94 protein-coding genes, 1 tRNA gene, 4 pseudogenes and 1 riboswitch (1 of these 100 cut by a window edge) are annotated in these 113,320 nt (G+C 71.7%); of the genes and pseudogenes, 49 read left to right on the top strand and 50 right to left on the bottom strand.

Translation table 11 applies throughout. The annotated features are described in order from the left end of the window. On the bottom strand, positions 1 to 148 hold the beginning of the coding sequence (locus tag ACWGKJ_RS20130) for an MlaE family ABC transporter permease (protein ID WP_385020771.1). 710 nt of this gene lie to the left of the window's left edge; 148 of the gene's 858 nt are visible here — the first part of the coding sequence; it begins with the start codon at positions 146 to 148; its stop codon lies off the left edge, out of view. Then, positions 145 to 1,224, bottom strand: a complete 1,080-nt coding sequence (locus tag ACWGKJ_RS20125) for an ABC transporter ATP-binding protein (protein WP_385020774.1) — start codon at positions 1,222 to 1,224, stop codon at positions 145 to 147. The genes ACWGKJ_RS20130 and ACWGKJ_RS20125 overlap by 4 nt, the downstream gene beginning before the upstream one ends. A 690-nt stretch (positions 1,225 to 1,914) precedes the next feature. On the opposite strand from ACWGKJ_RS20125, the gene ACWGKJ_RS20120 reads away from it, so the two are divergent. Next, positions 1,915 to 2,859, top strand: coding sequence for a hypothetical protein (locus tag ACWGKJ_RS20120; protein ID WP_385020777.1), 945 nt, complete (start codon positions 1,915 to 1,917; stop codon positions 2,857 to 2,859). Between the two features lie 260 nt (positions 2,860 to 3,119). Here ACWGKJ_RS20120 and ACWGKJ_RS20115 read toward each other — a convergent pair whose 3' ends face one another. Further along, the gene (locus tag ACWGKJ_RS20115; protein ID WP_385020780.1) at positions 3,120 to 4,607 is read right to left on the bottom strand and encodes a DUF6801 domain-containing protein; all 1,488 of its coding nucleotides are present in this window, start codon (positions 4,605 to 4,607) and stop codon (positions 3,120 to 3,122) included. Positions 4,608 to 4,802: 195 nt separating this feature from the next. Further along, entirely contained in the window at positions 4,803 to 5,405 is a 603-nt protein-coding gene (locus tag ACWGKJ_RS20110; RefSeq protein WP_385020782.1) for a hypothetical protein, read from the bottom strand. 622 nt (positions 5,406 to 6,027) lie between these two features. Between ACWGKJ_RS20110 and ACWGKJ_RS20105 the strand changes: the two genes are divergently transcribed. The 7 genes from ACWGKJ_RS20105 (at position 6,028) to ACWGKJ_RS20075 (ending at position 15,927) form a co-directional block, all read left to right on the top strand. Next, complete coding sequence (locus tag ACWGKJ_RS20105) at positions 6,028 to 7,230, top strand: PucR family transcriptional regulator (protein WP_385020785.1); 1,203 nt, start codon at positions 6,028 to 6,030, stop codon at positions 7,228 to 7,230. A gap of 101 nt (positions 7,231 to 7,331) precedes the next feature. After that, positions 7,332 to 7,793: an SCP2 sterol-binding domain-containing protein gene (locus tag ACWGKJ_RS20100; RefSeq protein WP_385020788.1), complete on the top strand. Its 462-nt coding sequence runs from the start codon at positions 7,332 to 7,334 to the stop codon at positions 7,791 to 7,793. Positions 7,794 to 7,965: 172 nt separating this feature from the next. Next, positions 7,966 to 10,029, top strand: a complete 2,064-nt coding sequence (locus tag ACWGKJ_RS20095) for an MDR family MFS transporter (protein ID WP_453315777.1) — start codon at positions 7,966 to 7,968, stop codon at positions 10,027 to 10,029. A 204-nt stretch (positions 10,030 to 10,233) separates the two neighbouring features. Then, positions 10,234 to 10,605: a BlaI/MecI/CopY family transcriptional regulator gene (locus ACWGKJ_RS20090; RefSeq protein ID WP_385019082.1), complete on the top strand. Its 372-nt coding sequence runs from the start codon at positions 10,234 to 10,236 to the stop codon at positions 10,603 to 10,605. Beyond that, positions 10,602 to 11,543 (top strand): M56 family metallopeptidase, encoded by a 942-nt coding sequence (locus ACWGKJ_RS20085; protein ID WP_385019080.1) that lies wholly within the window; start codon positions 10,602 to 10,604, stop codon positions 11,541 to 11,543. Before ACWGKJ_RS20090 ends, ACWGKJ_RS20085 begins: the two co-directional genes overlap by 4 nt. A 102-nt stretch (positions 11,544 to 11,645) precedes the next feature. Continuing rightward, a complete protein-coding gene (locus ACWGKJ_RS20080; RefSeq protein WP_385019078.1) occupies positions 11,646 to 12,887 on the top strand; it encodes an FAD-binding protein in 1,242 nt (413 codons plus the stop codon). A gap of 79 nt (positions 12,888 to 12,966) precedes the next feature. Further along, positions 12,967 to 15,927: a glycoside hydrolase family 2 TIM barrel-domain containing protein gene (locus ACWGKJ_RS20075; RefSeq protein WP_385019076.1), complete on the top strand. Its 2,961-nt coding sequence runs from the start codon at positions 12,967 to 12,969 to the stop codon at positions 15,925 to 15,927. A 54-nt stretch (positions 15,928 to 15,981) separates the two neighbouring features. On the opposite strand, the gene ACWGKJ_RS20070 is transcribed toward ACWGKJ_RS20075, so the two are convergent. The 3 genes from ACWGKJ_RS20070 to tdh are packed head-to-tail and all read right to left on the bottom strand — an operon-like array spanning position 15,982 to position 19,148. Further along, positions 15,982 to 16,896, bottom strand: coding sequence for a LysR family transcriptional regulator (locus tag ACWGKJ_RS20070; protein ID WP_385019074.1), 915 nt, complete (start codon positions 16,894 to 16,896; stop codon positions 15,982 to 15,984). Further along, on the bottom strand, positions 16,893 to 18,080 hold the full coding sequence (locus tag ACWGKJ_RS20065) for a glycine C-acetyltransferase (RefSeq protein WP_385019072.1): 1,188 nt from the start codon (positions 18,078 to 18,080) through the stop codon (positions 16,893 to 16,895). The genes ACWGKJ_RS20070 and ACWGKJ_RS20065 overlap by 4 nt, the downstream gene beginning before the upstream one ends. A 39-nt stretch (positions 18,081 to 18,119) precedes the next feature. Continuing rightward, positions 18,120 to 19,148 (bottom strand): L-threonine 3-dehydrogenase, encoded by a 1,029-nt coding sequence (gene tdh, locus ACWGKJ_RS20060; protein WP_385019070.1) that lies wholly within the window; start codon positions 19,146 to 19,148, stop codon positions 18,120 to 18,122. Between the two features lie 337 nt (positions 19,149 to 19,485). Here tdh and ACWGKJ_RS20055 point away from each other — a divergent pair, with 337 nt between their 5' ends. Then, the gene (locus ACWGKJ_RS20055; RefSeq protein ID WP_385019068.1) at positions 19,486 to 19,881 is read left to right on the top strand and encodes a ribonuclease domain-containing protein; all 396 of its coding nucleotides are present in this window, start codon (positions 19,486 to 19,488) and stop codon (positions 19,879 to 19,881) included. A gap of 42 nt (positions 19,882 to 19,923) precedes the next feature. On the opposite strand, the gene ACWGKJ_RS20050 is transcribed toward ACWGKJ_RS20055, so the two are convergent. Beyond that, a complete protein-coding gene (locus ACWGKJ_RS20050) occupies positions 19,924 to 20,385 on the bottom strand; it encodes a YchJ family protein (RefSeq protein WP_385019066.1) in 462 nt (153 codons plus the stop codon). A gap of 279 nt (positions 20,386 to 20,664) precedes the next feature. On the opposite strand from ACWGKJ_RS20050, the pseudogene ACWGKJ_RS20045 reads away from it, so the two are divergent. Together ACWGKJ_RS20045 and ACWGKJ_RS20040 are read left to right on the top strand one after the other, a co-directional pair. After that, a pseudogene (locus ACWGKJ_RS20045) lies at positions 20,665 to 21,489 on the top strand (N-acetyltransferase family protein); the annotation flags it as partial. Positions 21,490 to 21,606: 117 nt separating this feature from the next. After that, positions 21,607 to 21,900: a YciI family protein gene (locus ACWGKJ_RS20040; protein WP_385019100.1), complete on the top strand. Its 294-nt coding sequence runs from the start codon at positions 21,607 to 21,609 to the stop codon at positions 21,898 to 21,900. Positions 21,901 to 22,096: 196 nt separating this feature from the next. Here the strand turns inward: ACWGKJ_RS20040 and ACWGKJ_RS20035 are convergent, their stop codons facing one another. Continuing rightward, positions 22,097 to 22,747, bottom strand: a complete 651-nt coding sequence (locus ACWGKJ_RS20035; protein ID WP_385019064.1) for a TetR/AcrR family transcriptional regulator — start codon at positions 22,745 to 22,747, stop codon at positions 22,097 to 22,099. 367 nt (positions 22,748 to 23,114) lie between these two features. Between ACWGKJ_RS20035 and ACWGKJ_RS20030 the strand changes: the two genes are divergently transcribed. Next, positions 23,115 to 24,299, top strand: a complete 1,185-nt coding sequence (locus tag ACWGKJ_RS20030; protein ID WP_385019062.1) for a DMT family transporter — start codon at positions 23,115 to 23,117, stop codon at positions 24,297 to 24,299. Here ACWGKJ_RS20030 and ACWGKJ_RS20025 read toward each other — a convergent pair. Further along, on the bottom strand, positions 24,220 to 26,400 hold the full coding sequence (locus ACWGKJ_RS20025) for an alpha-galactosidase (RefSeq protein ID WP_385019060.1): 2,181 nt from the start codon (positions 26,398 to 26,400) through the stop codon (positions 24,220 to 24,222). The genes ACWGKJ_RS20030 and ACWGKJ_RS20025 overlap by 80 nt on opposite strands. A gap of 163 nt (positions 26,401 to 26,563) precedes the next feature. Between ACWGKJ_RS20025 and ACWGKJ_RS20020 the strand changes: the two genes are divergently transcribed. After that, a complete protein-coding gene (locus tag ACWGKJ_RS20020) occupies positions 26,564 to 27,541 on the top strand; it encodes a fibronectin type III domain-containing protein (protein WP_385019058.1) in 978 nt (325 codons plus the stop codon). A gap of 184 nt (positions 27,542 to 27,725) precedes the next feature. Then, on the top strand, positions 27,726 to 28,811 hold the full coding sequence (locus ACWGKJ_RS20015; RefSeq protein ID WP_385019056.1) for a terpene synthase family protein: 1,086 nt from the start codon (positions 27,726 to 27,728) through the stop codon (positions 28,809 to 28,811). Here the strand turns inward: ACWGKJ_RS20015 and ACWGKJ_RS20010 are convergent. The 6 genes from ACWGKJ_RS20010 to ACWGKJ_RS19985 form a co-directional block, all read right to left on the bottom strand. Next, positions 28,805 to 30,340 (bottom strand): cytochrome P450, encoded by a 1,536-nt coding sequence (locus ACWGKJ_RS20010; RefSeq protein WP_385019054.1) that lies wholly within the window; start codon positions 30,338 to 30,340, stop codon positions 28,805 to 28,807. The two genes, ACWGKJ_RS20015 and ACWGKJ_RS20010, sit on opposite strands and share 7 nt — an antisense overlap. 46 nt (positions 30,341 to 30,386) lie before the next feature. Then, positions 30,387 to 31,019, bottom strand: coding sequence for a GTP-binding protein (locus tag ACWGKJ_RS20005; RefSeq protein WP_385019052.1), 633 nt, complete (start codon positions 31,017 to 31,019; stop codon positions 30,387 to 30,389). Next, complete coding sequence (locus tag ACWGKJ_RS20000) at positions 31,000 to 31,374, bottom strand: DUF742 domain-containing protein (RefSeq protein WP_385019050.1); 375 nt, start codon at positions 31,372 to 31,374, stop codon at positions 31,000 to 31,002. The genes ACWGKJ_RS20005 and ACWGKJ_RS20000 overlap by 20 nt, the downstream gene beginning before the upstream one ends. Beyond that, on the bottom strand, positions 31,371 to 31,778 hold the full coding sequence (locus tag ACWGKJ_RS19995; RefSeq protein ID WP_266851262.1) for a roadblock/LC7 domain-containing protein: 408 nt from the start codon (positions 31,776 to 31,778) through the stop codon (positions 31,371 to 31,373). The genes ACWGKJ_RS20000 and ACWGKJ_RS19995 overlap by 4 nt, the downstream gene beginning before the upstream one ends. Next, complete coding sequence (locus tag ACWGKJ_RS19990) at positions 31,775 to 33,355, bottom strand: ATP-binding protein (RefSeq protein WP_385019047.1); 1,581 nt, start codon at positions 33,353 to 33,355, stop codon at positions 31,775 to 31,777. Before ACWGKJ_RS19990 ends, ACWGKJ_RS19995 begins: the two co-directional genes overlap by 4 nt. 259 nt (positions 33,356 to 33,614) lie before the next feature. Then, a complete protein-coding gene (locus ACWGKJ_RS19985) occupies positions 33,615 to 36,248 on the bottom strand; it encodes an ATP-binding protein (protein ID WP_385019045.1) in 2,634 nt (877 codons plus the stop codon). A gap of 379 nt (positions 36,249 to 36,627) precedes the next feature. On the opposite strand from ACWGKJ_RS19985, the gene ACWGKJ_RS19980 reads away from it, so the two are divergent. Continuing rightward, entirely contained in the window at positions 36,628 to 37,401 is a 774-nt protein-coding gene (locus ACWGKJ_RS19980; RefSeq protein ID WP_385019043.1) for a DUF2127 domain-containing protein, read from the top strand. A 75-nt stretch (positions 37,402 to 37,476) separates the two neighbouring features. Here ACWGKJ_RS19980 and ACWGKJ_RS19975 read toward each other — a convergent pair whose 3' ends face one another. Further along, the gene (locus ACWGKJ_RS19975; protein ID WP_385019041.1) at positions 37,477 to 38,094 is read right to left on the bottom strand and encodes a histidine phosphatase family protein; all 618 of its coding nucleotides are present in this window, start codon (positions 38,092 to 38,094) and stop codon (positions 37,477 to 37,479) included. 578 nt (positions 38,095 to 38,672) lie between these two features. Beyond that, a riboswitch (adenosylcobalamin (AdoCbl) riboswitch) is annotated at positions 38,673 to 38,763 on the top strand. A 44-nt stretch (positions 38,764 to 38,807) separates the two neighbouring features. Here ACWGKJ_RS19975 and ACWGKJ_RS19970 point away from each other — a divergent pair. From ACWGKJ_RS19970 to ACWGKJ_RS19960, 3 genes are all read left to right on the top strand, one after another. After that, complete coding sequence (locus ACWGKJ_RS19970; RefSeq protein ID WP_385019039.1) at positions 38,808 to 39,032, top strand: CbtB domain-containing protein; 225 nt, start codon at positions 38,808 to 38,810, stop codon at positions 39,030 to 39,032. A 46-nt stretch (positions 39,033 to 39,078) separates the two neighbouring features. Then, a complete protein-coding gene (locus ACWGKJ_RS19965; RefSeq protein WP_385019037.1) occupies positions 39,079 to 39,846 on the top strand; it encodes a CbtA family protein in 768 nt (255 codons plus the stop codon). 220 nt (positions 39,847 to 40,066) lie between these two features. Continuing rightward, positions 40,067 to 41,494: an alkaline phosphatase family protein gene (locus ACWGKJ_RS19960; RefSeq protein ID WP_385019035.1), complete on the top strand. Its 1,428-nt coding sequence runs from the start codon at positions 40,067 to 40,069 to the stop codon at positions 41,492 to 41,494. A gap of 182 nt (positions 41,495 to 41,676) precedes the next feature. On the opposite strand, the gene ACWGKJ_RS19955 is transcribed toward ACWGKJ_RS19960, so the two are convergent. From ACWGKJ_RS19955 to ACWGKJ_RS19930, 6 genes and pseudogenes are all read right to left on the bottom strand, one after another. After that, positions 41,677 to 42,513, bottom strand: a complete 837-nt coding sequence (locus ACWGKJ_RS19955; protein WP_385019033.1) for an SDR family NAD(P)-dependent oxidoreductase — start codon at positions 42,511 to 42,513, stop codon at positions 41,677 to 41,679. Between the two features lie 35 nt (positions 42,514 to 42,548). Next, positions 42,549 to 43,976, bottom strand: coding sequence for a hypothetical protein (locus tag ACWGKJ_RS19950; protein WP_385019031.1), 1,428 nt, complete (start codon positions 43,974 to 43,976; stop codon positions 42,549 to 42,551). Between the two features lie 157 nt (positions 43,977 to 44,133). Beyond that, positions 44,134 to 44,703: a nucleoside/nucleotide kinase family protein gene (locus ACWGKJ_RS19945; protein ID WP_385019029.1), complete on the bottom strand. Its 570-nt coding sequence runs from the start codon at positions 44,701 to 44,703 to the stop codon at positions 44,134 to 44,136. Next, complete coding sequence (locus tag ACWGKJ_RS19940; protein ID WP_385019027.1) at positions 44,700 to 45,302, bottom strand: AAA family ATPase; 603 nt, start codon at positions 45,300 to 45,302, stop codon at positions 44,700 to 44,702. The genes ACWGKJ_RS19945 and ACWGKJ_RS19940 overlap by 4 nt, the downstream gene beginning before the upstream one ends. A gap of 161 nt (positions 45,303 to 45,463) precedes the next feature. Further along, the gene (locus tag ACWGKJ_RS19935; RefSeq protein WP_385019098.1) at positions 45,464 to 45,922 is read right to left on the bottom strand and encodes an HD domain-containing protein; all 459 of its coding nucleotides are present in this window, start codon (positions 45,920 to 45,922) and stop codon (positions 45,464 to 45,466) included. 120 nt (positions 45,923 to 46,042) lie between these two features. Further along, positions 46,043 to 46,789 (bottom strand): annotated as a pseudogene (locus ACWGKJ_RS19930) (TetR/AcrR family transcriptional regulator); the annotation flags it as partial. A 94-nt stretch (positions 46,790 to 46,883) separates the two neighbouring features. Here ACWGKJ_RS19930 and ACWGKJ_RS19925 point away from each other — a divergent pair. From ACWGKJ_RS19925 to ACWGKJ_RS19915, 3 genes and pseudogenes are all read left to right on the top strand, one after another. Next, a pseudogene (locus ACWGKJ_RS19925) lies at positions 46,884 to 47,786 on the top strand (FAD-dependent oxidoreductase); the annotation flags it as partial. Positions 47,787 to 47,946: 160 nt separating this feature from the next. After that, a complete protein-coding gene (locus ACWGKJ_RS19920) occupies positions 47,947 to 48,405 on the top strand; it encodes an aromatic-ring hydroxylase C-terminal domain-containing protein (protein ID WP_385019096.1) in 459 nt (152 codons plus the stop codon). Between the two features lie 92 nt (positions 48,406 to 48,497). Further along, positions 48,498 to 49,877, top strand: a complete 1,380-nt coding sequence (locus ACWGKJ_RS19915) for a Fic family protein (protein ID WP_385019094.1) — start codon at positions 48,498 to 48,500, stop codon at positions 49,875 to 49,877. 36 nt (positions 49,878 to 49,913) lie between these two features. On the opposite strand, the gene ACWGKJ_RS19910 is transcribed toward ACWGKJ_RS19915, so the two are convergent. Continuing rightward, positions 49,914 to 50,747 carry a PIG-L family deacetylase gene (locus tag ACWGKJ_RS19910; RefSeq protein ID WP_385019025.1) on the bottom strand — a complete coding sequence of 278 codons (834 nt, stop codon included), beginning with the start codon at positions 50,745 to 50,747 and terminating at the stop codon, positions 49,914 to 49,916. Between the two features lie 233 nt (positions 50,748 to 50,980). Here ACWGKJ_RS19910 and ACWGKJ_RS19905 point away from each other — a divergent pair, with 233 nt between their 5' ends. From ACWGKJ_RS19905 to ACWGKJ_RS19885, 5 genes and pseudogenes are all read left to right on the top strand, one after another. Then, the gene (locus ACWGKJ_RS19905) at positions 50,981 to 51,706 is read left to right on the top strand and encodes a response regulator transcription factor (protein WP_385019023.1); all 726 of its coding nucleotides are present in this window, start codon (positions 50,981 to 50,983) and stop codon (positions 51,704 to 51,706) included. Positions 51,707 to 51,818: 112 nt separating this feature from the next. After that, the gene (locus ACWGKJ_RS19900) at positions 51,819 to 53,852 is read left to right on the top strand and encodes a sensor histidine kinase (protein ID WP_385019092.1); all 2,034 of its coding nucleotides are present in this window, start codon (positions 51,819 to 51,821) and stop codon (positions 53,850 to 53,852) included. Positions 53,853 to 53,974: 122 nt separating this feature from the next. After that, positions 53,975 to 54,460 carry a hypothetical protein gene (locus ACWGKJ_RS19895; protein ID WP_385019020.1) on the top strand — a complete coding sequence of 162 codons (486 nt, stop codon included), beginning with the start codon at positions 53,975 to 53,977 and terminating at the stop codon, positions 54,458 to 54,460. Positions 54,461 to 54,650: 190 nt separating this feature from the next. Then, complete coding sequence (locus ACWGKJ_RS19890) at positions 54,651 to 55,325, top strand: class F sortase (RefSeq protein WP_385019018.1); 675 nt, start codon at positions 54,651 to 54,653, stop codon at positions 55,323 to 55,325. Positions 55,326 to 55,509: 184 nt separating this feature from the next. Next, positions 55,510 to 55,947: pseudogene (locus ACWGKJ_RS19885) on the top strand (SPW repeat protein); the annotation flags it as partial. A gap of 225 nt (positions 55,948 to 56,172) precedes the next feature. Here the strand turns inward: ACWGKJ_RS19885 and ACWGKJ_RS19880 are convergent. From ACWGKJ_RS19880 to ACWGKJ_RS19870, 3 genes are all read right to left on the bottom strand, one after another. Beyond that, positions 56,173 to 56,260, bottom strand: a tRNA-Leu gene (locus ACWGKJ_RS19880). A gap of 247 nt (positions 56,261 to 56,507) precedes the next feature. Then, complete coding sequence (locus tag ACWGKJ_RS19875; RefSeq protein ID WP_385019016.1) at positions 56,508 to 58,049, bottom strand: aldehyde dehydrogenase family protein; 1,542 nt, start codon at positions 58,047 to 58,049, stop codon at positions 56,508 to 56,510. A gap of 260 nt (positions 58,050 to 58,309) precedes the next feature. Further along, positions 58,310 to 59,248 (bottom strand): beta-ketoacyl-ACP synthase III, encoded by a 939-nt coding sequence (locus ACWGKJ_RS19870; protein ID WP_385019014.1) that lies wholly within the window; start codon positions 59,246 to 59,248, stop codon positions 58,310 to 58,312. A 301-nt stretch (positions 59,249 to 59,549) separates the two neighbouring features. Here ACWGKJ_RS19870 and fdhD point away from each other — a divergent pair, with 301 nt between their 5' ends. Beyond that, a complete protein-coding gene (fdhD, locus tag ACWGKJ_RS19865) occupies positions 59,550 to 60,389 on the top strand; it encodes a formate dehydrogenase accessory sulfurtransferase FdhD (RefSeq protein WP_385019011.1) in 840 nt (279 codons plus the stop codon). 119 nt (positions 60,390 to 60,508) lie between these two features. Continuing rightward, positions 60,509 to 61,171 carry a hypothetical protein gene (locus ACWGKJ_RS19860; protein ID WP_385019009.1) on the top strand — a complete coding sequence of 221 codons (663 nt, stop codon included), beginning with the start codon at positions 60,509 to 60,511 and terminating at the stop codon, positions 61,169 to 61,171. A 12-nt stretch (positions 61,172 to 61,183) separates the two neighbouring features. On the opposite strand, the gene ACWGKJ_RS19855 is transcribed toward ACWGKJ_RS19860, so the two are convergent. Next, positions 61,184 to 61,651, bottom strand: coding sequence for a MarR family winged helix-turn-helix transcriptional regulator (locus tag ACWGKJ_RS19855; RefSeq protein WP_385019007.1), 468 nt, complete (start codon positions 61,649 to 61,651; stop codon positions 61,184 to 61,186). A gap of 83 nt (positions 61,652 to 61,734) precedes the next feature. On the opposite strand from ACWGKJ_RS19855, the gene ACWGKJ_RS19850 reads away from it, so the two are divergent. Next, positions 61,735 to 62,661, top strand: coding sequence for a quinone oxidoreductase family protein (locus tag ACWGKJ_RS19850; protein WP_385019005.1), 927 nt, complete (start codon positions 61,735 to 61,737; stop codon positions 62,659 to 62,661). Here ACWGKJ_RS19850 and ACWGKJ_RS19845 read toward each other — a convergent pair. Beyond that, positions 62,651 to 63,673: a bile acid:sodium symporter family protein gene (locus tag ACWGKJ_RS19845; protein ID WP_385019003.1), complete on the bottom strand. Its 1,023-nt coding sequence runs from the start codon at positions 63,671 to 63,673 to the stop codon at positions 62,651 to 62,653. The genes ACWGKJ_RS19850 and ACWGKJ_RS19845 overlap by 11 nt on opposite strands. Before the next feature lie 146 nt (positions 63,674 to 63,819). On the opposite strand from ACWGKJ_RS19845, the gene ACWGKJ_RS19840 reads away from it, so the two are divergent. Further along, on the top strand, positions 63,820 to 64,686 hold the full coding sequence (locus ACWGKJ_RS19840) for a LysR family transcriptional regulator (RefSeq protein WP_385019001.1): 867 nt from the start codon (positions 63,820 to 63,822) through the stop codon (positions 64,684 to 64,686). A 102-nt stretch (positions 64,687 to 64,788) separates the two neighbouring features. On the opposite strand, the gene ACWGKJ_RS19835 is transcribed toward ACWGKJ_RS19840, so the two are convergent. Together ACWGKJ_RS19835 and ACWGKJ_RS19830 are read right to left on the bottom strand one after the other, a co-directional pair. Continuing rightward, positions 64,789 to 65,529, bottom strand: coding sequence for a class I SAM-dependent methyltransferase (locus ACWGKJ_RS19835; protein WP_385018999.1), 741 nt, complete (start codon positions 65,527 to 65,529; stop codon positions 64,789 to 64,791). A 126-nt stretch (positions 65,530 to 65,655) separates the two neighbouring features. After that, entirely contained in the window at positions 65,656 to 66,645 is a 990-nt protein-coding gene (locus ACWGKJ_RS19830; RefSeq protein ID WP_385018997.1) for an Lrp/AsnC family transcriptional regulator, read from the bottom strand. 137 nt (positions 66,646 to 66,782) lie between these two features. Between ACWGKJ_RS19830 and ACWGKJ_RS19825 the strand changes: the two genes are divergently transcribed. The 3 genes from ACWGKJ_RS19825 to ACWGKJ_RS19815 all read left to right on the top strand — a co-directional run bounded on the left by ACWGKJ_RS19825 (position 66,783) and on the right by ACWGKJ_RS19815 (position 71,765). Continuing rightward, complete coding sequence (locus tag ACWGKJ_RS19825) at positions 66,783 to 68,312, top strand: MFS transporter (RefSeq protein ID WP_385018994.1); 1,530 nt, start codon at positions 66,783 to 66,785, stop codon at positions 68,310 to 68,312. A 585-nt stretch (positions 68,313 to 68,897) separates the two neighbouring features. Continuing rightward, a complete protein-coding gene (locus tag ACWGKJ_RS19820) occupies positions 68,898 to 70,694 on the top strand; it encodes an AMP-dependent synthetase/ligase (RefSeq protein ID WP_385019090.1) in 1,797 nt (598 codons plus the stop codon). Positions 70,695 to 70,928: 234 nt separating this feature from the next. Next, positions 70,929 to 71,765 (top strand): aldo/keto reductase, encoded by an 837-nt coding sequence (locus tag ACWGKJ_RS19815; RefSeq protein WP_385018992.1) that lies wholly within the window; start codon positions 70,929 to 70,931, stop codon positions 71,763 to 71,765. A gap of 79 nt (positions 71,766 to 71,844) precedes the next feature. On the opposite strand, the gene ACWGKJ_RS19810 is transcribed toward ACWGKJ_RS19815, so the two are convergent. Both ACWGKJ_RS19810 and ACWGKJ_RS19805 read right to left on the bottom strand, forming a co-directional pair. Continuing rightward, on the bottom strand, positions 71,845 to 72,708 hold the full coding sequence (locus ACWGKJ_RS19810; RefSeq protein WP_385018990.1) for a class I SAM-dependent methyltransferase: 864 nt from the start codon (positions 72,706 to 72,708) through the stop codon (positions 71,845 to 71,847). Between the two features lie 69 nt (positions 72,709 to 72,777). Then, positions 72,778 to 73,083 (bottom strand): 4a-hydroxytetrahydrobiopterin dehydratase, encoded by a 306-nt coding sequence (locus ACWGKJ_RS19805; protein WP_385018988.1) that lies wholly within the window; start codon positions 73,081 to 73,083, stop codon positions 72,778 to 72,780. Positions 73,084 to 73,132: 49 nt separating this feature from the next. On the opposite strand from ACWGKJ_RS19805, the gene ACWGKJ_RS19800 reads away from it, so the two are divergent. After that, positions 73,133 to 73,945 (top strand): helix-turn-helix domain-containing protein, encoded by an 813-nt coding sequence (locus ACWGKJ_RS19800; RefSeq protein ID WP_385018986.1) that lies wholly within the window; start codon positions 73,133 to 73,135, stop codon positions 73,943 to 73,945. 128 nt (positions 73,946 to 74,073) lie between these two features. Here the strand turns inward: ACWGKJ_RS19800 and ACWGKJ_RS19795 are convergent, their stop codons facing one another. Continuing rightward, on the bottom strand, positions 74,074 to 74,298 hold the full coding sequence (locus ACWGKJ_RS19795) for a hypothetical protein (RefSeq protein ID WP_385018984.1): 225 nt from the start codon (positions 74,296 to 74,298) through the stop codon (positions 74,074 to 74,076). 262 nt (positions 74,299 to 74,560) lie between these two features. On the opposite strand from ACWGKJ_RS19795, the gene ACWGKJ_RS19790 reads away from it, so the two are divergent. Genes ACWGKJ_RS19790 through ACWGKJ_RS19780 form a run of 3 tightly spaced genes read left to right on the top strand, consistent with a single transcriptional unit; the run spans position 74,561 to position 77,998 of the window. Continuing rightward, positions 74,561 to 75,814 (top strand): PP2C family protein-serine/threonine phosphatase, encoded by a 1,254-nt coding sequence (locus ACWGKJ_RS19790; protein WP_385019088.1) that lies wholly within the window; start codon positions 74,561 to 74,563, stop codon positions 75,812 to 75,814. Further along, positions 75,807 to 77,555, top strand: coding sequence for a sensor histidine kinase (locus ACWGKJ_RS19785; protein WP_385018982.1), 1,749 nt, complete (start codon positions 75,807 to 75,809; stop codon positions 77,553 to 77,555). Before ACWGKJ_RS19790 ends, ACWGKJ_RS19785 begins: the two co-directional genes overlap by 8 nt. After that, complete coding sequence (locus ACWGKJ_RS19780) at positions 77,552 to 77,998, top strand: response regulator (RefSeq protein ID WP_385018980.1); 447 nt, start codon at positions 77,552 to 77,554, stop codon at positions 77,996 to 77,998. Before ACWGKJ_RS19785 ends, ACWGKJ_RS19780 begins: the two co-directional genes overlap by 4 nt. Positions 77,999 to 78,038: 40 nt before the next feature. On the opposite strand, the gene ACWGKJ_RS19775 is transcribed toward ACWGKJ_RS19780, so the two are convergent. Together ACWGKJ_RS19775 and ACWGKJ_RS19770 are read right to left on the bottom strand one after the other, a co-directional pair. Beyond that, positions 78,039 to 78,410: a hypothetical protein gene (locus ACWGKJ_RS19775; RefSeq protein WP_385018978.1), complete on the bottom strand. Its 372-nt coding sequence runs from the start codon at positions 78,408 to 78,410 to the stop codon at positions 78,039 to 78,041. Positions 78,411 to 78,475: 65 nt separating this feature from the next. After that, the gene (locus tag ACWGKJ_RS19770; RefSeq protein ID WP_385018976.1) at positions 78,476 to 79,879 is read right to left on the bottom strand and encodes an NADP-dependent succinic semialdehyde dehydrogenase; all 1,404 of its coding nucleotides are present in this window, start codon (positions 79,877 to 79,879) and stop codon (positions 78,476 to 78,478) included. A gap of 250 nt (positions 79,880 to 80,129) precedes the next feature. Here ACWGKJ_RS19770 and ACWGKJ_RS19765 point away from each other — a divergent pair, with 250 nt between their 5' ends. Beyond that, positions 80,130 to 82,187, top strand: coding sequence for a phosphocholine-specific phospholipase C (locus ACWGKJ_RS19765; protein WP_385018974.1), 2,058 nt, complete (start codon positions 80,130 to 80,132; stop codon positions 82,185 to 82,187). Between the two features lie 138 nt (positions 82,188 to 82,325). Here the strand turns inward: ACWGKJ_RS19765 and ACWGKJ_RS19760 are convergent, their stop codons facing one another. After that, entirely contained in the window at positions 82,326 to 84,422 is a 2,097-nt protein-coding gene (locus ACWGKJ_RS19760; RefSeq protein WP_385018972.1) for a phage holin family protein, read from the bottom strand. Positions 84,423 to 84,780: 358 nt separating this feature from the next. Here ACWGKJ_RS19760 and ACWGKJ_RS19755 point away from each other — a divergent pair, with 358 nt between their 5' ends. From ACWGKJ_RS19755 to ACWGKJ_RS19730, 6 genes are all read left to right on the top strand, one after another. Next, positions 84,781 to 85,551 carry an MBL fold metallo-hydrolase gene (locus ACWGKJ_RS19755; RefSeq protein WP_385018970.1) on the top strand — a complete coding sequence of 257 codons (771 nt, stop codon included), beginning with the start codon at positions 84,781 to 84,783 and terminating at the stop codon, positions 85,549 to 85,551. Then, complete coding sequence (locus ACWGKJ_RS19750; protein WP_385018968.1) at positions 85,548 to 86,183, top strand: DedA family protein; 636 nt, start codon at positions 85,548 to 85,550, stop codon at positions 86,181 to 86,183. Before ACWGKJ_RS19755 ends, ACWGKJ_RS19750 begins: the two co-directional genes overlap by 4 nt. A gap of 181 nt (positions 86,184 to 86,364) precedes the next feature. Then, positions 86,365 to 87,330, top strand: a complete 966-nt coding sequence (locus ACWGKJ_RS19745; RefSeq protein ID WP_385018966.1) for an alpha/beta hydrolase — start codon at positions 86,365 to 86,367, stop codon at positions 87,328 to 87,330. Further along, positions 87,323 to 88,495, top strand: coding sequence for an acyltransferase family protein (locus tag ACWGKJ_RS19740; RefSeq protein ID WP_385018964.1), 1,173 nt, complete (start codon positions 87,323 to 87,325; stop codon positions 88,493 to 88,495). Before ACWGKJ_RS19745 ends, ACWGKJ_RS19740 begins: the two co-directional genes overlap by 8 nt. After that, positions 88,482 to 89,813 carry a sensor histidine kinase gene (locus ACWGKJ_RS19735; RefSeq protein WP_385018962.1) on the top strand — a complete coding sequence of 444 codons (1,332 nt, stop codon included), beginning with the start codon at positions 88,482 to 88,484 and terminating at the stop codon, positions 89,811 to 89,813. The genes ACWGKJ_RS19740 and ACWGKJ_RS19735 overlap by 14 nt, the downstream gene beginning before the upstream one ends. Beyond that, on the top strand, positions 89,810 to 90,478 hold the full coding sequence (locus ACWGKJ_RS19730; protein WP_385018960.1) for a response regulator: 669 nt from the start codon (positions 89,810 to 89,812) through the stop codon (positions 90,476 to 90,478). The genes ACWGKJ_RS19735 and ACWGKJ_RS19730 overlap by 4 nt, the downstream gene beginning before the upstream one ends. A gap of 165 nt (positions 90,479 to 90,643) precedes the next feature. Here ACWGKJ_RS19730 and ACWGKJ_RS19725 read toward each other — a convergent pair whose 3' ends face one another. Both ACWGKJ_RS19725 and ACWGKJ_RS19720 read right to left on the bottom strand, forming a co-directional pair. After that, positions 90,644 to 91,714, bottom strand: coding sequence for an MBL fold metallo-hydrolase (locus ACWGKJ_RS19725; RefSeq protein WP_385019086.1), 1,071 nt, complete (start codon positions 91,712 to 91,714; stop codon positions 90,644 to 90,646). Positions 91,715 to 91,907: 193 nt separating this feature from the next. Continuing rightward, positions 91,908 to 93,125, bottom strand: a complete 1,218-nt coding sequence (locus tag ACWGKJ_RS19720; protein ID WP_385018958.1) for an aminotransferase class I/II-fold pyridoxal phosphate-dependent enzyme — start codon at positions 93,123 to 93,125, stop codon at positions 91,908 to 91,910. Between the two features lie 308 nt (positions 93,126 to 93,433). Between ACWGKJ_RS19720 and ACWGKJ_RS19715 the strand changes: the two genes are divergently transcribed. Next, positions 93,434 to 94,939 carry a bifunctional phosphatase PAP2/diacylglycerol kinase family protein gene (locus ACWGKJ_RS19715; RefSeq protein WP_385018956.1) on the top strand — a complete coding sequence of 502 codons (1,506 nt, stop codon included), beginning with the start codon at positions 93,434 to 93,436 and terminating at the stop codon, positions 94,937 to 94,939. On the opposite strand, the gene ACWGKJ_RS19710 is transcribed toward ACWGKJ_RS19715, so the two are convergent. After that, entirely contained in the window at positions 94,911 to 95,864 is a 954-nt protein-coding gene (locus tag ACWGKJ_RS19710; protein WP_385018954.1) for a cation diffusion facilitator family transporter, read from the bottom strand. The two genes, ACWGKJ_RS19715 and ACWGKJ_RS19710, sit on opposite strands and share 29 nt — an antisense overlap. 179 nt (positions 95,865 to 96,043) lie before the next feature. After that, positions 96,044 to 97,912 carry a transketolase gene (locus ACWGKJ_RS19705; RefSeq protein WP_385018952.1) on the bottom strand — a complete coding sequence of 623 codons (1,869 nt, stop codon included), beginning with the start codon at positions 97,910 to 97,912 and terminating at the stop codon, positions 96,044 to 96,046. A 265-nt stretch (positions 97,913 to 98,177) separates the two neighbouring features. Here ACWGKJ_RS19705 and ACWGKJ_RS19700 point away from each other — a divergent pair, with 265 nt between their 5' ends. Beyond that, complete coding sequence (locus ACWGKJ_RS19700; RefSeq protein WP_385018950.1) at positions 98,178 to 98,987, top strand: methyltransferase domain-containing protein; 810 nt, start codon at positions 98,178 to 98,180, stop codon at positions 98,985 to 98,987. Positions 98,988 to 99,059: 72 nt separating this feature from the next. Further along, on the top strand, positions 99,060 to 99,440 hold the full coding sequence (locus ACWGKJ_RS19695; RefSeq protein WP_385018948.1) for a VOC family protein: 381 nt from the start codon (positions 99,060 to 99,062) through the stop codon (positions 99,438 to 99,440). Positions 99,441 to 99,477: 37 nt separating this feature from the next. Here the strand turns inward: ACWGKJ_RS19695 and ACWGKJ_RS19690 are convergent, their stop codons facing one another. Next, positions 99,478 to 101,418 (bottom strand): DUF5107 domain-containing protein, encoded by a 1,941-nt coding sequence (locus ACWGKJ_RS19690; protein WP_385018946.1) that lies wholly within the window; start codon positions 101,416 to 101,418, stop codon positions 99,478 to 99,480. Between the two features lie 235 nt (positions 101,419 to 101,653). Between ACWGKJ_RS19690 and ACWGKJ_RS19685 the strand changes: the two genes are divergently transcribed. Continuing rightward, positions 101,654 to 101,989 (top strand): DUF6204 family protein, encoded by a 336-nt coding sequence (locus tag ACWGKJ_RS19685; protein ID WP_385019084.1) that lies wholly within the window; start codon positions 101,654 to 101,656, stop codon positions 101,987 to 101,989. Positions 101,990 to 102,007: 18 nt separating this feature from the next. Here the strand turns inward: ACWGKJ_RS19685 and ACWGKJ_RS19680 are convergent, their stop codons facing one another. The 6 genes from ACWGKJ_RS19680 to ACWGKJ_RS19655 form a co-directional block, all read right to left on the bottom strand. Then, positions 102,008 to 102,562: a GNAT family N-acetyltransferase gene (locus tag ACWGKJ_RS19680; RefSeq protein WP_385018944.1), complete on the bottom strand. Its 555-nt coding sequence runs from the start codon at positions 102,560 to 102,562 to the stop codon at positions 102,008 to 102,010. Between the two features lie 9 nt (positions 102,563 to 102,571). After that, positions 102,572 to 103,579, bottom strand: coding sequence for a S66 peptidase family protein (locus ACWGKJ_RS19675; RefSeq protein ID WP_385018942.1), 1,008 nt, complete (start codon positions 103,577 to 103,579; stop codon positions 102,572 to 102,574). Next, positions 103,576 to 105,576 (bottom strand): S9 family peptidase, encoded by a 2,001-nt coding sequence (locus ACWGKJ_RS19670; RefSeq protein WP_385018940.1) that lies wholly within the window; start codon positions 105,574 to 105,576, stop codon positions 103,576 to 103,578. The genes ACWGKJ_RS19675 and ACWGKJ_RS19670 overlap by 4 nt, the downstream gene beginning before the upstream one ends. 13 nt (positions 105,577 to 105,589) lie before the next feature. Further along, positions 105,590 to 106,936: a M20/M25/M40 family metallo-hydrolase gene (locus ACWGKJ_RS19665; protein WP_385018938.1), complete on the bottom strand. Its 1,347-nt coding sequence runs from the start codon at positions 106,934 to 106,936 to the stop codon at positions 105,590 to 105,592. Continuing rightward, the gene (locus ACWGKJ_RS19660; RefSeq protein ID WP_385018936.1) at positions 106,929 to 107,762 is read right to left on the bottom strand and encodes a M55 family metallopeptidase; all 834 of its coding nucleotides are present in this window, start codon (positions 107,760 to 107,762) and stop codon (positions 106,929 to 106,931) included. Before ACWGKJ_RS19660 ends, ACWGKJ_RS19665 begins: the two co-directional genes overlap by 8 nt. A gap of 187 nt (positions 107,763 to 107,949) precedes the next feature. Next, positions 107,950 to 108,321 carry an SH3 domain-containing protein gene (locus ACWGKJ_RS19655; protein ID WP_385018934.1) on the bottom strand — a complete coding sequence of 124 codons (372 nt, stop codon included), beginning with the start codon at positions 108,319 to 108,321 and terminating at the stop codon, positions 107,950 to 107,952. Positions 108,322 to 108,705: 384 nt separating this feature from the next. Between ACWGKJ_RS19655 and ACWGKJ_RS19650 the strand changes: the two genes are divergently transcribed. Beyond that, on the top strand, positions 108,706 to 109,737 hold the full coding sequence (locus ACWGKJ_RS19650; RefSeq protein WP_385018932.1) for an MASE1 domain-containing protein: 1,032 nt from the start codon (positions 108,706 to 108,708) through the stop codon (positions 109,735 to 109,737). A 33-nt stretch (positions 109,738 to 109,770) separates the two neighbouring features. Here the strand turns inward: ACWGKJ_RS19650 and ACWGKJ_RS19645 are convergent, their stop codons facing one another. Both ACWGKJ_RS19645 and ACWGKJ_RS19640 read right to left on the bottom strand, forming a co-directional pair. Further along, positions 109,771 to 110,493, bottom strand: a complete 723-nt coding sequence (locus ACWGKJ_RS19645) for a class I SAM-dependent methyltransferase (protein ID WP_385018930.1) — start codon at positions 110,491 to 110,493, stop codon at positions 109,771 to 109,773. Positions 110,494 to 110,581: 88 nt separating this feature from the next. Beyond that, positions 110,582 to 113,056, bottom strand: a complete 2,475-nt coding sequence (locus ACWGKJ_RS19640; RefSeq protein ID WP_385018929.1) for an ATP-binding SpoIIE family protein phosphatase — start codon at positions 113,054 to 113,056, stop codon at positions 110,582 to 110,584. Between the last annotated feature and the right edge of the window lie 264 nt (positions 113,057 to 113,320).

The following is a 113,320-nucleotide window of genomic DNA, read 5'->3' as shown; positions in this document are numbered from 1 at the left end:
CGGTGGCGCCGAGGGCGAAGAGCTTCCCGGTCTCGCGCAGCGGTGCGAGCACCCGCAGCGGCGGGCGGGGCTGCCGGTAGTCGGCGGGTCTGCCCGTGGCGCCGTCGGCCGACGGCTCGGAGGGGCGGACCGGAGGGGGTACGGTCATGGCCGGCCACCGCCGGATGCCGGGGCCGTGCCGGATGCGGGGGTCCCGCCGGGTGCCGTGGCCGTGCCGGATGCCTGAGTCGCCCCTGATACCGGAGTCGCGCCGGATGCCGGGCCCTCGTAACTCCTGAGGATGGCGGTGCGCGCCGCATCGGGCAGCTCCGCCAGCATGCCCAGCACCCGTTCCCTGCGCCGCAGGACCGCCTGGCGCTCGGGCAGCCCGTCGGAGGGTTCGAGCTGCGGGACGAGGGGGCGCGGCGTGTGCGGGCGGGTGCCTGCCGCGCTGCGCTGCTCGGCCGCGAGGGTCGCCGCGTCCTTCTCCTCGGACATCCCGATCGGCCCCTCGCGCCGGCCGCTCAGGAACTGCGCGACCACCGGCTCCTCGCTGGTGAGCAGCAGTTCGCGGGGCCCGAACGTGACCAGGTTGCGCAGGAAGAGCATCCCCATGTTGTCGGGGACGGTGGCCGCGATGTCGAGATTGTGGGTGACGATCAGCATCGTCGCGTCGAACTGCGCGTTCAGGTCGATGAGCAGCTGCGAGATGTACGAGGTGCGCACCGGGTCGAGCCCCGAGTCCGGCTCGTCGATGAGGATGATCTGGGGGTCGAGCACCAGGGCGCGGGCCAGTCCGGCCCGCTTCCGCATTCCCCCGGATATCTCCCCGGGAAGCTTCTCCTCGGCGCCCAGGAGCCCCACCATGTCCATCCGCTCCATGACGATACGGCGGATCTCCGACTCCTTCTTCCTGGTGTGCTCACGGAGCGGAAAGGCCACATTGTCGAAGAGCGTCATCGAACCGAAGAGTGCACCGTCCTGGAACATCAGGCCGAAGAGCTTACGGGTCTCGTAGATGTCGCGTTCGGGACTGTTCACCATGTCGACGCCGTTGATGAGCACACTGCCCCGCTCGGGTTTCAGCAGCCCGATCAGAGACTTGAGGAACACGGTCTTTCCGGTGCCGGAAGGGCCGAGCATCACACTGACTTCACCGGCAGGGAGCGTGAGTGTCACGTCCTGCCAGATTCTCTGTTTGCCGAAAGACTTCGTGAGCCCTTCAACAACTACTTCGATTCCCATCTCACCTCCTGCATGCACTCACGAAGTGACAGAAGTGCGCCGAGAGGCGCACGTTAAGTTCACCGGCACCACCGGGACAAGCCCTTGAACAGGTAACTCTCCAAGAAATTGAGCCACTTGTCAGGGGGTGACAAGCCCGTGCGGAAACCTTGTTGAAAAGTGCTCACTCGGAGCAGGGACGCAGGTGAGGGACTTACGCCCCGGCCTCAACCGGCCGAGCTGCTTGCGGAGAGCGACGTTACGGCCGGGTAACCTGGGGCCGCAATACCAGTTCCGCAAGTTTTGTCAGGAGGGTGCGCGTCCGCTCTCTTCTTTGCGGTGAGTGAGCAGCGCAGGACGGAAACTCATCCGGAAGTGATAAATTCCGGCGGCCGGGGGGCCGGGGGCGCGCGGACGCCCGGCGTAGCGGAACACCGTAATCCGCCGCGTACGGCCTCCGGCGGATGCGCACCGCGCCCGGACACGCACCAACTGACAAGGCGCTCAATGCCCTTGCTCATCACCGCACAAGAAGACCAGGACACCCGAAGTTCATCACACCACAGCATTGTGCGGTGGTGTTTCCCGCCAGTAACCTCACGGCTCGGTGAATTCGGAGGCGAAACCGGACCACGGGAGAGCCCTTGTACACCTCGACCCGCCTTTCGCTCATCACCGCCTTCTGGACGGCTGCCGAAAAAAGGGGAAGACATGAGATCCGTTTCCACCCGACTGCGTCTGGGGCTGCTCGCCGGCTCCACCGCCCTCACCGCTTTCGTGTCCGTGGGTACGGCTACCGCGGCCAGTGGGCCCGTCAGCCTGAACGGCAGCTGGGCGCCGTTCTCCCGGTGTCCTGTGGACGCTCCCGCGATGCTGGCCGCCGACGGGCAGAACGACACCGCGCTCTGCGTCTCCTCGCACTCGGCGAACGGCTCCATCAAGCTCGGCAGCTCCGTCGTGCCCACCGGGGCCAGCGACCTGCAGCTCGGCGTGATCACCCACCCCAACGGCTCATCGACCCTGGTCTCCCCCGCGGGCGGCGCGCTGGTGGCCGACTCCGCACAGCTCCCCGGCGGCCTGCTGGGACTGATGTGCCCCAGCAACGTCCCGGTGGTCAGCGGCATCTGCAGGCAGATCACCGACAACAGCCTCAACCGGGTCACCGCCACCATCGAGTCGGTGAACAACCCGAGCGACTTCACGCTGCTGGCCGGGGCCACCACGGGCAAGCCGATCGTGACCCTGCCGGTCCGTATCCATCTGCAGAATCCGTTCCTCGGCGACAAGTGCTACATCGGCTCGGCGGCGGACCCCATCCTGCTGCGCCCGCAGAACCTCACCGCGCCCACCCCGGGGACCGAGTCGTTCGACGCCGACGGCACCGCCGACCCGGACGGTGCGCTGGGCCGGATCAACCTCGTCGGCGCCAACCAGGGCGACACCACCTACGCGGTCCCCGGCGCCAGCGGCTGCGGACTCGACCTGCTGAACTGGGCGGTGAACCTCAAGACGGCGCTGCCCTCCGCATCCGGCAAGAACAGCGTGACCCTGAACAGCGCGTCGACCTATGTCGCCACGCTCAACGACCCGGCCGGCGCCGCCCCCGGTGAGGGCAAGGCCCTCTCGGACGCCTGGCACTCCGCCGTACGCCACTGACGGCAGCCGCACACCAGGCTCCCCCGCACCTCGCCCCGATGGGGCCGCTCCCCGCCACTGCGGGAGGCGGCCCCATCGGCCTGCCGGACCGCCGCCGCGACCCGGCACCGGGGGGCAGGCACGGCCCGGTACCTGGGACCCGACAAGGCCCGGCACCGGGGCCAGGCACGGTCCGGTCCGCCTCCCGGTGCCGACAACCCGCCTCCCGGTGCCGACAACAAGCCATTCATGGCCGGCAGATGGCGCGGCGGCGCGTGCGGTTACGGCTTGACGGCCTTGGTACCCGGAAGCTCGGGGATATTCGGCGGGCACAGGTTGTCGGGTGAGTCGGGAATACAGGTCGTCCCCTGGTTCATCTCGATACTGTTCCCCGGGCCGGAGAGCGCGGCGGTGAAAAGCGGGTCCAGGTCCTCGCCGTTCGTACCGCATCCGGAGAATCGGGGAATGTCTATCGTGCCGTCGAGTGTGCCGCCGTAGAAGACATTCGTGTATTTGGCACCGCCGTTGAGAACCACCTTGTAAGGGGTAGCCGTCCGGCACGAGCCGCCGACATCGAGCGGGGTTCCGTTCACCTTCACGTCGTACAGCCGCAGCGACTGTCTGAACGAGATCACGGAGAACACACTGGTGCCGACGTTCCCGGTCGATATGGTGACCGGCCCGGTCTCGAACCGCACCTTCGCGGTGACCGGCTGGAATCCGAAGGTCAGAAAGGTCGATTCGGCGTCGGGGAGGCGCAGGTCGGCCAGTGAGTCCAGCCGCAGATAGAGGCCGCCCGGCTGGACACTGGACCTGACCGACGAGTGGGTGACCGCCAGCACGCTGATCGTCACGGGCTTGCGCTTCGGATCGTTGATGATCATCGCGCCGTTGAGCTTGCTGACATTGGCCACACCCAGGGCGTAGGCGCAGCCGGGGCTGCCCGGCAGGTCGTACTCGCCGGGGGTGGCCCCCGGCGGTGCCTTGGGCGCGTCGCCCGGGTCGGCCTTGCCCTTCGGTATCACGGTCGGGCACTTGCCGACCGGTGCGGGGTCGGACCGGGGCTGCACCGTGACGCCGCCGTCCGCTTGCTCGCGCCCCTTCCCCCCGTCCGTGGTGGTGGGCGTCGGGCTACCCGGCGTCGTGGTGGGACCGGCGCTGCCCGTCGGCGGCACCGGAACGGTCCCCAGCGCCACATCCTGGCCCGCGGCCGGCTCACAGACCAGCGGCACGGGCTCCGGGGCGCCCTCCTTGCCGGTGCCGGGCGTCGCGGTCAGCAGCCCGAGCCTCAACTCGCCCGCCGCCAGGGTGATGTCGCCCGTACCGCCCGCCGTGACGGTGGGCACCGGCCCCGCGTGGACGAGCCGTACATCGCCCTCCGCCGGAACCGGGGTACTGGGCGCGGCGAGATCCGACCACATCGCCGTGGCCGACCGGTCGTTCTGGCTCACCTTGACGGCGAGGGACGCGGTGCTCAGGACCGCCTCCGTGTCCTTGGGCAGCAGCGCCGCGAGATCCGTGCCCGCCAGCCCCACGGTGACCTTCACCGGACCGGGCTGCACCGGCTTGCCGGGCTCGGCGGACGCGGGGAGGTTCATCGCGACCCCGACCGTGGCACGGGCGGAGCCGGACGGGAGCCCGCAGTCGTACGAGAGGGTGGCCGGGGCGCCGCCCTCGCCGGCCGCCGATCCGTTGCCTGCCAGCAGCCCGGCGACGAGTGCGGCCGCCGCGGCGGATGCCAGCCGTACCGGCCGCCCACCGCCCCTCACACCGCCGCCCCTCACAGGTGTCCTGGGATTCATTCCGGCCCTGCCCTCCGCCTCATACGGTCTGGTTCCTGTTCTTCCGCTGCCACGGGGTCCCGTCGGGCCGCCGCGCCTGCTGACCGCCGGGCCGCAAACGTGAAATCCGGGCCGGAGGCAGCAGACGCTGCCTCCGGCCCGTGCCGCCCCGCCCCGATGGGGTTACGGAGTGCTGATCACCGGTGCGGTGCTCACCGCGTACGAGGCATTGAAGGACGCCACGTCACCGTTGTTGATGAGGCCGAGGCAGCTGGCGCCGGACGCCACCAGGCCGTTGCCCGTGCCGTCGATCACCAGGGCGTGTGCGGTGTTGTCGTAGTGGCCGTTGACGGTGCCGGTGAAGTCGGCGGCGCAGCCGACACCCGCGATGTGCGCCGAGATCGCGCTGACCGTGCCGTTGACCCAGGTCGGGTGGGAGGAGTTCACACTGACCGCGTTGATCTTCCACGGGGTGGCCTTCATCGTGACCTTGAATGTGATGCCGGCCACGCTGCAGTTGGTGAACGTGATGGTGTTGATGGAGCCGATCCCGACGCCGTTGGTGCTCGTCGCCTGGAGGGAGCCCGCGGTCACGTCGGACGACGCACAGTTCAGCGTCGCGGCCGGCACCGCGAGTGACGGGTTGGCGGCGTGCGCCGTGTAGGCACCGGAGTGGGTGACCGTCCAGGAGGACGTGGCGGTGGCCGATGCCGATGTCGCGGCCAGCCCGACGGCCGCACCGATGGCGGCGGTCACGACTGCGGCTCTTGCGGCAAACTTGTGCATGGTGTGATTTCCCTTCGTGGCGTCTTGATCAGATTCCCGGAGTTCCGTCCCGGGCGGAACGGAGCCCCCACGAGGTTCACTTGGCCGGTTGGCGGTTTCGTCCCGGGCGACCGCTCGTTCCGACCGTGCGGCGATGACGCTACGAGTGAGTAACCTGAGTTCGCAATGGCCTGTACGAAGGAATTTGGGCGCGGGTTCTCCGGCGTCGATTTCCTGTTGCCGGGCGAGTACGGACCAGCCCCTCATTAGCCGGAAGTGAGTAATTCCGTACGGTCCGCCGTGTCTCCCGGTGACAGTTGTCCGCTCCGCCTCCCGGCCGGATCGTCCGGCCCGGCATCCGCCCCGTACGGCGGGGCCCGCTCCTTTCTTGTCACCGAATGACAAAGGAGGCTGCCGAAACCGAAGCGGAATTGCCCGAGCGTGCCATCCGGCGAACGGAGTTGACGGCGCGCGATGGCTGGATACGCTCCCCCGCTCACCCCCCGCGCTGTCGTGGATGTGTCCACCGGACCCCGGCTTCGACTATGTTCGGCAACCCAAATCGGTACGCACCTGACGGTCTCCGGGAGCGCTCTCCCGTCGGCCACCCCCCACCGGGCGCCGGAGAGCAAGGGGTCGAGGAATGCCGGGAGTTGCACAGCCCTCGGACATCGGAGAACCGCTGGGGCCGCTTCCCCAGGAGTTCGCGGCCGTCATGCGGCCCGAACTCCCCAGCCTGATCAAGGAAATCGGCCTGGAGGTCACCCGTGCCTACCCCGAGTACGCACGGCTGCTCGAAGGCCCCTACGCCCAGGGCATCCGGATCGGCGTGGAGCAGAACATCTCCGTCTTCGTCGACCAGGTCGCCGAACCCACCGCGTCGTCGGCGCTGCGCGACGAGATGTGCCGGCGGTTCGGCCGGTTCGAGGCGTACGAGGGCAGAAGCCTGGACAAACTCCAGGGCGCCTACCGGCTCGGCGCCCGGATCGCGCTGCGGCGGGCGAAACGGGTGGGGCGGCGCTACAACCTCTCCCCCACCCTGATGCTCACCTTCGCCGACGCGCTGTTCACCTATGTCGACGAGCTGGAGGCGCTGTCGCGCGAGGGCTATCTGGAGGTGCGGACGGCCGGCGGGGACCAGCAGGACACCCAGCGGCGGCGACTGGTGCATCTGATCCTCGCCGGTTCACCGGTGCCCCGCTCCGCCATCGCCGAACTCGCGGAGCAGACCGGCTGGACCCTGCCCGACCAGGTCACGCTCGTCGCCCTGCGGCCGCCCGCCGGAGTTCCGTCCGCCCTGCTGGACAACGATGTCCTCGCCGACCTGGCGGAGCCGCAGCCCCATCTGCTGGTTCCCGGCCCCTTCGACGAGCGAAGACAGCACATGCTCGACGTCGCACTCCCCGGAGCGCGCCGCGCCGTCGGACTCACCGTCCCGCTCGCGAACGCCGCCGACTCGCTCCGCTGGGCCCGCCGGGTACTCGACCTCGTCGACACCGGAACCATCGGCGACGCGCCGACGATCCACTGCGAGGACCATATGGTGACGCTCTGGCTGCTCTCCGACCGGGCATTGCTCGAACAGCTCGCCGGACGCGAACTGGCCCCCGTCGCCCACCTCACGGCGAACCGCAGGGACCGCCTCCTGGAGACGCTGCACGCATGGCTCGCGACCCGGGGCACCGCGGCCCAGCTGGGCGAGGTCCTGGATGTGCACGCACAGACCGTGCGCTACCGCATGCGCACCCTGGAGAGCATCTTCGGCCGCCAACTCTCCGATCCTGAGCGGCGGTTCGCCATCGAGATCGTCCTGCGCGCGATGCGGCTGGAGCCGAGCAGCGGCTGACACCTCCCGTGGCACCCTCCTTCCCTTCCCCGCCTTGCCCGTGCGCCCTCGGCGCCATAACCTGACTCCCCAGTAAGTTGACTCAGCAGTAAGGAAGCTTCGTGGCGGACAACATCAGCGAAAAGCTCGCGGAGCTGGACTTCGCGTCCGTCTCCCCACAGGAATTCGCGACGATCATCAAGGGGCTCACCACGAAGGAACTCGGCGAGATCGCCCACGGTGATCTGCGCCGCCGGGTGCTCGCGGAGGTATTCGGGCGCATGGAACGGCAGTTCCGCCCGGAGAGTGCCGGTTCGCTCGCCGCCGTGATCCGCTGGAAGATCACGGGCGAGAGCGACGTGGTGTACGAGACCACCATCGGCGACGGGATCTGCACCGTCACCGAGGGCCGCTCGGAGGCCGATCCGCGCCTCACGCTGGCCCTGGGCGACGCCGACTTCCTCAGACTGGTCTCCGGAAACGCGAGCCCGGTATCCCTCTTCCTCCTCCGCAAGGTCGGCGTCACTGGGGATATGGCCCTCGCCGCGGGGCTCACCCGGTACTTCGACATTCCCAAGGCGTGAGCGGGAGAAGAGGGGACACGGTCAGCGGCACCGGCAGACCTGTGACCACTGACCCGTACGCCACATCCACCGGGACGCCGCTACCGCCGCGAGGCTGAACCTCGCCGTCCGGCGATCACTGGACCGGCCTACAGCGTGTGCGCCGTTCGCGCGGCGGTGTGAGGGTGCCCCTGTGACCACTGCCAGCAGTCCAGCCCCAGCCGCACCACCTGTGCTCGACACCCGGCAGCGGAACATCGTGTTCGGCACGATCATGCTCGGTGTGCTGCTGGCCGCACTCGACCAGACGATCGTCGGCACCGCGCTGCCGACGATCGTCTCGGACCTGGGCGGAGCGTCACACATGTCCTGGGTGGTCACCGCGTATCTGCTCGCCGAGACGGTCTCGACGGTCCTGGTCGGCAAGTTCGGTGACCTCTTCGGGCGGAAGCGGGTCTTCCAGATTTCGGCGATCGTCTTCATCACCGGCTCGTTCCTCTGCGGCCTGGCGACGGACATGCTGCTGCTGATCGCCTGGCGCGCGGTCCAGGGCATCGGCGCGGGCGGGCTGATGGTCACCTCGATGGCGCTGATCGCGGACGTCATCCCTCTGCGCGACCGGGGCAAGTACCAGGGCGCGATCGGGGCGGTCTTCGGGGTCTCCACCGTGATCGGCCCGCTGCTCGGCGGGGTGTTCACGGATCATCTGACCTGGCGCTGGGCGTTCTACGTCAATGTCCCGATCGCCGTCCTTGTGGTGATCGCGGCCGCCCGCAACATCCCCTCCGTCAGATCCGCCGGCCGGCCGGTCATCGACTATCCGGGCATCACCCTCGTCACGGTCGGGGCGAGCGCGCTGATCCTGGCCACCAGCTGGGGCGGCAACCAGTACGCCTGGGGCTCCGGCACCATCATCGGCCTGTTCGCGCTGGGGCTCGTCGCCCTCGCGCTGTTCTGCGCGGCCGAGACCCGCGCGGCCGAACCGATGCTGCCCATGCGGCTGTTCTCCAACCCGGTGTTCGCGGTCTGCTCCATTCTCAGCTTCATCGTGGGCTTCGCGATGCTCGGCGCGATGACCTTCCTGCCGACCTATCTGCAGTACGTCGACGGGGACTCGGCCACGATCTCCGGTGTACGGACGCTGCCGATGGTCATCGGGCTGCTCATCGCCTCCGTGTTCAGCGGGAACGTCGTCAGCAAGACGGGCAACTACCGGATCTTCCCCATCGCGGGAGCGCTGGTGATGGCGGCGGGGCTGTTCCTGATGTCGCGGATGGGTCCGCACTCGGGCGTGTGGCGCGAGTCGCTGTACATGTTCGTGCTCGGCCTCGGTATCGGTCTCTGCATGCAGGTGCTGACCATCGCGGTGCAGAACACCGTCGACTACTCCGACCTGGGCACCGCGACCTCCGGTGTGACGTTCTTCCGTACGCTCGGCAGCGCCTTCGGCACCGCGGTGTTCGGCACCATCTACGCCAACACCCTGAAGCCCAGGCTCGGTTCGGCCATCGGGCAGGCCGCGGCGGTCTCCGGCACCGCCCCGGCGAAGGTCGCACGGGCGGCCCAGGACCCGAAGTCGCTGCACCGGCTCCCCGGCGCCACGGCGGAGCCGGTCATCCAGGCGTACGCGCACACCATCCACACCGTCTTCCTGTGGACCGTGCCGGTCGCGCTCATCGGGTTCGTCGTGGCGCTCTTCCTGAAGCAGGTGCGGCTCCGCGACTCGGCCCGTGCCGGTTCGACCGACATGGGTGAGGGCTTCGCCGCTCCCGCGTCCGGGGACCCGGCGAAGATGCTGGAGTTCTCCGTCGCGAAGATCCTGCACAGCCAGACCCAGGATGCCGCCCGCCGGATCGTCGCGGAGTCCGACACCCGGCTCGATGTGGCGGGCGCCTGGGCCGTGATGCAGGTCGAGCTGCTCACCCGGCTGGTCGGGCACGCCGGTATCGGTCTGACCGCCGCCCGGTACCGGATCCCGCCCGAGGTGCTGGTGCCGGTCTTCGACCGGATGGTCGACGAGGGCTATCTGACCCGGGACGGCAGCCTCTTCTCACACACCGATGCGGGCTTCCGGGAGGCGCAGATCATCACGGCGGCGTGGGCGCAGTGGCTGAACAGCCGGCTGGAGGCGGACACCGGCAGACGGAGCAGCGCCGAGCTGCGGGCGGCGGCGGACGCCATCGCCAAGCGGCTGCTCGCCGAGGACCTGGCCACCGGCCTGCCACCGGCCCGCGGGACAGCCACCGCCACGCACTGACCCGGCCCCCGGGCGCCGGGCCCCCGGATACCGGCCCCCGCAGGGGATCCGCCCGGTGAAAGGCGGCGGTGCCGGGGGCTCGGGATCCGGATGCCGGGCGTTCTTTCATAATGGTGTGCGGAGCCCGCACACCAGCGGCCCCGGAGAACCACGGCGCCCCGGCCCGCCCGCCGGATCAGCGGTGCCCACCCTGGAGGAAGGCCCATGAGCGAGGAGCGCCCGGAACGGCGCCCGGCCGGCGAGCTGGAAGCGAGTGTGCTCGCCGTGCTGTGGGCGGCCGGGACGCCGCTGACCCCCGCCGATGTGCAGCGCGCCCTGGGCGACGGGCTCGCCAGGACCACCGTGACGACGATCCTGAGCCGGCTGCACGACAAGGAGTGGGTCACCAGGACCCGCGAGGGCCGCGGCTTCGCCTACACCCCGACCGAGGACTCGCCCGGTCTGACCGCCCGCCGGATGCACTCCGAACTGGAGAAGGAGCAGGACCGCTCCACGGTGCTCGCCCGGTTCGTCTCGCGGCTGAGCTCCGATGACGAGCGTCTGCTGCGCGAACTGCTGGAGAGCGAGGGCAAGTGATCTACGCGGTGTGGGTGCCCCTCCTCGTGCCCCTGGCCGTGGCGCCCGCCGCCCGGTGGCTCGCCGAGCTGCTGGCGCCCCGGCAGGCCGTCCGGCTGCTGACGGCGGCGGCGCTCGCGCTCGGCGGCTGCTCGGCCGCGGCCCTGGGGCTGCTCGTCCTGGCGGGTCTGCTGCGGCTGCCGCCGGTCGCCGCACTCGGCCGGCTGATCCGCCCGGTGAGCGGCGACGGGCCGCTCACCGCCGTCGCGGCCGTGGCAGCAGCCGTCGCGCTCGCCGTCTGCGCCACCGCCCTCGTACGGACCGTGCTGCGGCAGCGCGCCGAGCTGCACGAGGCCCGGCGGGCGGTCGGGCCCGGCGCCGGACTGGCCGTGGTGCGCGACACCGCCCCTGACGCGTACGCGCTGCCCGGCCGACCCGGCCGGATCGTCGTCACCACCGGCATGCTGCGGGCCCTGACACCGGCCGAGCGCGAGGCGCTGTTCGCGCACGAGCGCGCCCACCTCGCGGGCCGCCACCACCTCTTCGTCGCGGCAGCCGAGCTGGCCGCGCTCTGCCACCCGGCGCTGCGCGGGCTGCGGGCGCCCCTCGGTTACGCCCTGGAGCGCTGCGCCGACGAGTCGGCCGCCCGCGCCGTCGGCGACCGCTCTCTCGCGGCCCGCGCCATCGGCCGCGCGGCGCTGGCCGCCCACCGGACTCCCGTGGCGCGCCCCCGCTCCGTACTCGCCGCCACGGCCGGGCCTGTCCCGCGCCGGGTCGCCGCGCTGCTGGGCCACCGTCCGGCCGGAGCGCGGCACCACAGGTGGCAGGGGCGGGCCGCCCGGGTGGTCGCCGGAGGGCTGCTGGTGTGTCTCTCGCTGTCGGCGGCCGGTGCGCTCGACGCCGCGACAGATCTGCACGGCGGCATCGAGGCGGCCCAGGCCGGGGCCGGACACCGCTGACCCGTGGGGGCGGCGCACCGGGCTCCCCGAGGCCGGTGCGTTGCTGAAAGACCTGCTCAACACCCCTGTCTGTGCGGGCCGACCGACGATTACCATCCGCACATGTTGACGAACTGGGCGGGGAACATCGCCTTCACGGCACAGCACATCGACCGGCCCGCCACCCTGGACGAGCTCCGCACGCTCGTCGCCTCCTCCGCCCGGGTGCGCGTCCTGGGCAGCGGTCACTCGTTCAACACCCTCGCGGACACCGACGGCACCCTGGTCTCGGTGGCCGGGCTGCCCCCGGAGATCGAGGTGGACCGGGCCGCCTCGACCGTCCGGGTCGCGGCGGGCGTACGGTACGCCGAGCTGGCCCGCGCCGTACACGCACACGGACTCGCCCTGCCCAACATGGCGTCCCTGCCGCACATCTCCGTCGCCGGCTCGGTGGCCACCGGCACCCATGGGTCCGGGGTCGCCATCGGCGGGCTGGCGTGCGCGGTCAGGGAGCTGGAGCTGGTCACCGCCGACGGTGAGCTGCTGACGATCGGCCGCGACCGGGACGGTGAGCGCTTCGCGGGTTCCGTGGTCTCGCTGGGCGCGCTCGGCGCCGTCACCTCGCTCACGCTGGACCTGGTACCGGGTTTCGAGCTGGCCCAGCAGGTCCGCACCGGGCTGCCGCTCCCGGTCCTCGACGAGCACTTCGACGCGGTGATGTCGGCGGCGTACAGCGTCAGTCTCTTCACCGACTGGCGCGGCCCGCGCTTCGGCCAGGTGTGGCTCAAGTACGCCCCGGACCGTGCGCCCGCGTTCCCTTGGGCACCCGAGGCACCGGGCCCGCTGCATCCCGTTGCGGGTATGCCGCCCGTCCACTGCACCCGGCAGCAGGGGGTGCCCGGGCCGTGGCACGAGCGGCTGCCGCACTTCCGGGCGGAGTTCACCCCGAGTTCGGGCGAGGAGATCCAGTCGGAGTATCTGGTGGACCGGCGTCACGGGCTCGCCGCGCTGCACGCCGTCGCCGCGGTGCGCGACACGATCGCCCCGCTGCTGCAGGTCTGCGAGGTGCGGACGGTGGCCGCCGACGACCTGTGGCTGAGTCCGGCCCACGGCCGCGACACGGTCGGGCTGCACTTCACCTGGGTCAGGGACACCGCGGCCGTACTGCCGGTGCTCGGGCTGCTCGAAGAGCGTCTTGAGCCGTTCGCCGCGCGTCCGCACTGGGGGAAGCTGTCCACCGTGCCGGCCGGGCGGCTGCCCGCGCTGTACCCGAGACTGGCGGACTTCCGCGCCCTGGTGCGGGAGACCGATCCGCGGGGCAAGTTCACCAATGCCTTCCTCGAACCGGTACTCGAAGCCGTATGAGGGGCGAACGCACGCCGGGAGCGGGGGCGTTGGCCCCCGCCCCGTCCGGGAAGCCCAAGAGCGAGGAGATCCCGCACCGATGAGCACCCCGCACGTGAACACCCCCTACGTGAAGACCCCGCACGCGAACACCCCGTACTACGAAGACGTGTCCCCCGGCAGCGGCGCCCTCCCGGCGCGCGCCAGGTACGCGGAGTCCGACGCCATGACCCTTTCGCTGAACGGAAGGTGGCGCTTCCGGCTCTCCCCGACCGCCGACGCCGCCGACGCCTCCTTCGCCTCGCCGGAGTACGACGCGAGCGGCTGGGACGAGGTGGCGGTCCCCGGCCACTGGGTCCTCCAGGGGCACGGCGCACCGGTCTACACCAACCACCTGTACCCCTTCCCGGTCGACCCGCCCCGGGTGCCGACCGGCAATCCGACCGGTGACCATCTGTACACCTTCGGCCTGCCCGCACGGTGGCCGTCGTCCGGTGACGCCGTGCTGCGGTTCGACGGGGTCGAGTCGTGCGCCCGGGTCTGGCTGAACGGCGAGGAGCTGGGCGAGTTCAAGGGCAGCAGGCTGCCCCACGAGTTCGCCGTCGGCGCGCTGCTGCGGCCCGGGGGCAATGTCCTCGCGGTCCGCGTCCACCAGTGGTCGTCCGGGTCGTATCTGGAGGACCAGGACCAGTGGTGGCTGCCGGGCATCTTCCGCGACGTCACCCTGCTGCACCGTCCGGAGGGCGCCGCCGGTGACTTCTTCGTGCACGCCGGTTACGACCATCTCACCGGCCGGGGCACCCTGCGGGTGGACAGCGCGGTGCCGGGCCGGGTGACCGTACCGGAGCTGGGGGTCGGCCTCGCGGCGGGTGACGAGGTGTCGGTACCGGTCGAGCCGTGGACCGCCGAAACCCCGAGGCTGTACGAAGGTGAACTGGCCACGGCGGGTGAGCGGGTGGCGCTGCGGATCGGCTTCCGTACGGTCCGGGTCCAGGACGGCGTCATCGAGGTCAACGGGCGGCGGATCCTCTTCCGCGGGGTGAACCGCCACGAGTTCCACCCGGACACCGGCCGGACCCTGGACCTGGAGACCATGCGGGCCGATGTGACGCTGATGAAACAGCACAACATCAACGCCGTACGCACCAGCCACTACCCGCCCCACCCGGACTTCCTCGGCCTCTGCGACGAGCTGGGCCTCTGGGTCGTCGACGAGTGCGATCTGGAGACCCATGGCTTCACCGAGCAGGAGTGGCGGGACAATCCGGTCGACGACGAGCGCTGGACCCCTGCGCTGCTCGACCGGGCGGCCCGCATGGTGGAGCGCGACAAGAACCACCCCTCGGTCGTCGTCTGGTCGCTCGGCAACGAGTGCGGGACCGGACGCGGTCTCACCGCCATGGCCCGCTGGATCCGGGACCGCGACCCGGACCGGCTCATCCACTACGAGGGCGATCCGTCGTGCGCGGACACCGACATGTACTCGCGGATGTACGCCTCGCACGCCGAGGTGGCGGCCATCGGCCGCGGCGAGGACGGCGGGCCGCAGGAGCGGCGCCAACTCCCCTTCGTTCTCTGCGAGTACGGGCATGCCATGGGCAACGGTCCCGGCGGCCTCACCGAGTACCAGCAGCTCTTCGACGCGTACGGCCGCAACCAGGGCGGTTTCGTCTGGGAGTGGATCGACCACGGTCTGACCCACCCGGTGCTCGGCTACGCCTACGGCGGTGACTACGGCGAGGAGCTGCACGATGCCAACTTCGTCTGCGACGGGCTGCTCTTCCCGGACCGCACCCCCTCCCCCGGCCTCATCGAGTACAAGAAGGTCATCGAGCCGGTGACCATCGACGGGGGCGGAGCCGCCGGGACGGTACGGATCGCCAACCGCTACGACTTCACCGATCTGTCGCATCTCGTCTTCGCCTGGTCGTACGAGGCGGCGGGCGAGGCCCTGAGCGGGGGCGTGCTCGACGTACCGCCGCTGGCGCCCGGGGAGCGGGCCGATGTGCCGCTCCCGGCCCCGCCGGACTCCGGGCGGGACGCCGAGAGCCACTGGACGGTGCGGGCCCTGCTCGCCGACGGCACCGGCCACGAGGTGGCCTGGGCGCAGCTGCCCGCCGCACCTGGCCGGCCGGCTCCGGCCGTACCGGAGACCAGCGCTCCGCGCCGCGCCGGGGAACTGGTCACCCTCGGCCCCGCCTCCTTCGACGCCCGCACCGGGGAGCTGCGGCGGATCGGGCACACCGCTCTGCGGGACCTGCGGCTGGACGTCTGGCGTGCCCCGACGGACAACGACAACGGCACCGACCCGGTGACCGGCGCCCGCTACGGGCAGCTCTGGCGCGAGCTGGGGCTGCACCGGATGCAGCACCGGCTGGACGCCGTGGAGCTGTCCGGCGCCGCGCTGACGGTACGGACCAGGGTGGCGCCCGCGGCGCGGGGCACCGGCCTGGTGACCGTGTACCGCTGGACCAGTGACGGGACCCGGCTGCGGCTCACGGTGTCCGTCACGCCCGAGGGCGAGTGGACGGTGCCGCTCCCCCGGCTCGGCCTCCGCTTCGCGCTCCCGGACGGGGCCGGACCGGTCACCTGGTTCGGCGGCGGTCCCGGCGAGGCGTATCCCGACACCCGCGCGGCCTCGCGGCTCGGCCGCTGGGAGTCCTCGGTGGACGACCTGTGGACGCCGTACGTCCGCCCGCAGGAGAACGGCGCCAGGCCCGGCGTCCGGTGGGCGGCGCTCGGCGGTCTGCGGGTGGCGGGCGACCCGGAGTTCTGGTTCACGGCGCGCCGCTGGACCAGCGAGCAGCTGGACGCGGCGGAACACCGCACGGAGCTGCCCCCGCCCGGCCGGGAGGTCTGGGTGAACCTCGACCACGCCCAGCACGGCATCGGTTCGCAGTCCTGCGGGCCGGGGGTGCTGCCGGAGCACCAGCTCCGCGCGCGGCCCGCTACGTTCGGGTTCGTCTTCACCACGGAGCCGACGGACCCGGCGGACTCGACGGACCCGGCTGGCCCGGCGGACCCGACTGGCCCGGCTGGAACCACTGATTCGGCGGACTGAGCGCGTGGCTGAGCCCGCGGCCGGTTGCGACGGCCGCGGTCAGCCCGTGCGCGGTCAGCCCGTGGTCAGCCCGGCCGCAGCGGCGACGAGCGCGTCGAGCAGCGGCCGGAACAGCGGGTGGTGCTCGGCGCCGCTGCGTACGGCGGCGAACACCCGGCGGGTCGCGGCGGGGCCCTCCACGGGGCGGACCACGGTGTCCTTCAGCTCCATCCCGCGCAGCGCGGAGCGGGGCACCAGGGCCACTCCGGCGCCCGCACCGGCCAGCGCGACTACGGCTCTGAAGTCGTCCGACGAGTGCATGAGGCGGGGCTGGAACCCGGCGCGTTCGCAGGCCAGAAGCACCACGTCATGGCAGGGGTTGCCCGGATAGGGGCCGATCCACTCGCTGTCGGCCAGCTCGGCCAGGGTCACATGGGGCCCCTGGCCGAGCGGGTCGCCCGCGGGCAGTACGGCGTCGAACGGCTCGGCGTACAGGGGAACCCTGGCCAGCCTGCGGTCGTCCTCGCGGGGCGCACCGCGGTACTCGACGGCCAGTGCGAGATCGGCCTCCCCGTCCAGGACCAGGGTGAGGCTCTCGTCGCCCTCGGAGTCGCGGACCCGGACCCGGATGCCGGGGCTGTGCCCGGCCAGGTCCCGGACGGCCGGGGCGAGCACTTCGGCGATCCCGGTCGCGAAGGCGGCGACCGTGACCTCGCCGGACGCGCCGCCCGCGTAGGCCGCCAGTTCGGCCTCGGCGCGTTCCAGCTGGGCGAGGACCGCGTGGGCGTGGGTGAGCAGGATCTCACCGGCGGCGGTCAGACGTACCCCGCGGCCGCTGCGGGTGAGCAGCGCGTGCCCGGTCTCCTGCTCCAGCGCGGCGAGCTGCTGGGAGACGGCGGACGGGGTCAGATAGAGCGCTGCGGCCGCGGCGGTCACCGTACGGTGGTCCGCCACGGCCCGCAGAATGCGCAGGCGGCGGGGGTCGATCACCCTGCCATTGTCGCCCGTGCGTCGATGAACGCCGCCACGGCCCGCTCGACGTCGGCGGTGGAGTGCGCGGCCGAGAGCTGCACCCGGATGCGGGCCTTGCCCATCGGGACCACCGGGTAGGAGAAGCCGATCACATAGACGCCGCGCTCCAGGAGCAGCTCGGCCATCCGGCCAGCCTCCGCCGCGTCACCGATCATCACGGGGGCGATGGCGTGGTCGCCGGGCAGGATCTCGAAGCCCGCCTCGGTCATCCTCGTACGGAACAGCCGGGTGTTGGCGTCCAGGCGCTCCCGCAGCTCACCGGCGGACTCGATCAGGTCGAGGACCTTCAGCGAGGCGGCGGCGATCACCGGGGCCAGCGAGTTCGAGAAGAGGTACGGGCGGGAGCGCTGGCGCAGCAGGGCGACGATCTCGGCGCGGGCGGCGACATAACCGCCGGAGGCCCCGCCGAGCGCCTTGCCGAGGGTGCCGGTGATGATGTCGATCCGGTCCATCACCCCGTGCAGCTCGGGGGTGCCGCGGCCGCCCGCGCCGACGAAGCCGACGGCGTGCGAGTCGTCGACCATGACCATCGCCTCGTAGCGGTCGGCCAGATCGCAGATCTCGGCGAGCGGGGCGACGTACCCGTCCATCGAGAACACGCCGTCGGTCACGATGAGCCGGCGGCGTGCCCCGGCATCGGCCGCCGCCTTGAGCTGCTGCTCCAGGTCGGCGAGGTCGCGGTTGGCGTAGCGGAAGCGGCGGGCCTTGGAGAGGCGGATGCCGTCGATGATGGAAGCGTGGTTGAGGGCGTCGGAGATCACCGCGTCCTCGGGACCGAGCAGCGTCTCGAAGACTCCGCCGTTGGCGTCGAAGCAGGACGAGTAGAGGATCGTGTCCTCCTGGCCGAGGAAGGCCGAGAGGCGCTGTTCCAGCTGCTTGTGAACGTCCTGGGTGCCGCAGATGAAGCGTACGGACGCCATGCCGTAACCCCAGCGGTCCAGTGCGTCCTTGGCGGCGGCGACCACATCGGGGTGGTCGGCGAGGCCCAGGTAGTTGTTGGCGCAGAAGTTCAGCACCTCGCCGGACGCGACGCCGACGGCCGCGCTCTGCGGGGTGGTGATGACGCGCTCGGGCTTGAAGAGACCGGCTTCGGTGATCTCGTCGAGGGTGGCGCGCAGACCGTCGCGGACGGACTCGTACATCAGGGTGCTCCTCGTGGTGTTCGGGTCAGGAGGTTCTGGTCAGGCCGTCCAGTCGAGAATGATCTTGCCGCAGTTGCCGCCGGCCGCTTCGTCGAATGCCGCGTCGAAGTCCTGGTAGGCGTACTTGCCGGTGATCACCGGGGAGAGGTCGAGCCCGCCTTCGAGCAGCACCGTCATGGCGTACCAGGTCTCGAACATCTCCCGGCCGTAGATGCCCTTGACCGTGATCATCGAGGTGACGATCTTCGCCCAGTCGACCGCGAACTCCTCGGCGGGCAGCCCCAGCATCGCGATACGGCCGCCGTGCGTCATGTTGTCCACCATGTCGCGCATGGCCTCGGGCCGCCCGGACATCTCCAGGCCGATGTCGAAGCCCTCCCGCAGGCCCAGGCTGTGCTGCGCGTCGGCGATGCCGCTCTCGGCGACATTGAGCGCGAGGGTCGCCCCGGCCTTGCGGGCCAGGTCCAGGCGGTAGGGGCTGACATCGGTGATCACGACGTTGCGCGCACCGGCGTGCTTCGCCACGGCCGCCGCCATGATGCCGATCGGGCCCGCGCCGGTGATCAGCACGTCCTCACCCACCAGCGGGAAGGAGAGCGCGGTGTGGACCGCGTTGCCGAACGGGTCGAAGATCGCGGCGACATCGAGGTCGACCTTGGTGCGGTGCACCCAGACGTTGGACGCGGGGAGCACCACGTACTCGGCGAACGCGCCGTCGCGCCCCACGCCGAGGCCCACCGTGGAGCGGCACAGGTGCCGGCGGCCCGCGAGACAGTTGCGGCACTTGCCGCAGACGAGGTGGCCCTCGCCACTGACCAGGTCGCCGACGGCGATGTCGGAGACATCGGCGCCGACTTCGGCGACCTCACCGACGAACTCGTGGCCCAGGACCAGCGGTGTCGTGACGGCCTGCTGCGCCCAGCCGTCCCAGGAGCGGATGTGGAGGTCCGTACCGCAGATACCGGTACGCGCCACCTTGATCAGCACATCGCCGGGGCCGGGCTCGGGCTCGGGTACGTCCAGGAGCCAGAGGCCGGGCTCGGCATGCTGCTTGACAAGGGCCTTCATCGCGGCGGCTCCAGGCGTGACGGTGATGTGCGGTGGTCTGGGCACCAATCTGCCGAGCCGCGGCCTGCCAAGTCCATCGAGGATTTCTTAAGCGGGCCCACAGCGGAGCTTCACACGGCGCCCGGCGGTTCGCGGCCCGTCCGCTCGCCGCTGCCCCTGTCCCACCCTCCGCGCCGCTTCGCAGGACACACGGACTGCGCCGGGAATCACACGGCGCCCGGCCGGTGCGCGCGTATCGGGTGAAAGTTCAGTGGAGGTCAATTGCCTCCGGGTAAAGCGGAAGTGACGGTTCATCATGCCTCTTCCGCTGAGCTCAAGGCGCCCTCATCCTGGACCCATGCGAATCACTCTACGCGCGTTGCGCACTCGTGCTGCTGCCGTCGGCGTCGCCACCGCGATCGTCGTCACGCCTACCGTGTTCCTCGCGACCGAAGCCCACGCGTCCGTGAGCGGAACCATCTGTTACGGCGCCCTCCCCTCCCAGGCGCACGACACACTGGACCTCATCAAGACCAACGGCCCGTTCCCGTACTCCCAGGACGGGGTCGTCTTCCAGAACCGGGAAGGCGTCCTGCCGTCGCAGTCCACCGGCTACTACCACGAGTACACGGTGAAGACACCGGGCAGCTCGACCCGTGGGGCCCGCCGCATCATCACCGGCGAGAAGAGCGCCGAGGACTACTACACGGCCGACCACTACGTCACGTTCAAGCAGGTCGACTTCGGCTGCTGACCCCCGCGGCGGACGTCCCGCGCACCCCGCCGGACCGCCGGATCACTCCTCCGTGTCCCCGTCCACGTACACCCAGGCACCCTCGTACCGCTCGAACCTGCTGTGCTCGCGCAGTTCGCCGGGCTCTCCCCGGACGGTGCAGTGGGCGCGGAAGGTGACCGTGCCGGTGGTGTGGAAGGCGGTGCCCCCGGTGGCCGCCAGGATCTCCAGGCGCTGCCACCGCTGCCCCGCGTCGAAGTCGACGCGGGGCGGCCTCGTCCCCGGGTGCCAGCTGCGCAGCAGATACGCGGCGTCCTCGACGGCGAACGCGCTGAACCGGGACCGCATCAGCGCCTCGGCCGTGGGGGCGGCGGACTGCCCGCTGTGGAAGCGGCCGCAGCACTCGCCGTACGGGGCGGGCAGACCGCAGGGGCAGGGTGCATCCGCGGCCGGCCGGCTCCGCGGCGACCGCTGGATGCGCTGGGGCGGCTGCGGCCTCTGCGAGCGGGGGGTACGTCGGGACATACCCTGCATTCTGCCCGCAGCCGGCACCCGGCGGCGCCGGGGCTCCGTGTACCCGGCTCGTCGGCGACTCCTCCGTGAGTCCCCTGGGCGCGGCGAGTCCCCGGGGCCTTCGACACGGCGCCCTGTTCACGCATCCCCCCCGGGGAGTCGTACCGCGGCCGTCCCCACATCCCCGTACCGGCACGCTCCCGTACCGGGTGGATAACCGCTTGCCGAGGAGCAGGGCGGTGACTAGGTTCACCGGGCCCGTCGAACCGCCCGCCCCGCCCTGGAGTTGCCGTGTCCGTCCGTATCACTCCGCTGTCCGATCCGGCGAGTGGCCCGTCGAACCGCCGCCTGGTCTGGCTGGCGTCCGACGCGGACGGCAACCCCGTCGGCTCGTTGTTCCTGCGGCTGTTCACCAGGCCCGGCCAGGACCATCTCGCCGAGCTGGAACTCCAGGTGCACCCGGCCGAGCGGCGCAGGGGCACCGGGTCGCGGCTGCTCGAAACGGCGGTGGACGCCGTACGCGATGACGGCCGCAGCACCGTCATCGCCCAGGCGGCAGCCGGTTCCGACGGCGCGGTCTTCCTCGCGGGCCGGGGCTTCCGCCGGGTCCTTGGCCTCACCTACGCACGGCTCCCGCTCGCCGGCGCGAACCTCCCCGCCCTGGCGGGCATCGTGGCGCAGGACCGGCCCGGCTACCATTTGCTGTCCTGGGCCGGGACGGTCCCGGGCGAGCTGGCCGACACGTTCGCGGCGGCGCACCGCGCGATGGACGACATGCCGATGGGCGAGACGGACTACGGCACCGTGGTCTGGGACGCGGACCGCGTCCGGGAGGCCGCCGCTGTCGTACGCGAGCGGGGCGATCTGCTGTACACGGTGGCGGTGCTGGACGAGTCGGACGGCACGATCGCCGGATTCAGCGAACTGGTCGTCCCGGGCAGCGGGACGGGCGACGCCCAGCACTACGGCACCGGCGTCCTGCCCGAGCACCGGGGGCGCGGACTGGCGTACTGGATGAAGGCCGAGGCGATCCGCCGCACCCGCGAACGCCACCCGGGGCTCGGCGCGCTGCTCACCGACACCGCCGACGACAATCCGGCCATGCGGGCCGTCAACGACGCCCTGGGCTATCTGCCGACGCACCGGACGGCCGAGTACCAGCTCGACCTGGGCCGGAGCGGGGGCGGCGACCGTACCGCCGACCCTTCGGGGGAGCGGCGTAGCCTGCTGATCATGTTCGTACTGGAATTGACCTACACCGGCCCCATCGAGCGCGTGGACGCACTCCTCGACCAGCATGTCGCCTGGCTGGACGCCGCGTACGCCTCGGGCGTCTTCATCGCGTCGGGGCGGAAGAACCCGCGGGACGGCGGGATCATCCTCGCCGTGGGAGCGGACCGTGCGTCGGTGGAGAAGCTCACCGCGGAGGACCCGTTCGTGACCGGGGGTGTCTGCACCTACCGGATCACCGAGTTCATCGCGACGAAGACCGCACCGGAACTCGCCGCTTTCCGGCAGCAGTTGTAGAGCCCGGACCGGTCAGGCGGGAGGGCGGCCTCCCTCGCCGCCCGGAGCCGGCCGCTGTGCGGTCCTGGCTCCGGGCGGAGGAGCGCGCCGCCCCCGTCCCCACGGTGCGGCGCAGGCGGTCCGCCGTCATCCGCTCGGCGACGGCCGCCAGTCTTCGGGACCCGGAGTCCTCAGCCCCCGGGCCTCCTTGTGTGCATCAGACCGGGCTCGCGGGGTCGGGCACCTTCGGGATCTCCCGGTCCGCGGAGCCCGCCGGCCCCAGCGCCGGGAGCACCGCACCCTCGATGAAGCGGACGAGGTACTCGGCATCACCGTAGTGGCCCGTCAGCATCGGCCGGATCCGCATCGCCCCCATGAGCTGGGGTGCGACGAACTCAAGGGCGGGGTTGTCCGCCGCGACCTCGCCCCTGGTCACCGCGCGGGCGACCATCGCGTCGATCGCCGCAGCGGCCGGCTCGACGAGCCCTTCGCGCAGCGCCTCCAGGAGCTCCGGGTTCTGCAGGGCCGCGTGGCTGAGCGCGTGCATCAGCGGGGTGTCACGACCCGAATGCGCCCCCAGCAACCGCGCGGCCTCCCGCAGGTCCCCGGCGAGCGTGCCGGTGTCGATGCTGGTGAGGTTTCCGCCACGGGTGCCGCGGAGCGCGCAGGCCACCAGCTGCGGCTTGCTCCCCCACTGCCGGTAGAGCGTGGACTTCCCGCAGCGCGACCGGGATGCGACGCCCTCCATCGTCAGCGCGTCGTAGCCACCCTCGCGGAGCAGTTCCAGCACCGCCTCGAAGAACTCCTGCTCACGCTCCGGTGTGATCTTGGAGCGCGAGGACGGTGTCGCGGAGTCCTGGGGCGGCATGAGCTCTCCCTCTCGGTGTGACGAGCAGCATCGGTCCTTCAGCGTACCGATACGCCAGTGTACCGATACGCTGGTGTACCGATACGTCTCCGTATCGGTACACTGTCGTTTCGGTACACTGTCGTTTCGATGAGTGTGATCCGGGTCCACCGGATCCCGCATCGGTTGCCGCTACGCGGTTCCGGTACGCGGTCCGGTGACGCAGTCCAGTTACGCAGTCCTGCTGCACAGTTCCGTTGCACAGTTCCGTTGCCCACTGGGAAGGGGTCGGGGTGATGAGTGCCCTCACGGCGTTCCACGACGTGGACCGCGTCCGCAGCTCCTCCTCAGGGCCCGCCCGTGCGCTCGCCACCCCTGGAGCGTGCCCGTGAACGCCACCCTGGCCGCTGTCGCCCTCTCCCTGCTGTCCGCCGTCGGCTATGCCACGGCGGCGGTCGCGCAGGAACGCCTCGCGTCCCGCACCCGGCCGGGCTCCGGTCTGCTGCGGCTGCTCGGCCACGGTGCCTGGTGGTGGGCGGTCGGCCTCAACGCGGCGGGGGCCTTGCTGCATGTGGCGGCGCTGAAGTACGGGTCGCTCACCCTCGTACAGCCGCTCGGCGCGCTGACCCTCGTCGCGGCCGTTCCGCTGGGCGCCCACCTCGCCGGGCGCCGGGTCGCCAGGACCGAGTGGCGTGGCACCGTACTCACCCTGCTCGGTCTGGCCGCACTGCTCCTTGCTGCCGGGGGCACACCTCCGCACGAGACGCTCTCGCTCCCCGAGGTGCTGGGGATCGCGGCAGTGGCGCTCGTCCTGGTCGCAGCTCTCGTGCGGCGCGCCGGCAGGCCCGGGGCCCGCTCCGGCCTGCGGTTCGCCACCGCGTCCGGGATCGTATCGGGCGTCGCCTCGGCGCTCACCCAGACCGTGACGGTCTCGGTCACCGAGCACGCGCACGGTCCGGCGGTCGGCTGGCGTACGGCCGTCGTGGCGCTGCTCGTCGCGGCCTTCGCCGTGGGCGGGCTGCTGCTCTCGCAGACCGCGTACCGGGGCGGACTCGGTGCCCCGCTCGCCATGGTCACGCTCGCCAACCCGGTCGCCGCATCGGTGATCGGCCTGGCCCTGCTGGGTGAGCGCCTCCAGGGCGGCGCGGTCGGGATCCTGCTGGCCGCGGTGGGGGCGGCGGCCGCCGCCCGGGGCGTGGTCCTCCTGACCCGGGAGGCCGCGGCGGTGCAGTCCGCGGACCGCCCACCGGCCGCACCGCCGTCACCGGAACCGGCCGCACTCGCGCCGGCCGCTCCGTCCGAGCCGTCCTCCACGCCGGGCGCATCCCGGTCGGCCGCATCCTCGTCGGCGCCGTCCCGGTCAGCCGCATCCCCGTCGGCCGTACCCCCTTCGGCTGCACCCCCGTCAGCCGCTCCGGCCGAGCCGCTGCGCCTGCTGCCGTCGCCCGCCCTGCCCGAACTGCCGATCACCGTCACCCGCCTGCCGCAGACCGCTACGGCGCCGTCCGCCGTACCTCGATCAGCAGCGCCTGCCCCGGATCGAGCACCGGCATCGGCACCCCTGCCGCACTGAGTACCGGGCCCGGCAGCGTCACCCAGCCGTCCAGGGCCGCCGCGACCCACGCGGGCGCCGCCACCTCACGGAACGAGGGCAGCCCGGCCTCCTTCCTGACGCGGACCCGATAGCTGCCCGTACGGTCCAGGCCGGGCAGCGCGACCCGGCCCGGCTGAGCCTCAGGCGATGTGGCCGACTGCGCCCAGCAGTAGACGGCCGCGTTTCCGTCCGGGGCCACCACCCCGTGCAGCAGCGCGGCGCCGCCGCCGAGATCGGCGCGGACCACCCGCCCGCCGTGCAGCAGCGGCCGCAGCTCCTTGTAGAGAGCGCCCCAGGCCCTCAGCTCCGCCAGCTCATCCGGTGAGCAGGCGCCGAGGTCGCGCTCGATCCCGGCGTGTGCGAACAGCGCGGTGAGCAGCCGGAAGGAGGAGTCCGTGAGGCGCCCGGTGGTGTGGCTGCGGGCCTCGCCCACATGGGAGCCGATCAGCTCGGGCGGCAGCAGCTGGCCGGTCCAGCGCTGGATGGCCTGGCGCTCGACGGGGTCGTTGCAGTCCGACGCCCACACCCGGTCCGTATGAGCCAGGACCCCCAGGTCGGCACGGGCCCCGCCGCTGGAGCAGCTCTCGATCTCCAGGCCGGGGTGGCGTTCCCTGAGCGCGTCGAGCAGCCGGTACAGCGCCTCGGTCTGGGCATGCACACCCGGCCGGTCGCGGCCGTCCGCCGCCCGGTGGACCGCCTCGTGCAGATCGCGGTTGTGGTCCCACTTCAGGTAGTCGACGCGGTAGCGCGTGATGAGGGTGTCGAGCGACTCCAGCAGATAGGCCCAGGCCCCGGGGTGCCCGACATTGAGCGCGTACTGGTGGCGGGAGGACGGGCCGAGTCCGGCGCCCGGCCCGAGGATCCAGCCGGGGTGGGCGCGGGCCAGCTCCGAGTCCAGGCTGACCATCTCGGGCTCCACCCAGAGGCCGAACTGCATACCGCGCGCATGCACCCGGTCGGCCAGCGGAGTCAGCCCGTCGGGCCACACCGAAGGGTCGACGGTCCAGTCCCCGAGCCCCGCGGTGTCGTCCCGCCGGCCGAGGAACCAGCCGTCGTCCAGCACGAACCGCTCCACTCCGATGTCGGCCGCCGTGTCGGCCAGGGCGATGAGGCGCTCGGGCCGGTGGTCGAAGTACACCGCCTCCCAGCTGTTCAGGGTCAGCGGCCGCGGAGTCCCCGGATGCGAGGGCCGGGCCCTGAGCAGCGTATGGAAGCGGTCGGCGAGCCCGTCGAGCCCGGACCCGGACCAGCCGAACCAGCAGACCGGCGAGGTGTACGTCTCCCCCGGCGCCAGCCGTATCTCACCGGGCGCGAGCAGTTCGCCGCCGCCGAGCACGGAGGCGTGGGCCCCGGCGCCCTCGGGCAGCCGCTCGGCCAGCCAGCGCTGGTTCCCGCTCCAGCCGATGTGGACGCCCCATACCTCGCCGGTGCGGAACCCGAAGCCGGGCACCCCGACCGTCAGGAGATGCGGGGCGTCGTGGCCGGTCCTTCCCCGGCGCTGTTCCCTGACATGGCTGCCGTGCCCGAGCGGCCTGCGCTGCGGGGACCTCTCGCGGCACCACCGGCCGGTGAAGTCGAGGATCTCGGCGGCCCTGCGCGGCAGCGGCAGCAGCGTGGTGACGGCACCGAGGTCGTACGGCGCGGGGTCCGTGTCCGGGCGCCGGGCGACCGTGGTCCGTACCGCCAGGACCCCGGAGGGATCGAGCCGGTAGACCAGGGTGAGATCGAGGCCGGCGCCGTCGTCGGCGAGCCGGACGACCAGTTCGCCGTCGCTCTCGTCGGCGGCGACGAGGCGGGGCTTGGGTGTGGTGGCGGTCCCGGCCAGATGGCCCTGGTGGGCGGGGGTGCCGGACCAGCCGTCGGCCTCGGTGGGCCAGACGGTGAACTGCCTTGGTCCGTCGAGCGAGTTGTGGAGTACCGCGCCGTCGGCGGTGAGCGCGAGGGCGGCACACTCCTCGTCGGTGAGCCCGCCCAGATCCTCACCCCAGTGCAGGATGCGGGGCAGCGGAGCGGACAGCTCGACAACGAGTCCGACGCCGGCTGCGCGCAGTTGGACGGTCCTGGGTGCGGTACGGGTCATACGGGAGCATCCTCTCCGCTCTTCCCGGGCCCGTCCCGGGAAGGTCATCGGTGCCCCGGACCCGGTCCCCGTACGCGTCCCCCGCCCCACCGACCCCTTGTCGCGCGTCGCGCGGTGTGCCATATATGTCTAGACCATTCCCGTCGGACGGAGACCGGACACCGTGCACCGTCACTCAGGCCCCGCCCCGTTCGCCGCCGCCGTCATCACCGGCTGCCTCCTGCTCGGCGGGTGCGGCGGGAGCGGTGGCACGGCGGCGCACACCCCAAGTCCGTCAGCGCCGGGCGGTGTGTCGGTGCAGGCGAGCAGTGCCGATTCCGCCCATGTGATGTGGCAGCCGGACCCGGCCGCCGAGAAGATCACGGCCTATGAGATCTTCAGCGCCGACAGCATGGCCAAGAGCGTCCCGGCCACCACGACCATGGTGGACATCAGCGGCCTGAAGCCCTCCACCGCCTATGAGTTCAGGGTCCGGGCCAGGAACTCGGCGGGCCGCCTCTCGCCCCTCAGCCGGGCGGTCCGCGTGACGCTTCCCGCCCGGGTCCCCGACGACCACCGCGCGCCGTCCCGGCCGGGACATCTGCGGGCCGTCGCGGAAGGCGCCCATGCCGCCACGCTCTCCTGGTCCCGCTCCCGCGACAACGTCCGTGTGACGTCGTACGACATCTACCAGGGCCAGTCGAAGATCCACACCGTGTCCGGCGGCCTCACCACGGCACGGATCACCGGACTACGGCCGGCCACGGTCTACACCTTCACCGTGCGAGCACGGGACGGCGCCGACAACTCGTCCGCGCCCAGCGGCGGCGCCGATCTGACGACGGCTTCGGCACCCGGCCGGCCCCCCGCCACCGCACCGACCGGCTTCCACGCAACACCCCGGGTACGGAAAGGCGTTCGCAGCGTCCGGCTCTCCTGGACCGTGCCGGACACGGGCGGCGAGGTCACGGAGTACCAGATGTATCTCGGATCCCGGCTCACCACCACGATCGCCTGGGGCGCGGACGCGCCGCGGCACACGGCCACGTACACCTTCGCGGCACCCGAGAAGCCGGGCACGGTCTACCGGGTGCGGATCCGTGCCAAGCTCCCCGACGGCGACTGGGGCACGTTCTCGGCCGAGCGAGTGGTCACTTTCTGACCGGGCCCGCACACACAGCGGGCCGCGGAGTGTCGACCGCGGAACACACCTGCGCTAGATTCGAATCAAGACAATTATTGATCAATTGAGGTCACTGGCCTGCTAGTTGTATGGTAAACAACGATCGGGCGTGGGCGCTTACGCTCCAGCGCACAGTCAGGCATTCCGCACTTGGAGGCTGATCATGACCATCGCCCCGCACCAACGGCTGGTTCAACAGCTCCCAGCAGCGCCTTTCTACTGCCCGGTGCCGCCCGACACCCACCCCGCGAAGGCGTCGCTCAATGAGGCGACCGTACGGTGGATGCTGCAGCAGAACCTGGACACCGACGAGCAGCAGCGCCGCCGGCTGACCCTCTGCGACTTCGGCGGTCTCACCGCGTCGACCATGCCGTACGGACGGATCGAGCCACTCACCCTGATGGCCCGGCTGCACGCCGTGCTGTTCTCGCTCGACGACGGACTGTGCGACGAGTCCTACGCCACCGCCGGCCTGCTCGCCCAGGAGACCGGCCGCATCATGCGCGCCGTCGAGGCCCCGTACGCGACGCCGTCACCCGGCGAGTCGGCGCGCACGGCCGCACTGCGGTCCATCAGGCTCGACCTCGCCCGGCACGCGACCCCCGTCCAGCTGCGCCGCTGGACCGACGCCATGCGCGTCTACACCTCCGGGCTCGTCTGGGAGGCGTCCTGGCGCAGCAGCCCCGGCCTGCCGCCCCTGGACGACTACGTCACCCTCTGGATGCGGGCCATAGGGATGGCACCCTCCACCGCGATGATCGAGATCGCCGGAGGGCTGACCCTCACCGACGAGGAGCTGGAGGACCCCCGGATACGTGCGCTGACCGAGATCACCTGGACCCTGGTCAGCTGGGACAACGACCTCTACTCCCGTAACAAGGAACTCCTGCGGGCCGACGACGATCTGAACCTGATCGACGTACTGGCCCAGGAGTACGGCATCGATGCCCTGCGCGCCCAGCAGGAGGCCGTGGTGATGCGCGACCGGGTGATGGTGCTCTTCATGCGGCTGCGGGAGCGGGCACTGCGGGACGCCGGTCCCCAACTGAGCCGCTATGTCGACGGGTTGGGCCAGTTCGTGCGCGGCCATCTGGACTGGGCCTCGGTCTGCCCCCGGTACACCGTGCCGGGCGCCCCCGCCACCGGGCCGGACTCCTGGTGGAAGCGGCTCCCGGCCGTGGTGGACCAGGACCCGCTTCCGCTGGCGTCCGTCTCCTGGTGGTGGGACCAGCTCGACGACGGTCAGTAGCCGCGCCACCAGCTCGTCAGCGCGCGCCAGAGCCGCTGTGGTGCCGGTCCGCGCTGGGCCGGTACCGCCGCACCGGGCGGCGGCTCCTGAACCGGCGTCGTACCAGCCGGATTTGCCCCGGCCGGCGTCGCCTGGACCGGCGGCGGCGCCTGCTGCGGCACGACCGGCGGTGTGGTCGGCGGCTGTGAGGTGACCTCCCAGTCGGTACGGGGCGGCGGCATCGCCGCTGGCGACGGCGCCACCATGATGTCCTGGGGCGGGCGCGGCGCGAACGTCACGGGCAGCTGGTCCAGGTGACGGGACATCAGCGAGCCGGTCCAGCTCAGCTCGTGCTCGTCCAGGGCCAGTTCCACATCGGGGAGCCGCATCAGCAGCGCGTCGACCCCGACATCCGCGATGGCCCGCCCGATGTCCTGCCCGGGGCACTCGTGCGCACCGCCGCTGAAGGCGAGATGGGCCCGGTTGCCCTGCATGGAGGCGGCCGGGTCGGGGCGTACGACCGGATCGATGTTGGCGGCGGCGATCCCCACGACCAGGGCGTCCCCCGCCCTGATCCGCTGGCCGCCCAGCTCCGTGTCACCGACCGCCCAGCGGCCGAAGATCGTGGTGAAGGGCGGCTCGTCCCAGAGCGTCTGCTCGACCGCCTCGGGCACCGTCATATGGCCGCCGCTCAACTGGGCCCTGAACCGGGGGTCGGTGAGGACCATGCGCAGCACATTGGCGATCAGGTTCGCGGTGGTCTCGTAGGCGGCGATGAGCACCAGCCGCATGTGCTGGCTCACCTCGTCGTCGGTGAGCCCCGCCGGGTGGGCGATGAGCCGGCTGGCGAAGTCCTCCTGCGGGGCGGAACGGCGTTGGGCCACCAGCCGGTTGAGCGCCGCCATCACATAGGCGTTGCTCACGATGGCGGTCTCGGTGCCCTTGATCATGTCGCGGGCGGCCTCCACCAGCCGTTCGCTGTACTCCTCGGGCATACCGAGGATCTGACACATCACCATCATCGGCAGGTGTTCGGCGAACCGGCTGACGAGATCGGCCTTGCCGTCCTGGCAGAAGTCGTTCACCAGCCGGTTGCTGTAGCGGTTGATGAAGCGGCGGGTGCTGCGGGTGTCGATGTGCGCCATCGCGTCGGTGACCGCGCCGCGCAGCCGCTCGTGTTCGGCGCCGTCCGCGAAGACACAGATCGGCTGCCAGGTGAAGATCGGCGCGAGCGGGTGGTCGGGGGCCGCCGTGCCGTCCTGGATGGCGCGCCAGCGGCGTGAGTCACGGGAGAAGAGCGAGGGCGTACGGGTCATGTACAGGTTCTCGCTGTGGCCGAGCACCAGCCAGGCGGGGACGTCGCCGTGCAGGAGTACGGGCGCCACCGGGCCGTGCTCGGCACGCAGCTTCTCGTACAGGCCCATCGGGTCCTGCTCTGCCTCGGTCCCGTACAGCCGGCGCAGCCCGCCGGGCCCGAGCCCGTGGGCCGGACACTGCGGCGGCGGGACTGCCGCGCCGGTGCCGGGCTGTTGGTCGAAGGGGGTTGTCACGGTCACTCCAATACGTACGGACGGGGGACGGTGGGGGCGTCCGGGGTCATCGGCCGGACGGCTGCTGGGCGCGTCGCATGGCGAGGGAGTGCAGATAGCGCATGAGGGCCATCAGGGTGTCGCGGCTGGATCCGCGCTGACGTGCGTCGCAGTCCACGATGGGGATCTCGTCGGGCAGGTCGAGTGCGGCCCGCAGCGCCTCCAGTCGGTGGCGCGGGGCGTCCGGGAAGGTGTTGATGGCGACGATGAACGGCACACCGCGCTCCTCAAGCCTGCCGATCACGTCGAAGCTGACCTCCAGCCTGCGGGTGTCGACCAGGACGACGGCGCCGAGCGCGCCCTCGAAGAGGCCGTTCCACAGGAACCAGAAGCGTTCCTGGCCGGGTGTGCCGAAGAGGTAGAGCACGAGTTGTTCGCTGATGCTGATCCGGCCGAAGTCCATCGCTACGGTGGTGGCGGTCTTGCTCTCCACACCGGAGTTGTCGTCGACGCCGACCCCGGCCTGGGTCATCGTCTCCTCGGTGGTCAGCGGGCGGATCTCGCTCACCGATCGCACCATCGTCGTCTTGCCGACCCCGAACCCGCCGACGATCACGATCTTGACCGCGGCCGTCGCCGTGTCGGGCAGTACGTCTTCCCTCCTGGGGCCTGCGATCGTGTCAGAGCTTCTGGAGTCCATGCATCACCGCTTCGAGAAGGGCCCGGTCCGGCAGCGCGGCCCGGACGATGGGCGCGCGCGACTCGACCAGTTCGGCCGCGAGGAGATCGGTCAGCAGCGCGGTCACCACGCTGAACGGCAGGCGCAGATAGGCGGAGATCTCGGCCACGGACAACGGCGACGTGCACAGCCGTACGATCGCGGCCTGTTCCGGCTGGACGGTCGGGGACGGCTCGGCACGGGACACCACGATGGTGACCAGGTCGAGCGCGGCCCGTTCGCCGCCGTCCGGCCCGCCGGTGATGACGTAGAGCCGTTCCGGGTCCCCCGTGTCCGGTTCTGCCTTCCGGCGTTCTCTGCGGGGCGGCGAATTCATCCGGCCTTCCCGTCGTGGCGCGGCGGGCTGGCCAGATGGGCGCCGATCCGTACCACCATGTCGCGCATCTGCGCGCCGACCAGGCCGGCCTCGACCCGTTCATCGGTGAGGACGGCGAGATAGGAGCCGGTGCCCGCGGCCATCAGATAGAAGAACCCGCCGGTGATCTCGATGACGACGAGCCGCATTCTGCCGTCGCTGTCCGGGATCTCGGTGGCGACAGCGGCGGCCAGGCTCTGCAATCCGGCGCAGGCCGCGGCGAGCCGGTCGGCGCCGTCCGGGTCACCGCCGTGGCGGGCGATCCGCAGGCCGTCCGCCGAGAGCACCACGATCTGCTGAATCCCGGGGACCCCGTCGGCCAGCTCCTTGAGCATCCAGTCCATGCTGCCCAGTTGCTGAATCACGCCAGGTCCCCCTTGTCCCACTGATCGCCGGTCTCTCCGACAGGCGACGGTTCCTGCGGCACTCCGTTGGCCGCCTTGGTGAAGGCCTCCAGCCAGATTCCCGGCTGGGGCTCCTCCTTCTCCGCTTGCTGCTCCTGCTCGGGCGCCCGGGGCGTGTACGGGTCGGGCTCGGGCGCCGGGGCGGGCACCGGCGCCTGCTCGGAGCCGAAGGACGTACGCAGCCGGCTACGGCGCTGCGGCAGCCCGTTCGGGGTCCACTCGGTCACCACCGGTACGTCGTCCTCCATCGACAGCGCCGCCGGGGCGGGGCGCTTCGGCGCGGTGGCCTTGCGCGGCGCCCTGGAGGGGACCCGGTCGGCGAACGCGCCGATGTCCGTGTCCGCTCCGGTGCGGGGCTGTCCGGCCGCACCGATTCCGTGTGCGATCCCGGGTGCCGGGCCTGTGGTGATCATCTCGCGGGGCACGATCAGTACCGCACGGACGCCGCCGTAGGCCGACTGCCGCAGTGCGACCTTGAGGTTGTACATCTGGCTGAGCCGGCCGACGACGGCCATGCCGAGCCGGGGCGACTCGCCCAGGTTGTTCAGGTCGGCTCCGGCCTGCGCCTTGATCAGCATGCCCTCGGCACGCTTGCGGGCCTCCTCGCTGAGGCTGACCCCGCCGTCCTCGATCTCGACGGCGATCCCGGTCTGCACCTCGACCGCGGTGACATGGACGCGGGTCTGCGGGGGCGAGTAGCGGGTCGCGTTGTCGAGGAGTTCGGCGACCGCGTGGATCAGCGGCTCGACGGCCGGGCCGACGATGGCGACCTTGGCGATGGAGTGCAGATCGACCCGCGGGTACTCCAGGATGCGGGACATCGCCCCGCGCAACACGCTGAACAGCGGTACGGGCTTGGGCCACTGGCGCCCCGGCCGGGCGCCGCCCAGTACCGAGATGCTGTCGGCGAGACGCCCGATGAGCGCGTTGCCGTGGTCGAGCCTGAGCAGGTCGTCGAAGACCTCGGGCTGGCGGCCGTGGTCCTCCTCCATCTCCCGCAGCTCGGCGGCCTGCTGGTGGACGATGGCCTGGACGCGGCGGGCGATGCCGACGAACGCGAACTGCGCACCCTCACGCTGCGACTCCTCGTCGTCGACGATCTTCAGCAGGGAGGCGAGGATCTCGCGCTGCGCGGCGGGGAGGTCGCGGTACATCTCGCTGTTGTCGACGAGGATGCGCATGACCTCCTGGGGCGACTCACCGTGCTTGAGCCGGTGGATCGCGGCGGGCATCAGCTCCTTGGCGAGCCGTACGGTCTCCGCGTCGTGCGCGGCGAGCCGCTGCTCCAGGAACGCCAGCCGTTCGCCGTAGGCCCGGTGGAGCGCGCGGGTCGCCGATGCGCGGCGGACGAGTGCGGTGACGAGTACGGCGATGACGACGGTGGCCAGTACGCCGGCCCAGACAAGGGGTATCCGGGCGGCCCGGTCGGCCGCGAGCGCGCCGACGGCCGTGGCTGCCGACGTCGTGACGACGGAGAGCAGCAGCGCACGGACCAGTGGCGCTGTCCGATCGGTTGGAGGCGCCTCAACGCGAACCATGTGATCCCTCTGGCAGTTGACGGTGGGGAGAATCGAACTATCAAGACATGTGGGAACAAGTGCATGAATACATGTCATCTCAACTCACAATGAGCGAGCGTAGCCCGATCAGAACACCGCGGCGGCATATTCTTCCAACCTTGTGCGGTGACGGTTCCAGAGGAATAGACTCGCCGGTTTTACACGGTCAGCTTCCGTTCACACACGCGGAGTGACCGAACATGCGTCCCAACTGCCCCCGAAAGAGGGCAGCTTGGTATCAGCGCAGGTGCAGGGCGGCCCTGGCCCGGTCGGCCAGACCGTCGGCGCCGCAGGACTCGGCGAGGGCGAGCCCGCGCACGAGGTCGGTCTCCGAGCGGGCCGCGATGCCGAACTCCACCCGCGCCTGGGCGTGTTCATACGCGCAGGGTGACGCTTCGAGATAGGCGACCGCGCCGCCGAGCAGCTCCACGGCGCGTCCGCCGCTCTCCAGGACGGCAGCGATCCGCAGCGACTCACCGATGGCGGTGTCCGTACCGAACCGCTCCGCCCGGTGGCGGACATACGTCACCAGCTCAGCCGCGCGGGCCGGATCCTCGGTGGCGAGCGCCCGCACCAGATCGCCCGCCCAGGGCGCCATGACACTGTTGTGCCTTCCGCGCCCACGCAACGCCTCGCCGGCGGCCTCCAGTTCGGCGACGGCCTCCTTGGTGCGGCCGCACGCGAGCAGCAGCCTGCCGCGCACCGAAGGCGCGTCGGGGATGACGACCGATGAGGGGTAAGGGGGCGCGAAGCCGTACCGTTCCGCGGCCTCGCGGGCGGCCGCGACATGGCCGCGGGCCAGCAGGGTGTCGATCAGCATGCAGGCGGCGTCCCAGTTCATCGGGAGGCCGTTGCCGACCCGCTCCGCCAGGCGCAGGCTCTCGCGCAGATAGGTCTCGGCCTCGGCCAGCCGGCCGCGCCTGCGCTGGAGATAGCCGACGAGCGCGTTGGCGAAGGAGAGATGCCCGCCGCTCCAGCCGGACACCTCGAACGAGCGGAGCGCCTCCGAGAAGAGACTCTCGGCCCGGTCGAGCCGGTCGGCGTAGGCGTACGAGAGGCCGAGCAGCGCGGCGGGCTCGAACCCCCAGGAGGTGCCGGTCCAGCCGATGCCCGGTGGCAGCCGTCCGTTGACCAGGGCCCGGTCGCAGATCTCGACGATCTCCTCGGCGCTCTCGCCGCGGGCGGTGCCGTCGAACGCGCGCAGTATGAGCAGGATCCGTTCGGAGTTGTCCTGGCCGCCCAGGCCGTCGGTCATCGCGGCGAGGCGGCGGGAGCGCGCGGGACCGTCGTCCTCGACCGCCTGGACGCCCTCCCAGAGGAAGTGCGCGGTCTGCAGCCGCCGCCTGGCGGGGCCCGGCTCGGTCACCTCCGCCTCGGCCGCCACCACTTCGGCGGCCTCACGGGTCTGGTTGTTGTGCGTCAGTGCCTGGGCCAGCCGGAAGACCGCGTCCACCCGCAGCTCGTCGTCGAGCCCGGGCTGGGCGAGCGCGGCCCGCAGATGACCGACCGTGGTGGCCGGTGAGGTCAGCAGCGTGGCGCAGCCCAGCTCGTACAGGACGCTGGCCCGCACCGCGGGCAGCGGTGGCTCCTCAAGCGCCCGCTCAAGACAGCGCCTGGCCGCGTCCGGAGCACCCACCGCGAGGTGTTCGGCGGCGGCCTCCCTGAGCTGTGCGACCAGCTCGGGGTCGTCGTCCGGGTGGACCTGGAGCAGATGCGGCGCGGCGGCTGCCGCGCCCCGGCCCGCCCTGGTCACGGCCCAGGCGGCCTGGCCGTGCATCGCGGTACGGGTGGCGGGCGGTACGGCGCGGTAGACGGCGCCCGCGATCAGCGGATGGACGAACTCCATCGGGTCGCCGCCGGTGAGGATGCGGGCGGCCCGCAGCCGCTCGGCGCACTCGGCCGCCTCGCTCTCGCTCATGCCCGCGAGCCGCCCGGCCAGGCCCAGCGAGATGCCGGTGCCGAGGATCCCGGCGGCCCAGGCGAACCGGGTGGCCCCGGTGCCCAGTTCCTCCAGGCGGGCGATCAGCCCCGAGCCGCGGGCCGACGCACCCATCGCGCGCAGGGCTCCCGCCGAGTCCTCCACCGGGTCGATGGCGTCGTCCCGCACCCGGGCGAGGAGTTCGACGGTCTCGTACGCGTTCCCACCGGTCACCGCCCAGACCTCGCGGCAGAACGGGTCGTCGGCATGCTCCCCGAGCGCGCTGCGGGAGAGCTGGGCGATGGCATCGGGGGTGAGCGCGCGCAGTTGGACGGACTTCTCGGCCGCCGCCTCCAGCACGCGCAGATACTCCGCGGCGTCGCCGTCCGCCTCGCCCGTGCGGTACGCGAGGACCACCAGCATCGGCGGTCCGCCCTCGCGCCCGGTGAAGGAGGCCAGCCACGCGAGCGTCTCCAGATCGCACCACTGGGCGTCGTCCACGATGAACACCAGCGGGCGGAACAGCCCGGCGAGCCGCACCGCCACGGCCTCCAGACCGTCACGGACACCCTGCGGGTCGGCCTGCTGCGCGCCGGGCGGCGCGACACCGAGTGCGGGCCCGACGATCTCGTACCGGTCACCGAGCAGATCGCGGGCGTCCCGGATCCCGGGCATCGTCAGTGCAGGCTGCAGGAGTTGGCGTACGACGTGGAAGGGTACGGAGGTGAGCGTCTCGCCGCCGCGGGCCGACCACACCGTGCAGCGTCCGGCCGCCTGGGCACTGACCGCCTTGAGCAGCGCGGTCTTCCCGAGGCCGGCCTCGCCGCTGTAGATGAGGAGGCCCCCGGCGGACTCCCCCGCGCACAGCGCCTCGACGGCGTGCGTCCCCGCGGCGATCTCGTTCTCCCGCTCCAGCAGCGGTACGGCGGCCGGGCGTTCCTTCCGGGACCCCATCGTTCCTCCCCTGCCTGCAAACGGATCTCGAGAGTATCCCGGCAGGCCGGGGCCGCGGGCCGGTCCGGATGGACCTCTTCACGAGTGGGCAGAAGTTCCCATGCCCTGCGGGCGTGGGCAGTAATCTTGGGAACCGCCCCTGCCCCGACCCCGGCGGCCGGTGCCCACGGCGGTGCCTCTCATCCGCACCGGTACCCCTCATCCCATCCGCATCCGCGGTCCTCGTCCGCGATGACCGCCGCCCTGTCTGTCGGGGCCCTGTCATCCGGCGCCCGCCGGCGTCCTGCTACGGTCCGCGCTGGGCCGGTCCGGCCGCCACGCGGCCGCCGCCGGCAACATCAGAAGCCGACCATCGGCCGACCGTCACGGGGAAGACAGCATGAAGATCGACTGGAACCGGCGCACCTGCGCACGGCGCGGACATGTGACGTACGCCCCGCGGGAACCGGAACTCGCGGCGCGGCTGCGCGCCGACACCGGATTCGGCGAGGCATGGCGCTGTCTGCGCTGCGGGGACTTCGCCCTGGGGGATCCGCACGGATCGGGCCCCGCGCGGGACGCCCCGCTGGTGCCGCGCGGCAAGGTACTGCGCGATCTGTTCATCCTGCGCTTCCTCGCCGTGGAGCGGGCGGTGCGCGGGGTGTTCATCGTGCTGGTGGCCGTGGCCGTGTGGAAGTTCAGCAACAGCAAGGACGCAGTGCGGCGGCTCTTCGACGAGAACCTGGACGTGCTGCGCCCGGTGTTCCGTCACTTCCACTACGACCTGGACCACTCGCCGGTGGTCGGCACCATCCAGAAGACCTTCGGTTACAAGCACTCCACACTGGTGCTGGTCGCCGCGCTGCTGGTCGTCTACGCGCTGATCGAGATCGTCGAGGGCGTCGGACTGTGGCGCGCCAAGCGCTGGGCCGAGTATCTGACGGTCGTCGCCACGGCGGTGTTCCTGCCGCTGGAGGTCTACGAGCTCACCGAGAAGGTCAGCTGGCTGAAGATCGCCACCCTGACGGTCAACATCCTGGCGGTGCTCTACATCCTGCTCGGCAAGCGCCTGTTCGGCCTGCGGGGCGGGCACACGGCCTTCGAAGCGGAGCGCCAGAGCGCCTCACTGCTGGAAGTCGAGACGACCGCGGGGGCGGCGCACGTCAACGGCTGAGGCCCGTCACCGCTGCGGCACCGGCCGGCCCCACCCCCAGCCACCCGTCACCCGTCACCCGTCACCCGTCACCCGTCACCCGCTGAGCGGCACCTGATTCCACACGGCGAGGGCGGGTCGGCCGTGTTCGGTGCCGATCCGGCTCACGGACGCGGTGTCCAGCCGGAACAGCGCCCCGGCCGACGCGGGCAGTCCGAGCCGGCGCGCGGTCAGCACCCGCAGGAAGTGGGCGTGCCCGACGAGGACGACGTCTCCGCCCTCGCCGTCCAGATCGGCGTCGCGCAGCGCCACGTCGACCCGCCGCAGGACGCGGTCGGCGCGCTCGCCAACCTGCTGCGGGGACTCGCCGGGGTGCTCGGGCGGGCCCTCGGCCACCCCGTCGGTCCACAGGTCCCAGTCGGGCCGGTCCTGGTGGATCTCCGCGCTGGTGATGCCCTCGTACGCCCCGTAGTCCCACTCGTGCAGGTCGGCGTCGGCGCGTGCGGGTTCGAGGCCCGCCAGCTCGGCCGTCCGCCTGGCCCTGGTCAGCGTGCTGGTGAGGGTCAGTGCGATGCGCCGCTGGGCCAGCAGCGGTGCGACCTTGCGGGCCTGCTCCTCGCCGGCCGCCGTCAGCGGCAGATCCGTCCAGCTGGTGTGTTTCCCGGTGCGGCTCCAGCTGGTCTCACCGTGCCGTACGAGAATCAGCTCTCCCATGACCGCCCTGCCTTTTCGCGTCTGTCACCGGGCCGCCGATGTGCTGTCGGAGCCACCCGTGACGTCTGTGTTGATGTTGTACAAGGGCTTCAGCCTGTCACGACCAGCGAAGATTCCCGCAGAGGCGGCTCACGGGGTGTGATTCCGGGCGCACTGCCACGCCCTCTCCAGCGGAGCGCACCCGCCGCCGGGGCGCACCCCTGGTCACGGCTCCGGCGACCGTCCGGTGCGCGGGTTCCACCGTCCGGCCCTGCCGCCCAGCCCGGTCGGCGTCAGCGGCGCGACGTCCAGCCGCCGGAACGCCTCGTCCGGCGGCCCCGCGTCGTCGATACGGACCTCGCACAGAGCCGGACCCCGCTCCGCGAGGTGAGACCGACATCATCCGTACTGCATCATCCGTACTGCATCACCCGTACCGTCATCGCCCTCACCGTCCCGCCGTCCACCCGTCCACCCGTCCGGCCGGGCAAGCAGAACACGTGCGTCCGGGGTACCGGGCGCGGGGTGTGACGGGCCGTTCTGCCGGACCGGCACCGTAGCGAAGCCGGTCGGGCAGACGGTACGGTCCACGTGAACATGACGAAGGCGTAATGGAAGTCCGGTGAGAATCCGGCACGGTCGCGCCACTGTGAACCCGTCCTACGGGAAGTCAGACCCAGCACCTTCGTCTCAGGCACCACGACCGGGACGCGTGTTCCCCAGGAGGTTCTGCCATGGCAAACTCCCTTGCCCCCACTCCGAGCGCCCCCGCCACTCCGGCGATCGCTCCGCTCTCGGCCAAGGCCATCGCCCCCTGGGCGGTCTTCTTCGGGATCCTCATGCTCGTCCTGCTGTACTTCGTCGGCGCCGAGCAGGGCGCCACCTCGGTCGTCTCGGGGACCGACGTGCACGAGTGGGTCCACGACGGACGTCATCTCCTCGGCTTCCCCTGCCACTGACCTACTGACGTCCAACTGACCTACTGACGTCCAGGGGACCTCTCTCATGAACTCCATATCGATACGCGTCCTGCTCGTCCGCGGCATGCTGGCCGGCCTCGCCGCCGGTGTACTGGCCCTGGTGGTCGCCTATCTGCTCGGTGAGCCGCGGGTCGACTCGGCCATCGCCTTCGAGGACGCGCACAGCCATGAGCACGAGATGGAGGTGGTCAGCCGCTCCCTCCAGTCGACGGCGGGACTCGCCACCGGTGTGCTCGTCTTCGGCGTCGCGGTCGGCGGTATCGCCGCTCTCGCGTTCTGCTTCGCACTCGGCCGTACCGGCGGCTTCGGCCCGCGGGCGACAGCCATGCTGGTCTCGGCCGGCGCCCTGATCACCGTGTACGTCGTGCCGTTCCTCAAGTACCCGGCCAACCCGCCGTCCGTCGGCGACCCCGGCACCATCGGCAAACGCACCGCCCTGTACTTCCTGATGATGGTCCTCAGCGTGCTGCTCTCGGTGGCCGCCGTGCTCCTCGGCAAACGGCTCGCGCCACGGCTGGGCAACTGGAACGCGACCGTAGCGGCCGGGGCCGCCTTCCTCGTACTGGTCGGACTCGCCTATGCGCTCCTGCCCGCCGTCAACGAGGTGCCCAAGGACTTCCCGGCCACCCTGCTCTGGCAGTTCCGGCTCTCGGCGCTCGCCATCCAGCTCACGCTGTGGACCGCGTTCGGCCTGCTCTTCGGCCACCTCGCCGAGCGTCATCTCCTCCCACGGACGGCTGCGTCACACCACACGGACGGCACCGTGGCGCCAACGGCCGCCCCCACCAACTGAGCTCTCCCACAAGGGGCTTCACGGCTACTCACGGATCCCGTCCGGACCTTTGTCCGGGCGGGATCCCGGCTGTGCGAACACCAGGTTCTGGCTTGGCCAAGCCCTTGCCGCTCATTGGCCACCTGTTCATCGTCCGACTCCTCCCCTCTTCACCGGGCTCCCGAGAGAGTTCCGGAGGGGCCTCAGAACGGGCCCGTCCGAGCGTGAGAAGGGGATGTTCATGGCCGAGTTGACGCGACGCAGACTCCTTGGCTCAGCGGCAGGCGCCGTGGGCGGCGCTGCGGCGCTCTCGCTGCTGCCGCCCAGCGTGCAGAAGGCGGTCGCGGCCGGGCCGCCGCGCCACGGTTCCCTGCGCGACATCGAACACGTCGTCATGCTGATGCAGGAGAACCGCTCGTTCGACCACTACTTCGGCACGCTGTCCGGCGTACGCGGCTTCAGCGACCCGCACGCGCAGAAGCTGCCGAACGGCAAGCCGGTCTTCTACCAGCCCGACACAGTGAACCCGAAGGGCTATCTGCTCCCGTTCCATCTGGACACCCACACATCGAGCGCCCAGGCCATCCCGTCCACCAGCCACGCCTGGTCCGTACAGCACGAGGCGTGGAACGGCGGCCGGATGGACCAGTGGCTGCCCGCGCACCGCAAGGCCGACGGGGTCAACGGCCCTTATGTCATGGGCTATTACACCCGGGAGGACATCCCGTTCCAGTTCGCGCTGGCGGAGACCTTCACCATCTGCGACAACTACTTCTGCTCGGTGTTCGGTCCCACCTGGCCGAACCGGCTGTACTGGATGACGGGCACCCTCGACCCGAACGGCACCCAGGGCGGGCCGATCCTGAGCAACACCGCCGCCACGCCGTACCGCTGGACGACCTACGCCGAACGGCTCCAAGCGGCGGGCGTCAGCTGGAAGGTCTATCAGCAGGACGACGACTACGGCTGCAACATGCTGAAGAACTTCCGGACGTTCAAGGACGCCAAGCCCGGTGACGAGCTGTACGAGCGCGGTGTACGCCCCCAGCCGGAGGGCACGTTCGAGGACGACGCACGCAACGACCGGTTGCCCGCCGTCTCCTGGATCATGCCGACCAGCTACCAGTCCGAGCACCCGGACTACCTTCCGGCGGCAGGCGCGGACTTCGTGGCCCAGAAGATCGAGGCCATCGCCTCCAACCCGAAGGTGTGGGCGAAGACCGCCTTCATCCTCAACTACGACGAGAACGACGGCCTGTTCGACCATGTGGCACCCCCCACCCCGAAGCCCGGCACGACGGACGAGTTCGTCGACGGCCTACCGATCGGCGGCGGCTTCCGGGTCCCCGCGATCATCGTGTCACCGTGGACCGTGGGCGGCTGGGTCGCGGGCGAGCGGTTCGACCACACCTCGGCGCTCCAGTTCCTGGAGCGGTTCACGGGCGTACGGGAGCCCAACATCACCCAGTGGCGCCGCCGCACCTTCGGCGACCTGACCTCGGCCTTCCGCTTCTCCGACACCCACCGCCGGCCGCCGCACCTGCCGGAGGACACGGCCGAGCAGCTGGAACAGGCGAAGAAGGAGGTCGCCACCCTCCCGAAGCCGCACCTGCCGGGGGCCGACCAGAGCTTCCCACGGCAGGAACGGGGGCGCCGGCCGCGCACCTAGGATCCTGCCCACGCGACTATGTTTTCGGCTGGACGGCGAGAAGAGAGCCATACGCCGGTGGGGTGAAGCCGGCGTCCGAGAGAGCCTTCCTTCCCTTGCGGAGCCGACCGGCAAGGGATAGGGAGGCTGTTTCCTGCTCCGGGTGGGCAGGACACCTCCACGGCGGAGCGGGACTCGCCTGGTCAGGTCTGTCGGCCCGGAACGATTCCCAGCCCTGCCTGCGGCTGACCGCCGTCGACAGGGATATGCGCGCCGTTAACAGCGCCGGCCGCAGGCGAGAGAAGGAAGCCGATGACCCTGGCCACTTCGTCGGCCTCCAACAGGCGGCCACTGGGGTTGCGTTCCGCATATGCCGCGTAGGTTTCCGGGTCACGTCGGCTCAGGCGGTCCCAGCTCTTTCCCGGCAGGAGAATGGAGCCCGGGCTGACGGTGTTGACGCGCACACCGTACGGGGCCAGCTCTTGGCACAGGGCGCCCGCCAGGTAGATCTCCGATGCCTTGGCGGCCCCGTACTGGGCGGGAAAGCGAGGCTTCCAGCCGGAGATGGAGGCAACCATCACCACGGAGCTGCCGGGCCGCAGGCAGCCCAGTGCTGCCCGGACAGTACGCACCGCATGCCCCCCGTTCAGTTCCCAGGTGTCCTGCCAGTCCTCCCGGGTCGAGTCGAGGACGCCGCCGCCGCGTTTGCCTCCGATGTTGGCGACCAGGCCGTCGAGTCCGCCGAGTTCGCTGCCGGCCCGCCGGGTGAAGTCCTCCAGTTCACCGTGTGCCAGGACATCCACGCATCCCGTCACCACCGGGGCCCCGAAATCCCGGTCCAGCTCGGATGACACCTGGTCCAAGGTGCCGGGGTCCCGGCCGCAGATCGCGAGGGAAGCCCCTTCTGCCGCAAGGAGGCGCGCGATCGCATATCCCAGTCCTCTGCTGCCACCGGTCACCAGAATCGACCTACCACTCAGTCCGTACGTGACAGCGGGCACAGCTGCCGCGTTCCCTGCCGGCTCTTCTCGCTCTTCCATGGACGGCACTCTGCCACCCGTCCATCCAGGGGCGGTCAACGCACCAGTTTGCGGATGACTATGCCCACAATGAGGGTGGTGAACAGCATGCCCGCAACGGTGAACGCGACGGCGAGCGCTGTCCATCCGGCAGTATTCAGCCCCGACGGCGTGCCGGTGCCGACGTTCAGCCAGAGAGCGAGAGCGAGTACGAAGCTCCTGCCCGCGGCTGCCGTGTCTGTCAGGCCGCGGCCGGATTCGCGGACAGCGCCCGCCAGATGAAGCACCGCACCTGTCAGCAGGACGCCGGCCATCAGCACACGGGCCGGGTTGCGTGCCCGGACTCCCCAGCCGAGGATGCCACCGAGGAAGCCCTGCGCGATGGCGCGCCGCAGCGGCGGGAGGGCTGTCGCCTCGCGCTGACGCGCGAGGTAGTAAAGCTCGTCGACCTCACGGTTCCGGTTCCTCTTGGCCAGCGCCGAGCGTACGGATTCCAGGGCCACGGCCGTCACCTCGGTGAAGGACCGGTCCAGAAAAGAGAGCACCTGTGCGCCGTTGCGGAAGACCTGCCCGGCCAGCTCCATGTCGCCGACGCTGGAGGAGTTGTCGAGGCTGTAGCGGGAGCTGCCGGAGGGGAGCCCCAGGGTGCCTGTGACGGAGGAGCCGTGCAGGCTGATCACCGAGGACACCACAGAGGCCGAGGTGAGCGACACGACCGTCGTGTTGTGAAGAGCCAGCCGGGCGGTCGCACCCTCCCTGCTGCCGCCCGGGTTGTCGCAGAGCCCGAGGTTGCGAACTTCCACAGAGCCTCTGACCGTGCTGTTCGTGATCGTACTGATCTCGGCGGGAACGACCAGCCCGTTCACGCGTATGGTCTCACTGCAACGAAGTTCGCTCGCCCGCAGCGGCTCGTCCAACCGCACCCGCCTCAGCGTAAGTTCACACGTCTCGACGTCGGCGAGTTCCATGGTGGAGAGCCAGAGGTCGTCGAACGTGACGTCCTCCCGGGTTTTGAGTCCTCTCACGATCACACTCGGCCGGCCGAGACGGCCGCCCGCGGCCTGGCTGCGGACCGTCAGCGAGGACACCCGCGTGTCTCTGATGTGGAGCGTCCCGCGCAGAGCGTTGACCTGGACGAGCTCCTCGACCCGGAGGCGCTCCAGCCGGACGGTCCCGCACGAGTGCAGAGCGAGGAAGTCCAGGGCTGAGTCGATGACCGTGACCTCGCATCCGATCGACGCATTGCGGACCGTCAGGCGGCCGATGCGGGAGTTCACGACCATCAGTGCGTCCATCTCCACATGGTCGATGACCAGTTCATCGATACGGCAGGACCGTACGGTCAGCGCGCCGTCGATACTCATATGGTCGAGAGAGACCCGGTCGGCCGACACCGTGTCCAGCAGAAGGTCCGCCGTGACCTCGTCCTGGTGCAGATGCACGCTCCGGTCCTGCACGGTGCGCTGCCGACCGATTCGTGCCAAGTCCTCTAACGTCCGGACGACTCCCATCGGCGCTCCCCCGTTGTGTGTGACCGTAGATGTCGTGACGGGCCCGCCCCGACGTACTCATGTATGGCGCGGTGTCGTGCCCCGTGGAGCCGGTTCCGTGTCCGGGCTGAGCCTGAGCGTGGTGAACAGTTCATCCGTGCACACGGTGTCCGGCGCCGTCGAGCGCGTAGGTGATCTGCTTGGCAGCGACCGTCGGCTCGATCCGGTCCGTACGGATCACGAGGTCGAACAGGTCTCGCACATCGGATGTGCCCACATCCCGAGCCGTCTCGTCCCAGGCGGTGAGCCGCTTCGCGGTGTCAGTGTCTCCGCGCGCGCGGGACCGCCGCTCGCACTCGCTCCTCGGCACCCACAGAAGGACCCGTAACCAGGAGACCGACGCGGTCCGGTCCAACAACGTGCGGAGGTCCGCGACGTTGCCGATGTGGGTGACCGGGACCCGGCCGCGCCGCTGGGGTTCCATGAGGGAGAGCTCGTCGACCGCGTACACGTTGCCGTAACGCCGGGTCTCCACGACGATCCTGCCCTGATCGCGCAAGTCCCCGAGCTCCGCGGCGGTGACGAACCGGTAGCCGGCCGACCGGCCCGTCCCCTGCTTGAGCTTGGCGACCAGTTCGAAGCGCTGGTCCGCCGAGCGCAGGGCTGCCGTCACGGTGTCCTTGCCCGCAGCCGGAGGTCCGTACAGGACGACGGCACTCATGCTCCCTCCAGCAGCCGCTGAGCGATCGACTCGACCTGCTCGGCCAGGGGGCGTGACCCGCTGATGCGGTTGTCAATGACGTGGTGAGGCGCCACCGGCCGGAGGCCGACGTCGAGACCGTTGGTGTATGAGGGCCAGTGCGTCAGCTTCCAGGTGTCCCGTGAGGCGTTGCGCGAGATCAGCCGGTCCCGCATCGACTCAAGGTCGCTGTCCACCCAGAGTGTCTCGAAGCGGGCTCCGGTCCTACGGCACCGCCGGGTCACCCGGGATGTCCACTGCGCATCGGCGCTCTCGGCGAGAAACGGTGCCACCGCTACTACCGAAGTGCCGCACTCCAGGTTTTCCCAGACGGCCTTCATCAGGCACTCGTACTCCAGGGGCCTGGCCTGCTCCAGATACGTGGCACTGTGGCGATCGTCCGGATCGCCGCCCAGGGCAGCCAGCAGTCGCTCGGTCATCGGACGACTGAGAGTGTCCTTGTCGAGCATGGCCCAACCCGTTGCCGCTGCCAGGAGCTTGCCGGCCTCGGACTTGCCCGAACCGGCGTACCCGGCAACAAGCGCGAGTGTGATGGTGCTGGTGCCTGACGCAGTGGTCACACTGTCCGCCCCCCGAGACGTCTCGATACAACTCGGCCCAGTTTAGGGGCGGATGGGAGCAAAGGCCGTCACACTTCGGGGATGGCCTGGATCTTTCCGAGGAGGCCCTCCAGCTTCGGTACGGCACCCGGACCGACGCCAGGCCGTCCCTTTCGGAGCCCCTACGTATATGTGGGGTCTCCGCCCCCCGGAAGCCCCAACAGCTGCCGCATCCGCGCGTACTTGGCCGTGAGCCGGTCCCTGGTCGGCCTGTCCAGGACGGCCAGCCGCCGTGGGTCGGCGTTGTGGGCGATATCGGATTCCTTGATCAGCAGCGCGCCCGGAACCGCGAGGATCCGGGCCGCGTACTTTTCCGGGCTCTCCCCCGTACGTCTGGTCATGGCGAGCACCATGTCCTTGACCCCGCGCGAAAGCGGCGCCCCCTCCAGCCAGGACTCGCTCAGCGCACCGTCCTCGACCGCGTCGTGCAGCCAGGCGGCGGCGATCTGTTCTTCGGTGCCGCCGCGTGCGGCGACTCCTTCGGCGACCGCCGCCAGGTGGATGGTGTACGGCTGCCCCGCCTTGTCGGTCTGGGTGGCGTGCACGCGGCGGGCGAGCGCCTCGACCTCGCGCAGGGCCAGACGGCCGTCCGGCCTTCCAGGAGCGCCGGGGAGGCCGGGAGAGCCAGGGAGGCCCGGAGCGCCGGAAGTGCCGGGAGCGCCGGGAGCGCCGGGAGCGCCGGAAAAGAACGTGGCGGCCAGGCCGTCCAGCAGATAGCCGAGGCGGCGGTCGAAGGTCCGGGGCGAGTCCGCCGGATCTGCCGTCTCGCGCAGGGCCCGGGAGGTGAGCGGGTAGGCGCCCGGCTCCGCGGCCCCTTCGACGGCGGAGAGCCCCGAGGGCCCGGCCTGACCTGTGTCACCGGTCCGCCCGGCCCGCTCGACCGGCTGGGTCTGCCCGGCCGGACCAACCTGCTCGGCCTGCCCGGTGGGCCGCGCGGCGCCGCGCTTCCGCGCCTCCAGCCGTCGCGCCTCCGCATATGTGTGGCCCTGCACAAAGGCCAGCACGGTCCGCAGGATGTCGAGCATCTGGCCGGTGTCGAAGCCGTAGCCGTCCAGCAGAGACAGATGGGACTCCGTCATGGCCAGCATCCGCGGTCCGAACGATTCGGCGGGGATGGAGTGTCCGGCCAGCCAGGGGTGGCGCAGGCCCAGTTCCCGGGTGAGGTGCGCCACCGCGGTCAGGTCGGCACGCCAGTCGCCGGTTCTCGGCGGGGCGAACGCTTCCGCGCTGACCCGGTCGACCATGAGGCTGATCAGATCGTCCCGGCTGTCGACATAGCGGTACAGCGACATTGCCCCCGCACCGACGCGCTCGGCGACCTTGCGCATCGTCACCGCGTCCAGGCCGTCGGCATCCGCCAGCTCGATCCCCCCAGCGGCGATGACGTCACCGGACAGGGCGGCCCGTGCTGCTCTGGCCGGCTGCCCGGCCTTCTCCCAGTTCACCATGTGCGCTCATGGTAGACGCTGCGTACGTTGTACGCTGGCGTACAACGTACGCATCCATCCCACCCCTGCCACCCGCTCCCTGTGAGGTCCGCCGATGAACGAATCACCCACCCCGCCCACCGATACCGATGTCCTGATCGTGGGCGCGGGTCCGACCGGCCTGACGGCCGCCTGCGAGCTGGCCAGGCGAGGGGTCGGGGTGCGCGTGCTCGACCGGGCCGGCGGACCGGGCACCGGCTCCAGGGGCAAGGGACTCCAGCCCCGGACCCTGGAGGTGCTGGACAACCTGGGCGTAGCCGGCCGGCTGGTCTCCTGTGGCCGCTTCCGGCTCCCGGTGCGCTTCCACGAGTCCGACGGCAGCCACCAGGACCTGGATATGAGCGCCGGTTCGGAGCCGACTCCCGACAGCCCGTACGCCCGCACCCTCCTCGTCCCGCAGTGGCGGGTGGAGGAGGTGCTCCGCGACCGCCTGGCGGGCTTCGGGGCCGAGCCCGAGTGGGGCAGGACAGTGACCGGGCTGGTCCAGCACCCCGGGCACGCGGAGGCCGAGCTGGCCGACGGCTCGACCGTCACGGCCCGCTGTGTGATCGGCGCGGACGGCGGCTCCAGCACCGTCCGCCGGGTCCTGGGCTTCTCCTTCCTCGGTACCACCGACGAGGACGAGCGGATGCTCCTGGGCGATGTCCGCCTGGACGGTCTGGACCGCGACCACTGGCACATCTTCAAGGGCCGCGACGGAGCGTCCGTCGCACTGTGCCCGCTGCCCGCACAGGACTCCTTCCAGATCCAGGCGCCGGTCCCGCCCGGGGACACCGGTGGCTCCGCCGACCCCACGGTGGAGTCCCTCCAGGACATCGTGGACGCCGTCGTCGGACCCGGCCAGGTCCGGCTGCACGAGGCCGGCTGGCTCTCGCGCTGGCGGCTGAACGTCCGGATGGTCGACCGCTACCGCGAGGGCCGGGTCCTCCTCGCGGGCGACGCGGCGCATGTGCACTCCCCCGCGGGCGGCCAGGGCATGAACACCGGCATCCAGGACGCCGTCAACCTGGGCTGGAAGCGCCGCGGTCCTGCACGGCGCCCCCGACGCCCTGCTCGACACCTACCAGGCCGAAAGGCTGCCGGTCGCCGCCGCCGTCCTCGGGCTCTCCAGCCGCCTGATGCAGCAGGGCGCCGGGCGGCAACAGGACGCGGACAGCGAGGAGTTGCTGCAACTGGGCCACACCTACCGCGGCGGTCCCCTGGCCCCCGCCACCGGCCGGGACACCCCGGGGCCCAAGCCCGGCGACCGCGCCCCCGACGCACCCTGCCACCTCCCGGACGGGCGGCCCGTCCGCCTCTTCGACCTCCAGCGAGGCGGCCACTGGACCCTGTACGGATTCGGTTCCGGCGCCCTTCCCCGTACCCACGCGGGCGTGCGCACCGTGGAGTTCGGCACCGATGTGACCGACACCCACGGCCACGCCGGGAGGGCCTACGCCGCCGAGAGCGGCGAGTTGGTCCTCGTCCGCCCCGACGGGCATGTGGCCGCACGCGGTTGCGACCCCGGCGCCGTCACCGCCTATCTCGACAAGCACACCGGCGGCCGTACCGGAGGCCCCGCGCCTGTCCCTGCCTGAGACGAACCGGCCTGTACCGCATGTGCGTCGGGGAGGGCTCTGCGGTAACCCGTTTGCACCGGGGCCAGTCGGCGGCGCAGGCTTACGCGGTGATGACGGACCTGGCACCCGCTTTTCTGACCTGGGACGATGTGGACCCCGCCCGCCATCCCTTCGACCCCGCGACAGCGGGACAGGTGGTGCAGTCCCTCGGGCCCGCCCATGGGATTACCGGCCTCCCCGGCCTTCCGGACGGGGCCCCGGCGACGAGTGACCGAAGCTGGAGCAAGGGCGAGCCCTGGGCAGATGCCATGGCGTACGCACTCGCCGAGGGCTACGGCCGCTGGACCCTGGGCTGGCGCTGGGCGCACGACGAAGGCGACTTCGACGGGGGGCCGGTCGGGAACTGGTGCTGCCCGAGGCACTCGATCACCACCCCGGAGGAGACGCTCGCCCGCGTCGCGGCGGCGCTGTGCGAGTGGCGCGGCTGGCTGGAGAGCCTCGCCGGCTGGTTCGACACGTACCCGTTGGTCCTGGCCGACGTGGCCGACCAGCGGATCCTGTGGGAGCGCGCCGCTCGGAACCTGATCCTCCAGGTGACCGACCGTACGGGCTGTGGCAGCAGCTGGTACGGCCACTGCCGGCAGGTGCTCACCTGGTTCCTCAGCCGGTGGGGCGTCGCGCCGGACCTCGCGGAGGGCCTGGTCGACGAGGCGATCGGCGGGCGGTTCAAGAGCTGGACCGGGCCCGGCACAGCGCTGGTCGACGATGTCGCGGAACGGCTGGCGCGCTCGCTCCGGCCGGCCGCCGGCACACGGCCCACCGGACCCGGACCCGATCACCTGGAGCGCTGGCTCGCGGTGCGCGAGACCGTGCCGTGGCAGGAAGCACCGGACGGCGGAGGTGAGGGGCCGGTGGTCCCTGCCCGCGACGGCGCTGCGGAGGACATCCGCGCCTTCGACGGCGCCCTGGACCCGGGCCGGGCCCAGGGCCTGCTCGCCGCCCTGGAACTCCTGCGCACCGAAGCGGCACAGGGAGCCTCCCTGCAGTTCGGACTACTCCAGCGCTGGCAGCAGCACGTCCTGGGCGCACCGCGGCTGCCGCCGTTCCGCGACGTGCCTGCCTTCGCCAAGGCAGGGCGGGAACGCTACGGCATCGGTCCGGACACCCGGGCCCGCCTCGATGCCTGCCTGGCCGAGAGCGCGAAGGACGGCGGGAAGGCTGTTCCGCTCACCGCTCGCGCCGCCCGTGCCTATCTCGACGTCTGCTTCTTCCACCCCTTCGCCGACGGGAACGCCAGGTGCGCCTTCCTCACCCTCGTCTTCGTACTCGCCCGTGAGGGTGTCGCGCTCGACGGAGTCGGCCTGCTCCGCCGTGTCACGTTCCAGGCCGGCGAACCCGCGGACGCGCTGATCCTCGCCCGACACATCGGCATGCACCTGGCGGAGACCCGGCGCCGAGCGGCGGTTCCGGGCCCCCGGCCAGTGGGCTGAGCAGACCTCTGCGGGGCCTGCGGCCCGGCGGGCGGATCAGCGCAGCCCGGCGAAGAGATCGTTCTCGGGTACGGCCGCGCCGGTGGTGTCCTTGACCCGTACGAAGGTCTCCATGCCCATCAGCTCACCGAACTTCTCCTTGCCCATCTTGAGGAAGAAGATGTTCTCGCCCTGGCTGGCGTGCGCGGCCAGGGCATCGAACTTCTGACCGCTGAACGGGGTGGTCTCCACCCACGTGGTGATCTCGTCGTCGGGGAGACCGATCTCGGCCAGCGCGGCGGCCTCGGCGGGGTCCGGCTCCGGCATGTCCTCCTGGAACTCGCGCATGGTCTCTCCGAACCGCTGCATCGCCGAGCGGGGCATCGTCGTCCAGTACACCTTCGGTGTCAGCGCGGTCATCTCCAGCGCGGCCATCGTGATGCGGTTGGCCTGGATGTGGTCGGGGTGGCCGTAGAAACCGTTCTCGTCATAGGTGACGACCACATCGGGCCGGTAGTGCTCCATGAGTTCCGCGAGCCGGGCGGCGCCTTCCGCCACAGGGGTCTGCCAGAAGGATCCGGGGGCATCGTTGCTGGGCCAGCCCGTCATCCCGGAGTCGGCGTAGTCCAGCATCTCCAGATCGCTGATCTTCAGGACGTCACAGCTCGCCTCAAGTTCCTGACGGCGCATCGAGGCGACAGCCGCCGGGTCGTGCCCGGAACCGCCCGGCTTGACACCCCCCGGTCCGTCACCGCAACCGCCGTCGGTACAGGTCACGAGAACCGTGCGGATGCCTTCCGCCGCGTATCGCGCGAGCACCCCTCCGGTACTGGTGGCCTCGTCGTCGGGGTGGGCGTGTACTGCCATCAGTGTCAAAGGCCGGTCAACCATGGAAAGTCCTCCTGCGGAAAAACGTCTTGATACGATATTTGGTGCGGCATACGGCATACGTCCTGGTAAGGGCGCACGGCAGATGTGCCGCGCCCCTGGACCCGGATCCCGGTGGGCGGACGACCTCATGGTCCCCGTGTTCCCCGCCCGTCGGCGCCGGTCCGTCGGTGTAACGGCGTCGGCCGTGCCGGCTGTTCCCGGCGGGGTTTCCGTACTCATCTACGATCAGCGGCGTGTGCGCACATGTCATCGTCGCTGAAGACGACGAGAAACAGGCCGAACTGGTACGCCGATACCTGGAACGCGAAGGACACGCGGTCACCGTGGTGGGTGACGGCCTCGCGGCCCTGGAGGAGGTGCGGCAGAGAACGCCGGACCTGCTGGTCCTCGATGTGATGATGCCGCGCGCCGACGGCCTGGACGTCGTACGGGTGCTGCGCGCGGAGGCACGGGAGCTGCCGGTGCTGATGCTGACCGCCCGGTCCACCGAGGACGACCTGCTGCTCGGGCTCGATCTGGGCGCCGACGACTACATGACCAAGCCGTACAGCCCACGGGAGTTGATGGCGCGGGTCCGCACGCTGCTCCGCCGCGCCCAGCGGCCGGTGAGTGCTGCGCCCGCCCCCGATCCCCTCCTGTCGGTGGGCACGCTTGTCATCGATCCGGCCCGGCACTCGGTGTCGGTGGCCGGCCGGCCGGTCGACTGCACACCTGGCGAGTTCCGGGTGCTGGCCGCGATGGCCGCCGAACCCGACCGGGTCTTCACCCGGCAGCAGCTCCTGGCGGAACTGCACGGTTTCGACCGGTACATCAGCAATCGCACGGTCGACGTACACGTCATGAATCTGCGCAAGAAGATCGAATCGGCGCCCCGCAGACCGGTCCGGCTGCTCACCGTGTTCGGCGTCGGCTACAAACTGACCGATCCCGCGAAGGACGCCCACCTTGCCGCGCAGTGAGACCCGCGCCCGGATACCCGGCAGGCCCCGGCGCGGAGCCCGGCTCCGGCGGCCGGAGCAGAAGCAGGAGCAGAAGCAGGAGCAGGAGCAGGAGCGGCGTACGCGGCTGCCGCTGCGCAAGAGTCTGCTCGGCCGGCTGCTGGCGGTTTCGGCGCTGGTGGCAGCCTGTTCGGTGGTCGCGACCGCCTGGCTCGCCGTACAGACCACATCCGGTGCGATCAAACAGGAGCAGGGCCAGAACCTCACCGCCGACACCCGTATCTACAACACCTTGCTCGGTTACGCGGCCGGGCACCCCCGGTGGGACGGTGTCGGCGCGACGGTACGGAAACTGGCCCGGCAGTCCGGCCGGCGGATCGCCCTGACCACCGAGAACCACCAGCCCGTCGCCGACTCGGCGGACCGGAAGCCGGCGCCCGCGCTGCCGCCCCAGGTGTCGGCGGTCGTCGACCCGCTCTCCCTGGACACCACGCTGGCGGCGCGAAGTTCCACCGGGAACGGGGACGGGACCGGGACCGGGACATCGGCCGACCGGATCGACCCACGGGCCGTGGGACCGTTCCGGCTGCCGGCGTCGGAGCGCGGAAGGCTGAAGGGCATCGCGGCCCATACGGTGGCCTGCCTCAGCGGCCTCGGGATCGCGTCGGACGCCGTGGAGGAGCCGAGCGGCCGTCCCCGTATACAGGCGGTGGGGAACGACCCGGACCGCACCCTGGGCACCAGATGCGATACGGAGGCCCTGGACGCGCCCACCCCGACCGAGAAGAAGGCGCTCACCGCCCTCAACCACCTGGCGGACGCCTGTCTGCGCCGGCAGAACCGCGAGCCGGTCCAGCTGAGCCTCAACCTCTCGTGGAACAGCGCCAGGGCGGCCGCGGAGCCCCAGAGGTCCGGGGGCGTCCCCCCGACCACACCGCCCACTCCCGTGGCGGAGCCGAGCGTCCGCAACAGCGACGACGATCGCGCCATCGCGTCTTGCGTCGGCACCGCGCGCCGCGAACAGCTCAGCTCGTACGTCGCGTCGCCCGCCCTGCTGTTCATCGGCGACCAGGGCGGCTCCACCGTCCCCGGCTTCAACCTCTCACCGGCCAACACCGCCCGTATCGCGGGGGTCGCGGCACTGGTGCTCGCCCTCACGGTCGGGGCCTCGGTGCTCGCCGGAGCCAGGCTGGTACGCCCGCTGCACGCGCTCACCAACGCGGCGCAGCGGATGCGGGACAGCGGGAGTTCGGAGCCGGTCGACGTCACGACGGACAACGAGATCGGGCGGTTGGCGGCGACGTTCAACGACATGTCGGCGCACCGCGCGCGCCTTGAGGAACAGCGCAAGGCGATGGTGAGCGATGTCGCGCACGAGCTGCGCACACCGCTCAGCAACATCCGCGGCTGGCTGGAGGCCGCCCAGGACGGCCTGGCCGATCCCGATCCAGCGTTCGTCTCCTCGCTCCTGGAGGAGGCGGTGCAGCTGCAGCACATCATCGACGACCTCCAGGACCTGTCGGCCGCCGACGCGGGGGCGCTGCGGCTGCATGTGGAGCCGGTACGGATCCAGGAACTCCTGGGCCAGGTCGCCTCGGCCCACCAGGCCCGCGCCGAGACCGCGGGGGTGACGCTGACGGTGACCGGCCCACCGCCGGAGGCTCCGGTACCGGTCCTGGCCGCCGACCCGGTCCGGCTCCGGCAGGCGGTGGGCAACCTGGTCTCCAACGCGGTACGCCACACCCCGGCGGGCGGCCAGGTCACGCTGCGGGTGCGGTGCGGCCCGCCGGATCCGGCGGCCTGCGCGGAGAAGCCCTCTGCGGAGAAGCCCTCTGCGGGGACGGCCTGCACGGAGGTGCTGGTGGAAGTCGCCGACACCGGCACCGGTATCCCGGCCGCGTCCCTGCCGTACGTCTTCGACCGCTTCTGGCGCGCCGAGAAATCACGTAACCGCCGGACGGGCGGCAGCGGCCTGGGGCTGGCCATCGTCCGCAAACTGGCCGAGGCGCACGGCGGCACCGTGAGTGCGGCGAGCACGGAGGGGAGGGGCTCGGTCTTCACGCTCCGGCTGCCCGTGCACGGGCCGACGGCGGCAGCCGACCGGGACGAACCGGCCGGGAGGACACCGGGCCCGGCGGCTGACACCTCCTCGTCGCCGGCGCCCTGATCCGATGAGCACAGTGTCCTGACAGCTTCCTCATAACTGCTTGCCAGTCTGTCGCTGTGCCCGGCGCCTGCTGCCAACCGCAGCCAGGCATCACCAAGGCCGGGCTGGAACTGGAGCTGTTCATGTCCCCACGTCTGTCCCTGCGCACCGCCGTACTCACCGCCGTGGCGGTCGGCACGGTGCTCGTCCCGTCGACCGCGGCCTTCGCGTCCGACAGCCCCAAGCCCGTTGCCTCCAAGGCCCAGCCGTCCGCGGGGCGCGCATCCGGAAGTGCGGCGAAGGCCGAGCCGTCCGCTCAGCCTCCCCTCTCCGCAAGGGCCAGGGCCGCGCGGGCCGCTCAGGGCAAGCAGCCCGCGGCAGCACCGCGGGGCGGCGTCGCCGCGGGCGACAAGCCCACCCCGGCGGCGCGGGCCGCCAGTCCCGTCCCGAGCGTCCGGGCCGCGGAGCGGGCCGCCGCACCGCGCGGTGCCGTCGCGGCGGGTGAGCGCCCGGCCGGAGGCAGCAGCGACACCACGGCCCTCGTCGGCTCGGCAGCCGGCGCCGTCCTTCTGGCGGGCGCGGGCACGGTCGTCCTGCGCCGCCGCTCCGCCGCACAGCGCAACGGCTGACCCACCCCGACAGCAGTGGCGCCGTCCGTCACCGGGCGGCGCCACTGTCTGCGTACCGCCCGGACCCGTACCCCCGCCCCGGCGCGCGCCCGTACCTCCGACCGAACCGGTACGACGCACCGCACCCCCGCGCATTCCCGGCGCGCTCCCCCGTCTCCCCGAACCCCTCCTCGACCGTCCTGGAGCCCTCATGTCCCGTACCCATCAGCCGATTTGGCGATCCGTGGCCCTGCCCGCAGCAGCCGTCTGCCTCACCCTGGCAGCGCTCGCGGGCTGTTCGTCCGGGTCATCGGAGTCAGCAGGGCACAAATCCGCCGCCGAGGCCAGCACGGCGTCGGGTTCCGGCACCGGCAAGGACACCGGGGCCGGGACCGGCACGAAGACCGGCAGCAAGGCGGGTACGGAGACCGGTACGAAGCAGCCCGCGCCCCCGACTGAGGTGTCGATCCCGTCGATCGGAGTGAGGAGTTCCCTGCTGCGTCTGGGACTCAACGCCGACCGCACGGTCGAGGTCCCGCCCGCGGACAAGGGCATGACGGCGGGCTGGTACACGGGGAGCGCCACCCCCGGTGAGCCGGGAGCCGCCGTGCTGATCGGCCACAACGACACCCGCTTCGGCAGGGCCGTCTTCCACGACCTGCGGAAGATCCACAAGGGCGCGGACATCGCCGTCCGCAACAAGCTGGGAAAGACGGCCCACTTCACGGTCACGGGTACGGAGAGCGTCAGCAAGAAGGCGTTCCCGACCGACAAGGTCTACGGCAGGACCACGGACCGCGCCCTGCGGCTGATCACCTGCGACGGGTCGTTCGACGCGCAGGGGCATCCGGTGAACAACCTGATCGTCTACGCCACGTTGCGCTGACGAAACCCGCCGGCCGGGCATCTCGTCGGGGCCCATCGGGGCCGGTTGTGCCAGGGCTCCGGGGCCGGATGGCAGGGCGTTTTATCTTCTCTATACAAAGCGTGCAAACAGGCGCAAACTGGTATTTGTGCGGTTCAGCCGTGCACATTCGGTCGGACTTGCAGCAGAGAAGGAGGCGAGTCGTATGGCCGACGTCTCACACACAAGAGGCGATCTAGCAACCCATCCCGATGTACCCGAAATGCGGGCTCGGTATGACCGGATGCTCGGCGGGCGCGACGTGGCGCTCGTGGACGGGCCGGTGTTTCTGGTCGGCGTGTACTGTGCGGTGTCCGCGTGGGTGATCCACTTTTCGAGCACCCAGCACGCACTGACGACACACAACCTGATCATGGGCATCGCGATCGCCCTGCTGGGCCTCGGGTTCACCATCGTGCCGGAGCGGATGTACGGCCTCAGCTGGGCCATGGTCGTGATGGGCGCCTGGCTGGTCGTCGCCCCATGGGTCGTGGGCAGTCACCCGGACAAGGGGATCATCTGGAGCAACGCGGTCATCGGCGGCGTCACTGCCCTACTGGGGTTGGTGTGCACCGTGGTAGCGGCGAAACGCAGCCGTAAGGCCCATTCCATGAGCTCGCGCCCCAGCGGAGCGAGCCGCCTCAGCCGAGCGGGACGACCCGACCGCACCGACTGATGTGACGGGCAGAAGACAAGAGAAGAGAGAGGGGTGGTGCGGGCCGGACATCCGGCCCACACCGCCCCTCTCCTGCGCTCGTGGGTGACGCCCGTAAGGGAACCGGGGAGGAGCGGAGAAACAGAAAGACCCCAGATCAACTGGGGTCTCTGCTGGTGTCCGAGGGGGGACTTGAACCCCCACGCCCGATAAAGGGCACTAGCACCTCAAGCTAGCGCGTCTGCCATTCCGCCACCCGGACAAGGTGCCTGTCGCCACGTCTCTGTTCCCCGCGGCGACAAGGACAACAATACCAGGGGTTTGCGGTCCCCCTCACCCGTATTTGCCGTGGTCAGCGGCTGGCCCCGGTCGGCCGCCGGGGCGCTTCGCCGATCCGGCCGACGGTTGGCACCCTGCGTCACCGGGCACGTACAACCCGTCGTATCTCCGTGTATGGGAATGCGCCGGTACTCGGCCCGTTCACGGGATGAGCCGGCACTCCGCTCCCTTCACGGCATGAGCTGGTACTCCGGGAAGTTGCCCGGCGCCCGCTCCCCCGCCGGGCCCTGCGTCACCGCGTGGACCAGCAGCTCGCCGCCGACGAAGGCGCCGCGCCACGACGCCCCGTGGCCGCCGAAGAGTTCCTCGCGATCGCCGCGTGAGCGGGGCTTGGAGTTGCCGACCTTGAAGGCCCGGATCTGCGGGGCCAGCCGGTCGAAGGTTTCCGGGTCGTCGGTCGACAGGGTCGCGACCAGCGCGCCGTTGGAGGCGTTCATCGCGGCCAGCAGCTCCGCCTCCGTATCGACCAGGACGATCGTGTCGACCGGGCCGAAGGGCTCCGCGTGGAAGAGCGGGGACGACGGCGGCGGGCTGAGCAGTGTGACCGGCGGGAGATAGGCGCCGGTGTCCTGGCCGGCCAGGAAGCGGCCGTCCGCGAGGCTGCCCCGGTGCAGCGGGATCGCGCCGCGGTCGATGGCCTCGGCCACCTGGCCGGCCAGCTCCGTGGCCTTCGCCGCGTTGATCAGCGGCCCGAAGTCCAGCTCCGGGAAAGGATCGGACGGGTCCTCCACGGCCAGCGGGTGGCCCGTACGGATGGAGCGCACGGCAGGCAGATACGCCGCCAGGAACGCGTCGAACGCGCTGCGCTGCACCACGAACCTGGGGTAGGCCGTGCACCGCTGCTTCCCGTAGTCGAAGAGCTTGGGGATCACCTTGGAGAGTGCGGACCAGTCCGTGAAGTCCCAGAAGCCCCAGGTGTTGAGCCCCTCCTGTTCGAGGATGTGCCGTTTGCCGAGGTCGGCCACGTCGGTGGCGATCCTCGCCCCGGTGTCCCGGCCGCCCACGAACGAGACACAGCCGATCTCCGGCGAGCGGACCAGAGCCTCCGAGAGCTCACCGCCGCTGCCGCTGACCAGGCTCACCGGGACGCCCTCGCGGGCCATGAGTGCGCAGGCGAGCGTGAGACAGGCAACCCCGCCGTCGGTCGGCGCCTTGGCGATGACCGCGTTCCCGGCCAGCGCCTGCACCAGCATCGCGTGGACCAGTACCGACATCGGATAGTTCCAGCTCGCGATGTTGGACACCGGGCCTTCGAGCGGGGCACGCCCTTCGGCCATCGCCTCGATGCCGTCGGCGTACCAGCGCACACCGTCGATGGCGCGGTCGACGTCGGCCGTGGCCAGCCGCCAAGGCTTGCCGATCTCCCAGACCAGCAGGAGCGCCATCAGCTCACGGTGCTCGGTCAGCGCGTCGAGCGCGGCCAGGACCCGGGCCCGGCGCTCGGGCAGCGGGACCTGGCGCCAGCCGCGGTGCTGGTCGAGGGAGGCGCGTACGGCCTGTGCGGCGGTGGGGGCGTCGAGGCGGGGCGGGCCCGCGATGCGGCTGCCGTCGACGGGGCTGGTCGCGGGCTGCGGCCGTCCGTCGGCCTGCCAGGCGCCTTTCCAGAGGTTCAGTACGCGGTCGTCCCTGAACGCCTCGGGCGCCGCGTCGAGGCAGCGCTGCCAGGCATCGGCCCAGGAGGTTCCGGACTTGAGGGTGAGGGTGGGTGCCATGGGCGGGTCTCCGCTCAGCTGGGCGGGGCAGGTGGTCGTTCTCCTGGTACGCGGCCCACCGCCAGTCGTACGGGCGGCGCCCACCCCGGTCCCGATGACACGGGTGCCGCTCTCAGCGTACGCCGCGATCACCACCACGTCGTGCGCAGACGGCTACACCCTGTGCCCGGCCGGTGGTGATTCCCGCTTTCGGCGCCCCCCTCCGGTCCCGGGTTCCTGCTAGCCCCCGGGCCCCGTCAGTCACCGGCCCCATCGGGCCGTCACGGACAACGCACGACCTGCCCCGCGTACGAGAGGTTCCCGCCGAAACCGAAGAGCAGCACGGGTGCGCCGGACGGGATCTCCCGCCGCTCCACCAGCTTGGACAGGGCCATCGGGATACTGGCCGCGGATGTGTTGCCGGAATCGACCACATCGCGTGCGATCACCGCGTTCACCGCGCCGATCTTCGCGGCCACCGGCTCGATGATCCGCAGATTGGCCTGGTGCAGGACGACGGCGGCCAGCTCATCGGGGGCGACCCCCGCCTTCTCGCAGACCCTGCGGGCGATCGGCGGCAGCTGGGTGGTGGCCCAGCGGTAGACGGACTGCCCCTCCTGCGCGAAGCGCGGCGGTGTCCCCTCGATGCGTACGGCGTTCCCCATCCCGGGGACCGATCCCCACAGCACCGGGCCGATGCCGTCCTCGTCGCAGGCCTCGACCACGGCCGCGCCGGCCCCGTCCCCCACCAGGACACAGGTGGAGCGGTCGGTCCAGTCGGCGATCTCGGCCATCTTGTCGGCGCCGATGACCAGGGCCCGCTCGGCGGATCCGGTCCGTACCGCCTGGTCGGCGACGGCCAGGGCGTGCGTGAAGCCCGAGCAGACGACGTTGACATCCATGGTCGCGGGCGAGCCCATGCCCAGCTTGGCGGCGACGCGGGCCGCCATGTTGGGCGAGCGGTCGATCGCCGTGGAGGTCGCGACGAGCACCAGGTCGATCTCGCCCGGTGCGTGTCCGGCGGCGGCGAGGGCCTTGGCCCCGGCCTGGGCGGCGAGTTCGTCGACCGGTTCCTCGGGACCGGCGATGTGGCGGGTCTTGATCCCCACCCGGGTCCTGATCCATTCGTCGCTGGTGTCGACGAGGGCGGCGACATCGTCATTGGTGAGCACCTTGGCCGGCTGGTAATGGCCGAGTGCGGCGATGCGTGTTCCGGTCATGCCCGGGACCCCTCTGCTGCTGATGTCAGGAGCCCTCCAGTCTCGTCAGCGACTCACCGGTACGACGGCATGTAAAGCAACAGGATTCGGGCGTCCCTCTTGGAGGCTTCGGATCACTTCCGCACGCCGTACGGGCGAACGGCACAGGTACGGGCACGGCTACCGGGAGTACTGCGCCGCTACCGGACGTACCGCGCCGCGCCCTTTTCGGCCGGATGCCCGGTGCCCGCTCCGCGGTCGCCGCCCCCGTCCAGGAGAATGAGAGGGCCGCAGCACCGAGCGAAGAGTAGGACTGATTCCCATGGGCCGGGTCACCGAACGCCGCCGCACCATCCGCATCAGGGACGGCGCGGTCACCACCCGCCCCGACACCCTGGTCGCCGAGGAGCCGCTGGAGATCCGGCTGAACGGCAAGGCCCTGGCCATCACCATGCGCACCCCCGGCGACGACTTCGCCCTCGCGGCGGGCTTCCTGGTCAGCGAGGGAGTGCTCGGTTCGGCGGACGAACTCCAGTCGATCGTGTACTGCGCGGGGGCCACCGCCGACGGCTCGAACACGTACAACGTGGTGGACGTCAGGCTGGCCCCGGGCGTCGAGCTGCCGGACATCACGCTGGAGCGCAACGTCTACACCACCTCCTCGTGCGGGCTCTGCGGCAAGGCGAGCCTGGAAGCGGTACGGACCACCGCGCGCTTCCCGATCGCCGACGCGCCGCCGGTGCGGGTCGAACCGGATGTGCTCTCCGTCCTCCCCGACCGGCTGCGGGCGGCGCAGCAGGTGTTCGACCGGACCGGGGGGCTGCACGCTGCCGCGCTCTTCACACCCGAGGGCGAACTGCTCGACATACGTGAGGACGTGGGCCGCCACAACGCGGTGGACAAGCTGGTCGGCCGGGCTCTGCAGAACGGACTGCTGCCGCTCTCCCAGGTCGTTCTCCTCGTCTCGGGCCGGGCCTCCTTCGAACTGGCCCAGAAGGCGGTGATGGCGGGTATCCCGGTGCTCGCGGCGGTGTCGGCCCCTTCATCGCTGGCGGTGGATCTGGCTGCCGAGTCCGGTCTCACGCTGGTCGGTTTCCTCCGCGGCTCCTCCATGAACGTGTACACGGGTGACGAGCGCATCGCCCTGCGCTCCGGGGTCTGAGCCGGCCCGGGTCTGAGCCGGCCCGCCCCGCCGAGAGCCGCGGACCCTGTTGCCCGCACCGTGCGGCCGCGGTGTGGACGCTGTTCCCCGCGCGGTGCGGCGGCAGTACGGTCAGGGGCATGACCGACCGGCTGTCCGCGACCCAGCGCCGGGCGATCCGGACCGCCGACGCCGGATCCGGACTGCTCCGGGGCCCTGCGGCGGCTCTCGCGCCCCTGGTCGCACAGGGCCTTGCCGTGCGCCATCCGCGGCCCCCGCACCGGCACTATCTGACGCCTGCCGGGCAGCGGATGCGGGAGCGGCTGGCCGCCGAACCGGTCCGGCTGGTCCCGCCGCCGGAGCCGGACCAGGTCCCGGGGCCGGACCAGGTCCCGGCAGCGGACTCCACGGGAGTGGACCCGCCCGGGGTGTTCCATGCCCGCTCCTCCGCCGGGGGCGGGGACACCACGCCGGACCCCGACCCCGTACGGGAGCGTGAGGTGCGCAGCGCGTGGGCCGGTCTGGTCGAGATGCGCCGGGTCACCAACCCCGACCGCTCGGTGGAGCGGCCGTGCGCCTGGGAGCGTACGCATCTGACCCAGGCCGTCGCACTGGCACTTGAGGCGGGCTGCTGCCATGGCTATCTGGTGAGCGAGTCGGCGCAGCCCGAGGCGGTCCGGGTGGACGGGCCCGCTCCCTGGGCCTACACGGAGACACTGAACCGGGCGGGCTGGCAGACCTCGGCGCATACGGACCGGCGGGCGGGCGCCGCCTATCTGCTGGCCTCACCGCGCCGCGTCTGACCGCCCGCGGCGTCATGCGCCCCGCGTGTCCTGGGCGTCCGGCGCGTGCACGATCCGGGAGAGCAGCGCGGTGAGCTGTGCGCGTTCGGCCGGGTCGAGCGGGGCGAGCAGTTCGTCGTTGGCGGCGTCGCCCAGCTCCTCCAGGCGGTGCAGCGCGGTGCGCCCCGCGGACGAGACGGCGATCGCGTTCTTCCGCCGGTCCGCGGGGTCGGGTGTGCGGGTGACGAGGCCCTTGGCCTGGAGTTCGCCGACGACCGTGACCATGTCCTTGGGATCGATGCGTACCGTACGGCCCAACTCCGCCTGGGACACGGGCCCGAGCGCCGCGACGGCGGTCAGCACCACATGGTGCGGCAGCCGCAGCCCCTCCCCCGCGAACGCGTCGGCGAGCAGCCGGTGGCCGCGGGCCGCCGCCCGGCCGAGCAGCCAGCTGGGCAGTGCGGTGATCCGGGCGAGCGCGGGAGAGGTCTCGGATGTCATGGGACGACTCTAACGGAAAACCATTGGGGCCCCCAACGAAAATCGGATACCGTTGGGGGCCCCAATGAAACCTGGAGGTGCCCATGCGCCGTGTCCGGTACGACACGAACGGCGGGCCCGAGGTCCTGTACGTGGAGCAGGCCCCCGTCCCCGAACCCGGCCCCGGCGAACTGCTGGTCCGCTCCGAGGCGATCGGGGTGACCCTGCCCTCCGTACGGAAGGTGCGCGAGGGCAGCGTCCCCGCGCCGCTGGGCGGCGAGATCGCGGGCACGGTCGCCGCCGTCGGGGCCGGGGTCACCCGCTTCGCGGCCGGTGACCGGGTGACCGGCCTCTGCTTCGCGGGCTCCTACGCGGACCTTGCCGTCCTGGGCGAGCCGTTCGCGACCAGGATCCCTGAGCACGCGAGTGCGGTGGACGCGGTGGCCCTGGTCCGCAGCGGCCTGGTGGCCCGGGGCGCCCTGCATGCCGCCAGGACCGGTCCGGGCGAATCGGTGCTGGTGACGGCTGCCGCGAGCGGTGTCGGCCATCTGGCGCTCCAGCTGGCCCGCCTGGACGGCGCAGGACGGTTGGTCGCCGCCACCGGCTCCGCGGAGAAGGCGGAGTTCCTGCGCGGGCTCGGCGCCGACGCGGTGGTGACGTACGACGAAGCGGACTGGGGTGAGCCGGTGGACGTCGTGGTGGACGGGGTCGGCGGGACGCTGCTCGCCCCGGCGGTCGCCACCCTCGCGCCGAACGGGCGGCTGGTCGCGTTCAGTTCGGGCGGCGGCACCCTTGAGGCGTACTCCCTGCTGACCGGCGCCAAGTCGGTCATCGGCTTCCAGATGGCGCTCATCGCCAGGGACCGGCCCGAGCTGTACGCGCAGTGGTGCGCCGAGCTGTGGGAGCTGCACCGCAGCGGACGGCTGCGGGCCGCCGTGCACGCCGAGATCCCGCTCGAAGAGGCGGCGCTGGCCCACCGGTTCATCGAGTCCCGGGCCAACCTCGGCAAGGTAGTGCTGATCACCGGGTAGCGGTCGCGGCCGGGACCGGTTGCTCCACCCCGGCGGGCAGCGGGTCGCGAGAGCGGCGCTTGGCGATCACCGCGCAGACCATCAGCTGCATCTGGTGGAAGAGCATCAGCGGAAGCACGGCCAGCGACGCCTGCGCGCCGAACAGCACACTCGCCATGGGCAGTCCGGCCGCCAGGCTCTTCTTCGAACCGGCGAACTGGATGGCGATCCGGTCGCCCCGGTCGAAGCCGAGCCGCTTGGCTCCGTACCAGCTCAGCACCAGCATGACGGCGAGCAGCACCGCCTCGGCCCCGAGCAGCCCCAGCAGCCGGACGAAGCTCACCTGGTGCCAGACACCGCGCACCATGCCCTCGCTGAACGCCGCGTAGACCACCAGCAGGATCGAGCCCCGGTCGACATAGCCGAGGACCTTCTTGTGCCGTACGAGGAAGCCGCCCACCCAGCGGCGCAGCAACTGCCCCGCCACGAACGGCACCAGCAGCTGAAGCACGATCTTCAGCAGCGAGTCGGCGGAGAAGCCGCCCCCGCCGCTGCCCAGGACCAGCGCCGCCAGGACCGGGGTGATGACGATGCCGGCGAGCGAGGAGAAGGAGCCCGCGCAGATCGCGGCGGGCACATTGCCGCGGGCGATCGAGGTGAAGGCGATCGACGACTGGATGGTCGAAGGGACCAGGCAGAGGAAGAGCAGCCCGTTGTAGAGCGGGGGCGTCAGCAGGAACGGCACCAGCCCGCGCGCCGCGAGACCCAGCAGCGGGAACGCGACGAAGGTGCAGGCCAGGACGGTGAGGTGGAGCCGCCAGTGCTTCAGCCCCTCGACCGCCTCGGCGGTGGAGAGCCGCGCGCCGTAGAGGAAGAAGAGCAGGGCGACCGCCCCGGTGGACGCTCCCCCCGCCACGTCGGCCGCCGCACCACGGGCCGGCAGCAGCGCCGCCACGGCGACGGTACCGATCAGGGCCAGGATGTACGGATCGATCGGCAGCCAGGACGGAAGCTGCGGCTTTCGGCGGCTCATGGTCTCCACTTGCTCTCGGGTACGGACCATCGGGTACGGACTCTCGGGTACGGAAGGTGTCGTGACCATGGTCCACGCGATCCCTCTGATCGGGAATCCTGCATACCACTCTGACTGACATCACGAAGCGCGATAACCTCAGGATCATGTACGACCCCGCGCAACTGCGCACCTTCCTCACCGTGTCGCAGACCCTGAGCTTCACCCAGGCCGCCCACCGCCTCGGCCTGCGCCAGTCGACGGTGAGCCAGCACGTCCGCCGGCTGGAGGAGGCGACCGGCCGGACCCTGTTCACCCGCGACACCCACAGCGTGGAGCTGACGGAGGACGGCGAGGCGATGCTGGGCTTCGCCCGTACGATCCTCCAGGGCCACGAGCGGGCGGCGGCCTTCTTCGCGGGCGCCCGGCCGCGCGGCAGGCTGCGCTTCGGCGCGTCGGAGGACTTCGTGCTGACCAGGCTGCCGGAGATCCTGGAGTCGTTCCGCACCGAGCACCCCGAGGTGGATCTGGAACTCACCGTCGGCCTCTCCGGCACCCTGCACGAGCAGCTGGCGGCGGGCGGGCTCGACCTGGTGCTGGCCAAACGGCGGAGCGGCCAGAGCCACGGCCGCCTCGTCTGGCGCTCCACCCTCGTCTGGATCGGCGCACCCCGGCTGCGCATCGACCCCGAACGCCCGCTGCCGCTCATCCTCTTCCCGCCGCCCGGCATCACCCGCGCCCGCGCTCTCGAAGTGCTGGAGGAGGACGGCCGGGCCTGGCGCATCGCCTGTACGAGCACCAGCCTCAGCGGGCTGATCGCGGCGGCCCGCGCGGGCCTCGGCATCATGGCGCACACCCGCGGCCTGATCCCGCCGGGGCTGACCCAGGTACCGGCCAGGGCCGGGCTGCCCGACCTCGGGGATGTGGACTTCGTCCTGCTGCACGGCCGGGAGGGCGGAAACGCCCAGGAGGCCGCCGACGCGCTGGCGTCGGCGATCCTGACGGGCGCCGACCGGCTGCACCACCAGGTTTAGGCGTACTGCCCGGTGTGACACCACCAGGTCCAGGCGTACGGACCGGTGAAGGAATGCCCTCACGTCCCGGCGCGGCGGAGTCCAGGGTTTGCGCGGCGGAACCTACGGCTTGTGGGTTACCCAGAGCGACTCCGCCGGCCAGTGGTGTGCCCAGTCGGGTGGGTCGGTTTCGTTGTAGCCGTTGGGTGTTCCGCGTCCGGGCCGCGGCTCGATGAGGTCGTCGATGAGGAGACCCGCGCCGCGCAGGACCCTGACCCAGTCGCCGTAGGTGAGCTGATAGCTGGTCGCGCCGTCGCCCTCGGCGATGGTGTTCAGCCCGAAGTAGTCCTGCCGCAGCGTCGTGGTCACGCGGCCCGCGGCTTCGTCGTAGCAGGCTTCGAACCAGGGGCTGGCGACGTTGAACACCAGGCGCCCGCCCCGGCTCAGGACACGTGCGGCCTCCGGGACGGCCAGGTGCGGGGGCGCCCAGCTGAGCCCACCGAAGTCGCAGAACACCAGGTCGAAGCTGTCGGCGACGAAGGGAAGTTGTTCGGCGGCGCCTTGCACCAGCGGGTAGCGGGCCGCTCCCCTCGCACGGGCCGCCGCGGCGAGCTGGGCTTCGGACAGGTCGATCCCGACCACGGTGGCCCCCTCGGCGGCGAGCGCCCTGGACCACTGGCCGGCGCCACAGCCCAGTTCGAGTACGCGCTTGCCGGTGACGTCGCCCAGGGCGTGCAGGTGCGCGTCGGGGACGGAGTACATGCCCCACAGCCGGGGCGTGGCGCCGATCTGCGGGTCGTGCTCGTGCTGGTAGGCGCTGCTGATCCGGTTCCAGAGCCGCCGGTTGGCGGGGATGCTGTCCACGTGCCGAGTCCAGCACTGGCTGCTGGGGGCGGTCAACACGATGGGGGCACTGGCCGGCCCTCGCCTCGGTCCGGGCCTGGCTCCGTCCGCACCTCCCCCGGACAGAACAACCAGCAAACAGAACACCTAGGAAACCGTCCGCCCGGCGGGCCGCTCCTCGTACGTGAGCTGCTTGACCCGGCGCAGCATCGGGGTGCACTCCACATGCTGGACCCCCTCCAGCCGGCCGAGGCGTGCGCTCACATACGCGTACAGCTCAGGGGTGTCGCGGCAGACCACCACAGCGAAGAGATTGCACGGTCCCGATACCGCGCTCGCGGTGGCCACCTCCCGGTGTGTCGCCAGCGCGCGCCCGACCGCGTCCAGCGCGGAAGGGGCCGCGGTGATCCACAGCAGGGCGGCGATGCCGTACCCGAACTGCTCGGAGTCGAACTGCACATCGATGAAGAGCGTGCCGGAGCCCAGCAGCTGGTCGAGCCTGCGGCGCACCGCCGACTCCGAACGGCCCGTGGCCTTGCTGAGTTCGGCGAAGGAGGCACGGCCGTCGCGTGCCAGTGCGGCGACCATCGGCTCGTCGTCCGCGGTGATGCCGGAGCCTGGCGCCCGCCCGGCATCGGCCGGGCGGAGCGCCGCGACCTGCGCGTCGGTGAGCGCGCGGCTCTTGCCGAGCCAGCCGGCCGGGCCTCCGTAGAAGCGGTGGAGCAGCTGATGGGCTCTGATCTCCGTGATGCTCGGGGTGCGCGGGAGCTTTCCGAGGAGCAGGGCCTCGTGTTCACCGCGGGTGCGGGCGCTGGTCTGGCCGACCACCTCGGTGCCGCCCGATGTGAGTCCGATCCAGGCGGTGTCGGGGCGGCGGGCCAGCGCTCTGGCGATCGAGTCGGCGGCGTCGGGCGCGCAGCGCAGCCGGAGCATCCAGGTGTCCTGGCCGAGGCTCGCCGCGTCGCGCACCCCGACCACGCGCAGGCCGCCCTCGGTGTGCAGGCGCCGGTACCGGCGGGCGACCGTCTGGTCGGAGACGCCGAGGACCGCCGCGAGCCTGCTGAACGAGGCGCGCGCATTGACTTCGAGCCCGTGCAGCAGCTGGAGGTCGAGCTCGTCGAAGTCATGCGATTCCACGGTTTGCCACCCTTCAGATGTCGGCTTCCGGCGAATATCCGACCATGGTTAGGGGATCCCGCCGTGCCCATCCGATCGTACGGGGGACCACAAGCAGGACCGAGAGGCCGTGGAACACGGCACAGGGAGAGAACGACATGCGTAAGTGGGGGCCGCTCATAGCGGTCTGTCTGGGCACCTTCATGCTGCTGCTCGATGTGACGATCGTGATCGTGGCGCTGCCCGACATGGCGGGTTCGCTGAAGGCCTCGCTCTCCGATCTCCAGTGGGTGATCGACATCTACGCGCTGGCGCTCGCCGCGCTGCTGCTCGGCGCGGGGGCCGCGGCCGATGTCACCGGGCGGCGCAGGCTGTACGCGGCGGGCACCGCCCTGTTCGCCCTGGCCTCGCTGGCCTGCGGTCTCTCGACGAGTCCGGCGATGCTGATCGCGATGCGCGGGCTCCAGGGGGTGGGCGGCGCCGCCATGTTCGCGACGACCCTCTCGCTGCTCGGCGCCGCCTACCAGGGGCGGGACCGCGGTGTGGCGCTCGGGGTGTGGGGCGCGGTGAGCGGTGCGGCGGCGGCGATCGGGCCGGTGCTCGGCGGGGTGCTGACGCAGTCGCTGGACTGGCGGTGGATCTTCTTCGTCAATCTGCCGGTGAGCGCGGCGGCCATCTGGATCACGCTGCGCACGGTCACCGAGTCGCAGCGGCAGTCGGACCGCAGGGTCGACTGGGCCGGTACCGCGACGTTCGCGGTGTTCGCCGGGGCGCTGACGTTCGCCGTGGTCCGCGCGGACACCGTGGGCTGGACCTCCGGACGTACCGGGGCGGCCGTGGCCGTCGCCGTGGTGGCGCTGGCCGCCTTCGTGCTGGTCGAGCGGCGTGCCGTGCATCCGCTGCTCGATCTGGGGCTGCTGCGCCGCCCGTCGTTCGCCGTGGTGATGGTGGGCGCGCTCGCCTTCAACGCGGCTGCGTTCGGGGTGCTTCCGTACACCTCGATCTGGCTCCAGACGCTGCTAGGGATGAGTCCGGTCAAGGCGGGGCTCGCCGTACTGCCGCTGGCCGTGGCCTCGTTCGTGGTGGCGGCGGTCGGTGGACGGCTGCTGCACGGCAGGTCGCCCCGGCTCGTGATCGGCGGCGGTCTCGTCCTGATCGGCGCCGGGGCACTGGCCCAGGCCACGCTGGACGCGGGGTCGGACTGGACCGGTCTGTCGGCCGGTCTTGTGCTGGCCGGGATCGGCGTGGGGCTGGTGTCGCCCGCGCTCGCGGGGGCTGCTCTCGCCTCCGTACCGCCGCGCAACGCGGGGATGGCGGGCGGCGCGGTCAACACCTTCCGCCAGCTCGGATTCGCGCTGGGCGTCGCGGTGTTCGGCACCGTACTGACCTCGCAGATGGAGGGGGCACTGCCCGGTCCCTCCGCGGCGGCACACTCCACGGCCCATGTCCTGGCCGGCGGCGGGGCCTCCGCGCTGCGCTCCCGGATCCCGGATGCCACGCTGCACGGCGCCTTCGCCTCGGGGCTCAATGGCGCCGCGCTCGTCGCGGGCATCCTGGGCCTGGTCGCCGGGGCCGCGGTTCTGGCCTTCCTGCGTCCCGCCACCGGCCCCGGCGAGCGGCAGAACGGGCGGCAGGACGAGCGGCCGCCGGTGCGCGCCGACGAGCCTGCGGTCGCCGCGTCCCGGTGACCGTGCTGCGGTGACCACGTCCCGGTAGCCACGTCCCCGTGACCACGTCCCGGTGAGTCGGCGTGGCCGGAAACGGTGCCCTGAGGTCGCCGGGAGACATCGCCATGAGATACAGAGGGTGTCCGCACGATCCGTGCGGGCACCCTCCGTGCGTCCCGGCGCCACCATCGGCCCGGAATCCGCCGCCATCGGCCCGGAATCCGCCGCCACCGGGCCGGATCCGCCCCCGCCCCGCCCGTGATCACAGTGGGATCACAGCCACATCACAGGACGCTGCGGTCGGCGGAATGCCCCGCCCCGCGCAACCCCCGCAGGTCACAGGGGTTGAGCGGCCTCCGTGCCTGCTCGGTACAGATTCCGTGGAGATTCCACCTCGCGGAACTTACCGTTCGGTCAGGAGGGTGCCCAACCCTTCCCCAGGTGGGTACATTTCACCTGCCGAACCCCCTGCGGAACCTCGCGGTATCACCGCAAACCGGTCACTGGACCCATCGAACGCCGGGTCCCGCGTTGGGGTAGCGTCACGGCGCTGTGCGGAGCGTCACATAGGAGCAGGTCATTTTGCGCGAGTTCACTGTCCCACCCATAGTGACGGCGCCCCAGGTCGGCGGACTGGCGGACGTCGTGTTCGAGCACGCCGATGACGACCCCCACCGGCCGGCGCTCGGCCGGAAGGAGGACGGGCGCTGGTACGACATGTCGGCCGGCGAATTCCGGGACCAGGTGCTCGCACTCGCCAAGGGGCTGCTCGCCGACGGAGTGCGGTTCGGCGACCGGGTGGCGATCATGTGCCGGACCCGCTACGAGTGGACGCTCTTCGACTTCGCCCTCTGGTCCGTGGGCGCCCAGTCGGTCCCCGTCTACCCGACGTCATCCGCCGAGCAGGTCCTCTGGATGCTGTACGACTCGGAGGTCAGCGCGTGCATGGTGGAGCACGAGGACCACGCCATGACCATCGGCTCGGTGATCGACCGGCTGCCCGCGCTGCGCAGGCTCTGGCAGCTGGACGCGGGCGTCCTCGACGAACTCCTCGCGGCGGGCGCCGACATCGACGACGACGTGGTGCACCGCCACCGGCAGTCCGTGACCTCGGACTCCGTCGCCACCGTCATCTACACCTCCGGCACCACGGGTCGCCCCAAGGGCTGTGTGATCACCCACGCCAATCTGATGTACGAGGCCGACACGATGGTCGCCCGCTGGGAGCCGGTGTTCCGCTCCAAGCGCGGTGAGACCTCGTCGACGCTGCTCTTCCTGCCGCTCGCCCATGTATTCGGCCGGATGGTCGAGGTGGCGGCCGTCCGCGGCCGGGTGAAACTGGCCCACCAGCCGGAGCTGGCGGCCCGCGCGCTCCTGCCCGACCTGGCCGCCTTCCGCCCGACCTTCATCCTCGCCGTGCCCTACATCTTCGAGAAGGTCTTCAACGCGGCCCGCCGCAAGGCCGAGACCGAGGGGAAGGCCGCCCCCTTCGACAAGGCCGTCGAGGTGGCGGTGCGCTATGCGGAGGCCCTGGAGCACAAGGCGTTCGGGCTCGGCCCCGGCCCGTCGGCGGGTCTGCGGATGCAGCACCAGTTCTTCGAGAAGGTCGTCTACGCGAAGGTGCGCGAGGCGATGGGCGGCCGGGTGCGGCACGCGATGTCCGGTGGTTCGGGGATGGACCGGCGGCTCGGTCTCTTCTACGAGGGCGCCGGCGTCTCCATCTACGAAGGGTACGGACTCACCGAGTCGACGGCGGCGGCCGCCGCCAATCCGCCCGAGCGCACCCGCTACGGCACGGTCGGCCAGCCGATCCCCGGTGGCACCGTGCACATAGCCGACGACGGCGAGGTGTGGGTGCGCGGCCGGAACGTGTTCGGCGGCTACCTCAACTCCCCCAAGGCCACCGACGGCGTACTCCACGAGGGCTGGCTCTCCACCGGTGACCTGGGCTCGCTGGACGACGACGGATATCTCACCATCACCGGCCGCAAGAAGGAGATCCTGGTGACCTCCGGCGGAAAGAGCGTCTCGCCGACCGGTCTTGAGGAGCGGGTACGGGGCCATCCCCTGGTCGCCCAGTGCCTGGTCGTGGGCAACGACCGCCCCTATATCGCTGCGCTCGTCACGCTCGACCAGGAGGCGGTCGCGCACTGGCTCTCGCTGCACGGCAAACCGCCGATGAAACCGGCCGCCCTGGTGCGCGACCCGGATCTGGAGATGGAGGTCAGGCGGTCCGTGGTGGCGGCGAACACCCTGGTCTCGCAGGCCGAGTCGATCCGGACGTTCCGGATCCTCGCCCATCAGTTCTCCGAGGAGCACGGCCTGCTCACCCCGTCGCTGAAACTCAAGCGCAAGGCGATCGAGACGGCGTACAGCGAAGAGGTCGACGCGCTCTACCGGTGAGGCGCTCCGGAGCGGGCCGCCCTGCCGCCGAGGCGCTCCGGAGCCGGGCCGCCCTGCCGCTGAGGCGCCCGCCACCGTGACCGGGTGTCCCTGATGCCCGCGATGCCCGAGATGCCCGTGAGGGGATTTCCCCGGCGGCGGGGCGGGAATGGGGCGCTCCGTGTGATCGTTGACCAAAGGCGTATCAACCGATGACGTACTCACCCATCACGCACCAAGAGGAGTCGACCGCTCGTGAGCAAGGTCCCCTTCATCACCCTCAACAACGGCGCCCGGATGCCGCAGCTCGGCTTCGGGGTCTGGCAGGTCGCCGACGACGAGGCCACGAAGGCCGTCGGTACCGCGCTGGAGGCCGGCTACCGCAGCATCGACACCGCTGCGATCTACGGCAACGAGGAGGGCACAGGGAAGGCGCTCGCCGCATCGGGAATCGCGCGTGACGAACTCTTCGTCACCACCAAGCTGTGGAACGCCGAGCAGGGTTACGACTCGACCCTGCGCGCCTTCGACACCTCGCTGTCCAAGCTGGGCCTCGACTACGTCGACCTGTATCTGATCCACTGGCCGGTCCCCTCCAAGGACGCCTACGTGGACACGTACAAGGCGTTCGAGAAGATCCACGCCGACGGCCGCGCCAAGTCCATCGGTGTCTCCAACTTCCTTCCGGAGCACCTGAAGCGGCTGCTGGGCGAGACCTCCGTGGTCCCCGCCCTCAACCAGATCGAGCTCCACCCGCAGCTCCAGCAGGCCGAGTCGCGTGCCTTCCACGCGGACCACGGCATCCACACCGAGGCCTGGTCCCCGCTCGGCCAGGGCAAGGGGCTGCTGGAGGTCCCGACCATCGTCGCCATCGCGCAGAAGCACGGCCGCAGCGCCGCCCAGGTGGTGCTGCGCTGGCATCTGCAGACCGGCAACGTCGTCATCCCCAAGTCCGTGACCCCGTCGCGGATCAGGGAGAACATCGACGTCTTCGGCTTCGAGCTGGACGCCGACGACCTGGCGGCCATCGCCGCACTCGACGAGGGCAAGCGGCTGGGCGCCGACCCGGCCACCATGGCCCTCGGCACCTGACCCGGCCCGTTCCGCGACATGGCCGCCCGCACCGCACCGGTGCGGGCGGCCATGTCGGCGTTGCCCGTTGTGCGGCGGATCAGCCCCGGCGTGCGGTGTGCACCGTGCGGGTCGTCAGCAGATAGGTGTCGTCGCGCAGCAGCAGCCCCCGCGGGTCCTCCGGGGCCAGCAGGACGTCGATGGCGGCGGCGTCCTCCGCGGTGAGCCGGTCCGCGAAGATCTCGCGCTGCCGGGTGAAGTGCGCGACGAGCTGCTCGCGTACGGCGCCGGGCAGCGGTGCGGGGATGTCGAGCAGGAACGACCTGGTGCCGGACGGTGTGAGGCCCGCCGCGGTGAGCAGGGCGCGCCAGTCCTCGACCTCGCGCCGCGAGCCGGGCAGCTTCGCCCGCATCTCCTCGAACCACTCGGCCCCGGCCGCGTCGAGCCGCGCCTCCAGATCCGGCCTGCCGATGCCGGTGTCACGCGGCAGATGACGTGCGGTGAGGCCGCCTTCGGCCACGGCGAGGATGCCGCCGGGGCGCAGCAGCCCGGCGAAGCCCCGGAGCGCGGCGCGCTGGTCACCGATGTGATGCAGCGAGTTACCCGCCCATACCAGATCGGCGCCCCCCAACTCCCCCATGTCCTGCGGGAGTTCGGCCCGGAGAGTATGAACCCGGCCGTCCAGGCCGGTGCGCGCCGCCCGCTGCCGGGCACGGTCGAGCAGGGCCGGGGATGCGTCGACTGCGACCACTTCCGCGTACGGGAAGACCTCGGCGAGCAGACAGGTGACAACTCCCGGCCCACTGCCGACGTCGAGGATCCGGCGGACGCCGCCAACGGAGAGCTGTTCGGCGATCCAGGCCGCCGCGCGCTGGTGTACGGGCCGGTTCAGCTCGGCGGCCCGCTCCAGGAGCGGGGCCATGACGTCCCAGTCGATTTCGGTGGTGTCGTGGTGGTGGCTCATGGGGCCAGGGTGCACCGCCGGCCGCCGGACACGGGAACTGCGTTGCCGTTACGGCAAAACGGACTGCCCTCAGCTCGCCCCGTGCCCCGGAGCGGTCTCCTCGACCCGTCGGGCCAGTTCGAAGTCCTTGGCGGTGATCGCGCCGCCCGCGTCATGGGTGTGCACGCTCAGGGCCACCGTGTTGTATCCGAGCGTCAGCTCGGAGTGGTGGCCCAGCTCCTCCTGGATCTGTGCGATGTGAACGACCATCGCGGTGGCGGCGAAGTGGCCGGGCAGCCGGTACGAGCGGCTGATCCGGTCGCCCTCCACCGACCAGCCGGGCAGCTCGTCCAGCCGGTCCTCGGTCTCTTTCGGCGTCAGCGGTTCCGCGGGCATGTGCGGTACTCCTTCCGGGGGTCTGTCCGTACGACGTTACGGTCTGGGGATGACAACTGTCGCTCCCGACACCGGAGTGGGGCCCCTGCTGCGCGACTGGCGCAGACAGCGCCGGATCAGCCAGCTGGAGCTGGCCCTGCGGGCCGGCTCGTCGGCCCGCCACATCAGCTTCATCGAAACGGGCCGGTCCCGCCCCAGCGAGGAGATGGTGCTGCGCCTCGCGGAACATCTGGACGTGCCCGTCCGGGAGCGCAATGCGCTGCTGCTCTCGGCGGGCTATGCGCCGCGGTACGGGGAGACCATGCTCGACGACCCTTCGATGGGGCCGCTGCACGAGGGGATCAACCAGCTTCTGCGGGGGTACGAGCCGTATCCGGCGCTGGTCGTCGACGCGCGGTACGACGTGGTCGCCGCCAACCGCGGTATCGCGATGCTGCTGGAGGGGGTGGCCGAGCAGCTGCTCGGACCGCCGCTGAACGCGATGCGGCTCACGCTGCACCCGTCCGGGCTGGCCCCGCGTATCCGCAATCTGCACGAGTGGCGGGGGCATCTGCTGCACCAGATGGAGCGCCAGCTCGCGTTGGCCCGCTCCGATTCGCTGCGAGAACTGTACGAGGAGGTCGCGGGCTATCCGATTCCCGCCCCCGCGAAAGAGCGGCCGGGGCCGGGCGAGCAGTCATTTCCGCGTTTCGCGCTGCCGTTGGAGATCGAGCACGAAGGGCGGGTGCTCTCCTTTCTCTCGTCCATCTCCACCTTCAATACACCGATGGACGTGACCGTGGCCGAGCTGGCGATCGAGACGTTCCTGCCGGCCGATCCCGGCACGGTCGCCTATCTGCGGTCACTCCGGCCGACGGCCTGAACGCGACGGGAAATCCACCGCGGGCCCGACGGCTCAGGGCGAGCCGGGACGGGCCAGGACGGGCCAGAGAACTGGCCGGGATGCGCCAGGGAACTGGCCGGGACGCGCCGGGGAACTGGCCGCGGATATCAGGGAACCTGCCGCAGATACAGAGCCCCGCAGGTGTGGCAGAAGGGCTGGCTCCCGCCGGTCCCCCAGGCGTCCGTCGACTGCCTGGGTGCGCCGGGGTCGAGTTCACGCCCGCACAGCGCCGTCGTCTCCCCGGCGTGCGTGATGTGCCAGTACTCCACCTGAGGGTGCTCGTCCGATGGCGACGAGCCCTCCTGGAGATAGGCCCGCATGACGTATTCCATTTCCGCCTCCTTGTCTCTTATTCTCCCACCTCGGCAAATGGATCGACGTCACATGCGAATGCCCTGACCCGTCGTGTCCCGGCCGTACTCCGGGACAACCGGGATAAAGGGACTCCGGAATTCCGCCGACGACTTCGGGGCGACGTCCGGTCGTTGTCCCACCCGGCCGTCGCAGAGCCGGGCCTCTGTCGCATATGCTTCCGGGCGATACGGCGCCCCGTGACCCGCGCCGTCGGGCTGGGTGGGGTGGAGTGTGTCCGAGATGTCTGTGGCCGCTTCGGCGCGTCCTGGGGTGCCTGCCGCGAGGAACCGGCAGCAGCTCCTGACGGCGACCGGTGAGTACGTCGGCGACATCGAAGCGGTCCTGCTGCTGGTCGAGGACGACGCGGGGGACGCCCTGCTCGTCGAGGAGATGCTGGCCGACAGCGATCTGGACTCCCCGGTCAGCTGGTGCAAGACGCTGGCGGCGGCCCAGCAGTTCCTGCGGACCTGCCGCACCCCGGTGTGTGTGCTGCTCGATCTGCATCTGCCGGACGTCCAGGGGCTCGACGCGGTCACCCGTATCGTCGGCTCGGCGCCCGATGTGGCGATCGTGGTGCTGACGGGTCTCGCCGAGGGCGACGCGGGCCTGGCCGCCGTGGCCACCGGCGCGCAGGACTACCTGGTCAAGGACCGGCTCGACCCCGAGTCGCTGAGCCGCGCCGTCCGCTACGCCCTCCAGCGCAAGCAGGTCGAGCAGTCGGCCGCCGCGCTGCAGGCCAACCGGCGGATGGCGGAGGAGAACGCCCGGCTGGAGCGGGGGCTGCTGCCCGTGCCGCTGCTGCGCGGGCGTGACTTCGAGGCCGTCGCGCGGTACACCCCGGGGCGGGCCCACGGGCTGCTCAGCGGGGACTTCTACGACGTGGTGGAGACCGCCGATCGCACCGTGCACGCGGTGATAGGCGACGTCTCGGGTCATGGGGCGGCCGAGGCGGCCCTCGGTGTGTGTCTGCGGGTCGCCTGGCGTACCGCCGTGCTGTGCGGGATGGAGCATCTGGAACAGATCAGGCTCCTGGAGGAGATCCTGGTCGCCGAGCGCTCGGATCCGTGCATCTTCGCCACCGTGACCTCGCTGGTCTTCCCGCCCGGCGGCCGCACCGTACGGGTCACCCGGGCCGGACATCCCGGGTTCCTGGTCCGGCACGGCGCGGAGGTCGGCTGGGCCGAGCCGGGCGGCGGTATGGCCCTGGGCCTCGCCCCCGGCGCGGCCCGCTGGACGGAGACCGAGCTGCCGCTGCCCAGCGGCGGGCAGCTCGTGCTGTTCACCGACGGGCTGTTCGAGGGCCGTACCGGCGCCGAGTCCAGGCTCGGGGAGACGGGGCTGCTGGATCTGGCCCGAAGACACGGGGCGTTGCCCGCCGCCGGATTCGTCGACGCGCTGGTGCGCGGCGCGGACGACGGGGCAGCGCCCTACGGGGGCCTCGCGGACGACGTGGCCGTCCTGCATCTCGGATGGGGGCCGACTCACCATGAGTAGTCAGATCAGTCAGACAAGCCGGACCGAGGGCGTCGGTCAGAGTGGTGGGACCGCCGTGGACGACCGGGCGGCCGACAGCGGCCACAGCGGCACCGGCACGGAGCCCGGCGACGCCCCGGGCAGCGGTGGCCGCCCCGCGCAGCCCCCGGCACGGCCACGCTTCCGCTCCCGTCTCTCGGTGCAGAACTGGGTCCATCTGATCCTCGCCGGATTCGTGATCGTGGTCTGCGGCTGCACAGCCGTGGGCGGTGTCTTCCTCTCCCGTACCAACGACAGGACCACCGCACTCGTCGACCGCATCCAGCCGGCCCGCTCCGCCTCCCTCCAGTTGCAGAAGGCGCTCCTGGACCAGGAGACGGGTGCCCGCGGCTATGCGCTCAGCGGCGACGTGTCCTTCCTGCAACCGTACGAACAGGGCGTACGCGACGAGCGGGTCTACCGCGCCAGGGTCGGCGCGTTCACCGGCTCGGGGCGCCCCTACGCGCAGGACCTGGAGCGGCTCAGGCTGGCCGCGCAGAAGTGGCGCAGCGAGCAGGCCGAACCGCTGATCGCCGCCGTACGGGCCGGGGGGCGCGGCGCCGCGTCGGTGGCACAGATCGCACGGAGCAAGTCCGCCTTCGACGGGCTGCGGGCCGACATGGCCGTGCAGCAGCGCCACATCGAGGATGACGCGGCGCGCGCGAGGGCCGGTCTCGACGCGGCCCGCCGGACCCAGGACCGGGTACTGATCGCCCTGCTCGCCGCCTTCGCCCTGGTGGTGGTCACGCTCAGTGTGCTGCTGCACCGGATCGTGGGCCGGCCGCTGAACGCGCTGCGCGTCTCGTCCGGGACCGTACGCGGCGGGGACTTCCACCACCGGATCGAGATCGGCGGGCCCGCCGATGTGCGGGCCGTCGGAGCGGCCGTGGAGGACATGCGGCGGCGGCTCGCCGACGAGCTGGGCGACTCCCTGGAGCGCGAGACGCTGCTCGCCGGGCAGGCCGAGGAGCTGCGGCGGTCCAATTCGGAGCTGGAGCAGTTCGCCTATGTCGCGTCGCACGACCTCCAGGAGCCGCTGCGCAAGGTCGCCTCGTTCTGCCAGCTGCTTGAGAAGCGGTACGGCGAGGTGCTGGACGACCGGGGCAAGCAGTACATCGACTTCGCGGTGGACGGCGCCAAGCGGATGCAGGTCCTCATCAACGACCTGCTCACGTTCTCCCGGGTCGGCAGAGTTCTCGACGGCTGGAAGACCGTCTGCCTCGACGCCTCGCTGGACGGGGCGCTGGCCAATCTGGCACTGGCGGCCGAGGAGTCGGGGTCGACCGTCGTACGGACGGACCCGCTGCCCGAGGTGACCGGCGACCCCACGGCGCTGGCCATGCTCTGGCAGAACCTGATCGGCAACGCCGTCAAGTTCCGCAGGCCCGGCCACCCCTCCGTCGTCACCGTCGGCTGCACCGCCGACGGCGACAGCTGGCATGTGACCGTGGCGGACAACGGCATCGGGGTCGCCCCGGAGTTCGCCGAGAAGATCTTCGTGATCTTCCAGCGGCTGCACGCACGGGACGAGTACGACGGAACCGGCATCGGGCTCGCGCTCTGCCGGAAGATCGTCGAGTTCCACGGCGGCCGGATCTGGCTGGACGAGTCGGTGACGGAGGGCGCGTGCATCCACTTCACGCTCCCGGTGAGCCCCGCCCCCGCCCCCGCCCCCGCCCTCACCGCCGAGCACCCCACCACAGAACAGGGAGACACCGCGTGAACACCACCCTCCAGACCATCGAGGTCCTGCTCGTGGAGGACGACCCGGGCGACGAGCTGATGACCCGTGAGGCGTTCGCCGACAACAAGATCGGCAACACGCTGCATGTGGTGCGGGACGGCGAGGAGGCGCTGGACTTCTTCTACCGGCGCGGCGCCCACACCTCCGCGCCGCGCCCCGATCTGGTGCTGCTCGATCTGAACCTGCCCAAGTACGACGGCAGGCAGGTGCTCGAACAGATCAAGTCGGACCCCGCACTCTGCGACATCCCCGTCGTGGTGCTCACGACGTCGTCGGCCGAGGAGGACATCGTGCGCAGCTACCGGCTGCACGCCAACGCATACGTCACCAAGCCGGTCGATCTGGAGCAGTTCATGTCGGCGGTGCGCCAGATCGACGACTTCTTCCTCACGGTGGTCCGCCTCCCGCAGCAGCGGATGTGACCCGCGCGGGCGTGTGGGCTACCCGCTCCCCACGCTTGGGCTACCCGTTCCCCAGCTGGAGGTTCAGCTCCTTCTCCTGGTCGCCCAGCGCCTCGCCCTGCTCCTCGACGGAGAAGACGGCGCCCAGCGCGTCCCGCATCATGTCCACCGCGTGGTAGTGCCCCTGCACGGTGGCCTTGACGGGCGCGGTGAGGCGGGCGGAGCCGGGCTGTCCCGGAGCCCCTTCCCGTACCTCGTAGGCCGCCGTCCACACGGTCGGCCTGCCGGGGATCTCCGGCTGCGGGGTGTCGCCGGGCCCGCGGTCGCTCGGGAAGGCGGCGCGCAGTGCGCCGAAGACCGCCGCCGCGTCCTCCCGTGAGTGGCCGGTGAGCGCCACCGTGACAAGGGTGTCCTGGTTCTCCGTGTCGGCCATCGTGCTCACTTTCCTCGCTGGTTCGTGCTCGGTACGCGTACGGGGACGGGCGGGGGCCCGCCGGTTCACTCACCGGGGTCGGCGCCGTGCCAGACGGTGGTGATGTTGCAGAACTCCCGGATGCCGTGGGCGGCGAGCTCGCGGCCGTAGCCGGAGCGCTTGATCCCGCCGAAGGGCAGCGCCGGGTGCGAGGCGGTCATGCCGTTGAAGAAGACACCCCCTGCTTCGAGATCCCGTACGAAGAGGTCTGCTTCCCCGTCGTCCCGCGTCCAGACGTTGGAACTCAGACCGAACGGCGTGTCGTTCGCCACCCGTACCGCTTCTTCGGCGCTCGCCACCCGGTAGACCGTGGCCACCGGGCCGAACGCCTCCTCGTGGTGGATCCGCATGTCGGTGGTGACGCCCATCAGGACCGTGGGCGAGTAGAACCAGCCGCGCCCGGCCCCCTCCGGCCGCCCGCCGCCGCAGAGCGCGGTCGCTCCCTTGCGTACGGCGTCGTCGACCAGCTCCTCCAGATCCGTGCGGCCCTGCTCGGTGGCGAGCGGCCCGACATCGGTCGACTCGTCCAGCGGGTCGCCGACCTTCAGGGCGGCCATCCGGGTGGTGAACTCCTCCGTGAACGCGTCATAGACATCCGTATGGACGATGAAGCGCTTGGCGGCGATGCAGGACTGCCCGTTGTTCTGCACCCGGGCCGTGACAGCGGTCCGGGCGGCCCGCCCGATGTCGGCCGACGGCATCACGAGGTAGGGATCGCTGCCGCCCAGCTCAAGGACGGTCTTCTTGACCTCGTCGCCCGCCACGGCCGCGACCGAGCGGCCGGCGGGCTCACTGCCGGTCAGGGTCGCCGCGGCCACCCGGGGGTCGCGCAGGACCGCCTCGACCGCGCCCGAGCCGATCAGCAGGGTCTGGAAGCAGCCCTTCGGGAACCCGGCGCGTTCGAAGAGTTCGCCCAGGTAGAGGGCGGTCTGCGGCACGTTCGACGCATGTTTGAGCAGGGCGGTGTTGCCCGCCATCAGCGCGGGCGCCGCGAACCGTACGACCTGCCAGAGCGGGAAGTTCCACGGCATCACGGCCAGCACGACGCCCAGCGGACGGTAGCGGGTGTACGCGCGGTCGGCGCCGGAGTCCTCCGCGTCGGCCCGGGAGGGGTGCTCGTCGGCGAGCAGTTCGGGTGCGTGCTTGGCGTACCAGCGCATCGCCTTGACGCATTTGGCGGCCTCCGCGCGGGCGGCGGCGACCGGCTTGCCCATCTCCGTGGTCATCGTGCGCGCGATGTCCGACTGCTCGCTCTCCAGCAGATCGGCCGCCCGGTTCAGCAGCCGGGCCCGTTCGGCGAAGTCCGTCGTGCGGTACTCGCGGAACGTGGCGTGGGCCGCCGCGAGACAGCGTTCGATCTCGTCGGCGCCCGGCGCCTCGAAGGTCCGGAGCGTCTCACCGGTGGCGGGGTTCACCGTGGCGATGGGCATGGGTGGGTCCTCCTCGTACTCGCCCCTCCGACCTTCGCTCGCCCCGGCCGCCGCCGCAACGCGGGCGGCGGCCGGAGGGACTGGCGCGGCGTGAAGGGACTGTGGTGCGGGTGGGACGAAATCAGTCTGGTTGTTCGGATCGTGTGCCCGGTTCTGTCACTCCCACGTCACCACCCCTTCCCTTTCACCCCCTCATCTGGGAAGACTCGGCTGGATCAATCCCCTCACACCGCGAGAGGTCCCCCACCACATGCCTCAGTTCAATCGGCGCCGCTTCCTCCAGATCGCGGGCGCGACCGCAGGTTTCTCGGCCCTGTCGAGCAGCATCGACCGCGCCGCCGCCATCCCCGCGAAGCGCCGCTCGGGAACGATCAAGGACATCGAGCACATCGTCGTGCTGATGCAGGAAAATCGTTCTTTCGACCACTACTTCGGGTCCATGAAGGGGGTACGCGGCTTCGGCGACCCCCGCCCGATGACACCCGTCGGCGGGAAGCCGGTCTGGTACCAGTCGGACGGGACCAAGGACGTCCTGCCCTACCACCCGGACGCCGACGACCTCGGCATGAAATTCATCGCCGGGCTCGACCACGACTGGGCCGGCGGCCACAAGGCCTGGAACCAGGGCAAGTACGACCAGTGGATTCCCGCCAAGTCCGCGGGCACGATGGCCCATCTGACCCGCAAGGACATCCCGTTCCACTACGCGCTGGCCGACGCGTTCACGGTGTGCGACGCCTACCACTCGTCGTTCATGGGCGCCACCGACCCCAACCGCTACTACCTGTGGTCAGGTCACGTCGGCAATGACGGCAAGGGCGGCGGCCCGGTGCTCGGCAACGCCGAAGCCGGGTACGACTGGACGACGTACCCCGAGCGTCTTGAGAAGTCGGGCGTCTCCTGGAAGATCTACCAGGATATCGGTGACGGCCTGGACAAGGACGGTTCCTGGGGCTGGATCGACGACGCCTACCGCGGGAACTACGGCGACAACTCGCTGCTGTACTTCAACTCGTACCGCAACGCCAAGCCCGGCGACCCGCTGTACGAGAAGGCCCGCACCGGCACCAATGCCAAGAACGGCGACGGCTTCTTCGACATCCTGCGGGCCGACGTGAAGGCGGACAAGCTCCCCCAGATCTCCTGGGTCGCCTCCCCCGAGGCGTTCTCCGAGCACCCCAACTGGCCCGCCAACTACGGGGCCTGGTACGTCTCGCAGGTGCTGGACGCGCTGACGTCGAACCCGGAGGTGTGGAGCAAGACGGCCCTCTTCGTCACGTACGACGAGAACGACGGCTACTTCGACCACGCCGTCCCGCCGTTCCCGCCCGCCTCCGCCGACCGGGGCCTGTCCACGGTGGACACCTCGCTCGACTACTTCCCCGGCGACGCGAGTTACGGCGCCGGGCCCTACGGTCTGGGCCAGCGCGTCCCGATGACCGTCGTCTCGCCCTGGAGCACCGGCGGCTATGTCTGCTCCGAGGTCTTCGACCACACCTCGGTCATCCGCTTCATGGAGCGCCGCTTCGGTGTCGCCGAGCCGAACATCTCGCCCTGGCGGCGCGCCATCTGCGGTGACCTGACCTCGGCCTTCGACTTCGGCCTGCAGAACACCAAGCCCGTCTCGCTGCCGGACACCGACGGTTTCCGGCCGCCTGACAAGAACCGGCACGACAGTTACGTACCCAAGGCGCCCGCCGATCCGGCGCTGCCCAAGCAGGAGGCGGGCTCCCGGCCGTCGCGCCCGCTGCGCTACGCCCCGCTGGTGGACGGGAAGGCGGCGCCGGCCGACGGGAAGTTCACCCTCACCTTCAGCGGGGGCGCAGACGCCGGGGCCTGCTTCACGGTGACATCGGCCAACCGCGGCGACGGTCCGTGGTCGTACACCGCAGAGGCGGGGAAGAGTCTCTCGGACACCTGGAACACGGCCTACTCCAAGGGCTCCTACGATCTGTCCGTGTTCGGCCCGAACGGCTTCCTCCGTACCTTCCAGGGCCCCGGCTCCACCGCCGGTCCCGAGGTGACGGCCCGCCACCGGGCGAGCGACGGTTCGATCGAGCTGACGATGACCAACGCGGGCACCGCCGACTGCCATCTCACCGTCACCAACGCGTACGGCGGCAAGAGCGAGACCTTCACGGTCCGCAAGGGGAAGACCGTGGTGCACACGGTGGACCTGCGCTCCACCCGGCGGTGGTACGACCTGACCGTGGTCTCCGACCTGGACGGCGGCTACCGGCGCCGACTGGCCGGGCATGTCGAGAACGGCGCCCCCGGGGTGAGCGACCCGGCGATCATCACGGGCTGAGTGCCGACGCTGCCGGGTCCCGCAGGCCGGGGCCCGGCGGCGGCCTGCGCCCGGCACAGGCGCGGCGGCCTGCGCCCGGCCTGTAGCGCGGCGGCCTGCGGGGCCCGGCCTGCGGGGCCCGGCGGCATCCCGTCCGGTTCAGGCCGCCGCGTCGGGCGCCGCGTCGTCGGGCGCAGCGCCCTCCGGCACCGGATCCGCCGCCGCGAGCGGGACCTGCGGGCCCTCGCACTCGGTCAGCCAGCGTCGCAGCACCCTGTGCACCTGCTCGGCGCCGACCAGCGGCTGCCCGTCGCCCACGGCCGGGGAGAGGTCGCGCGGCGCCAGCAGGAAGGGCGCCGACTGCTCGCCGCCGAGGCCGCCGTGCGAGCCGATCTGGCCCTCGAAGGCATGTACGGCACCGGTCTCCGGGTCGTACACCGAATTGACCATGACGTCGGCGACATGCGGGAACGCGTCGGTCCTGCGCACGGCGTCGGCCGCGCCGGGCCCGAAGCCCGCGAGCGGACCCTCACCGTCGGCCAGCAGGGCGACGGGCACCTCGGCGCCGCCCGCCCCGAGCACCACCGAGCCGTGCTCCTCGCTCGCCAGGAGCAGGAAGCCGATCCCCGGATGGTTGGCCAGCGTGGGCAGCAGGGCGGGGTGGCGGCGGTCCAGCTGCTCACGTGTCATCCGGCCCGGTGCGTCCGGGAAGGAGATCAGCCCGAGGTTCCCGGAGGTCAGCACGACCGGGTCGGAGCCCGGGCCGGGCGGGGTCCCGTCGCCGTCCGGCAGCGGCCGGTGCAGCACCACACGGACTGCGGCCCGCGCCTCCGAGCCGCTCGGGGTCCGCTGCGCGCGGCGCGGGACCGGCAGCCCGCAGCCCGCCCGCACCAGGTCCTTGAGCGTCAGCCCGTACGCGCCCTCGAAGGTCTGCCCGGGGCTCTGCCCGTGGTCGGAGAGGAGCACGATGCGGTACGGGCGCGGCGCGTGGTCCTCGGCCTTGGCGATCATGGCGAGCGAGCGGTCGAGCCGCGCCAGCACCTTCGCCGCGTCCCTGCTGTGCGGGCCGCTGTGGTGCGCCACCTCGTCGTACGCCACCAGGTCGGCGTAGACCGCGGTCCGCCCCGCGAACATGTCGCCTATCACCGCGGAGACCACCACATCGCGCTCCACCACGGTCGCGAAGGCCCTGATGAACGGGTAGAGGCCGCCGCGTTTGATCCGCGGCTCCTCCTGCCGGGCGCGTGCCCTGGTCGACTGGCCGATCTCGCGGCCGACCTCGGCGAAGAACGAGAGGGCGGTACGGACCGCGTTGGCCGGGTCGGAGAAGTACGCGAAGTAGCCGGCCCGGGAGCGGTGGTCACGGTCCCGGCGTGCGGCGACCGAGAGCACCAGGGCCAGTTCGTCGGCGCCGCCGCTGAAGAGGTTGCCGCGGCTGGCCCCGTCGATGCTGAGCAGCCCGCCGTCACCGGTGCGGGCGACCGCACGGCGCTGGAGCTCGGCCGCGCTGGCCGGGCGGTTGCAGACCATCACGTCGCCGGTCTCCTTCTCGTACCAGCGGAAGGCGGGGATGTCGTGGTTGGAGCCGTGCAGAATGCCCAGCTGGCTGGCGCCGGTCTGGCTGGACCAGTCGGTGCGCCAGGCGTCGAGCCGGTGGGTGGCGCCGATCCAGCCGGCGACGGTGGGCATCAGCCCTTCGTGGACGCCGCGCAGCAGCGCCGCGTGGCCCACCCCGTCGAGCTGGAGGAAGACCGTGCCGTGCGGACCGCTCCGCCCGGTGTCCTCGCCGCGCCGGCGCCGCCTGCGGGAGGCGAGGCGCGAGAGCCTGCGGCGGTACGCCTCGTCGTCGCGTACCGCGAGGGCGGTGGAGGTGGCGGATGCGACGGCGGACATCACGGCGGCTACCACGACAGCCGTCTCGGGGTTGGACGCGCCCCGGCCGTTCGGGATCAGGTCCAGGGCGACGAGCAGCAGCGAGCCGTTGAGGAAGAAGACCAGCAGGCCGAGGACGAGCGCGGGGACCAGCAGCAGCGCGCGCACCACCAGGGGCCACACCAGCGCGCTGAGCAGACCGAAGGCGGCGGCGCCCCAGCCGGCGGTGATCGCCACGGTGGTGGCGCTGTCGCCGTTGACGGACTCCAGCTGGAAGTCGGGCAGGATCCCGGCGAGCGCCAGCATGGTCAGAGTGGACACGGCCCACACCACGATCACCCGGAACAGGGCGCTGCCCGCCCTGCGCCAACGCCCTGCGGCCACGCCTCTTCCACCTCACGTCCTGCGGGACCCCGGGTGGGCCCGCCGGCCAGCTTTTCACAGGACCTTCCGGCGTCCGGCCGCGGTCACCGGGCAGCAGGAGCGGCACCCGGCCCGCGTGACATGCGTCACGGCGGGGACGAGTATCCGCAGGAGTGGCAGATCTTCCAGCCGTCCTGCGTGACGGCGAGGACACCTCCGCAGCGCGGACACTGCTCCGAGTACAGGGTCACGGAGCCTCCTCCCGATTTCGACTGATCGCTACCCACCGTGGGCCGGGACAGACGTGACACGCTGTCCCGGGAGCGGGCCGTACGCAGTCGGGTGCGGCCCGGCGCAGCCAGATGTGAGGAGGCGGCAGGTGCCGGTCGATGTGACCTGGTGGGGACATGCCACATGTACGGTCCAGGACTCCGGGGTCCGGGTGCTGACCGACCCGCTGTTCACGCACAGGCTGGCCCATCTCAGGCGCCGCCGCGGCGCGGTGCCGCCGCCGGGAGCGGCAGCCGCCCGCGCCGTCCTCGTCTCGCATCTGCACGCCGACCATCTGCATCTGCCGTCACTGGCCCGGCTCGCGCCGGGCACCGTGCTGATCGTGCCGCGCGGCGCGGTCCGCGCGGTGCCGGGGCTGCGGCGGCTCGGCCTGGACATCACCGAGGTGGTCGCGGGCGACGAGGTGCGGGTCGCGGATCTGGTGGTCCGCGCGGTACCGGCGCGCCATGACGGCCGCCGGCTGCCGTTCGGCCCGCAGCGCGCGCCCGCACTCGGCTTCGTCGTCAGCGGTGAGGCGCGGACCTACTTCGCCGGGGACACCGGCCTGTTCGACACGATGGCGGACGCGGTGGGCGAGATCGATGTGGCGCTGCTCCCGGTCGGCGGCTGGGGCCCCTTCCTGGGACAGGAGCATCTGGACGCCCGGCGGGCCGCCGAGGCGCTGGCGCTGCTGCGGCCGCGCTCCGCGGTCCCGGTGCACTACGGCACGTACTGGCCGGTGGGGATGGACGGGGTGCGCCCGCACGAATTCCACACGCCGGGCGACGAGTTCGTACGGCAGGCGGCGCTGCTGGCGCCCGAGGTCTCCGTCCACCGGCTCACCCACGGTGAACTGGTGCGGCCGGAGGTGGCCGGGTGATACACGAACTGGCGGCCCAGGTCCCCCCGGAGTCGGCCCAGCAGGCCGTCGGCTATCCGACGCTCTTCCTGCTGGTGGCCGTGGGATCCCTGGTTCCGGTGGTGCCCACGGGCGCGCTGGTGAGTTCGGCGGCCGTGGTCGCCCTCCATCAGACCGATCCGCTGGCGCTGCTCTTCGTGTTCGCCGTGGCCTCGTCCGCCGCCTTCATCGGGGACATCGCGCTGTACTGGCTCGGCCGGCGCGGTGTGCACTCCAAGAACGGATCGCGCTGGCTGGAGGCGCTGCGCAGGCGGGCCCCGCAGAGGCGTCTCGCGAGCGCGCAGGAGCAGCTCGACAAGCACAGCAAGTCGGTGCTCGTACTCTCCCGGCTGGTCCCGGCCGGGCGGATCCCGGTGATGCTGGCCTGTCTGCTGGGCGAGATGCCGCTGCGCCGGTTCGCCCGCGGCGACATCCCGGCGTGCCTCGCCTGGGCCGCCGCGTACCAGCTCATCGGCATACTCGGCGGTTCGCTCTTCGACGAGCCGTGGAAGGGCGTCGCCGTGGCGGTCGTCCTCACCCTGCTGGTGAGCGGGGCGCCCGCGGCCTGGCGCAGGCTGCGGACGCGCGGTGACGGGTCGCCCGCGCCCCACTGAGCCCCGCCGGGGCCGCCAACTCCCGACTCGCCGGGCCACGTTCGGGTTTTCCCTCCCCCTACCCGTAGTACTTGGGAGTGACGCGGGAGGTTCGCTCCGCGGCGGGACGCCGACCACCCGGGGCGCTCCATAGATTCCGTACCGGAAGCACGAAAGCCATTCCGGTACGGAAGGACCACCCATGGCGTCCCGCCCGCACAGCCGACTGCGCCGCGCCCTGCTCACCGCACTCGTCACCGCGTCGGTGGCCGTGCCGGTCTCGGGTGCGGCCCGCCCCACGGCCGTCCCCGCGCCCGCGCCGACGGCCCTCGGCCCGCTGCGGACCGTCGCCCCCGCGGCCCTCGCCGAGCGGTACGCGACGACGCGCTCAGACATCAGGGCCGCGGGGCAGACGGCCCTGGCCCACGGCGACTTGGGGCGAGCCCGCTCGCTGCGTGCCATGGCGCGGCCGGGCCGCCACTTCCTCTCCTTCGACGGGCGAGACGGCGGGCGCACCGCGGAGGTGTTCGGCGACCTGTCGCGGGCCCGGCGGATCGCCGTACTGGTACCGGGCTCGGACACCGGCATCGACCAGTACAAGCGACTGCTGGACGGGGCGACCGCGCTCCAGCGGCAGTTGGGCGGCGGGGCGGCCGTGGTGGCCTGGCTCGGTTACGCGACTCCGGCCACGGTGAGCACCGATGTGCTGACCACCGGCCGCGCGGACCGGGCCGCCCCCGTACTGCGGCGCTTCGTGCGGGAGTTGGGCGGGGCGGCGCCCGCCGCCCGGATCTCGCTGCTCTGCCACTCGTACGGTTCGGTGGTCTGCGGCCGGGCCGCCCCCGGGCTCGCCGCGGCGGACCTCGTGCTGTACGGCAGCCCCGGGGCGGGACGCGGCAGCGCCGCCGCCCTGCACACCCGGGCCACCGTCTGGGCCGGACGAGGGCGCGGCGACTGGATCGCCGATGTGCCGCATGTACGGATCCCGCTGCCGTTCGTCACTCTCGGGCTCGGCGCCGACCCGGTGGCGGCCGGCTTCGGCGCCCGGGTCTTCGACGCGGGCGGCGGCGGCCACAGTGACTATCTGAAGCCCGGTTCGCTGTCACTGGCGAACCTGGCGCGGATCGTCTCGGGGCAGCCCCCTGCCGGGGAGGCCCGCCATGCGTGAGCTGGTAGGGCGGATCGGGTCCTGGACACCACCGGGCCGCGACCGGGCTGTCGACGCGCTGCGCGCCCTGGCGATTCTCGGTGTGGTGCTCGGCCACTGGCTGGTGACCGCGCTGGTCACCGACAGCGGCACGGTGCACGGAGCGAGCCCACTGCGGTACATGCCCCATCTCGCCCCCGTCTCCTGGCTGTTGCAGACCCTGGCGGTCTTCTTCCTGGTGGGCGGTCAGGTGGGCGCGACGGGGTACGCGAGGGCTCGCGCCCGGGGTGTCACCTACCGGCAGTGGCTCGGGGCCCGGCTGGCGCGGCTGGGCCGGCCGGTGGCCGCGGTGCTGATGGTGTGGGGCGTGGCGGCGGCCGTGATGCTCGTGTCGGGTGTCGGCCCGCAGACCGTGTACGCCCTGCTCAAGCTGGTGCTGTCGCCGCTCTGGTTCCTGCTGGTCCTCGCGGGGCTCACCGCGGCGACCCCGCTGGTCGTCCGGCTGCATCCGCTGTGGCCGGTCGCCGTCGTGCTGCACGTCGACCTGATCCGCTTCGGGCTCGGCGGGCCGTCCTGGCTGGGCTGGATCAATGTGGCGGCGGGCTGGCTCGTCCCGTACTGCCTTGGCGCGGCCCGGTCGCGCGGCGCGCTGGGCGGACGCCGGACGGCGTGGGTGCTGCTGCTGGGCGGCGCTGCGGCCACCGCGGGCCTCGTCCTGGGGGCGGGGTACCCGGCGTCCATGGTCGGGGTCCCCGGCTCCCGGGTGTCCAACCTGGATCCGCCGACTCTCGCCGCCGTCACCTTCGGTCTCGCCCAGTGCGGAGCCGCTCTGCTGCTGCTCGGCCCGTTGCGGCGGGTTCTGGTGCGCCCGGCCGCCTGGGCCGCCGTGGCGCTGGTCAATCTCTCCGCGATGACCGTCTTCCTCTGGCACCAGACCGCGATGATGGCGGTCACCGCTGTCGGTATGCTCACCGGCCGGGCACTGCCGGGCCTGCACACCGTCCCGGACGGCTGGGGGTGGGTGCTCGCCCGGGTGGCCTGGCTGCCGGTGTTCGCGGTGGCGCTGCTGGTGTGCTGGGCGGCGTTCCACACGTACGAGCAGGGGCGGCGCGGACGCGGACACAGCACAGTCGTACGGACCGGGGTGCTCGCCCCGCGGGGGGAGACACAGCATGACCACGTCTGAGGTGGGCCGGGCGGCGCGGCGGGAACCGCCGTGGTGGGGGCGGGCACGGGTGACGGCGGCCCTGCGCCGTGCGCCGGGCGCCCTGCTGCACGATCTGCTGGACCCCGCCGACCCGAGGCCGGCCATGGGGCAGCCCGGATACTCCGCCTGGCGGCCGGCGTTCGTGGTGCTGGTGGTCCTCTGCGCTGCGCTGCTCGCCACCTTGCAGGCGAACAGCCTCACACCGGCCGATGGAGGCGCTCTCCCCGGAGTCACGGCACTGCTCGGTATCGCCGAGGGCGCGCTGCTCGTCGCCGGAGTGTTCCGTCCGGTACCCGCCTGGTGGGCCTCGACGGTCCTGATGGTGGTCACCGCCGCCCTCACCGAACAGGAGACCGGCCCCGGCGTGCCCTATCCGCGTACGGTCCCCGGGATGATCCTGACCGGGGGGATGCTGTTCCTGCTGGCCCTGCGGGTCCGGCCCCGGCGGGCGGGCGGGGCGCTGGTGGTGACCCTGCTCGCCGGGCTGGCCTGTATCGCCTTCGCCACCCGGCCGCACAACTACGACCTCGACCGTACGGCCCCCGCACTGATCGCCGTGGTGGTGGTCGGCTCCTCGCTGCGCGGGCTACGGAAGGCCCGCCGGGAGACCGACGCCCAGGCCGAACTCACCGCCGAGGAGCGGACCCTGCGCACCCTCCTGGAGGAGCGCAACCGGATCGCGCGCGAGCTGCACGACGTCGTGGCGCACCATATGTCGGTCATCTCCATCCAGGCGCAGGTCGCCCCGCACCTGGTGGACAACCCCTCGGACGAGCTGCGGGAGAACCTCGCGGGCATCCGGGAGAACGCGGTGACCGCGCTCACCGAACTCCGCCGGGTCCTGGGCGTGCTGCGCTCCGACGACACATCGGACGACGACCTGCGGCACGCCCCGCAGCCCACCCTCGACCAGCTGGACGCGCTGCTCACCCGGGTACGTACGGCCGGACTCACCGTCACCGCCCGTACCACCGGGGGCCCTTGTGAGCTGCCGCCGGGCGTAAGCCTCACGGCGTTCCGTATCGTGCAGGAAGCGCTCAGCAATGTGCTGCGCCACGCACCCGGAGCGGAGGTACAGGTGGAGATCGTCCACCGGTCGTCCGCCCTCGATGTGCGGGTCACCAACACCGCGCCTGCCGGGGCGCCCGCACCGGCGGCCGTGACGGCCGGCGCCGGTCACGGGCTGCTGGGCATGCGGGAGCGCGCCGCCATGCTGGGCGGCGACTTCGCCAACGGGCCGACCCCCGGCGGCGGGTACGAGGTGGCGGCGATACTTCCCCTGGAGGGGCCCTCATGACCATCCGGGTACTGATCGCCGACGACCAGATGATGGTGCGTCAGGGCTTTACGGTGCTGCTCAACGCCGAGCCGGACATCGAGGTCGTCGGCCAGGCCGTCGACGGTCACGACGCCATCGCCCAGATCGCCGGACTCGCCCCGGACGTCGTCCTGATGGACATCCGGATGCCCGGACTCGGCGGTATCGAGGCGACCCGCCGGATCACCGGGCCCGCCGGTGCGACGGTGCGGGTCCTGGTGCTGACGACCTTCGATCTCGACGAGTACGTGTACGAGGCGCTCCGCGCGGGCGCGGCCGGTTTCCTCCTGAAGGACGCTTCGGCCGATGAACTCGCCCGTGCCGTAAGGGTGGTGGCGGCCGGTGACGCGCTGCTCGCCCCGAACATCACCAAACGGCTCATCGCCGAGTTCTCCCGGGTGACCAGCTCGCCCCGCACCGCGCCGAAGGGGCGGGCCGGCGAGCTGACCGAGCGTGAGACCGAGGTCCTCTCGCTCATCGCCCAGGGGCTGTCCAACGCGGAGATCGCCGGGCAGCTGGTGGTGGCCGAGCAGACCGTGAAGACCCATGTGAGCCGGATCCTGGTCAAGCTGGGCCTGCGCGACCGGACCCAGGCCGCGGTCTTCGCGTACGAGACGGGCCTGGTGCGCCCGGCCGGCTACTGACGCGGCCTCCCGCACGCCCCGCCGCTGCCTCGGACGGAACGCTCAGCCGGGCGCGCTCGTCCGGGCCCGCCCGGGCGGCCCCACAGCCGCCCGGCCCGACCCCCACCACTGGCCCGACCCCCACCACTGCCTCCGCCGGGCCCGCCCCGGCGTACGCGCGGCCGGTCACTCGGCGGGCACCTCCTGGAGCACCCGGGACCCGCCGACCGGCAGGTCCCACAGCTCGTCGCGCGCACGTCCGGCCCGCTCCCACGCCGCGCGGACCCTGGTGAGCGGTTCGAGCACCGGCTCGGCGGAGAGCAGGAAGGCGCCCCAGTGCATCGGCGCCATCCGGCGCGCACCCAGATCCTCGCAGGCCGCCACCGCCTCCTCCGGGTCGGTGTGCACGGGCCCGAGCATCCAGCGCGGTTCGTACGCCCCGATCGGCAGCAGCGCCAGATCGATGCCCGGGTGGCGGTGGCCGATCTCCCCGAACCAGTGGCCGTACCCGGTGTCACCCGCGAAGTACACCCGCCGGCCCCGTTCGTCGGTGAGGACCCAGCCGCCCCAGAGCGAGCGGCAGGTGTCGGTAAGGGTGCGCTTGGACCAGTGGTGGGCAGGCACGAACTCGAACCGGACGCCGCCGGTCTCGGACGACTCCCACCAGTCCAGCTCGGTGACGCGGGTGAAGCGCCGGCGCCGGAACCAGCGGGCCAGTCCGGCCGGGACGAAGAGCGGGGTGTCGCGCGGGAGCCGTTTGACGGTGGGGGCGTCCAGGTGGTCGTAGTGGTTGTGGCTGATGACCACGGCATCGATTTTGGGCAGATCCGCCCAGCGGACCCCGACCGGTGTGACCCGGGCGGGCGTACCGAGGATCCGGCGCGACCAGACCGGATCGGTGAGGACCGTGAGCCCCCCGATGCGCACCACCCAGCTGGCGTGGCCCGCCCAGGTGACGGCGATGGTGGTGGCGTCGGCATCGGGGAGCGGAGCGGGCTCGTAGGGCAGCAGCGGAATGTCGCGCAGCCCCTCGGAGCGCGGCCGTACGGAGCCCTCCCGGGCCAGTCTCGCCATGGCCCTGACACCGGGCAGCGGGGCGGTGAGCCGGTCGGCGAACGACTTGGGCCAGAGCCTGGTCTCACCGGGCGGGCGCAGCAGACCGAGCGGGCGGGGCCTGGGGCGGGTCCGGATGTGCGGCCGGGCCTGTGTCTTCCTCAGGACGGGGGCGGGCTGTGCCCCCTCCCCGTACGCGTTCATGTGCACGGCGGGGGCGGGCGCGGTCCGCTCCACGGCGGGGGCCGGCTGCCCGGCCGGGGACACGGCCCGCTCCCGGGGCTGCGGCCCGGGGCGGGAGCTCTCGGTACGTTCCGTCATCGAAGGGCTCCGTCCGGTGGCGGTGAGTCGTTCGGCGAAGAGTCGTTCGGCGGTGAGTCGTTCGGCGGTGAGTCGCTCATCGCAGCTGCTCCAGGGCCGTCGCGAAGGTGCCCAACGAGCGGGCCACATGGGGCAGTTCGAGTGGCTCCGCCGAGTTGAGGGACTCCAGGCGCTCCGTGGGGGTTGCTCCGGCGAGCGGGCCGGTCGCGAACCTCACCCGCAGCGCGGCCGGGTCGTCGCCGAAGCGGTGGCCCCCGGGCACGGGTGCGCCGATCCGCTCCCCCAGACAGTCCTCCAGCTCCATCGAGTCGGTGACACCGAGGGCCGTGAGACCGGTACGCAGCGGGCCCAGGTCCGCGTAGAGATGGCGTCCGGCCTGCGGGGGCCTGGCGAGCGCGCCCGCGGCGAGGACGGTGCGGTGGGCCGCGGTGCCCAGCCGGGCGTACAGGAGGGCCGCCCGTACCGCACGTTCCCGTACGGCCGCCGGTTCGCCCAGCGCGTGGGCGGCCGCTGCGGCGACCGGTGCGGACACCGCGGCCCCGATGGCCGTGAGGACGTCCAGCGTTCTGGCCCGCCGGGCGGCCCCGTCGGCGGTCGCGGGGAAGCGGGCGACCGCCACCGGCCAGGCCGTGGGGGTCAGGGATCCCGCCAGGTCGGACAGGACGGTCACCTCGTCCGGCCACATCTCGGCGGGACTGAGCAGCACCGTCTCGTCCGGCCGGTGCCGGGTGTCGCGCCAGGTCTCGTCGCTGACCAGGTGCAGCCCTTCGGAGAGCGCGGCCTCGCAGGCCCGGTGGAGCAGTTCGGGCGGAGCGACGGTCGCGGTGGGGTCGTCGGCCACGGAGAGCAGCAGCAGCCGGGGGTCGCCGCCCTCGGCGCGCACTCTGCGTACGGTCTCCAGGAGCGCGTACGGATCGGGCACCCCTCCGCACTCCGCGGGGGTGGGCACCGGGTAGGCGGACCGCCCGACGAGACGTGCCTGCGGCAGCCACCAGGCGGGGCACGGGCGGGGCAGCATGAGGTCGCCGCCGTCCGCCGCGAGGAGCGCGAGGAGCAGCGACTGGGCACCGCCCGCGGCGACCGTGTCGGCCGGCGTGCAGTCCAGCCCCCGGCGGCTCCAGTATCCGGCGGCCGCCGCCCGCAGCGCGGTCCCGCCGCCCAGCGGCTCGGGTTCCGCGCGCGGAGCGGCGCCGGTGAAGGTGTCGGCCAGCTCGGTGAGCACCGGCAGTCCGGGGCCGGGGGCGGGCGGCCCGTAGCGGACCGGGCCTCGGCTCTCCGGAACCGTCCGCTGCATACCCGCACCTCCGCTGTCACCGGCCCCCCAGAGACCTTTATACGTAGCTTTGCCCGGCCGGGCGACCGTGGCCGCCGGGGTCTCCGGGGGCTCTCCGGGCGGCGGGGCCTCCGTCCGGACGAGGCCGGGCGGTGGCCACGCGACGTGCGAGGGCGCGCCGGGGGCCGTGCGGCGGCGCGCCGGGGTGGTGCAGGCATCGACCCGGCCGGACGGGGTACGACGATCGGTCAGCAGAGCCCCCGCACCGGGCCGTCCGCCGCACGGGCGACGTGCCGGACGTGCAGCGATCACCGAGAGGGTTGATTTCCATGGCATCCGCCGTCCCCCGCATCGGCCCGGTCCGCCTCGAACGGCTCACGGGCTGGCTCGGGGCCCGGGACCAGGCCCTGTTCCGGTCCGCGGCTGCCCGGCACTGGCCGGCCGCGGCCCCGGTCCTGCCCCGGCTGAGCCGCAGCGCCAACCACGGTCTGCTCTGGTTCGGCGCCGCCGCCGGAATCGCCGCGGTGGGCCGCTCCACCCGGGCCCGGCGGGCCGCACTGCGCGGGGTGACCTCGCTGGCCGTGGCGTCGGCGGTCGCCAACACGGTGGCCAAGGGCTCGGTCCGCCGGTCCAGACCGATACTGGACGCCGTGCCCGTGGTGAGGCAGCTCAAGCGGCAGCCGGTCACCACGTCCTTCCCGTCCGGCCACGCGGCTTCGGCCGCCGCGTTCGCGACGGGTGTCGCCCTGGAGTCGAAGGGCTGGGGCGCGGTGGTCGCGCCCCTCGCCTTCAGCGTCGCCGCATCCCGGGTCTACACGGGCGTGCACTATCCGAGCGATGTGGTGATCGGGGCGGCGCTCGGGGTGGGGGCCGCGTTCGCGGTGCGGGGTCTCGTACCGACGCGCGACCAGCTGCCCGCCCCCGGCCGCCCGCACACCGAGGCGCCTGTGCTGCCCGGCGGCGAGGATCTCGTGGTGGTGGTCAACAAGGCGTCGGGGTCGGCCGCGGCCAAGTCGTCCCTGGTCAGGGATGCGCTGCCGCTCGCGGATGTCGTGGAGTGCGAGCCGGACGACCTGGTGGCGACCCTGGAGAAGGCCGCGCGGAACTGCCGGGCCCTGGGCATCTGTGGCGGCGACGGCACGGTCAACAGGGCGGCCGTGGTGGCGGCCAGGCACGGGGTACCGCTGGCGGTCTTCCCCGGCGGGACGCTGAACCACTTCGCGTACGACATCGGGATCGAGGAGGTCCACGACACCTGCCGGGCACTGGCCTCGGGCGACGCGGTCAAGGTCGACCTGGGCCGCTTCTCGCCGGGTCCCGACGGGCCCGGCGGCGAGCCCGGCCACTTCCTCAACACCTTCAGCCTGGGCTCCTATCCGGAGCTGGTGCGGATCAGGGAGCGCTGGTCGCCGAAGATCGGCGGCTGGCCCGCCGGGGTGCTGGCGGCGGCCCGGGTGCTCAGCTCGCAGCGGCCGCTCCAGGCCGACTTCCAGGGCGAGCGGCGGACCCTCTGGATGCTGTTCGCGGGCAACGGCATGTACCAGCAGATGGGTCCGACCCCCGGCCGCCGTTTCGATCTGGCGGACGGCCTGCTCGATGTCCGGGTGGTGCACGGCGGCCGCCTTCCGGGGCTGCGGCTGCTGGCGGCGGCGCTCGCCGGGCCGCTGTCCCGCTCCCCCGTCCACGCGGCGGAGCGGCTGCGCCGGGTCCGGGTCGCCGGACTCACCCCCGGCACACCGCTCGCCTTCGACGGTGAGATCACCGAAGCGCCGCCCTCGCTCTGGATCGACAAGGACGACGAGGCGCTCACGGTGTACCGTCCGCTGCCGCTCTAGCCGCGTCCGTCACATCGAGATAGACCTGGTCGGCCTCCGGCCAGGTCTTCTCGATGGAGGCCCTGATCCGCATCGAGATCAGCTCCACATGCTCGCTCTCCAGCCCCGGCACCAGGTCGACCCGGGCGGCCACCAGCGTCGACTCCATCCCCAGACGCATGGTCAGCAGCGAGGACACCTGGTCGATCTCGGGCTGAGCGGCAAGCATCTCCTCGATACCGGCGCGCAGGTCCGGGTCGGCGGCCTCCCCGATGAGCTGGTCACGGGCGTCCTTGCCGAGCCGGTAGGCGACATAGCCGAGCAGCGCCCCGATGGCGATCGAGGCCGATGCCTCCCAGGCGATCTGCCCGGTCGCCATGTGCAGGCCCATCCCCGCCATGGCGAGCAGCACACCGATGACGGCGGTGCCGTCCTCGGCGATCACGGTCCGCAGCGCGGGATCCTTGCCGATGCCGTCTCCGGACTGGCCGCGCACCTGGAGGAGGGCGCGCGCCAGTGAGGTGCCCTCGGCGATCAGCGCCACGCCCAGCACCACGAGCCCCACGATGTATCCGCCGGTGGACTCCTGCTCCCCGCCGCCGCGCAACGCCTCGACGCCCTGCCATACGGAGAAGCAGCCGCCCATGACGAAGATGCCGACGGCGGCGAGCAGCGCCCAGAAGAAGCGTTCCTTGCCGTAGCCGAAGGGGTGCTGGGGGTCCGCGGGGCGTTTGCTCCGCCGGAGCGCGAAGAGCAGGAACACCTCGTTGAGGCTGTCGGCGACCGAGTGAGCTGCCTCGGAGAGCAGGGCCGGGGATCCGGCGAAGACCCCGCCGACCGCCTTGGCCACGGCGATGACGAGGTTGGCGGCGAGCGCCACCAGTACCGTCACCTTGGTCTTCTGGTCGGACGTCTCTTCCGTACCGCTGTCCGGCGCTTCACTCATGCGGTCCCCCGTATGTCGTTCCTGCGGTGTCCTGGCGGGCCGGAGGTCCCGGTCGGCCAGGGGTGCGTCACTGCTTCCATGAACCGCCGGGTACCCGCTCCGGCCCGTGGAAGTCCGCGGCCCCCGACCGGACTGCCGGAGTACGGCGTCTACCGGCCGGGGGCCGCGGAATCGGCCACTCAGGCGCCCCCGCCCGGCCTGATCACGGCCTTCTCCACCAGCAGCCGGGCGCCCGCCGCGATGCTCGGGGCGTCGATCCCGGCCGCGGCCAGCTGCTCCTGCGGCGAGGCCGATCCCGGCATGTTGCCGACCGCGAGCCGGACCAGCCGGGGCACCGGCCTGCCGTCCGCGAACGCCTCGGCGACCGCGTCCCCCAGACCGCCCTCGGGGTGATGGTCCTCGACGGTGACCAGACAGCCCGTCTGGTCCGCCGCCGTCCGCAGGGTCCCGGCGTCCACGGGCTTGACCGAGTAGAGGTCGATCACCCGCACCGCGATGCCCTCCCGGGCCAGGATGTCGGCCGCCTCCAGGCACTCGTGGAGCGTCTGGCCCGCCCCGATCAGGGTCAGCTCGTCGCTCGCACCGGAGCGCAGGACCTTGCTGCCGCCGATCGGGAACTCCTCGTCGGGCCCGTAGATGACCGGGGTCTCCCCGCGGTTGGTCCGCAGATAGCGGATGCCGTGGGCGTCAGCCATCTCCGCCACGAGCCGGGCCGTCTGGTTGGCATCGCTCGGGTACAGGACGGTGCTGCCGTGCACGGACCGGAACATCGCCAGGTCCTCCACCCCCATCTGGGAGGGGCCGTCCTCGCCGATCGCGGTACCGACATGGGAGCCCACGACGTTGATGTCGGCCCTGCCGATCGCCGCCATCCGGAAGAAGTCGTGCGCCCGGGTGAGGAACGAGGCGAAGCTGCACGCGAACGGGGTGTAGCCGCGCGCCTGCATGCCGACCGCGCCCGCCGCCAGCTGCTGTTCGGCGATGTAGCACTCGAAGTACCGCTCGGGGTGCTTCTTCGAGAAGAACTCGGCGCGGGTCGAGTCGCCGACCTCGCCGTCCAGTACGACGACATCGCCGCGCGCCGTGCCGAGTGCGGTGACCGCCTCGCCGAACGCGTTGCGGGTCGCGACCTCGTCGCCCTTCTCGTAGCGCGGCAGTACGAGATCGCCGCTGCCGGTGATCCGCCGCGGCTGGGCGTCGGCGGGCTTGTGCACATCGACCCGGGCGGTCCGGCGGCCGCCCAGCTCGTCGACGGCCGCTGCGGCGTCCGGCAGGGGTTTGCCGTGCTTGCCCTCCTGGTCCTCGACGGCGGCCACCCCGCGCCCCTTGCGGGTGCCCGCGATGATCGCGGTGGGCCGGTCCGTGACACCGCGCACCTCCTCGTACGCGGCGTCCACGGCAGCGATGTCGTGACCGTCGATCTCGACCGTGTGCCAGCCGAAGGCGCGCAGCCTGCGCCCGTACGCCGCCAGGTCCCTGCCGTGCCGGGTGGGCCCGCGCTGTCCGAGCCGGTTGACGTCGACGATCAGCGTCAGATTGCCCAGGCCCTCGAACCCGGCGTGCTCGGCCGCCTCCCAGACGGAGCCCTCGGCCATCTCGCTGTCGCCGCTCAGCACCCAGACCCGGTAGTCCACCCGCTCCAGGCACTTCCCGGCGAGCGCCATCCCCACGCCTACCGGCAGCCCCTGTCCCAGCGAACCGGTGGCCACGTCCACCCACGGGATGCGCGGTGTCGGGTGGCCCTCAAGACGGCTGCCCTCCTTGCGGAAGGTCAGCAGCTCGTCGTCGTCGATGGCGCCCGCCGCGAGATACATGGCGTACAGGAGCGGTGTGGCGTGGCCCTTGGAGAGGACGAAGCGGTCGTTGCCCGGGTGGTCGGGCCGGTCGAAGTCGTAGCGCAGATGCCTGGCGAGCAGTACGGCGGCCAGATCCGCCGCGGACATCGACGAGGTGGGGTGCCCGGAGCCCGCCGCGTCGGCGGCGCGCACCGCGTCCACGCGGAGTTGCTGGGCCAGTTCGAAGAGTTCTGCGTTCTGATCCGTGCTCATTGCTGTTCCCTTCCCGCGACCGGGCCTTCAGCGGGGCCGGCGGTGCGGTGTCGAGCGGGCCCGCTCCTGGAGTGGGCGGCCCGGCTGCTCAGCCTGTCCCGGTCGCACAGCACCGCGTACCCGGTCCGGCGCGACGCGCACATGTTTCCCCGGTGTGGCGGCACCCACATACCAGTATGCGAGATACGAATCTCACCATACGGCGAAACCCTCTACGGTGGGTCCACCACATCGGACGAGTTCGACGTCGGACAGGAGTCCCGCCATGCCGGAAGAGACAGCCGTATACACCCACGGCCACCACGAGTCGGTGCTGCGTTCGCACACCTGGCGTACCGCCGCCAACTCCGCGGCCTATCTGGTGGACGAGCTCAAGCCCCATATGCGGATCCTGGACATCGGCTGCGGCCCCGGCACCATCACCGCCGACCTGGCGGCGCTGGTGCCCGACGGCAGTGTCACGGGTGTGGACAGGGCGCCCGAAATCCTGGAGCAGGCACGCGCGCTGGCGGCCGAACGCGGTCTGGCCAACACGGACTTCGCGGTCGCGGACGTGCATGCGCTGGAATATCCGGACGACACCTTCTGTGTGGTCCACGCCCATCAGGTGCTCCAGCATGTGGGCGACCCGGTGCAGGCGCTGCGGGAGATGCGCCGGGTCACCAAACCCGGCGGCATCGTCGCGGTGCGCGAGAGCGACTACGGGGCGTTCACCTGGTACCCGGAGTCACCGGTGATGGACGACTGGCTGGACCTGTACCACCGGGTCACCCGGGGCAACGGCGCCGAACCGGACGCCGGGCGGCGGCTGTTCTCCTGGGCGCGGCAGGCCGGCTTCACGGACATCAGGCCGACGGCCACCAACTGGGTCTTCGCCAACGAGGAGGAGCGGGCCTGGTGGAGCGGGCTGTGGGCGGACCGTACGGTCCAGTCGGTCTACGCGCGGCAGGCGGTCGACGGCGGCCACGCGACCCGGGAACAGCTGACGGCGATCGCGGACGCCTGGCGCGAGTGGGGCGCGCAGCAGGACGGCTGGTTCCTGGTGCCGCACGGCGAAGTCCTCTGCCGGGTCTGAGCGGCGGGACAGGGGGAGGGCACGGCGACCGGCCCTCCCGCCCCCGTTCCCACGTCAACTAGGCTGCTCCGCATGGAGATCCTGGGCACTACCTTGCGTATCTGCGTCGCCGACCTCGAAGCCTCGGTGTTCTTCTACGAACGCCTCACGGGCGCCAAGGCGCTGCGCTTCGAGCGCGCCGGTGTATCCGTCGCCGCGGTCGGCTTCTTCCTCCTGATGAGCGGCCCCGAGTCGGAGCTGGAGATTCTGCGCAAGGTGACGGCGACCATCGCGGTACGGGATGTGGACGAGGCGCTCACCACGCTGAACGAGATCGGCGCACAGGTCATCGCGGGGCCGGTACCGACCCCGGTGGGCCGCAATCTGATCGCGGTCCACCCCGACGGGTCGGTCTTCGAGTACGTGGACCGGAACGGAAGCGGCGGCGAGGCCGGGGCCGGTCCCGCCGCCTGAGCACCGGGGCAGCGGGCGCCAGCCTCCCGCGCCCCCGTCAGCTCTGCGGCCGCATCCGGTACTCGTACATCTCCGGCAGCGGATCGTCCGTGAGGGCCGCCCAGACCTCGTTGAGGATCTCGGCGCCCTCCCGGATGTCCGCCACCTCGAAGCCCTTGTCGAACACCGCACGTGCCGCCCCGATGTCCCCTTCCGCCAGCAGCAGTTGCGCGTCGATCAGCCGGAACCGGCCCCGCGCCCGGGTCTCCTGGTCCAGTCGGCCCCAGACACTCCGGGCGTCGGCGGTGCGCCCGGCCGCGAGCAGCGCGTCGATGGCCTCGCGCCCCAGGGCGGCGGTCACCGCCGTCCAGCCCGCCCCGTTCCGGCGTTCCTCGCAGAGATCGTCGAAGGCCTCGGCGTACCGGTCGGCGGCCCGCCCGTCGTGGCCGTCGCACCGGTCGGCGACGGCGAGACAGCGCAGCAACGGCCAGCGGGAGGGCGCGAGTTCGAGACCGCGCTCCCAGCTGCGCACCGCCTGGGCCCGGTCGCCGCCGTGCCACTGCGCGACCCCCAGGTGGTACTCGGTCAGCGGTTCGGCGCGGGCCGTCTCCAGCATGTCCCGCCAGTGCCTGGACACCAGCGAGGGTCCTGGCGGGGTGACCCTGCGCGGAGCCGGGAACGCACCGGAGCGGTACAGCTCCAGCCACGGCTGCTGGTCGTCACCGAGCGCCGAAGCGTAGTACGGGGTGCCCGGCAGCTTGTATCCGCCGCGCAGCACTTCGAGCGCACCCCAGCCGGATCCGGTGGCGAGCATCTCGTGCGGCTCGCGGTCCATACAGCCGCGCCACGCCCCGTAGGCGGTCTCGACCGCGGCCCGGGGCAGCGCGGCTTCGAGCCGGGACTCCGCCTCGCCGCGGGCCGCGTCCCAGTCGTCGCCGTGCACGGCCGATGCGTCGGCGGTGAGCGGCCCGTAAGCCTCCAGCCAGCTGAACTCGGCGCCTGCCTCCAGGCGTACGTGTTCCAGCTGGGTGCGGGCGAGACCCGCCTGGATCTCCGCGTACCCTCCGGTGCCCGGTTCGGTCAGCCACTGCTGCCAGCGCCGTCCGCCGGTGCCAGAGCCCCAGAGGAAGAGCTTGCGGCCGCGCAGCTGGTCGGTGGAGGTCTGGACGAGCCCCCGGCCCTCCTCGTCCAGCGAGGCGACCCACTTCCTCGCCTCCGGCGGGACCTCGTAGAAGTAGTCCGCCGGGTACTCGCTGCGCAGCGGGTACGTACGGTCGGCGCCGTTCCAGCCGGGTACCGGGACGCGGCGCAGGCTGCGCTCGTAGCCGAAGTGCCAGGCCTCGTCGGCGGGGGCGAGGACCCGGGTGGTGGGGCTCTCGGGCACGGCGATGTTGGACCACCAGTAGGTGGGCACCGGCTGCTCGTGCGGGTTGCGGATCCGGACCCCGACGTACAGGAAGTCGGAGCCGTCGGGCAGCCAGAGGTCCACCTGGAAGGGCAGGTCGCGCAGCCGCTCCCACTCCCAGAGCCGGAGCATCTCGCCGCCGTCGGGCGCGGTCACCAGCGCGGCGTGCAGCGGGGCGCAGCTGAGCGTGGTGTGCCCGGTCGCCCCGATGTTCCACTCGATACCGCCGGAGAACCAGGCGCCGTTCAGCGCGAAGTCGGCGGGCTGGAGCACCGGGTTGCGGTAGAGCAGCTCCCGTCCGGACGGCTTGTGGAAGAGGGAGTGGATCCGGCCGCCGAGACCGGGCAGCACGGTGGCACGCAGCCGGTCGTTCTCGATCACGATCGTGTCGATTCCGGCGGGGGTGCGCTCCCTGTCGTACCCGTCGCGTACACGCACCGGCAGCACGCTGGTCAGCGGCTCGTATCCGATCTGGCGGGCCATGTCGTGCGGGAGATCGGCCCGCCCCTCCGCGTCCACGGTGTGCGTCTCGTCGAGCGGGCGCAGCGCCGGAAGCGGGTTCTCCGGCCCCAACGGGGCGGTGGGCAGCGTCATTACGGCACGTCGCACGGTCGTGGCCAAGGCAACCTCACTCGCTCGTGGGAGCAGCCGTCCGCCCGGCCCCCCTGATGACCATGGAACACCGGCGGGGCCGGTCTGACCAGGGGTTACCGCGAGCCGATTTGCCCGAACGCCGCTCGGGAACCCGCGAACAATCCGGTACCCGGGATCCGGCCCAGCCCGTAACCTGCACCGGGAACGGCGTACGAACGAGATGAGGGCGGACGAGATGGCCGAGCAGCACACCTACCGGGTCATTGTGCGGGGCACCTGGGAGGGGCTGACGGACGACTCGCGGGCCCGGCTGCTCGCCGAGGTGGACGAACACGGCCTGCCCCAGATGCACTTCACCGAGGAGGGCTCCCTCACCTACGACAAGGTGCTGAAACACTTCTCGTTCCGCTATGTGGTCGCGTCGGACGCGGCGGACGGCGAGGAGATGGCGGGCGCCATCGCGGAGGACCGGGCCGAGACCGCGCTGAAGGAGCTGGGGCACGGCTTCGGCCCGCTGCGCTCGACCGTGACGGATATGGACACCATGAAGATCAACCGCAGGGGCCGCTGACCTGCGGCACCCCGGTCCTCAGCGGGCCGTCATCTCCGCGGTGAATGCCCAGCGTTCATGGTCCCGCCAGGCTCCGTCGATGAAGAGGAAGTCCGGTGAGTACCCCTCAAGACGGAACCCGGCACGGCGGATCAGCGCCAGCGACGCCTCGTTGGCCGGCTGGATGTTGACCTCAAGACGGTGCAGGCCGAGCGGGCCGAAGGCGTACTGCATCACCAGGCGCAGCCCCTCCCCCATCAGCCCCCGCCCCGCGGAGTGCGCGAACGCGCCGTATCCGAGCGCCCCGCTGCGGAAGGCGCCCTGGACGATGTTGTTGATGTTGATGAACCCGGCGATGCGTCCGGGGGTGTCGCCCGCGTGTTCGCAGACCAGGAAACCGGCCCTGGCCGGGTCCTCGATCAGCCGGCGCGCGTACACGAGGTAGCTCTCCGGGTCGGCGGGCGGGGCGAGCCAGGGATGGTGCAGCTCCCTGCTCTCCCGTACCAGCCCGGTGAACTCCCCGGCGTCCTCGTACGAGAAGTGGCGTACGCCCACACGGGGGCCCGAGGCGAGATATGCGGTCGTGTCTGGCATCGGGCCAGATTAGACCGCGGGGGCGCGTGCCGCGGAGGGGTGTTCCGGCGCGCGCTCCCCGGCGTCCAGGACCAGGGCCGGAACGTCCAGGGTGAGGGTGCCCGCCCCGGCGTCCAGGACGGCGGGCACGCCGAGCGGCATGGTCTGCGCGGTGGAGCAGTGGCCGAAGCCGAACTCCTCCACCACCGGGACGCCCAGTGTGCCGAGCCGGTCCAGCAGCACCGCCCGCACCTCGTCGTCCGGGGTGCACTCCTCCCAGGAGCCGAGGGCGATACCGGCGACCCCCTCCAGGAGGCCCGAGCGGAGCAGCTGGGTGAGGATCCGGTCGATGCGGTAGCCCTCCTCCCCGATGTCCTCGATCAGCAGCAGCCCGCCGCGCCCGGTGGGGCGGGCGTACGGGGTGCCGAGTTCGGCGGCGAGCAGTGAGAGGCAGCCCCCGAAGGTGATGCCCGCCGCCCGGCCGGGCACCAGGGTGCGGGCCGTGCCGAGGCCGAGCGTGCGGACCGTTTCGGGCTCGAAGAGGGTGGCGCGCAGGGACTCCTGGGTCGCGGTGTTCTCGATGAAGCTGAGGGCGGCGGTCATCGGACCGTGCAGCGTCGAGAGTCCCATCCGCACGGCGAACGCCTCGTGCAGCGCGGTGACATCGCTGTACCCGACGAACACCTTGGGCCCGGCCGCGCGCATCGCCGCCCAGTCCAGCAGATCGGTCATGCGCTGCGCGCCGTAGCCGCCGCGTGCGCAGAGGACCGCGGAGATCCCCGGGTCGCACCAGGCCGTCTGCAGATCGCGGGCGCGCGCCTCGTCGGCGCCCGCGAGATACCGGAACCGCGGGTGCCGGTCCAGCACATGGGGCATCACCACCGGTTCCAGGCCCCAGCCGCGGAGGATGCCGAGACCGGCCGTGAGCCGGTCCTCCGGGACGGGCCCGCTGGGCGACACGACGGCGACCCTGGCCCCCGGCCGGAGCCGGGCCGGCCGGGTCAGCGGGGTCAGGGCGGGCGCCGGACGGGCCGTCATGTGTGCAGCTCAAGGACGGGGAGGTCGGGCCGGTCGATGCCGAAGGTCTGTACGTACAAGGAGAGTTCGGCCTCCAGTGCGCGGACCATGGTGTCGGCCCTGCGGAAACCGTGTCCCTCGCCCTCGAACGTCAGATAGGCGTGCGGGACGCCCCGGCCCGCCATCCGCTCCAGGAACCGTTCGCACTGCACCGGCGGGCAGATCACGTCGTCCAGCCCCTGGAGCAGCAGGAACGGCGCCGACACCCGGTCGGCGTGCTGTGCGGGCGAGCGGTCACGGTAGCGGTCGGGGACCTCGGCGAACGGCCCGATGAGGGTCTCCAGGTACTGGGACTCGAAGTCGTGGGTGCCGTCGTCGGATGCCCAGTCGGTCAGATCGAGGATGGGGTACATGACCGTGCCGCAGGCGTAGACGCCGGACGACGCAAGCGACGCCAGTGAGGCCGCCGACGTCCAGCCGCCCGCGCTGCCGCCGCGGATCGCCAGCCTGGACCGGTCGGCCACGCCTTCGTCGGCGAGCGCACCGGCGACGGCCGCGCAGTCCTCCACATCCACGACGCCCCACTGCTCACGCAGCCGGTTGCGGTACTCCCGTCCGTAGCCGGTCGATCCGCCGTAGTTCACCTCCGCCACACCGATGCCCCGCGAAGTGAAGTAGGCGATCTCCAGGTCGAGTACGAGCGGTGCACGGCTGGTGGGGCCGCCGTGCGCCCAGATCACGAAGGGCGGCAGTTCCCCGTCGGGCGCGGTCCGGTCGGGGCTGTGCGGCGGATGGACATGGGCGTGGATCTCCCGGCCGCCGGGCCCGGTGAACGTACGGCTCTGCGGCTCGGGGTAGTAGGCGGGGTCCACCGCGTCCCGGTGCGGTGAGCCGATGACGCGGGTGTGGCCGCTGCTGGTGTCGAGCTCCACGATCTCGAACGAGCTGCGCGCGCCGGCCGCCAGACCGACCACCCGGCTGTCGCGCGCGGAGAGCGTCGAGGCCCACTCGGTCCAGGGGCCCGGTGCGTCGACGAGTTCGCCGTTCTCCGGGTCGAGCACCCCGAGCGCGGTGTCGCCCGCGCCGTGCACGACGGCGATCAGCCCGCTGTCCAGAGGCTCGAACCACTTCTGGCCGATCTTCCAGAGCGGCCCGCCGAACTCCTCGTCGCGCGGACAGAGCGCGACCGCAGCGCCGTCCTGGTCCGCCCGGTAGAGGTTCCACCAGCCGGTGCGGTCGGAGGCGAACAGCAGCCGCCCGTCGGCCGCCCAGTCCACCTGTGCGACGGACTCGTCCGGCCCTCCTGCGATACGCCGGGCCCCCTCGAAGAGGCCGCCTTCGGTGACGTCGGCGACCATGGCGTCGTTGCCGTCCCACGGCATCCGCGGATGGTCCCAGCCGAGCCACGCGACACGGCGCCCGTCCGGCGAGAGACGGGCACCGGTGACGAACCGGTGGCCTCCGCCGGAGAGTTCACGGACGGCCGCGCGGTCATCGGCGGCCGAGCCGTCCAGCGGTACGGCCGCGATGACCCGCCGTACATCGGTGGGCGACTCGCCGGTGAACTCCTCCATGACGCACCAGGCTTCGCCGCAGCCGGGATGGATCACCGGGTCCACCCAGCGCAGTCCGCCGCCCACGACGGAGACCGGGGTGAGCGGCCTCGGCTCCGCCGCGCCGCCCCGCGCGTCCGGCTCGTACGCGTAGAGCCGCTGGTCGGCGAAGTGGACGAAGACCACGAGCGGCCCGCCCGACGACCGCAGCGCCCCGGCCCAGGGCTGTCCGCCGTACTCGATGACCCGGCTGCGGACGTTCCACGGGGCGGGCAGGGCCGTCTCCTCACTGCCGTCCGCCCGCCGCCGCACCAGTGCGCGCCTGCCGCCCTCGGCGGGGCGCGGCGCGGTCCACCACACCTCGTCGCCGACCGTGCCGATGAACTCGGGACGGCCGTCCTGCGACGCCGCGACTGCGGCGTCGATCGGCGAAGGCCATGTGCCGTAGGCCCCGGTGGTTGCCATGCTGCCAACTCCCCTATGCGGTACGCAGATAGTGATCGAGCACCCGGGCGCCAAAGTGCAGCGCGTCCACCGGCACCCGCTCGTCGACCCCGTGGAACAGGGCCTGGTAGTCGAAGCCGGGAGGCAGCCTCAGCGGCGAGAAGCCGTACCCGGTGATTCCCAGTCGGGAGAACTGCTTGGCGTCCGTGCCCCCCGACATGCAGTAGGGCACCACATGCCCCTCCGGTGCGAACCTCTCGATCGCCGCGCGCAGTTTCGCGTACGTCGGCGAGTCCACCGGTGCTTCGAGCGCGACCTCGCCGTGGTCGAACTCCCAGTCGACGTCCGGCCCGGTGAGGCGGTCCATGGTCGAGCGGAACTCGTCCTCGCCGCCGGGCAGCATCCGTCCGTCGACATACGCCGTCGCGTGCCCGGGGATGACATTGACCTTGTAACCGGCTGTCAGCATCGTCGGGTTGGCGCTGTTGCGGACGGTCGGCTCGACCAGCGCGGCCGCCGGGCCGAGCTTCGAGAGCAGCGCGTCCACGTCGAAGTCCGGGGCCGCGGTGTCCGTTTCGATGCCGTGCAGAGCGGCGATCTCGGTGAGCGCGGCGCGCACGGTCGGCGTGAGCCGTACCGGCCACTGGTGTTCGCCGATACGGGCGATGGCGGCGGCGAGCCTGCTGACCGCGTTCTGCCGGTTGACCTTCGAGCCGTGGCCCGCCTTGCCGTGCGCCGTGAGCCGCAGCCAGGCGGTGCCGCGCTCACCGGCCGCGATGGGGTAGACAGGCAGGTCCGGACCGGCGTGGAAGGTGAAGGCACCGGACTCGCTGATGCCCTCGGTGCAGCCGTCGAAGAGCCCGGGGTGCTGGTCGGCGAGGAAGCCCGAGCCGTCGTCGGCGCTCGCCTCCTCGTCGGCCGTGTAGGCGATGACGATGTCACGCCGGGGGCGCACGCCCTGGCGCGCCCAGGCCCGCACCACCGCGAGCACCATCGCGTCCATGTTCTTCATGTCGATCGCGCCGCGGCCCCAGACCACCCCGTCGCGGATCTCCCCGGAGAACGGGTGCACGGACCAGTCGTCCGGTTCGGCGGGCACCACGTCGAGATGGCCGTGGACCAGCAGCGCGTCCGCCGACGGGTCGGTGCCGGGAATCCTGGCGACCACGTTGGTACGCCCCGGGGTGCGCTCCAGAAGCGTCGGCTCGATCCCCGCACCGGCCAGCCGCTCGGCGACGTACTCGGCGGCGGGCCGCTCCCGGCAGTCACCGCCGCCCCGGTTGGTCGTGTCGATCCGAATCAGCTCCGAGGTGAATGCCACCGCCTCGTCGAGCGCCCGTGCGTCCAGCTGCTCCGGTCCCACCGGATTCACGTCAGCCATACTGTTCCTCCACCGCGGACGAGACGAGGGTCGTCACCGCCTTGAAGGTCCGAATGCCCTCATACATCGTCGCGCTGGTGTACGCGACACGCCGCTCAGCCGTCCTGCGTACCCCCGGTACGACGGTCGCGGCGCCGACCAGATGCTCCGCGTCGAACTCCAGCTCCACCGTGAAGGACTGCCCGGTCACGGGTGCGTGGCGCACGGCGAGCGCGGTGGCGTCGGCCGCGGCGGTACGGATGTCGGATGCCGTACGGGCGGGGGTGCGGCAGACCGCCGCGTACCGCGAGACATGGTCCTTCACCGCCACGGTACGGGCCCGGGGCGCGTACCCCAGCGCGTCGGCGCAGGCGAGGTCGTCACCGGTGACGAGCACCACCGGGACTCCGTACTCCGCGACCACATGGGCGTTGAGAAGGCCCTCGCTCGCCCGTACGCCGTTGAGCCAGACGCCGGTGATCGAGTTGGCCAGATAGGTGTGGGCGAGCACGCCCTCCATACCGGCGCCCGTGTGGTAGCCGACGAAGGCGATCCCGTCCACGTCGCCGTGCTGGACGCCCTCCACCATGGAGAGCGACTTATGACGACCCGTGAGCATCTGGACCCGCTCGTCGAGCCGCTCGATGAGCAGATTACGCATGGACCAGTGGGCTTCGTTGATGAGCACCTCGTCGGCGCCACCGTCGAAGAAACCGAGAGCGGCCGCGTTCACGTCCGACGTGAACAGCGACCGGCAGCGCTCCCACTGCGCACTGCCGGGGAGCACGTCGCCGGGCCAGGTCACACCCGTCGCGCCCTCCATGTCGGCGCTGATGAGGATCTTCATGCGGATGACGCTACCTGCCGACGAATACGCTGGCCAGGCACCGCACACCTATCACAGGTCCATACCACTGACGCCGATTCTGAGTCGGCGAGTATCCAAGCCCTCGGGCCTCCGCACACGGAAAACCCCTCGCGCCTGATGACTGCACAGGAGAAGCGTCATCGCGCGAGGGGTTCACCTACAGGGTTCAGCAGTAGGGCGGAATGCTACCGACGTTGTCGACGTACCGCGCCGAGACGAAGTTCCCCTTGGCGGTCTTGTACCAGAGGATGTTTCCGCCCACGTTCTGGCCGCGGACCTTGCACACGATCGGGATGATCGAGTGGTACGAGTACGAGCCGACGACCCGGTAGTGCTGGCTGGGGCCACTGCGCACCAGCACGCCTGTCCTGGCGATCACGCGGCCCTTGTAGTGGGTCCACGCCGCCGCAGTCGACTGGCCCTTGGCGGCCGGGCCGCTGCTCTCACCGGCGAGAGCCGGACCGGCGGCGACTCCGACGGCCAGCGCACCGGCTGTCAGTGCCATGACGAGCTTGCTGGTCTTGGGCTTGGGGAACAAGTGTTGCCTCCGCGAGATCACAGACCGATGGGGTAGATGCGTGAGACGCCGCCCCCGCCATACGCCGATGTGAACGGCACACTGTTCGCACATCCTCCAGCGAACGGCCCAGGGGCAAAACGGATCGCCTCAGCCCGAGCAAGCTACTGCGGCCTCCACGCCGGCCCGCCCTTACGCGGTGCGACACACAGGGCGTTCTCCTGAATGGGCGCATGCGTCCGTTCTCCGGGCCGGCCGGACCTGCCGGGAACCCAGAGGTCTACTCCACTGAAGGACCGGCCGACGGCGGGTTGGTCTGGATCAGCTAACTTTCCGGGATCCGGCACCGCCACGGTCCGCCATGGGAATACCGGATCACATCAACTCTTCCTCCCGGGACCACTGATGGCGACTGCTCTGTTCGCGCCGTACTCTCGGCGGCCGGCGGTGGTCGCCGCGCAGATCCTGCTGGTGGCCGCCGCGTACTACGGATCGGCCCGCCTCGGTCTGCTCAGGGAGGTGGTCGTCGACGGTGCCGTGGTCACACCGCTCTGGCTGCCCACCGGCGTCGCGCTCAGCGCCCTGCTCTACATGGGGCTGCGCGTCTGGCCCGGTATCGCCATCGGCGCGCTCTTCTCCATCGCCACGGTCGGCGCGACCCTCACCCCGCCGGGCGCCACCATCTCGGCAGGCAACACCCTGGCTCCCGTCTTCGCGTTCCTCATGCTGCGCCGGGTGGGATTCCGCCCCGAGCTGGACCGTCTGCGGGACGGTGTGACGCTGGTCTTCCTGGGCGCCGCGGTGGCGATGCTGGTCAGCGCCTCCATCGGCTGCGGCACGCTGGCGGTGACCGGCAAGCTGCCCCTCCGCGACTTCTGGCCGGTCTGGCTGGCGTGGTGGGCCGGTGACGCCATGGGAGTGCTCGTCGCCACCCCGGTCCTGCTCGTCCTGCGCCGGATCAGGCTCCCCCGGGCCACCGACCGCTGGCCCGAGGCCACGGCGCTGGCCCTCGCCTCGGTGGTGGTCACCCTGCTGGCCACCCGGTCCACGCTCACCCTGCTCTTTCTTGTCTTTCCGCTGCTCATCTGGGCCGCGCTCCGCTTCGAGCTGTCCGGCAGCGCCCCCTGTGCCTGTCTGGCCTCGGTGCTCGCCGTCCTCGCAGCGACCGAGTACATCGGCCCCTTCGAGGGCCGGACCCTGTTCGAGGCGACGCTCAACGTCGCCGTGTTCAACGCTTCGGTGTCGCTGACGGCGCTGCTGCTGGCCGCGATCGTCACGGAGCAGAAGAACATCCGCAGCAAGATCGAGCTGGCCTGTCTGGAACTGGCCGACCTGGTCGAGCAGCTCGCCCCCGGGCAGGTGGACCTCCTGCCACCGCCCGGCGACCTGCCACCGTCCGGCGACCTGCCATCGCCCGGCGGCGGGCCCGGCCGCTGATCCGCCGGCCGGGCTCCGTACCCCCGCGGCGCCTCAGGAGGTCCCGGCGAGCACGAACCAGCGCGCCGGCAGATCGATCCGGGTGCCGTCCGGCAGATGCTCGGTCTGGGCCAGTGCGGTATCACCGCTCGCCAGGATCGTCAGCCCCGCACCGCGGAGGAGCCCGGGTACCTCTTCCTCGGACGCGTCGGCCGGCTTGAGGCCGTTCTGGATGACCCTGCGCAGCTTCTCGGGCGGCCCTCCGGGGCCTTCGGCCACCTTCTGCAGCAGTTCCTTCGAAGCGGGCGTCAGCTCCGCGACGAAGGCCCGCCCCCGCTCGCCGACGAGTGCCGCGATGGCTGCGGCGACGGCCGGGCGCGCCTCGGGTTCGCTCTGGTGGATGACGGCCCGCATGTAGACATTGGTGTCACCGATCCGCCGGCCCAGCTCCCGTACCGCCTCCGTGTCCACCAGGTCGAGCTGGGAGAACTCGGCCACTCCCGCACTGTCCGCCCGCCGCGCGTGACGGATCGCGGCGTGCGAGAGGTCCACGCCGAGTGCGCGGGCGAAGACGGTGGACAGATAGCGGGTCTGAGTGCCGTTTCCGCAGCCGAGGTCCACGACCGGGAGCGACGTGTCGGCGTACGGCAGCAGCAGCTCGGTGTGCGGTACGGCGGTGAGCGACGGGTCCGAGTCCCAGATCGCCTCGCCCGGGGCTTCCGACGTGGCCGACCAGAACCCCTCCCACGCCTCGCGGTACTGCGGCGACACATACATAGGTACTCCTGCGTCCATTGCGCCCCTCGGTGCTCTGCCGGAGAACGACCGCCGTTCTCCGTGGATACGGGCAAGACCGCGGGCAGGCTCAGACGCCCACGGCCGCCGGTGTCACCCGCTGTCCGCTCCGGGGCCCGCCGCCCCGGTCGGCCAGCGCCTGTTCGAACCAGACGGTCTTGCCGTGTGCGGTGGAGCTGGTGCCCCACTCCCGGGCGAGGCTGCTCACCACCAGCAGCCCGCGGCCCGACTCGTCGTCACCGGACGGGCCGAGCAGCACGGCGGGCGCCGGTTCGTCGTCGCTGACCTCGCAGAGCAGGGCGGCCGTCCTGACCAGCCGCAGCCCGATCTCGCGCACCCGGCCGTGTCTGACGGCGTTGGTGACCAGCTCACTGACCATCAGCCCCGCGGGCTCCACCGCGTCCGGCAGCCCCCAGTCGAGCAGCTGCCCGCGGACCAGCCGCCGGGCCCGCGCCACCTCACGGGGATCGAGGGCGAGCCGCCACTGCGCGACGTCATCGGCGGGGATCCCGTTCACCCTGGCCATCAGCAGCGCCACGTCGTCCTTGCGGCCGCCGTCCGGGTTCAGCGCGCGGATGATCGTGTCGCAGGCGTCGTCCATGGAGGCGGCGGGGTGCGCGGCCGACGCGCAGAGCGCGGCGAGCCCGGCCCCGATGTCCTGGCCGCGCACCTCGACCAGACCGTCGGTGCAGAGGATCAGCCGGTCGCCGGGGCCCACCCGTACGGTCGCTGTCTCGAAGGCGACACCCCCGACACCGATGGGCGCACCCGTCGGCAGGGAGAGCAGCTCGGCCCGGCCGTCGGCTGCGCGGACCAGGACCGGCGGGATATGCCCGGCGTTGGCGATCTGCAGTTCGGAGCTGATCGGGTCGTACACGGCGTACAGACAGGTCGCCAGATACTGCTCACCGAGCCGCTGTGCCAGGTCGTCCAGGTTGCGCAGCAGCTGGGCCGGGGGCATCTCCATGGTGGCCATGGTGAGGACGGCGGTGCGCAACTGACCCATCATGGCTGCCGAGTTGAGCCCGTGTCCCATGACGTCGCCGACGACGAGGGCGGTCCGGGAGCCGGGCAGCTTCACCGAGTCGAACCAGTCGCCGCCGACCCGGCCGAGCCGGGCGCCCGGCAGATAGCGGGTCGCGATGTCGCAGCCCGCCATACGGGGTTCGACCTTGGGCAGCATGCTGTCCTGGAGGGTCTCGGCGACGTTCTCCTGGTACGTGTACATCCGGGCGTTGTCGAGGACGAGCCCGGCGCGGGCGGCGAGTTCGGCGCCGGTGGTGCGGTCCATGTCGTCGAAGGGCTCCCTGCCGGGCCGCCGCATCAGCACCATGAAGCCGAGTACCACGTCGCGGGCCTTCAACGGCACGATCAGCAGCGAGCGGTGGGTGATCAGCGGCCGCAGGTCACGTTTCTCGAACTCGCCCGAGATCCGGTTGCTCAGCTCTTCGTCCACATACCGGACGAGAACGGGCTCGCCGGTGACCATGCACTGGAAGAACGGCGTGTGCTCGGGGAACGCGATGGCCTCGCCCACCGGCACGGTGTCGTCCCAGCGGCCCGTTTCGTCGTTGTGCTCGACCCACACCCGGTGCCAGACGGTGGTGACGTCGGGCGGCCCGTCGGGGAATCCCTCGCCCGCGAGCACGGCGGCGCGCAGATGGGTGCCCGCGAAGTCGGTGAAGCGCGGAACGGCGGCGCTGGTCACCTCACGGATGGTGCGTTCCAGGTCGAGGGAGGAACCGATGCGCCCGCTGGCCTCGTTGAGGAACTCAAGCCGCTCGCGTACCGCCGCATACTCCAGGTCGAGTTCAGGGCGGGGCGGGGTACGGGCCGCGTGGAGGTCGTCGCCGGTCCTGAGGGACTCACGGCCGGGCCGACCGGGCGGGGTGTACCGCGGCACCCCCCAGTCCGGGGTGACGGGAACCTGCTCGTGGTGACTGAACTCCAGTACGGGATAGCCCAGTTCAAGGACCTGGGAGACGATCCCGGTCGCCTCCTGGACGCTCATGTTCGGCAGGATCTCGGGGAGCCGCCCGGCCAGTTCGCGGTAGCCGGGGAAGTCGGTGTGGAGCGCGAAGCCGGGGGCTATGGTCCCGGGGGCGCCGCTCTCGTCGCCGTCCGCAAGCTGTGCGGCGTCGGCCGCGAGGACGAGGAGCCGCTCGGGGCCGGGCCCGGCCAGCGGGTACGCCCACCAGAGCACATCGATACGGCCGCGCCGCGGCTCGTCGAGACGGGCCCGGCCCGATGACGGGTAGGCGACGATCCCGCCGGCCGAGATGTCGTCGAGCTCCGGGCCGAGATCGGCGTACGTCCCGTCGGGCCCACGCTCCCCTTCGCTGCGCAACGCCCCGGACACCGGCAGCAGTTCGCCCGCGGCGCAGCCGACCGCTTCCTGGCGCGAGACACCGAAGAGCCGTCGGGCCCCCGTTGACCAGTGCGAGACCAGCCCTCCGGCGTCGACGACCGCCACGGCGAGCGGCACACGGCCCGCCGCGGCGTCCCGCGGCCGGTCCGCCCTCGGTGGCGGCACACCAACGTCCATGGGTGGAAGGCTCCTTCCCGGCCGCGACGCTCTGCGGTACGTGACACCACCGTACGGCCCGTGCCCGGGTCCCGGGGGGTCATCGGCGGAATCGGCCCCACGGGTGGTGCGCCCGGCGTACGCGGGGGCGCACCACCCATGGGGCCCGTCCGTGCGGACCGGTACTCGCGGAAGCTCCTATAGATCGTCAAGCAGCTTGGGTTAGCTGTTCGGTGGTGATCTGGGGGTGGGGCAGGTGTCGGTAGACCTCGCGGGCGACGAACC

This window comes from Streptomyces sp. NPDC054757, from assembly GCF_053612185.1.
The sequence above is the reverse complement of the archived record's forward strand: the minus strand, read 5'-3'. Positions and strand labels throughout refer to the sequence as shown.

Coding starts and splice junctions, on each gene's coding strand:
- ACWGKJ_RS20125 (WP_385020774.1), bottom strand. CDS start 1,224: ATGGGAATCGAAGTAGTTGTTGAAGGGCTCACGAAGTCTTTCGGCAAA.
- ACWGKJ_RS20120 (WP_385020777.1), top strand. CDS start 1,915: ATGAGATCCGTTTCCACCCGACTGCGTCTGGGGCTGCTCGCCGGCTCC.
- ACWGKJ_RS20110 (WP_385020782.1), bottom strand. CDS start 5,405: ATGCACAAGTTTGCCGCAAGAGCCGCAGTCGTGACCGCCGCCATCGGT.
- ACWGKJ_RS20105 (WP_385020785.1), top strand. CDS start 6,028: ATGCCGGGAGTTGCACAGCCCTCGGACATCGGAGAACCGCTGGGGCCG.
- ACWGKJ_RS20090 (WP_385019082.1), top strand. CDS start 10,234: ATGAGCGAGGAGCGCCCGGAACGGCGCCCGGCCGGCGAGCTGGAAGCG.
- ACWGKJ_RS20080 (WP_385019078.1), top strand. CDS start 11,646: ATGTTGACGAACTGGGCGGGGAACATCGCCTTCACGGCACAGCACATC.
- ACWGKJ_RS20075 (WP_385019076.1), top strand. CDS start 12,967: ATGAGCACCCCGCACGTGAACACCCCCTACGTGAAGACCCCGCACGCG.
- ACWGKJ_RS20065 (WP_385019072.1), bottom strand. CDS start 18,080: ATGTACGAGTCCGTCCGCGACGGTCTGCGCGCCACCCTCGACGAGATC.
- tdh (WP_385019070.1), bottom strand. CDS start 19,148: ATGAAGGCCCTTGTCAAGCAGCATGCCGAGCCCGGCCTCTGGCTCCTG.
- ACWGKJ_RS20055 (WP_385019068.1), top strand. CDS start 19,486: ATGCGAATCACTCTACGCGCGTTGCGCACTCGTGCTGCTGCCGTCGGC.
- ACWGKJ_RS20050 (WP_385019066.1), bottom strand. CDS start 20,385: ATGTCCCGACGTACCCCCCGCTCGCAGAGGCCGCAGCCGCCCCAGCGC.
- ACWGKJ_RS20040 (WP_385019100.1), top strand. CDS start 21,607: ATGTTCGTACTGGAATTGACCTACACCGGCCCCATCGAGCGCGTGGAC.
- ACWGKJ_RS20035 (WP_385019064.1), bottom strand. CDS start 22,747: ATGCCGCCCCAGGACTCCGCGACACCGTCCTCGCGCTCCAAGATCACA.
- ACWGKJ_RS20025 (WP_385019060.1), bottom strand. CDS start 26,400: ATGACCCGTACCGCACCCAGGACCGTCCAACTGCGCGCAGCCGGCGTC.
- ACWGKJ_RS20015 (WP_385019056.1), top strand. CDS start 27,726: ATGACCATCGCCCCGCACCAACGGCTGGTTCAACAGCTCCCAGCAGCG.
- ACWGKJ_RS20005 (WP_385019052.1), bottom strand. CDS start 31,019: ATGGACTCCAGAAGCTCTGACACGATCGCAGGCCCCAGGAGGGAAGAC.
- ACWGKJ_RS20000 (WP_385019050.1), bottom strand. CDS start 31,374: ATGAATTCGCCGCCCCGCAGAGAACGCCGGAAGGCAGAACCGGACACG.
- ACWGKJ_RS19990 (WP_385019047.1), bottom strand. CDS start 33,355: ATGGTTCGCGTTGAGGCGCCTCCAACCGATCGGACAGCGCCACTGGTC.
- ACWGKJ_RS19985 (WP_385019045.1), bottom strand. CDS start 36,248: ATGGGGTCCCGGAAGGAACGCCCGGCCGCCGTACCGCTGCTGGAGCGG.
- ACWGKJ_RS19980 (WP_385019043.1), top strand. CDS start 36,628: ATGAAGATCGACTGGAACCGGCGCACCTGCGCACGGCGCGGACATGTG.
- ACWGKJ_RS19975 (WP_385019041.1), bottom strand. CDS start 38,094: ATGGGAGAGCTGATTCTCGTACGGCACGGTGAGACCAGCTGGAGCCGC.
- ACWGKJ_RS19970 (WP_385019039.1), top strand. CDS start 38,808: ATGGCAAACTCCCTTGCCCCCACTCCGAGCGCCCCCGCCACTCCGGCG.
- ACWGKJ_RS19965 (WP_385019037.1), top strand. CDS start 39,079: ATGAACTCCATATCGATACGCGTCCTGCTCGTCCGCGGCATGCTGGCC.
- ACWGKJ_RS19960 (WP_385019035.1), top strand. CDS start 40,067: ATGGCCGAGTTGACGCGACGCAGACTCCTTGGCTCAGCGGCAGGCGCC.
- ACWGKJ_RS19955 (WP_385019033.1), bottom strand. CDS start 42,513: ATGGAAGAGCGAGAAGAGCCGGCAGGGAACGCGGCAGCTGTGCCCGCT.
- ACWGKJ_RS19945 (WP_385019029.1), bottom strand. CDS start 44,703: ATGAGTGCCGTCGTCCTGTACGGACCTCCGGCTGCGGGCAAGGACACC.
- ACWGKJ_RS19920 (WP_385019096.1), top strand. CDS start 47,947: ATGCAGCAGGGCGCCGGGCGGCAACAGGACGCGGACAGCGAGGAGTTG.
- ACWGKJ_RS19915 (WP_385019094.1), top strand. CDS start 48,498: ATGACGGACCTGGCACCCGCTTTTCTGACCTGGGACGATGTGGACCCC.
- ACWGKJ_RS19910 (WP_385019025.1), bottom strand. CDS start 50,747: ATGGTTGACCGGCCTTTGACACTGATGGCAGTACACGCCCACCCCGAC.
- ACWGKJ_RS19895 (WP_385019020.1), top strand. CDS start 53,975: ATGTCCCCACGTCTGTCCCTGCGCACCGCCGTACTCACCGCCGTGGCG.
- ACWGKJ_RS19890 (WP_385019018.1), top strand. CDS start 54,651: ATGTCCCGTACCCATCAGCCGATTTGGCGATCCGTGGCCCTGCCCGCA.
- ACWGKJ_RS19875 (WP_385019016.1), bottom strand. CDS start 58,049: ATGGCACCCACCCTCACCCTCAAGTCCGGAACCTCCTGGGCCGATGCC.
- ACWGKJ_RS19870 (WP_385019014.1), bottom strand. CDS start 59,248: ATGACCGGAACACGCATCGCCGCACTCGGCCATTACCAGCCGGCCAAG.
- fdhD (WP_385019011.1), top strand. CDS start 59,550: ATGGGCCGGGTCACCGAACGCCGCCGCACCATCCGCATCAGGGACGGC.
- ACWGKJ_RS19860 (WP_385019009.1), top strand. CDS start 60,509: ATGACCGACCGGCTGTCCGCGACCCAGCGCCGGGCGATCCGGACCGCC.
- ACWGKJ_RS19855 (WP_385019007.1), bottom strand. CDS start 61,651: ATGACATCCGAGACCTCTCCCGCGCTCGCCCGGATCACCGCACTGCCC.
- ACWGKJ_RS19850 (WP_385019005.1), top strand. CDS start 61,735: ATGCGCCGTGTCCGGTACGACACGAACGGCGGGCCCGAGGTCCTGTAC.
- ACWGKJ_RS19845 (WP_385019003.1), bottom strand. CDS start 63,673: ATGAGCCGCCGAAAGCCGCAGCTTCCGTCCTGGCTGCCGATCGATCCG.
- ACWGKJ_RS19840 (WP_385019001.1), top strand. CDS start 63,820: ATGTACGACCCCGCGCAACTGCGCACCTTCCTCACCGTGTCGCAGACC.
- ACWGKJ_RS19825 (WP_385018994.1), top strand. CDS start 66,783: ATGCGTAAGTGGGGGCCGCTCATAGCGGTCTGTCTGGGCACCTTCATG.
- ACWGKJ_RS19810 (WP_385018990.1), bottom strand. CDS start 72,708: ATGAGCCACCACCACGACACCACCGAAATCGACTGGGACGTCATGGCC.
- ACWGKJ_RS19805 (WP_385018988.1), bottom strand. CDS start 73,083: ATGCCCGCGGAACCGCTGACGCCGAAAGAGACCGAGGACCGGCTGGAC.
- ACWGKJ_RS19800 (WP_385018986.1), top strand. CDS start 73,133: ATGACAACTGTCGCTCCCGACACCGGAGTGGGGCCCCTGCTGCGCGAC.
- ACWGKJ_RS19795 (WP_385018984.1), bottom strand. CDS start 74,298: ATGGAATACGTCATGCGGGCCTATCTCCAGGAGGGCTCGTCGCCATCG.
- ACWGKJ_RS19790 (WP_385019088.1), top strand. CDS start 74,561: ATGTCTGTGGCCGCTTCGGCGCGTCCTGGGGTGCCTGCCGCGAGGAAC.
- ACWGKJ_RS19785 (WP_385018982.1), top strand. CDS start 75,807: ATGAGTAGTCAGATCAGTCAGACAAGCCGGACCGAGGGCGTCGGTCAG.
- ACWGKJ_RS19775 (WP_385018978.1), bottom strand. CDS start 78,410: ATGGCCGACACGGAGAACCAGGACACCCTTGTCACGGTGGCGCTCACC.
- ACWGKJ_RS19770 (WP_385018976.1), bottom strand. CDS start 79,879: ATGCCCATCGCCACGGTGAACCCCGCCACCGGTGAGACGCTCCGGACC.
- ACWGKJ_RS19765 (WP_385018974.1), top strand. CDS start 80,130: ATGCCTCAGTTCAATCGGCGCCGCTTCCTCCAGATCGCGGGCGCGACC.
- ACWGKJ_RS19745 (WP_385018966.1), top strand. CDS start 86,365: ATGGCGTCCCGCCCGCACAGCCGACTGCGCCGCGCCCTGCTCACCGCA.
- ACWGKJ_RS19740 (WP_385018964.1), top strand. CDS start 87,323: ATGCGTGAGCTGGTAGGGCGGATCGGGTCCTGGACACCACCGGGCCGC.
- ACWGKJ_RS19735 (WP_385018962.1), top strand. CDS start 88,482: ATGACCACGTCTGAGGTGGGCCGGGCGGCGCGGCGGGAACCGCCGTGG.
- ACWGKJ_RS19730 (WP_385018960.1), top strand. CDS start 89,810: ATGACCATCCGGGTACTGATCGCCGACGACCAGATGATGGTGCGTCAG.
- ACWGKJ_RS19725 (WP_385019086.1), bottom strand. CDS start 91,714: ATGAACGCGTACGGGGAGGGGGCACAGCCCGCCCCCGTCCTGAGGAAG.
- ACWGKJ_RS19720 (WP_385018958.1), bottom strand. CDS start 93,125: ATGCAGCGGACGGTTCCGGAGAGCCGAGGCCCGGTCCGCTACGGGCCG.
- ACWGKJ_RS19715 (WP_385018956.1), top strand. CDS start 93,434: ATGGCATCCGCCGTCCCCCGCATCGGCCCGGTCCGCCTCGAACGGCTC.
- ACWGKJ_RS19710 (WP_385018954.1), bottom strand. CDS start 95,864: ATGAGTGAAGCGCCGGACAGCGGTACGGAAGAGACGTCCGACCAGAAG.
- ACWGKJ_RS19705 (WP_385018952.1), bottom strand. CDS start 97,912: ATGAGCACGGATCAGAACGCAGAACTCTTCGAACTGGCCCAGCAACTC.
- ACWGKJ_RS19700 (WP_385018950.1), top strand. CDS start 98,178: ATGCCGGAAGAGACAGCCGTATACACCCACGGCCACCACGAGTCGGTG.
- ACWGKJ_RS19695 (WP_385018948.1), top strand. CDS start 99,060: ATGGAGATCCTGGGCACTACCTTGCGTATCTGCGTCGCCGACCTCGAA.
- ACWGKJ_RS19690 (WP_385018946.1), bottom strand. CDS start 101,418: ATGACGCTGCCCACCGCCCCGTTGGGGCCGGAGAACCCGCTTCCGGCG.
- ACWGKJ_RS19685 (WP_385019084.1), top strand. CDS start 101,654: ATGGCCGAGCAGCACACCTACCGGGTCATTGTGCGGGGCACCTGGGAG.
- ACWGKJ_RS19680 (WP_385018944.1), bottom strand. CDS start 102,562: ATGCCAGACACGACCGCATATCTCGCCTCGGGCCCCCGTGTGGGCGTA.
- ACWGKJ_RS19675 (WP_385018942.1), bottom strand. CDS start 103,579: ATGACGGCCCGTCCGGCGCCCGCCCTGACCCCGCTGACCCGGCCGGCC.
- ACWGKJ_RS19670 (WP_385018940.1), bottom strand. CDS start 105,576: ATGGCAACCACCGGGGCCTACGGCACATGGCCTTCGCCGATCGACGCC.
- ACWGKJ_RS19665 (WP_385018938.1), bottom strand. CDS start 106,936: ATGGCTGACGTGAATCCGGTGGGACCGGAGCAGCTGGACGCACGGGCG.
- ACWGKJ_RS19660 (WP_385018936.1), bottom strand. CDS start 107,762: ATGAAGATCCTCATCAGCGCCGACATGGAGGGCGCGACGGGTGTGACC.
- ACWGKJ_RS19650 (WP_385018932.1), top strand. CDS start 108,706: ATGGCGACTGCTCTGTTCGCGCCGTACTCTCGGCGGCCGGCGGTGGTC.
- ACWGKJ_RS19645 (WP_385018930.1), bottom strand. CDS start 110,493: ATGTATGTGTCGCCGCAGTACCGCGAGGCGTGGGAGGGGTTCTGGTCG.
- ACWGKJ_RS19640 (WP_385018929.1), bottom strand. CDS start 113,056: ATGGACGTTGGTGTGCCGCCACCGAGGGCGGACCGGCCGCGGGACGCC.